Here is a 115,343-nt window from a genome sequence, read left to right as displayed (position 1 = left end):
GATGAAGACTAAGGCCAAAATGCGCTAAATTGACATGAAAGATTGTTTTCTGCTTTCCGGTCAGCTAATCAAGGTTATAAATAAAAGTATTAAGATGCTAAACCATTACCAGAGTATATTGCAGCAGGCAATCGATTTTATACAAACCTTGAGCGACACCCAGTATTCAGAGCCGGTTGCAGGTCAAAGTAGTGTAGGCGCACATCTGCGTCATATCATAGATCATTTTCATGCAATTTTAACAGTTGACAATAGTTATAATAGTTATGTTGTTGATTACAACGTGCGAACACGCGGAAGTCAAATCGAGAGCGATAAGGCTTTTGCGCTCGATACCTTGCATACAGCCCAAAAACAGCTGGGCAATTTAACCGATTACCAGCTGCAACAGCCAGTGACTGTGGTGAGTGAAGTGGGGGTGGATAGTTCTTGCATTATTAAAGTACAAAGCTCTGTGGCCCGTGAATTGATGTTTGCCACGAGTCATGCTGTGCACCATTTTGCATTGATGAAACTATTAGTTGAGCCTATCTTAGATAAAGCGTCATTTAAAAATGATGGTTTTGGCGTAGCGCCGGCAACTTTGGATTATGAAAGGCATAATAAATGTGTACGTTAACTTGGTTTGTAAAACCAGATGGATATCAGCTATTTTTTAACCGTGATGAACAACGCAGCAGGGTCGAGGCGATTACCCCGGCCTTTGATCCGCAGCTCAATGCGGCTTTACCTATTGACCCACAGGGTACAGGCACCTGGATCGCGACAGCAGCATCAGGTGCCAGTTGGTGTTTATTAAACCTATATCAATATCAGCAGGGGGCAGATGAGTATACAAATACTAAAACAAACTCTGCACCTCGCAGTCGCGGAAAAATCATTATTGATTTGTTAAACGCTTTGGCTGATCCGCGCAGTATCGAAGAGTTTAAAGCCTGTATTGATCTTAAGCAGTATGCACCATTTACCTTATGTTATTTTCCACCAGAGTTAGATGCGGTAAACCCTGCGGTTATCGCTTTTTGTTGGGATGGCAGCAAGTTGTCTTCGTTTAATCCCACTTCGCCTCTAATCTCTTCCGCCGTTTGTTTGGCACAGGTTTTAAAACAGCGTGAATTATTGTATCAAACTATCTGTGTACACGGTTTACAGCATGAAAACCGTGTACAGGATAAACATCAAGCTCATCTAGCGTTTCATCGCTCACATATTCCGCAAAAAGGCATGTTTTCAGTGTGTATGCATCGAGAGGATGCAAAAACAGTGAGTCTGACTGAAATTGAAGTGTCAACAAATACCACGAAAATGACTTACTACAATGGCGCACCATGTACTAAAGATAAGGGGGAGTGCATTGAACTTGCTCGCTGAATTAAAACCGGGTAGCCCTATGAGTGTGAGTTATTTAGATGCCGGACATTATCATCAAACCATTCAGCTATCTTATTTTACGCTTTCCTAACGCTAGGGTCCTATTAAATAAGAGTTTAGGTTTTGCTGCCGGGGCAAAGTTAACGTAGATTTTTGCCATCATGTTAATGCGCATACATGGTTTATAGCGCAGGCGCTAATAGTCAACAAAAATGGTTATAATTATATCCAAAACTATTATTTTTCTCTCGAATGATGGCAAACAAGCTCTGATTGTTTTGATATGCACTTTTTCATTCACTAACAACTTTATCTCTGCCACCTTGCTTGGCTTGATACAGGCATTTATCTGCTTTGGCGATGCTTTCAGTAATGCTACGTGATTCCTGTAGTTGAGTAACGCCAATACTCACGGTGACTGTGCCTGTGAAATTAGGAATGTTGAAGTGACAGCGAGAAATGTGAGACCTAATTTTTTCTGCTGCTTTACTCGCGGCTTGTATTTCTGTTTCGGGCAGCATAAATAAAAATTCTTCCCCGCCCCAGCGTGAGATGCTATCTTGGCGGCGCACTAAGGTTTGAAAATGTGCTGATAATTGTTGAAGTACGATATCACCCGTTTCGTGTCCGTAGGTGTCGTTAATTTGCTTAAAGTGGTCTACGTCACAAAGTAAAATGGAAACCGCTTGGTGGTGTCGTTTTGCTCTGTTGTACTCTTTGTTGATCTGCTCCATCATCTCGCGGCGATTGGATAAACCTGTTAACGGGTCTATCTTAGATAATTTTTCATATTTGTCGCTGAGCATTTGAATATGCTTATAGGATTGTTTTCGAGAGTATTCATAGCAACAGGATAAAAAGGTCACTGTGCAAAATGATAATAAAAGTCGTATTTTGTAATCTTCATTGTATGAGGTTGCTAAAAGTAGACCATCGTGAAAAAACAATAAAAAACTGGCACTTAAAATGAAGATAACGACATTAATTAGGCCAATCGTTAATCCACCTAAAAACAAAGCAACAGCAGGCAATATAAATATCCACAAAGTGCCCGTATTGTTGACACCTCCAGAATAAATCAAATACAACATCAGTGCGGATAAACAGTAGAGGACTAGACGGGATGGAATTGCGTAATTTTGCCAGTAGCGAATGCTAATATGTGCTGCTAAAAAGACCAGCGTTGATGAATGTAATACGGTTGCCAGCATTATATCAAGAGAAAGCCACGCTTGAATCCCCATGATTAGGGTTAACAGCATACCGACTAACGCGAATAAGTTGATAACAAAGATGCGTCTGCGCTCTTCAGTCGAGGCATTTTCGCTAATGCCACCTTCACAGTAGTTGGTAAAGCGTTGTCTTAAAAATTCGAACACAGCACTCCCAAATTTGTTTTAATCTGTTGGTTAAATTCTAACATCATCTTTCAATTGCGCCACTATAAACCCAAGTTAATAATCAATGCTTTGGCCTAACACTGCTTTTGTGAAAAACTGCTATGGGATGATTAATATGTAAAAAGCCAGTGGGGGTCACCACTGGCTTTTGATTTGTGTGTAAGTGCGCTTCCGTGCGACAGGGGATTCTCCTGAAATGGGTTAACTATAGTCCGTATTCTTTAGTGTCGACTACCGTAACCGTTGCTGTATTGCTGCTTTCATCCGATACATGGAATATAAATTTCAAGTCTACCGGGGCATTTACATTCAACACACTGTTGGGGCTCGCGCCGCCATGTGTCAGTGCAAGTGGCTGGCCAAAATTGGTGAAGCTTGATTCTGTGGCAGCACCAAAATTGACATTACCCCAACTTTCTTCAGCTATTTTGAATTGTGTATTTTCTGTTGCTGTCGTATCAAACGCGTAGTAACCATTACCAAAATAGGTGAACTGATTGCTTGTGCCCCAGTCGTCGTTAAAACCACGCAGATACACTGCGGTGCCTGAGTAGGGTAACGTTTCTTTGCTGACAGTAACAACCGGCTTCGCTGCATTACTGGCATCGACCATAAAGAGATAATGACCGTCTTCAACAATGGTTAGATGCGCATTACCTGAACCGTCCAGGGCGCTCCCTGTGCCTAATGTGACAGTGCTATTGCTGCCAGCGCCGTAGTTCACAGTATTCCAGTCATCGGATGCAAACTTAAACTGATAAGCCTCTGCTTTTGCGGTTAGATAAATAGAGGTCACATAGGTATTGTTGCCAACATACAGCATAGGGTCATCTGTGCTCCAAATCGTTTCGTTGACGTCACCGCGAATATACACCGTGGTCTCGCCATAGGTCGGTTTATCAATAGCACTAGCATCTGGATTTCCGACTGTTGCTAAGGCATTTAAACCCGTGCCTTGCGCACCTGTCTGTACTTTAGCAAATACCGCTGTGGTATATGCAGGTACGGTAAATAAGCCATCGCTGTTATCTGCAGTAAAGCTTGCTCCAGTGGTGACTGAATCGGCAGAGTTTTGTTGTACAGTATGCAGGGTAAATCCTTCGGCGGTCGGTATACGCATTGTCTGTTCGATATTTGTACCGTTAAATACCACTACCATAGCGTCGAAGTTCGGGTCTAAATCTGCACGCATATTGCCATCTACTGTTTCATCACAGTTTCCTTCAAAATCCTGTACTGAATTTAAACAACCGGCACCATCGTCAATGCTCATGACAATCACACCATGTGTCTGGTTAGCCCCTACATTGTGGAAGCCTAAACGGTCTTTAATTTGTTCAGCCGTGGTTAAGCGGAATAAATGACTGCTTTTGCGGATTTTTAAGAACTCCTGATATAAATCAGATGCCAGTTCAATTTCGCTGTTACTCACTCGAATATTTGAGTTGGCCAACAATTCTTTCGCACGGTTGTCATCACTAACAACAAGTGGCAGTGAAACGCCCCAGTTATTGCTGTTTTTAGTAAAATCTACTTTGTTAAGCCAATCACCCGAATTGTAGGTATCACGATCCATTGATTTTGAACGCAATAAGTCAGAGCCCATTTGTAAAAATGGAATCCCTTGACTTAAGAGTGGGAATGAACCTGCAACCGCATGGATGCGCGTTCTTTCATACGCGGATAAACCGGCAGGCAAGTTGTATTGCAATTGATCCCACAGGGTTTCATTGTCATGTTTATCTACATAATTTACCGTATCAGCAGGGTCGAGCGCTTGTCCCGGTTTATTGTGCGAGCTCGCTTCGCCAAAACTGCCTGTACTGGCTTTCAATACGTAACTGGCAATATTAGCCGCTAAACCAATTCTGATTTGGTCGACATCATTTGCTTCGCCATCAGTATTAAAGAAAGCGGCACTGCGCACGCCATCACGCTGCACATCAGAAAAAGTTGAAACTTCAGTGCCAGCCATATTAGCCTGCGTGCCACCTGTAGTTGCAACCACGCCGTAATTCCAGCCTTCGCCGTAAAAATGTGCATCAGCGTCTACTGCTTTAACCGCTTCTCTGGCTGCCAGTATGCTGTCTTTGGGTAAGAAGTTCATTAAATCAAAACGGAAGGCATCAAACTTATAGTTTGCAGACCAAGAAACCAATGTGTCCGTCATGAGTTTGCCAAACATAACATGCTCAGCTGCGGTGTCCTGACAGCAGGTTTCGCCCAATACATCACCCGTTGCAATGTCACGTCTGTGATAATAACCAGGGACAATTTTATCCAGCACTGAGTTATCCCATAAACCTGACGAGCTTGTATGGTTGTAGACAACGTCTAATGAAGTTCGTAGGCCCATTTCGTGTAAACTTTGTATCATGGTACGCATTTCAACAATGCGCGATGTATCTTCAGGGTTACTTGCATAACTGCCTTCTGGTGCGTTATACGCTTGTGGATCATAACCCCAGTTAAAACCATCAAAGCCTTTTAAATCATTCAGTAACTGACGTCCCCGTTCACTGAGCGGATCGTAAGTTTCTAACAGATCTTTAATGACGACACCTTCATTGGCAAAACTACATACTTGCGCTTTGCTATGAACGGCACATAAATCACCTACCGTATTGTGAATTTCGATGCGTTGGGAGACATCTTCATTAACCGATGCAATATCATTGGCCGGTAAAACCTGAAAATGGGTAATACCTGCTTCTGCTAATTCTTTTAAGTGATTAACCGGTGCAGTATCTTGTTGTGCAAAAGCTAAATATTTACCTCTGTGCTCTGCCGGTGTAGATTCATCTAAGATAGAAAAATCACGAATATGACCTTCATAAACGACGATATCTTCCGGGGTGCCAGCGGCTGGAATGCTATGGTCATCCCAATTATCAGGTTTTAAATCATCATCGTTAAGGTCTACAAAACGCGCATAACGTGCATTAGTCGTCAGGCTGACTGCATACGGGTCGATGACTTCGTGTGTGACAAATTCATCATTTAAATGGTGAAATACGTTTACTTCATAACGGAATAGTTTTCTGTCTAACTCTGCGCGCGTACCTTGATAGGTCCAGATGCCGGTGGTTTTATCAAACGTCATCTTGTGATCGCCGGCTGAGGTATATTCACCCGCCGCATTTTTATCATTGTATAACTTAAGTGTGACATTCATCGCGGTGGGTGCCCAAACACTTGCCGTGACGTTATCACCTTCATAAGTGATACCTAATTTGGCTTCATCGGCATCGGCATCACCCATGGTATACAAGGCATCTAATACGCCACCTGTATTGACCAAATTACCGGCAATCATATCGCCATTGGCATCGAGCGCTATTGCCACCACTCTGCCTTGCAGCATATCTTTTGCAAGTTCAGGATCAACAGCCTTATCAGGATCAACGGCCGTCGTCGTAAATGGCGTCATGCCATCACGATAGGATAATGCTCTGTTTTTTTGCTCTTCTGTTAGTGCCCCTTCATTTCTGACAAACTCGATATAGTCGACACCGCGATAGCCTTCACCCGGGAATAATTTGGGCATACTGTCAGAGTAATAAAGGCGAATGCTTTGCGCTTCTTCGTTGTTGTATAAAACAACATTGGTATCAAACCAGTGTGTTGCTAATTGAGGGTTAATTTGACGCACACCGTCTGTCGGATCATCCGGTTCGCTATGATAAGGATGCAGTGAAGCAACTGGTTGATTTGTTGAACCGACCGCAACATAACTCATTCTGTCAGGGTTACGATCATCAATATAACCGCGCATGTTTTCTTCAACGGGGGTTTTAGTGCTGCCTTCGTGAATGATAAAGTTAAAACAGTCTGTATGGTTTTCAACTAGCCTAAATGTCCAGAAAACACCGTAGTTTTCATCTAAACCATCTGGTTTGATACCGGTCGCCCAGTCTGTGCCCCAGTATTCTCCATTTTCAGGATCCTGACTGGCACCTTCACCTTCAATATAAGTCGGGTCGTAGGCGTTACAGTCTTCGCTATTCCAGGCGTGAATGATTAAATCATCTACACCATCACCAATGACGTCTTTTTCTACGGTTAAACCTTCGCGCCAGAAAAATAGTGTAGCGAATTTTTCACCTTCACCTTCTACATTAGCCGGAATTGCATCTGCGCGTTCTAACGGTGCTTTTGGATGACGCCCTTTAGCTTCACATGCGTGCAGAATTGGATTGTATTCTTGGCCGGCGCATACTAATTCGACCCGTTCGCATTGTTGGCTGCCATTCTCATCTAGGATGGTGTTACCAAAACTGTCTACTTTAATGGTTTCGGGATATGAGCAAACAAGGGAGGTATCCACTTTTGTTATATTGTCTACTTCGTCCAGCCCTTTTTCGTTTGACACGTTACACCCTGTGAGTGCAGCGGACACTGTGGCTGCAACTAAGGAGAGTTGTATCTGTCTGTTGATCATTTGTTCTCACTCCAGTGCTTAAAATGTGATTCTGAAATTGCACCTATTATTAGGCATTACACATAGTTTACTGTCTGTACGGTTAAGAAACGGTTAAGAAAAAGAGGGAATTTCTTAACCGTTTCTTAACCGTGCTGTTGATATTATGTCATTAATCCAGAATCCGTTTGTGGCTTGGCTAAGCGGAAACAATTTCAAATTCACAATAAAAAAGTTTGAGGAAAGATGCATATGAGCAAATTCAAACCGAGTCTGTTGACCCTAGCACTGGTTACCAGCGGTATGACGTTCAGCACCCTACATGCGCAAGAAGCAGAGCAAGAGCTCGCGAAATTAAAACACGTAGAAGAGCAATTAGAAGAGCAATTAGAAGAGCAAGCAGAAGAAGAAACTGAAGTGATTCAAGTTACCGGTATGCGCCGCAGTTTAATTGAGTCGGTAAATATCAAACGCTTCTCTGATACTATGGTTGATGCGGTAACAGCGGATGACCTAGGTTCATTGCCGGATCTTTCTATCTCAGATTCTTTATCGCGTTTACCCGGTGTTACGGCAATTCGAAATGGTGGCCAAGCCAGTGAATTAAACATTCGAGGTTTATCGGGCCAATATGTATTTGCAACCTTAAATGGCCGAGAACAAGTTTCGTCAGCGGGTGGCCGCAGTGTCGAATTTTCTCAATTTCCTTCTGAGCTGATTACCACAGCGCAAGTACACAAATCTCAAAAAGCTTCATTAATTGAAGGTGGTGTTGCAGGTACTATCGATTTACAAACAGCAAACCCGTTGAAAATGGGGGAAGATTTTAAAGCCAATTTTAATGGTCAGCTGACGACAAATTCACGCTCTGATGATCACCCTGATGCAGTATCAGTTGGCCATCGCTTTAGCGCCTCTATGCAGGCTAAATTTTTAGATGATACGTTAGGTGTCGCTTTAGGGGTTGCACGTTTATTTCAACCGCGGGTTTCGACTCAGTTTGTCGGTTATGACTTTACCTACGATCAAGTTCGCGTAGATGGCCTGAACGGTTTAAGTGATTGTGGCAATCAGGAAACTGACCCGTACTGGCGTGAAGGCGGTTGTTTTGCCTATAGTGGCAGCTTTGAAATGATGTCGCGCGGCGGTGAGGATGAACGCAACGGTATTATGTCGGCAATTGTCTGGCAGCCAACGGATAACTTTACTTTAAAAGCTGACGCGTTTTATTCAACATTTGATGCAACCGCATGGGATCGCGGCATTCAGGTGACAGGTTTAGGTAGCATAAATTCGACCAATCATTTAAGTAGCGTTGAGATGAATGACCCAAGCATTGTCGGCAACGACCAAGAAGGTTATTCAATTATTGGTGGTACATATTATGCGGCGCTTAATACGCCATTTGCGACCTATGATCCCACTGACTCATGTAATGCAGCAACAGATGGCAAAGTGCAAGCACCTTGTATTGACCAAAATGGCAGCGCCGGTGTAAACCCACTGCAAATTAGTAATATGGCAGATGATGCAACCCGTAAAAGTGATACTTTAACATTAGGCTTAAACGCCGAGTGGGTATTTGATAATTTTATGATTACTGCTGACTGGTCGCATTCTAAAGCATCGGAAGATTCATTTGACCGAACCATCAATATTTTGATGTTTGAAAATTCAGCTGCAGCTACCCCTAAAGTTGAAACCGATCTGGTTTTAGATTACCGCATGAATGGTCTGAAAGTACCAACCGTCAGTGTGACCAATACCGCGGGTGAGGCGATTGATTTTACCGATGCCAACAAAATGATGGTAACCAGTTATTCGCAGTTCCCGCGCTTTGAAGAAAACCAAGCAGATGCGTTGCGCCTAGATATCAAATATGAACTGGACAATGACTTTATTCGCTCGGTTGAAGCTGGCGTGCGGGTTTCAGAAAGAACGCACTTATTAGAACGTGGCGTATGGTCTTATGGTGGTCCGGGTCATTTTGAAAATGGTGTGCACCGCAATGAACGTAGCTGGGATGAGATGCGCCAAGGTAACTATATTGTTTGGGCTGGTGGTGAAGAAAAAGAAAGGTTCCAGCCTTACCAGCTTAGCGCAGACGAAGTGAACGTCGTTAAGTTAGGCGGTGAATTTTCATCGCTACCGGCATTTATTTCAATTGATAATGAAGCGATTGCCGATAAATGGTTGGTGGATGCTGAGGGGAATCCATTAAAGCGCGACCCGGTGGATGTTTGGGATGGTGCTGACTGGACCATCACACAAGATAATGACATTACTGAAAAAGTAAAATCTGCTTATGTTATGGCGAACATCGATACTTCAGTGTTTGATTTAAGATTAACAGGTAACCTAGGTGTGCGATTTGTTGAAACCGAACAAATTGCCTTTGGTGTGTCGGCAGCGCCAACCTCACGTCGTGTTAAAACAGATGACAATGGCGACCCAGTGATTGATAAAGATGGCCGAGAAGTGCTAGAAGTTGTGGACATGGGCGATGCAATTACTGATGATGTTGGTCAAACCGAAAGCTCGCATTTATACCGTGAAATCAGCCACAAGTTTGACAATGTATTACCTTCGTTAAACTTGAGTTTAGAGCTGACCGATAGCGATTATTTAAAATTTGCGGCTGCAAAGGTGATGGCGCGTCCTGAAATGTCAGAAATGGCGATTAGCGGTAACTACAATTACCAAACAAATCGCGCGCGTGATGGCAAAGATGTGGTTAACATGGATATGAGCACCAGCCCGTATTTAGAACCTTTTCTAGCAACACAGGTTGATGTTTCATATGAGCATTATTTTACTGAAACAGACGGTACCTTCTTTGTTGCGCTATTTAACAAGGACATAGAGTCATTTACTGATACAACTACAATATTTGACTTCCCGTTTGCGCAAGTCGGTATTGATTTACCAACTACTTCAGACAGTGGTCAGCCAGTTGAGCCGGGCGATTTAACGGTAACAGTAAATAACGAGCAAGGTGGTTATGTTCGTGGTTATGAAATAGGTTATACCCAAACGTTTGACTTTTTACCCGGTGCTTTATCTGGCTTAGGTTTCTCCGGCAGCTATTCTCACACTGAAAGTGAAATAACCCGAACCATCAGCATTGGTAATGGTCAAGGTGATGTCAATACGCCCATTGAAGGTTTGTCACCCAGTATTTATAGCTTTACCTTGTTTTACAACAATGACATGGTTGAAACCTATCTTAATGCGCGTTACCGCGAGTCATACTTAGGTCGACAAATTGCGACAGGGCAAGATCAGTCTGCATTTTTCACCGATGAAATGATTATGGACTACCAGTTAAAGTATAAATTTACTGACGACTTTAACGTGATTTTTTCTGTTAACAACTTAACAGATGAAGCGAACCGTTCTTATTTCGGAGACGAAAGTAAAACCGGTACTATCCAATATTTTGGTCGTAATTACTTCTTAGGCTTTAACTATAGTTTGTAACTATCGTCTGTAACGACTCATGATAAATTTAGCTTTGGCTGCTATTTAATATAATAGCGGCCTTTTTCTTTTAGTTTCTGCAGAGAGAAGCAATGAAAAAACCGATTTATAAAAGTAATTTAATTTCGTTAACGATAACTGCTGCCACCTTAGCTATACTGACAGCATGTGCAACGACAATGCAGTCTGAAACTAAGCAAACTTCTAGTGCTATGCAAATGCCACACAACACCCAACAAAAAGCGGTTGTGTATCAGGTTTTCACTCGCTTGTTTGGCAATACCAACACCACGAATAAACCTTGGGGTACGATAGAAGAAAATGGTGTCGGTAAGTTTGCTGATTTCACTGAAAAAGCATTAAGTGAAATTAGAAATTTGGGGGTCACGCATATCTGGTATACCGGTGTGCCGCACCATGCTGTGATTAATGATTATACCGCTTATGGTATCAGTCAGGACGACCCCGATGTAGTGAAAGGTCGCGCGGGTTCACCTTATGCAGTAAAAGACTACTATTCAGTTAACCCAGATTTGGCCATTGATCCGGCCAATAGAGTGGCTGAGTTTGAAGCATTAATTGAGCGTACACATCAACAAAATATGAAGGTGCTTATTGATATCGTGCCAAACCATGTCGCGCGACAATATCAATCGTTAGGCAAACCCGCAGGTGTCGAAGACTTTGGCGAATCAGATGATACCAGCGTGGAATATGCCCGTGACAACAATTTTTACTATATCCCGGGGCAAGAGTTTGCAGTGCCGGTGGCAAAAAATGATTACCAGCCATTAGGTGGCGATAAACACCCGTTGGCTGATGGCCAATTTACTGAAATACCCGCTAAATGGACGGGTAATGGTTCTCGAAAAGCACAGCCTGACTTTAATGACTGGTATGAAACAGTAAAGGTAAACTATGGTGTGCGACCTGATGGCAGTAAAGATTTCCCGACGTTGCCGGCCGAATATGCAAAAAAAGACTACCGCGCGCATTTTAAGTTTTGGCAAGGTAAATCTGTGCCGGATTCTTGGATAAAGTTTAAAGACATTGCGCTATTTTGGACGGCTAAAGGGGTAGATGGTTTTCGTTATGATATGGCTGAAATGGTGCCAGTTGAATTTTGGAGTTATATGAATTCCGCGATTAAAATGGAAAATCCGGATGCGTTTTTATTGGCCGAAATATATAACCCAAAAGCTTACCGTGATTATATTCATTTAGGCAAAATGGATTATTTATACGATAAAGTTGATTTTTACGATACTTTAAAACCTGTTATGCAAGGCAAGGGTTCAACCGATAACTTGGTTGATATTCAAGCTCGTTTCGCGGATATAGAGCATCATTTATTGCACTTTTTAGATAACCATGATGAGCAACGTATTGCCAGCCCTGAATTTGCTGGCTCTGCTGAAAAAGGGAAACCAGCCATGGTGGTTTCAGCCACTATCAGTAGTTCGCCTATGATGATTTATTTTGGTCAGGAAGTGGGCGAAGACGGCAGTGAAGAAACTGGCTTTGGCGATCCGAGCCGAACAACCATTTTTGATTATGCAGGGGTGCCGGCACATCAAAGATGGATGAATAAAGGTAAATTTGATGGTGGGCAACTCACTACTGAAGAAAAATCTTTACGAGATTTTTATCAAAAGTTATTAAATTTTATTACCTCCAGTTCAGCAATGATGGGGGAGTATGCCGAATTACACAGTGTCAATCGTTCAGCCAATCACCAAAGTTATCTTGCTGATATGTTTGCATTTGCGCGTTTTGATGCGCAACAAAAGTTGATTATTATGGCTAATTTTGCGCAGCGAAAAAGTGATCCATTTGAATTGATTGTCCCGGCGCATGTAATTATCGCCATGGAATTAAACGATGGAACATATACTTTGCTTGAAAAGCTTTCGGGCGCAACAGATTTGCAGATGAATGTGGTGAATGGTGTAGGCTACATACCCGTGCAACTGCAGTCTCTACAATCTTTCATCTTGGAAATACAGTAAGCTCATTTTTACGCTAGGCGGTGTGAATACCGTGTATGTTGACCAATGGTTATCCAGCTGTTGGTCAGCTATATCTGACTTGTTGTCGCTTTGTATCTATTTAATCTTTCATCTTCTGTAATAGTAATTTCACCTCTTTTATTATTGTCTAACTATCTTGTAGCGCCTACACTTTAATCAGTACAAAAGTAAATTTCGCTATTTACCCATGGGCAGTATGCTGTAATTGGGATTATTCAAAAGGTAATGGAATGTTGTCAGAACACACATTATTTCTAAATTTTAAACCTGTCCTGTTTGCTGTTTTGCTCGTATTCGCGGGAGGGGTTAAAGCAGAACCTGCCAACTTAAACTTACAACCTATTAAAAACGCACTTAACAATAAAGAATATCAAAAGGCATGGCAGCTTATTAAGCTGCTTAATGAACAATGGCTTGGGGAACCAGCATTCGATTATTTGTACGGTGTTACTGCCATGCAGTTAGAAGAGTATCATAAAGCGGTTTTTGCTTTTGAACGTGTGGTCGCTAATGTGCCAGAGTGGCAGGACTCTCGTATTCAGTTGGCAAAAGCGTATGCAGCAATAGAAAACTATGCAGGCGTAATTAAACAAGTTGAAATTTTGCAAAACCAAGGCACTTTAGATGCCAAATATCAGCCTCTTGTACAACAACTCAAATCATTTGCAGAAGATGCGTTACAACGTCAAAGCTTTTCTATTGTGCAAGCTGCAAATTTGTCAGCCGGTTTTGATTCAAACGTGAATGCAGGCACCTCGAATGAGCGTATCTTTGTAGATGGTTTGGGGGAGCTGATTTTGTTTGATGAAAGTCGCAAAAGTGAAGATGAATTCATCGGTTTAGGTTATCAGCTAATGCTTGATAAAAAATTCTCACAAGTCAGCAGCTTGCGTTTTTCAAGTTCACTAAACGGCATACATTTTAAAGATCTGAATCAATTTGACCGCATTCAGGCTGGCATAAGCACTCAATACCACCACGAATTTTCACGCTTCGCATGGCAAGTTGGCTTAAATGCGAATCCTTTGTGGCTCAATGACAAATTATACCGTTTGCAAGGTGCTGTTTTTACTCAGGTTGAATTTTCAATGTCTAAAAGCGTGAACCTGTTTGCACAAGTTTCTCTGGGCAAAACCGATAATAAGGTCAATGATGGATTAGACACAGATAATAAATCCGCACAACTTGCACTTAAATATTCGAGCAGTTCGTTGCGACACGGTCTTCACTATCACTGGCGCGAAGAAATAAGTGAGTTGTCTGATAGCAGTAGCCGAGCGTTACAAACATTGACTTATCGTATCAATTGGCTGCAATCTGCCAAATGGTTGTTTTCTGGGTATTTGGGTTATCAAACAGCTGATTATCAAGGGCGACATCCATTCTTTTTGAAAACCAGGGAAGACGAAATGGCGATGTTGGGTATATCTACTCGCTATCGCCATACGCAGGACGTAAGTTTGATGTTGGCGCTCAACATGCAAGATAAAACCAGTTCTATTGAGTTGTTTGAATATGACAGAGCAGAACTAAAATTTACTGTTAACTATGCCTTCTAGTTTGATGAAGGGGTGGGAGTATAAAGATGAAAAAGTTAGGTGTTGTATTCATTTTATTGGCTTTAAATTTTTCATTTTCAGCGGGTGCAGCCGAACAGCAACAGGTTGTTGGTAAAACAATTTTAGCTGTTGGCAAAGTTGAAGCTGTAAATTCTTCACTTGGTAAAAGCCGCAAGCTAAAACGACGCTCGCCAGTATTTGAGGTTGATAGTGTCAAAACCTCAGAGCGAAGCCGCGCACAATTTAGTATGTCGGATGGCAGTTTATTACTATTGAAAGAAAACTCCGAAATTCATATTCAGGATTATCAATCTGACGACACTCAACAAAAAGCGTCAGCTACCTTAGATTTAGTGCGTGGCGGCTTGCGCTCGATTAGTGGCGAAATTAAACAAAAAGGCGGTGATTTTAAAGTTAAAACACCGGTCGGTACCATCGGTATCCGAGGGACGCATTATGAAATAGAGATTATTCAAGGAGAGGTGTTTATCGCGGTTTGGGATGGCGCGGTCGATGTTCAAGTGGATGTCGCAGCAGGTGAGGAAGTGTCATTGGGTCAAGGTGAAGACTTCTCATATGCCAAAATTGATGAGTCGGGGGAAGTCACAGAGTTATTATCACCGCCGGAAAACTTTAATCAGGGTCAAACCAATACCAATGTGCGAAATAGTCCAACCGCGCAAGCTAATGATGATAACGATGATAATGATTCAACCTCTTCAGACTCAGACACTACAGCAAACGATGAAGGTGACTCGCAAAGCGCCGAAACTGAGATAGCGAGTTCGAGTAATAGTAATAGTACCTCAGATACAGAGCAAGCTACAGGCGACGACAATGAAGATTCAGGCTCTGTAGATGATAGTGATATCGCCAGCACAAATACAAATAATGACACGAGTGACGCGGCAAATACAGACGATGAGCCGGATACCCTGTCTGATACGATTGCTCAAACCTCAACTGATAATGATATTACTTCGGACATATCAGAGCCCAATTCAATTGATACTGAAACGATAGTGTCACTTGAAAATGAGCTTGAAGTGGATGTTTATCAGGAAGAGTTATGGCAAGCAGATGAAACGCCGATAGTTGATTTGATTGCGCAAAGGCAAGGTGTTTTTGATTTTGCAAACGTGACTGAAGCTCAGGTTTTTTCGAGTGCAGGGGCGGTGACAAATTTTGATATGCAAATGAGTATTGATTTTGACACTGGGGCTGTACCCGGTGGTTTTATTACCTTTGATGATCCGCAAGGGAACTGGTTTGTGACTTACACCGGACGCATTAATGTGGATCAGTTAGAGTTAGATGTGACATTTGCAGCGCACGATGATTTATTGGCTGATGGTGATATTAACGCCAGATTTTCAGACGGAATAGATGAAGTCACAGGTAACTTTAATTTAGCTGAAAGTGATAACCCTGACACAAATGCACAAGGCGGGTTTATTCTTACGCCTTAGTATGAACCATACTGGTTATAGGATGTGCGAAAGATGGCGCACACAGGAGAGTAATTGTGTTTAAAGTATTTCCAAACTTAATTTTATTGATATTTGCTTGGCTTTTAGTGAGCTGTGGCGAACAATCTTCGTCGGATACTGGAAAAACCAATGTCACTGAGCCAGTGGAAGAAATTGTAGACAATAAACCTAAAATTTCTCTGACTGCTAAACAAGGCACGTCTTCTACAGTTTCTCTTAAATTGGCCGGGCGGCCCGTGCAAGCGAATTCAGTCGTGAGCAATAGGTTGGCAGATGCACTTGGAACAATAGACTTTCCGTATGAAGGTTCGGCAGTTGAAGGCAATCTAACATTTAGTGTAGCGGCGAGTGACCCAGATGGTATAAGCAAACTAGAGTTGGTATTAGCCAATGTCGATAGAAGTTTGGTTCTGTGTGAAGGCGACTGTGGCGCTGATTTTGAGCGCACGATATTTGGCTTAAACCCTAGCTTATCAGGCGAAATCGCGGGTAACCTGCGTATTGAATTGTGGTTGACTGATATTGACAATAATCAGGGAATGATGGATGCGCTTAACATCGACTGGCAACCTATCGCAATAACGGGTTTGAATGCAAGTCGGGGTGACGGACAGATCAATTTAAACTGGGATAATAATAGTCAGTTGTTACGTTACAATTTATATGCTGCAACGGATGCCTCGGTTAGCGCGCAAAATGCGTTATCTCTAGACAATGGATTACAAAGGTTAGCCTTGACGCAAAATAGCCTGAGTATTGACGATACGGATACAACGCAAGACTTTCACATTTTGTTGACCGGATTAGACAGTGGTGGTGAAAGTGGTTTAGCACCGCGCTTAATCGTGCCTGCACCTAATGCGCCAGTTAACTTACCGCCTGTTGCAAATAATGACAATTTTCAGGGGAATGAAGATCAAGTGTTACAAGGCAATGTACTTGACAATGATTCAGACCCAGAGCAACAGGCGATTAGCGTAAACACTCAGCTTATTGAAAGCGCAGAAAATGGCACGGTAACATTACAACAGAATGGTCAGTTCGATTATCAACCAAGTGCCAATTTTTTTGGTTCAGATAGTTTTGTCTATCTGTTAGTTGATGAGTTAGGGGCTTCTTCCCAAGGCATTGTTAATATTACGGTTTTAGCTGTAAATGATGCACCTGTTGCCGGTGAGGATAGTTTTGCTTACGACACGCAAGATCCCAGCATTACTATTTCTGCTCCAGGCTTGTTACTCAATGATGCAGACATAGACGGAGATGCGATTTTTGTTTTACCTGAGCTGCTCGAAAATCCACAAAATGGTTCGGTCACATTTAATGCCGATGGTAGTTTTGTCTATCAGGCCAACGCGATTGCTGATACAACTGATAGCTTTGTGTATCAAATATCAGATGGTAACGGCGGACAGGCAAATGCGCGTGTCAACATCCTTTATGATGCACCGAATCAACCCCCAATTGCGGCAAACGATACATATGAAATAAATGAAGATAGCAGTTTACGTGTTGATACCGTTGCGCAAGGTTTATTAAATAATGATCAAGATCCCGAAGGTCAAACTTTACAGTTAAGTGAAAGCTTGCTAACCGCGCCAGAACATGGTCAGCTGGTGCTCTCGACTGACGGTACATTTACCTATATTCCAGATGCTAACTTTTTTGGTATCGATCAGTTTCAGTACCAAATAGAAGACGAGCAGGGGCTTAGTGCATCAGCATTTGTAACAATTGACGTATTACCGGTGAGTGATCCACCAACTGCCGGACCTGATCAGTATAGTTTAGCGGAAGATTCGAGTATTCAGGTGAGTAGCGCAGAGGGGCTGTTATTAAACGATAATAATATAGAAAGTGGCCAGTTAACGGTTGACACAACACCCCTCTCAGCACCGAAAAATGGTAGTTTGTCGTTATTTGCAGATGGTAGTTTTACCTATCAGGCAAATTCTAATTTTAACGGCACGGATAGCTTTGTTTACCAAATTGCCAATGAGCAAGGTTTAACTGCTAGTGCGCAAGTGACTTTAACGATTAGCCAGGTCAATGATATACCTGTATTGGTTGATGATCTTTTGGCGATAGATGAAGATAGCTCGGCCGTGACAATAGATTTACTTGCCAATGATACAGATGCAGACGGTGATGCGTTAGTGATAGAAAATCTGGCGGGTAAAGATTTTGAGTTGCTAGCAGCACAGCTCACTATTAGCGAAAACCAAGTTCAATTTACCCCGACTGAAAATCAAAATGGTCGCTTTGAGCTTGAATACACAGTGACGGACGGTTTTGCCAATCGAACTGCTAATCTGATCATAGAAATAAACGCTATTAATGACTTGCCCATTGCTGAACCCGATCATGCAACCATCAATGAAGATACCCCGACACTCATAGATGTACTGGCGAACGACTCAGACGTTGATAATGACAATTTAACCATTGTGCAGGTTTCAGCAGATATTGGTCTGGCTGCGATTGAGGATAACCAAATTCGCTATACTCCGGCTAATAATTATAACGGACAAGCGACAGTGACATATGCACTTTCGGATGGTGTAAGTGAGCCTATTTCTGCTCAGCTAACGATAGATGTAGGTGGGGTGAATGATGTACCTGTTGCACAAAATGATAGTGTTTCGATGGATGAAGATCAGCTTATTACTATAGATGCGCTGGCCAATGACATTGATGCAGACGGTGACAATTTAACTATCTTGTCGGCCGAAGCCACAGATGGGAGTGCCAGTGTCAGCAACAATAAAATAATTTACCAACCAGAGGTTAATGCGTTTGGCGATTTTTCTATTGAGTATCAGATTGAAGATCCTGCCGGCGCTCAATCTTCTGCTTTTGTGAGCGTTACGGTTAATCCTGTCAATGATGCGCCTGTGGTGGTCAATGAAAGTGTAAACATGGATGAAGATGGTATTTTACTATTAGATGTGTTGGCAAATGACTCAGACGTTGATGGCGACTCACTCATTTTATCTTCTGCATTGACCGACCAAGGGACGGTTAGTGTTGAAAGTAATCAGTTGAATTATCAGCCCGCAGCCAATTTCAACGGGACTGTTTTAATAACCTATATTGTAACCGATGGTCAACAAGCACAAACTCAGGGTGAGGTTACCGTAGTAGTGAATGCGGTAAATGATCAACCGGTCGCATTGGATGATACAGGTGTATTAGATGAAGATAATAGTGGCGTATTTGATGTTTTAGCCAATGATACCGATCCTGACGGTGATGATTTGAGTATTTCGCAAGCCACGGCTAATAGTGGCGTGGTGTCAGTGCAGGATAATCAGCTTGTTTACACGCCAGAGGAAGGTTTCTTTGGTGAAGTGGTTATCGACTATAGCGTAACAGACAATGAACAGCTAGCGGCTTCAGCACAATTAATCATAACGGTTAATTCAATTAATGATCTACCTGTCGTTGTGAATGATGTGGCAACACTGGACGAAGATACAAGTATAACCATTGACGTGTTGGCCAATGATTCAGATGCCGATGGTGATCAGTTAGTAATTGCCTCTGCCAGTGTCAACTCAGGAAGCGTTTCAACATCCGGCAATCAAATTGTATATACCCCAGACGCCAATTACTTTGGAACGCAAATTATTAACTACAGTGTGAGTGATGGTAATGGTGGGCAAGCCAGCGGGACGGTTACGGTAACAGTTAACTCTATAAACGATGTTCCTGTCGCGACTGCCGATATTGCGACGGGCTCAGAAGATCAAAACATGACAATTGACGCGCTGGTTAATGACACTGATGCTGATGGTGACACGTTAGAAATAACGCAAGCCACGGCTGACTCAGGTAGCGTCAGTATCGTGAATAATAAATTATTTTATCAGCCGACTGAGAATATCAATGGCGAAGTGACCATTAACTATCAAATATCAGATGGGCAAGGGGGCACCGATAGCAGCCAAGTAACGGTTAATTTAACGGCTGTGAATGATTTTCCAGTAGCGGAAAATGAGACAGTAACGACCAACGAAGACGTCGCTGTAGAGATAGATGTGTTGGCAAATGATAGCGACATAGATGGTGACGTATTAACCATTACATCTGTCAATGCTGGCTCGGGTCAAGCGAACATATCAGAAGGCAAAATAGTTTATCTGCCAGAAGAAAACTTTTTTGGCCAAAGTACCATCAACTACATGATTTCTGATGGTAATGGAGGCAGTGCCAGTGCAATTATTGACGTCACGGTGCAACCAGTCAATGACCTACCGATTGCGGCCGATGATAGTGCCACAACGGACGAAGATACTCCTATTTATATTGATGTATTAGCGAATGATGATGATGTAGATGGTGACACTTTAACCATATCCCAAGCATCTGTAAGTCAGGGAAGCATCAGTATTGAACAAGGAAAATTATTATTTTCTCCAATACTTAATGAAACAGGCAGTATCACTGCCAGTTATACAATTGCCGATGCCACTGGAGCGACGGCTACTGCGAATGTTTTCATAACCGTTGAAGATGTTGACCATACCCCAATAGCGAATGTCGATAGCGCAACTACAAATGAAGATACCTTGGTTGAACTGGACGTGCTGGCAAATGACATTGATTTAGATAATGATCCGCTGACTATCCAGACCGTGTCAGCGCCTGTCGGAAATGCGGTTATCAGTGCAGGACAGATAAATTATACACCGCCTAGCGATTTTTTTGGGGTGGTGACATTGGCCTACACCATAGCGGATTCGCAAGGTAAAAGCGCAATTGGCTCTGTTGAGCTGACTGTTGTTTCAATTAATGACAGTCCGGTAGCTGTAAATGATTCTGCCGTAACAGCAGAAGATACCTCTGTCTATATCGATGTCATAGCGAACGATACTGATGTGGATGGTGATGCACTGACTTTACTTTCGACGTCACCTTCAATAGGCACAGCCAGTATTGAAGGTAACAAAGTATTATTTGTACCGGCGTCAAACTTTTTTGGAACGGCCACAATAGACTACACAATTGAAGATGAAGCCGGTTTAACCGCCTCAGCACAAGTAACGGTTGATGTGGGGAGTACCAATGACTTACCCGTTGCACTAGACGATAGCGCGACGACAAATGAAGATGTCACCGTGATGGTGGATGTATTAAACAATGACAGTGACAGTGACGGCGATACGTTAACCCTAGTATCAGCAACATCGAATACAGAAGAAGCGGCTGTCAGTATTGTTAATAACCAGTTATCGATTGTTCCGGTACAAGATTTTCATGGAGAGATAGCCATTGACTATCAACTGACAGATGGCAACGGCGGCAATGCTAGCGCGACATTAGAGTTAACGATAGTCGCGGTCAATGACCAGCCCGTCAGTGTAGCAGACAGTGTAACAACGGCTGAAGATACGCAGATAACGATAAATGTGCTGGCCAATGACAGTGACGTTGATGGGGATACGCTAAGTATCGAAAGTGCGACGGCAGCGATAGGTACAGTTGTTATTGTTAACAACAAACTAGAATATACCCCTGCGTTAGATATGACCGGGCTTGCGGTGATATCTTACGATATCACGGATGGTCAAGGAGGCAGTGCCAGCGCGACAGTTAATGTTAATGTTGGTAGTCAAAATGATGCGCCGATTGCAAATGCAGATGCGATATCCATAAATGAAGATAGCAGCATCACAATAGATGTATTAGCCAATGATACCGATGCAGATGGGGATACATTAGTTGTGACCAATGTGGTTGCCTCAGAAGGAAGCGCGAGCATCACGGCGAATAAGGTACGTTATGTATCGCAGGCTAATTTTAGCGGCACAGTGACATTAAACTATGATATTGAAGATGGCAGCGGCGGCATGTCATCGAGCACAGTGACAGTGACAGTGAATCCGGTCAATGACGCACCGGTAGTGGTAGATGATGTTGCCCAAATAGATGAAGACAGTGATATCACACTGGATGTATTGGCCAATGATAGTGATGCAGAAAATGATGTATTAACCATTAGTTCAGCCAGTGCAGATGTGGGTACAGTCAATATTGTCAATAACATGCTGGCATATAGCCCGCAGGCGAATTATTTCGGCACGGTATTGATAAATTACAGTGTAGAGGATGGGCAGGGTGGTTTAAGCTCTGGTCAAGCAACGCTAACTGTTAATTCAGTGAATGATCTACCTGTGACTATGCCAGAGTCTATCATCATTAATGAAGATCAAAGCATCACAATTGATGTATTGGCGAATGATACAGATGCTGATGGGGATGCATTAACGCTTTCTTCGGTATCAGCAGAAAATGGCAGTGCAAGTATTTCAGCTGGAAAAATAGCGTTTCAACCCGTTGCTAATTTTTACGGTACGACCACGGTTAATTATACCGTTTCAGATGGCAATGGTGGCAGTGTCAGTGACGTTGTAGATGTCACCGTGTTATCCGTCAATGATGTGCCAATGGCATTAGATGATAATGCATCAACGGATGAAGATACGCCTATTTATATCGACGTATTGGCCAATGATAGTGATGAGGATGGTGATACCTTAACCATATCCAACGCAAGTGTGAGTGAAGGCAGCATTGCAATTGACCAAGGGCAATTGCTGTACACACCTGTACTAAATGGCGGTGGTTCTGTTACGGCAAGTTACACAATATCTGATGCAAATGGTGCCAGCGCTTCTGCAAATATTGTCATTCTTATTGGTAATGTTAATCATTTGCCAGTTGCTAATTTAGATACGATTACAACCGCAGAAGATACCCAGGTTTCGATTGATGTATTGGCAAATGATACTGATATAGATGGTGATGAATTGACGTTAACCAGTGTCTCAGCACCTTCAGGCAATGCGGTTATTAATCAGGGTAAAGTGGATTTTACCCCGCAAAGTGATTTTTATGGTGTTGTAACACTGGCCTACAGTATCGCCGATGTGATGGGACAAACAGCAACCGGCAGTGTTCAGGTAACCGTCACGCCAGTCAATGATAGCCCAGTCGCGGTTAATGATTCAGCTTCAACCTCTGAAGATACTTCAATTCAAATTGATGTGATAACAAATGATCTTGACATAGATGGCGATACTTTATCGTTGAAATCAGTATCACCTTCAATAGGCACAGCCAGTATTGAAGGTAACAAAGTATTATTTGTACCGGCGTCAAACTTTTTTGGAACGGCCACAATAGACTACACAATTGAAGATGAAGCTGGTTTGACCGCCTCAGCACAAGTAACGGTTGATGTGGGGAGTACCAATGACTTACCCGTTGCACTAGACGATAGCGCGACGACAAATGAAGATGTTACCGTGATGGTGGATGTATTAAACAATGATAGTGACAGTGACGGCGATACGTTAACCTTGGTATCCGCCACATCGAATACAGAAGAAGCGACTGTCAGTATTGTTAATAACCAGTTATCGATTGTTCCGGTACAAGATTTTCATGGAGAGATAGCCATTGATTATCAACTGACAGATGGCAACGGCGGTAATGCTAGCGCGACATTAGAGTTAACGATAGTCGCGGTCAATGACCAGCCCGTCAGTGTCGCAGACAGTGTAACAACGGCTGAAGATACGCAGATAACGATAAATGTGCTGGCCAATGACAGTGACGTTGATGGGGATACGCTAAGTATCGAAAGTGCGACGGCAGCGATAGGTACAGTTGTTATTGTTAACAACAAACTAGAATATACCCCTGCGTTAGATATGACCGGGCTTGCGGTGATATCTTACGATATCACGGATGGTCAAGGAGGCAGTGCCAGCGCGACAGTTAATGTTAATGTTGGTAGTCAAAATGATGCGCCGATTGCAAATGCAGATGCGATATCCATAAATGAAGATAGCAGCATCACAATAGATGTATTAGCCAATGATACCGATGCAGATGGGGATACATTAGTTGTGACCAATGTGGTTGCCTCAGAAGGAAGCGCGAGCATCACGGCGAATAAGGTACGTTATGTATCGCAGGCTAATTTTAGCGGCACAGTGACATTAAACTATGATATTGAAGATGGCAGCGGCGGCATGTCATCGAGCACAGTGACAGTGACAGTGAATCCGGTCAATGACGCACCGGTAGTGGTAGATGATGTTGCCCAAATAGATGAAGACAGTGATATCACACTGGATGTATTGGCCAATGATAGTGATGCAGAAAATGATGTATTAACCATTAGCGCAGCCAGTGCTGATGTGGGCACAGTCAATATTGTCAATAATATGCTGGCATATAGCCCGCAGGCGAATTATTTCGGCACGGTATTGATAAATTACAGTGTAGAGGATGGACAGGGTGGTTTAAGCTCTGGTCAAGCGACGCTAACTGTTAATTCAGTGAATGATCTACCCGTTGTAAATGATGACAATGCAACAACTGACGAAGAAAAAAGCGTCACAGTCAATGTCTTATCGAATGACACAGACAGTGATGGTGACACGTTAACCATTAGCGCTGTTACAGCCAGTTCTGGCTCTGTCAGTATAGTCAGTAACCAGATTAAATTTATTCCGGCAAACAATGCAACCGGCAATGTTGTGATTGATTACACTGTGACTGATGGTAACAGCGGTACGGCTACGGGTGTATTAAATATAACAGTCAATCCGCTCAATGATAACCCAATCGCAGTCGCCGACAGTGCAACCACAAACGAAGATACTTTAGTGATTATTGATGTGCTTGCGAACGATACTGACGTGGATGGGGATGCTTTGTCAATTGCAACAGCCAGCAGCGCTTCTGGAACGGTCAGTATAGTCGATAATCAGCTTCATTTTACCCCTTCGTTAAATAGCTTTGGTACAAAAACAGTAAATTATTCAATCTCTGATGGTAATGGAGGGGTGAGTAATAGCGTTGTGAGTATTGTTATTTTTGCTGTGAATGATTCACCTATTGCCAATAATGATATCGCTAGCTTGAATGAAGATACACAAATTACGATAGATGCTCTAGCCAATGACTCAGATTTAGATGGTGATGTGTTGACGATTGTTGCCGCATCAGCCACTAACGGAGAGGTAAGCATTGTCAATAATCAGTTGTTGTATCAGACAGCAGCTAATTTTAATGGTACGGATAGCATAAATTATACGATATCTGATGGTATTCAGCAGAGTAGCGCAACCGTTAGTTTGAATATTAATGCGTTAAATGACATACCCGTAGCCGTAGGTGAAAGTGTTACCTTGGATGAAGACAGCTCTTTAACCATTGACGTATTGGTAAATGATTCTGATGTGGACGGTGATAATTTGAGCCTGTCGTTTGCTTCAGCTAATCAAGGCAGTGTTGTTATTTTAAACGAGCAACTCGTCTACACTGCACCAGTCAATTATTTTGGCAGTGATAGTATTTTTTACTCAATTACGGATGGCGAAGGCGGATTTGCATCGGCGACTGTGAATATCTCAGTAAACGCAATTAATGATGTGCCTGTTGCTCAGGCAGATAGCGTCACTACAAATGAAGATGTCAGTATCACCATTGACGTCTTAAATAATGATACAGATATTGATGGTGATAGTTTAACCATTACCTCTGCGACTGCCGTTGATGGAAATGTCGTGATTCAAGGGAATACCTTGCTATATACCCCGCAAGCTGATTTTCATGGCACGACAACATTGACTTATGCTATCTCTGATGGTCAAGGTGGTAGTGCTACGCAAAATGTCGATGTGACAGTCGTTTCTATCAATGATCTGCCGGTTGCGTTAGATGATACCTTGACAACCAATGAGGATACTGAAAATAGTCTTGATGTATTGGCAAATGATTCCGACCCCGATGGCGATGGACTTAGCTTAGTTTCTGCTTCAGCGACTAAAGGTACGGTTACCTTTTTAGATGGCATCATTACTTATCTGCCTGCTGCAAATGACTCTGGTACTGATACCATCAGCTATAATATTGAAGACGGTAACGGTGGTTCTGCCAGTGCGCTTGTCAATGTCGTGATTAACGCGGTTAATGATCAACCTATTGCGCTGCCAGATAGTGCTATTACAGACGAAGATACAGTTGTTACGATTTCCGTTCTGGCCAATGACACGGACGCCGATAATGATGATTTGTCAATTAGTAGTGCAACGGTGAGCAGTGGTGCAGTCAGTATCAGTTCTGGCCAGCTTGTTTATCAGCCGGCAACCAACTTTAATGGTACCGAGCAAATAAGCTATAGTATTGATGATGGAAACGGTGGTACGGCAAGCAGCACAGTTACTGTTGTCGTAAATGCCATAAATGATATTCCTGTTGCGCAAAATGATACATTTGCAACAGATGAAGATGTTAATGCAAGTTTAGATGTATTGTTAAATGATTCTGACGTAGAAACTACAACACTTATTTTGACCAGTGTGTCTGCTGTATCGGGCAGTGTTAGCATAGTTAACAACCAGATCAGCTATCAACCGCTTAGTAATTTCAATGGTACAGATTCGCTGAGTTATACCGTAGAAGATGGAGAAGGTGGAAGCGCAACCGCAAGCGTCACTGTAACGGTTAATGCGATAAATGATGCGCCTATCGCTAATCAGGACAATGCAACGGTTGCTGAAGATACGTTAGCTGTTATTGATGTATTGGTAAATGATACTGATATTGATGGTGATACGCTTGCCATTACCGCAGCCAGTGCCGCTTCAGGCAGCGTTAGTATTGTTGCAGGAAATCTGCAATATCAAGCTAATGCGAACTTCTTTGGTACAGATACCATTACTTACAGTATTTCAGATGGTAATGGCGGCACAGCAAATGGAACTGTGGCTTTGACAATAACAGCGGTGAATGATGCACCTGTCGGTGTAAATGACGTTGCGAGCATGGCAGAAGATGGCTTGTTATTGTTTGATGTGCTGGCCAATGATACCGATGTCGAAAACGAAACACTTAGCTTACAAAGTGTCAATGCCAGCTCAGGAATTGCGAGTATTAACAGTAACCAGATTCAGTTTGAACCTTCCACAAATTTAAACGGTGTATTTACTGTCAATTATACATTAGTTGATGCAAGTGGTGCGATCGCGAGTGCACAGCTTGACGTCACGGTAACACCGGTGAATGATGCGCCAATAGCGGTTGCGGATAGCGTGTCGATAGATGAAGACAACAACATTACAATCGATGTTTTAGCGAACGATTCGGATGTTGAAGGTGACGCACTAACGATAACCAGCGTTTCTGCTTCGTCCGGCTCTGCTTCTATTGTGAATAATAAACTAGAGTTTGTTCCACAAGTTAATTTTAACGGTCCTGTTAATTTAAGTTATATCGTGCAAGATGCCGGTGGTGCGACAGCGAGTGCAGAGGTCGATATCACAATTAATGCGGTCAATGATGCGCCAGTTGCAGTAGACGATAGTAGCTCGACCAGTGAAGATGTGACAAAAATAATTGATGTCATTGCAAATGATTCGGATGCCGATGGTGATGCATTAACCATTACAGAAGTTACAGCATCAATTGGCACTGTTAATATTGTCAATAATCAAATCCAATTTATACCACCAAACAATATAAATGGTAGCGCCTCCATTGATTATACCATTGAAGATGGTCAAGGCAGTTCCGCCAGCGCGGTATTGACCGTAACTATTGGCAGTGTGAACGACATGCCTATCGCACAAGATGATAGTGCTACGATTAATGAAGATCAGGCTGTTACGCTAGATGTGCTGGCCAATGATAGTGATCCTGATGGCGATAGTTTGAATATAACGCAAGCGACTGCCAATAATGCAACTGTTATTATCAATAATAACCAGTTGGAGATTACGCCAGAGCTAGATTTTAACGGTTCAATCACGATTAATTACACGATAGATGATGGCAACTCAGGCACAGATTCGGCCACAGTCAATTTGACGGTGAATGCGGTCAATGATCTACCCATTGCAACCAGCGATAATGTAACAACAGCAGAAGATACGCAAATCATCATAGATGTTTTGGCCAACGACTCTGACGTTGATGGTGATAGTTTATCTATTGCCAGTGTGGATGCTTCATTGGGTACAGCCAATATTGTAAACAACAAAATTGAATATACGCCAGCGCTTAACGCTACAGGCCTTGTCACCCTTAATTACAGTATTTCTGATGGCAATGGTGGTAGTGCAAACAGCACGGTAGACATTGATGTAGGGGGAGTAAATGATAACCCAGTCGCTAATGATGATAATTTAGCTTTAAACGAAGATACCGTCACGCTTATTGATGTCTTGGCAAACGACACAGATGCAGACGGCAATAGTTTAGTGATAGTTTCGGCCTCGGCAAGTACAGGTACAGCTACCATTGCGGCCAATAAAATCAGTTATACGCCAGTTGCAAATTCAAATGGCAGTGCAACCATTAATTACACAATCTCAGATGGTAGTGGCGGTACAGATACAGCAACCGTCAATCTGACCATTAACCCTGTAAATGATCATCCCGTAGCTGTGTTAGATACAGTATCAGTCGATGAAGATACACAAATTACCATAGATGTGCTTGCTAACGATACGGATGTTGAAAACGATGCGCTGACCATTACCACAGCAACCAGCTCTAGCGGTACATTAAGTATTGTTGATAATAAATTAGACTTTACTCCTGTTTTAAATGATAGCAGCGCCGTTACTATCAGTTATGACATTTCTGACGGGAATGGCGGTAGTGCCAGTGGCAGTGTAAATATCACTGTTAACGCGCTGAATGATGTGCCTGTGGTATTGGATGAATCGGTCACAACCAATGAAGATACGGCAATTACGGTTAATGTATTGAGTAATGACTCAGATGTAGATGGGGATAGCTTAACCCTTGCAAGTGTCAGCAGTTCAACAGGCGTTGCCAGTATCGTCAGCAACCAAGTGCGGTTTATCCCGGCAGCTGACAGCACGACCCCAACAGTTGTCACATATACTGTTGAAGATGGAAATGGTGGCGCTGTTAACGGAAACCTGACGGTCAATATTAATGCTTTAAATGATAGTCCGGTTGCTGTTTCAGATGCTGTGAATACGCTCGAAGATACATCTATTACAATAGATGTATTGTCTAACGATTTAGATGTAGATGGCGATACGCTGACAATTACCAGTGCGACAGCGAGTACGGGTAATGTGATTATTGACAATGGTCAACTGGTATATACACCTTTGGCAAATGTAATTGGCAGTGTGACAATTAATTACAGTATCTCAGATGGTAATGGTGGCGCAGATTCTAGCCTTGTAAATTTAATCATAGATGCTGTGAATGATAACCCAAATGCAACGCCGGATACTTTCGCGACCGCTGAAGATACAGCCATTAGTTTAGATGTACTGAGTAATGATTTTGATATTGATGGTGACAGTATAAGTATTAGCTCAGCAAGTGCCGTAAGTGGAAATGTTGCGATAGTCGATAATCAATTGTTGTATACACCAGTAAGCAACCAGTTTGGTACTGACTCAATAAGTTACAGCATTTCAGATGGTAATGGCGGCAGTGCAAATTCGTCAGTTGCGATGACAATCAATGCAGTGAACGACAACCCGCTAGCGAATACCGATGCCGTAACCACAAATGAAGATTCTGTCATTAATATTGATGCTATCTCAAATGACACAGATATTGACGGAGATGCATTAACCATAGTTAGTGCAGGGGCCAGTAATGGTTCGGTCAGTATTGTCAATAACCAACTGGTTTATACGCCGAATTTGAACTTTGTCGGTGCGGATACACTGACCTATTCAATTTCAGATGGTAACGGCGGAACGGCAAACAGCACGGTTGGAGTCACGATTAATGCGGTGAACGATAATCCAGTTGCCACTGCCGATACGGTATCAACCGATGAAGATACACTATTAATTATTGACGCCTTGGCAAATGACACTGATATCGATGGTGATAGCCTAAGTATAAGCACTGCGAGTGCATCAATAGGTACAGTTGTCATTTCTGGCAATCAATTACAATTCACACCTGCGTTAAACTCCAACGCCGTCGATAGTATTAGCTATAGTATCACCGATGGTAATGGGGCCACTGCGAATGGAACGGTTACTATCAGTATTAATCCTATTAATGATAATCCGGTTGCAGTCGTTGATAGCGCGGCAGGTGATGAAGATACATCTATTATTATTGATGCCATATTGAACGATACCGATGTAGATGGCGATGTATTGTCATTGACCTCTGTTAATGCGAGCAGTGGCAGTGTTTCGATTGTAAACAACAAAATTACTTATCTTCCAACCGTCAATTTCAACGGCAATGACACCATTAGTTATGTAATCTCTGATAGTAATGGTGGTACTGCAAATGGTTCAGTTGATGTCACTATCAATCCTGTCAATGATGCACCGGTGGCGAATAGCGATGTCTTAGCACTGGATGAGGATGCCACTGTCAATATCGATGTATTAGCAAATGACACCGATATTGATGGTGATACATTAACGATAACCAGTGCAAATGCCACAAGTGGCAATGTGATTGTGGTCAATAACCAATTGCAATACACACCGCCTGTCGATTTTAATGGTACGGATAGCTTAAGTTACACCATATCTGATGGTAATAGCGGCACAGCGAACTCGACAGTTGCATTAACCATTAACGCAGTAAATGATGCGCCAGTTGCGGTGAATGATACGATTTCATTAGATGAAGACAGTAGTATCAATATTGATGTGCTGGGCAATGATTCTGATGTGGATGGTGATGTGATTAGTATTAGCAGTGCTTCGGCAACCAGCGGCAGCGTTAGCATTGTCAGCGGCCAGTTACAATACTCTCCAAGCCCTAACTTTAACGGCAGTGATATTATTAGCTATAGTATTTCAGATGGTAATCAAGGGACCGCGAATGCGCAGGTTAATGTGACGGTTAATGCGATTAATGATACACCGGTTGCCAATGGGGATACTTATTCTATAGATGAAGATTTGGTCTTAAACGCGGCAACATCATTACTAGCCAATGACAGTGATGTGGACAATGATACATTAACGGTTAATACAACGCCGATTGTCGATGTTGCGAGTGGCAGTCTGACACTTTCGGCAAATGGTCTGTTTACCTATACGCCGGATGCTAACTTTAGTGGAGTCGATTCATTCAGTTATCAGGTCCTAGATGGGAATGGGGGTTCACATCAGGCAGCCGTTGTCATTAATGTTAATCCTATCAATGATGCGCCAAGTGCCATTGCCAATGCATACACACTGGATGAAGATGTTGTTTTATCAGTACAAGCCGCATCAGCCAATGACTTGTTAGATAATGACAGTGATTTAGATGGTGATACATTAACGGTTAATACAACTCCGCTTGTCAATGTCTCAAACGGCATCTTGTCTTTGAATGCAGACGGTTCGTTTGTCTATACACCTAATGCCAACGTCTTTGGTAATGATAGTTTCACTTATCAAATTTCTGATGGAAATGGTGGTACAGCGCAGGCTACGGTTTCTTTAACCATCAACCCAATCAATGATGCACCTAACTTCAACGATGCGACTTTCTCGATAGCAGAAGATGCGAATAATGGCGTATCAGTTGGCAATGTTAACGCAAGCGATCTAGAAAACAATGCCATAACTTACAGTTTAATTGGTGGTGATACCGGCTTGTTTAATATCAACAGCACAACGGGCGAAATTACCGTCAATGGTGCAACGCCATTTAACTTTGAACTACAGACAGTTCATTCATTGTCTATCGATGCAACCGATAATGGCTCTCCGAGTATGTCTGATGTCGCGACCATAACCGTGAATATTACGGATGTATTAGAGCCACAAATTCCGGTGCAAAGAGCCACTTTTGGTACCTCTGGTACTCAGGGTATAGAGCTGACGGGTGAAAATACAGATTCCATAGTTTACGATTCAATTAGAGATGGCGATAAAATTTATTTTGTCGGCTCGGTAGAGAATTATGACCGTGATATTTACATGTATGCCTATCACAAAAATGGATCAGTGGATAGTGGGTTTGGCAATGCGGGTGAACTGGTGATTGATCTTGGTGCTGATGAAGAGGCTAAAGCCATTGCTGAAAAGGGCGGTAAGTATTATTTAGCCATCAATCGGTTTGATGGTCAGCACACAGAAATTTGTTTCATTGAGATCAATGGTAACGGTGAATTGCAAACTGATAATGGTATTAATGGCGTTTCCTGCACAAATGAAAATTCAGATCTATCCGTCAATGATATGGTTTATGATGGTTCTAACTTCTTTGCAGTGGGTAGAAAACGCACAACAACCGATGACATGATGATGATTGAGTTGGATGCTTCGTTGGTGATTGATACCGCATCTCCGATGTACATTGATATTGGTGGATTGTCATTAGATGACGAAGCAACTGCAATTGCCAAAATTGATGGCGATAAAAAAATCATTACAGGCTCGCTGGTATCCGCAGCCGGAGATAAAGATGTATTTTTCAAACATATTGATAAAGATGGACTCGATATAGCGACATTTAATAATGGTAACCCAGTGATAATCGATATCGAATCACAAGGGCGAGATGACGTGATGTTAGCAATAGGCGGTAAAACGGAATCTAATTTCACCGCTTTTGCCGGTGGCTATACCCTACTGGCCAATGGGCAAAAAGAAGCCGCCATCATTGCAGTTGACAATTCAGGGGCTCTGGTAAGCACAGTTGATGCAGATGGAATGGCGCTGTATGATTTTGATGGTGATGCGGGCAGTGGCACTGGCTATTCGCAAATTACAGGCATCGAATATGCTAGCCCAAATATCTACGCGTCAGGTTATTTATACGACGGCAATTATAAAATGTTTGCTGCACGCTTAAATTCACTTACTGCAGTGCTAGATACCACCTATGCAAGTGGTTCAGGTTATATAAAAACAGCCTTTAATTCAGATCCAAGTTACGCACACACTTTATCTGTTGACAGCAATGATACGGCTTGGGTCGCGGGCTACAAAGATGATGTAGGTGACAGCAAGGTTATCATGATGGCGATTGAAGGCGGTAATGATGATGCGGGAGAATTGTATGACGAGTTCTCGACCAACGGAAAAAGAGTTATTAATAAAACATCATCAAATTCAGTTGATGAAGGGGTTACTGTTTTAGAGCTGAAAAATAGTACCCACGCCGGCAAAATATTGCTAGCGTCGCGAGTCAACGATGGTAGTTACGATAGCTTGGTTTTAAGCCGTTATTTAACAGGTGGCACTCTAGATAGTGCATTTGGTTATAATGGTTATCGCCAATTATCCTTTACGTTTGGACAAACCGTAACCGGAATGCTTGAACAAAGTGATGGTAAAGTCTTGCTGTTTGGTTATATTGAAAACCCCGTTGGGGATGTAGAAGGATTTATTGCCCGTACTACAGCTGACGGCGAGTTGGATACCAGCTTTGCGGGTGTTGGGTTTATGTCAACAACCGATTTTAGTGGCAGCGATGATGTTTATCTCGAATCCGCGGTATTAGATGCAAATGAAAAAGTTGTGGCTGTCGGTCGCACTGAAAATGGTAGTACGACGAAATCATTTATCATGCGCGTTAATCCAGACGGCAGCTTAGATACCGACGATGATAGTTATGATGCAGCAATTGCTGAATTCACAAACTATGGTTACATAGAAGGTGAAGATACTGATGAATATTTGAGTGTTGCCATTGATTCAAATGGCGCTATTTTTGCCGCAGGTGCTTACACATTTATCGATAAAGATCACTTGATACATAAATATACGCCAGCTGGATTGTTAGATGCTACATTTGCTGCCAGTGGTACTCTGGTAGTAGATATGCTGCTTGCAAACAATGATTCTGCGAGCAAAATTCTGCTGGATAGCAGCGACAACTTGATTGTTGTGGGTAATGTTTCAGGTTTGGTGAATCAGGTATCTGTCATGAAGTATGATAATACAGGTTCAGCGATAACCAGTTTTTCAGGTGACGGAAAAGCGATTTATACACTGTCTAGTGCTGCGCAAAACTCGTATGCTTATGATGCGCTGCTGGATAGTAATCAAGAGCTTATAATTGCTGGCTATGGAGAAAGCTTAGCGGGTCGAGAAGGGCTACTGGCGCGGATTAAACCAAGTGGTTTATTAGATTCGTTCTTTAACAATAATGGCTACTTTGAAGCCAGTGGTTGCAGTAATAATGAAACGTTCAATGCCATGACCTTGTTAAATGATCAAGAGGTTATAGTGACAGGCTATTGTGACTCAACCTTACAAGATAAGAACTTGATCATATTCAAATACGGATTCTGGGAAGATGGTATCGAACAATAGTAATAACAAGACATAATGTTAAAAAGGGTATTTTCTCAAGATTTTGTGATGGGCATGTTGTTAACAGCAATCTTTGTTGTTTTGCCTTATTCACAGCTAAGTGGGGTGCAAAATACACTTAATCGATTAGAAGGTATATTGTACGACATTCGTTTAAACGCGACATTGCCCGCGGTTCCACGTAAAGTGGCAGAGCGGGTTGTTATTATTGATATCGATGAAAAAAGTATGCGTGAGCAAGGTCGTTTCCCTTGGTCGCGCGCTAAACTAGCTGAATTGGTTGATACATTAATGGCCGCAGGCGTCATCGTCGCGGCGTTTGATATATTTTTTGCTGAGCCTGAAGAAAATCTAATTGCGCAGCTTAGTCAGCAGTTGCCAGACATGGATGAACCAGTTGCTCATTATTTACAGCAAGTCAAAACCCAAGTAGACGCTGATATCCGGCTTGCCAACAGTTTGCAAGATGCCGAGGTTGTGTTAGGTTTTTTAATGCATGATGAAGCTCAGTTGGCTATTGGTCACCTACCTGAATCGCCTCTTATTTGGCAACCCACAGAAAATAGCAAGGCATATGTACGCCAATTTCAGGCGGTTATTGCGAATATTCAATCTTTACAATCTTCAGCCTCGGGTGGAGGCTTTATTAATGCAATTGGCGAACAAGATGGGTTTATCAGAAAAGCGGCTTTGGTCGCTCGTTATCAAGACAAGCTGTATCCTTCGTTGGCATTAGAGACTGCACGTATATATACCTTATCAGACGAAATTGAAACACGAGTCTACCGCCAGGGCAGTATTGAAATGTTTCAGGCAGTTAAGATAGCTGATACTTGGATAGAAACAGATGAGTATGGCCAGATACTGATACCCTACAAAGGCAAGCAAGGGAGTTTCCCTTATTATTCAGCGACCGATGTCATGACAGGTCGGGTTGGGATGGAAGAGTTGGCTGGCACAGTTGTCTTTGTTGGCACATCAGCGGTTGGTCTAGCCGATCTTAGAGCAACCCCAGTGGGCAACCAATACCCTGGGGTTGAAGTACATGCCAATGTATTTGAGTCATTATTACACCCCGAATATATGCCATTTCAACCGGGTGAAACTGAAGCCATTTCTTTGATTTTAGTTATATTAACAGGCATATTGCTGGCTATCGTAATACCTCGGCAAGGGCCCACTGTGATCGTGATGTTTGCGGGGGTCATGCTGGCTGCACATATTGCATTAAACTGGTATTTATGGAGTCAGTACAATGTGAGCTTACCTTATTTGATCCTGATTCTACTGATTCTGACGCATGCTATTTATTACAGTACAACGGGCTATTTTAATGAAGCAAGCAATCGAAAACAGATAAAGAACATGTTTGGCCAATATGTGCCACCTGCGTATTTAGACAAACTGATGAAGGCAGGCAAAGAGCTTGAACTGAAAAGTGAAAAGCGAGATATGACAGTGCTATTTACCGATGTAAGAAGTTTTACCAGTATTTCTGAGCAGTTTACGCCTGAAGAGTTAAGCGAGTATTTAAATCGATATTTCTCTGTCGTCACCAAAGTCATTTTCGATCACCGTGGCACCATAGATAAATATGTAGGTGATATGGTGATGGCCTTTTGGAATGCGCCTTTAGATGATGATAAGCATGCTGAAAATGCAGTTCATACTGCGTTAATTATGCAAGCTGAAACAGATAGTTTAAGCGTAGAATTTCAAGCGAAAGGTTGGCCCGCAATTAAAACAGGCACTGGCATTTCAACTGGACCTATGAATGTAGGAGATATGGGATCTGTATATCGTCGCTCTTATACCGTATTAGGTGACTCGGTAAACTTGGGTTCCCGCTTAGAGGGCCTGACTAAATTTTATGGTGTGAGCATATTAGTTTCGGATACTACAATGGAGCGCTGCTCAAACATTGCTTTTCGGCATATCGATAAAGTTAAGGTTGTTGGCAAAGATAACGCTGTTAACATTTATGAACCGATTGGGATACAGCAAGATTTAAGCTCACTGCATGAACAATTTTTAACGCTTCATCAAGAAGGTATTGATGCTTATTTTAAACGTGATTGGGACAAAGCAACTAAGATGTTTAGTCAATTGCTTGAGCAAAAGTTGCTAAGCATTCAGGTTTATCAATTATATCTCAAGCGAATTGATCAGCTGCGCCAAGAAAATCTACCTGCAGATTGGGATGGTGTAATGAAACATGCAAGAAAATAGAGCCTCCCAAACAGGTCACACCTGTATATATAAACTACAAAAATAGTACACATTGATTTACACAGCTGGCCCCTTCTGATATGGTATTTGCCCATAAATTGGTATTACCAATTATCCTTTGTGAAAAATAATGAGTTATCAAAAAATACGTCAACCAAAATTAGCGGATGCTATCTTACAACAATTGGAAACTATGATTTTGGAAGGTAGCTTATTACCGGGCCAAAAGCTACCGCCTGAGCGTGAGTTAGCCAAACAATTTGATGTCTCAAGACCATCGTTACGAGAAGCCATTCAGAAGCTAGAAGCTAAAGGTTTGGTTTATCGTCGACAAGGTGGGGGCACGTACGTGCACAACCAATTACAAAGCGCGTTGGCCGATCCGCTTTTTCAACTTATTTCGTCAAACCCTGAAACACAGTTTGATTTATTAGAGTTTCGCCATGCTTTAGAAGGTATTTCTGCATATTATGCCGCGTTAAGAGGTACAGAAGCTGATTTTAAACAAATAAAAGAAGGTTTTGAGTTGACGCAAAAGCAAGGTCAATCCAAAATCTCCGACCAGGTTGAATCTCTATATGACTTTTACCTCGCCATAGCTGAAGCATCACACAATTTAGTGATTGTGCATTTGGTACAGGGGATGGCTGTTTTAATTAAAAAGAATATTGCACAGAATATAGAGATTTTATCGACCAAACCCGAAATACTAGAAAGTTTGGATAAACACAGAGATTCATTGATGGTGGCGATTCTAGCCCGTGATCCAGAAGCAGCACGGTTAGCGTCTCATCATCATTTGTCATTTATTGAAGAGTCGTTACTTCAATTAGGGCAAGAAGAAAACCGATTGCAGCGCGCTATGCGTCGCGTGCAAAAAGAACTAAAACACTAGATTGGCTAAGATGAGCAGAGGTTAGATTAACCCTTTGCCGGCCTAACGATAAAGGAAAACAATATGTCTGACGTCCTTAATCACGATGTAGATCCAATCGAAACACATGATTGGATTGATTCGATTGAATCTGTACTTGAAAATGAAGGCCCAGAAAGAGCGCATTATTTAATTGAGCAGATGATCGAAACATCTCGCCGTAATGGTGCTCACTTACCATTTGATGCCACTACAGCGTACAAAAACACGATTCCTGCTGGTCAGGAGCCTGCCATGCCGGGTGATCCTGAATTGGAAGCTCGAATTCGAGCCGTGATACGCTGGAACGCTATGATGATGGTTGTTCGTGCGTCTAAGAAAGACTTAGAGTTAGGGGGCCATATCTCTAGCTTCCAGTCTTCTGCGATGTTGTATGATGTGGGCTTTAACCACTTTTTCCGTGCACCGAACGAAAAAGACGGTGGTGATTTAGTTTATTTCCAAGGTCATATTTCTCCGGGTATTTATGCTCGTTCTTTTGTAGAAGGCCGTTTTACTGAAGCGCAATTAGACAACTTCCGTCAGGAAGCTTTCGCTGATGGTCTATCTTCTTATCCTCATCCAAAGTTAATGCCTGATTATTGGCAGTTCCCTACGGTTTCTATGGGCTTAGGTCCAATGCAAGCTATTTACATGGCTCGCTTCTTAAAATATTTAACTGACCGTGGGTTAAAAGATTGTTCTGAGCAAACTGTATATTGTTATTTAGGTGACGGTGAAATCGATGAGCCAGAATCTTTAGGTGCAATCGGCCTTGCTTCACGCGAAGAGTTAGACAATTTAGTGTTTGTTGTAAACTGTAACTTGCAGCGTTTGGATGGTCCAGTACGTGGTAACGGCAAAATCATCCAAGAACTAGAAGGTACATTCCGCGGCGCAGGCTGGGATGTGACTAAAGTCGTTTGGGGGCGCTATTGGGATCCATTATTCCAAAAAGATGTAAATGGCTTAATGCAAAAGTTAATGGATGAAACCGTTGATGGTGAATACCAAAACTTTAAAGCGAAAGGTGGTGCATTTACACGTGAGCATTTCTTCGGTAAATATCCTGAATTAAAAGAAATGGTTGCCAATATGTCAGATGATGATATCTGGCGCTTAAACCGTGGTGGTCACGATCCGGTTAAAGTTTATGCGGCATACGCTAAAGCGAAAGCAACCAAAGGCCGCCCTTCAGTTATCTTAGCTAAAACCGTAAAAGGCTATGGTATGGGTGAAGCGGCTGAAGGTAAAAACATCGCACACGGTGTTAAGAAAATGGATTTAGATGCGATTCGTTATATGCGCGATCGTTTTAACGTACCTGTATCAGATGAAGAGTTAGAAAATTTACCTTATTATCGATTCCCTGAAAATAGTCCTGAATACAAGTACATGATGAGTCGCCGGGAAGCATTAGGTGGCACTATGCCGGTGCGTCGTGAAAATTCATCTGTTAAATTAGAAGTGCCTGCATTAGACGCATTTAAAGCGACTACAGATGGGTCTAAAGGTCGTGAAATTTCAACCACTATGGCTTTTGTCCGTGTTTTGACCGCTTTATTAAAAGATAAAAAAATCGGCAAGAATATCGTACCTATTATTCCAGACGAAGCACGTACCTTTGGTATGGAAGGTTTATTCCGTCAGGTCGGTATTTATGCGCATGAAGGTCAAAAATATACGCCACAAGATGCGGATCAAGTTGCTTACTATCGTGAAGATAAAAAAGGTCAGGTACTACAGGAAGGTATTAACGAATTAGGTTCAATGGCTTCTTGGGTTTCTGCTGCGACTTCATACTCGCACTCAGATTTACCTATGATTCCTTTCTATATCTACTACTCGATGTTTGGTTTCCAACGGGTAGGGGATTTAGTTTGGGCCGCTGGTGATTTACAGGCTCGAGGTTTCTTAATTGGTGGTACTGCGGGTCGTACAACACTTAATGGTGAAGGTCTGCAACACGAAGATGGTCATTCGCATTTACATTTTGGTACTGTACCAAACTGTATTACGTACGATCCAACCTATGGTTATGAGATTGCAGTTATTGTACAAGACGGCATTAAGCGTATGTACGATAATAACGAAAATGTTTTCTACTACTTGACAGTAATGAACGAAAACTATGTTCAGTTACCGATGCCAGAAGGTGTGGAAGAAGGCATCAAAAAAGGTATCTACAAGTTAGAGACAGTTGATGCGAAAAAAGCGAAAGCGTCTGTCAACCTATTATCATCCGGTGTTATTTTAGAGCGCGCCAGATCTGCAGCTAAAATTCTAGCGGAAGATTACAATATCAGTGCGGATGTTTATTCTGCAACATCGTTTAATGAGTTAGCGCGTGATGGTTTAGATTGTGAGCGCTTCAACATGCTGCATCCTGAAGCAGAAGAAAAAGTGCCTTATGTAACTCAAGTGCTTAAAGATAGCAAAGGCCCAACAATTGCTGTAACGGATTATATGAAGCAGTATGCAGATCAAATCCGTGGTTTTGTACCAACTGAATATCGTGTATTAGGGACAGATGGTTTTGGCCGCTCTGATAGCCGTGAAAACTTAAGAATTCACTTTGAAGTGAACGAACATTATATCGTGGTTGCTTCTTTGTATGAGTTGGCAAAACGTGGCGAGATTGAAAAGAAAGTCGTTTCTGAAGCGATTGCAAAATTCAATATTGATCCAGAAAAACTTAACCCACTTTACGCTTAATTAGGGGATAGTAACAATGGCAATTAAAGATGTTTTAGTCCCTGATGTGGGCGGTGAAGAAGTTGAAGTAATTGAACTTTGTGTTGCACCAGGTGACAGTGTTGAAGCAGAAGACTCACTGATTACAGTGGAAAGTGATAAAGCTTCAATGGATATTCCAGCACCGTTTGCTGGAACTGTTAAAGAAATTAAAATTGCAGTAGGTGATAAGGTTGCAGAAGGTACGCTGATTGTCACTTTGGAAGATGCCAGTGCAGATGCACCGGCAGAGCAAAAAACTGCTGAATCAACTGAGTCTGCCGCACCTGCGGCAGAACAAGCTGCTACACCTGCTCCGGCAACTGAGAGCAGCTCAACTATTGAAGTAAAAGTACCGGATATTGGTGGTGATACTGACGTTGAAGTTATTGAAGTATTAGTCGCTGAAGGTGACACAGTTGAAGCTGAAGAAGGTTTAATCACTTTAGAAACCGATAAAGCAACTATGGATGTACCATGTCCAGTTGCGGGTAAAGTGAAAGAATTAAAAATTTCAGTCGGTGATAAAGCGTCAGAAGGCACTTTAGTACTGATTTTAGAAACGGCCGGTGGTGCCGATGCATCGCCTGCACAAGCTCCCGCAGCTCAAACGCCAGTTCCTGCAGAAACGTCTGCAGCACCTGCCGCGTCAGGTGCAAAAGAAGTTAAAGAAGTAAAAGTACCGGATATTGGCGGTGATACAGACGTTGACGTGATTGAGCTTCTAGTGGCTGTTGGTGACGAAGTGAACGCTGAAGATGGTCTTATCACGTTAGAAACTGACAAAGCAACTATGGATGTACCCGCACCATTTTCAGGTACGGTAAAAGCGCTTAAAGTTGCAGTCGGTGATAAAGTTTCGGAGGGCAGCTTAATTGTTTTGCTCGAAACTCAAGGTAGTGCTCAAGCAAATGCAGCTCCAGCACCAGCTCCTGCCGCAGCGAGCCCTGCGCCAGCCGCTCAAGCGCCAGCAAAACCAGAGCCGACAGCAGCAGTAGCGCCAGCTAAACCAAGTAAAAATGTACATGCTTCACCTTCAGTACGCCGCATTGCAAGAGAATTCGGCGTCGATTTAACCTTGGTTCCGGCCACAGGTCGCAAAGGCCGAATCTTAAAAGAAGATGTACAGAATTGGGTGAAAGCAGAACTGGCTAAACCTAAATCTTCTGCTTCAGCCGCTTCGAATAATGGTGGTTTTGAAGTATTGGCAGCGCCAAAAATTGATTTCAGCAAGTTTGGTGAAATTGAAGAGCAGCCGTTATCCCGTATCCAGAAAATTTCGGGTAAAAACTTACATAGAAACTGGGTAACTATTCCTCATGTTACGCAATTTGATGAAGCGGATATCACAGATGTAGAAGCTTTCCGTAAAGAGCAGAATGCATATCATGCGAAAATTCAAAGTGGATTGAAAATTACCCCACTTGTGTTTGTGATGAAAGCAGCTGCGAAGTCATTGGCTAAGTTCCCAACTTTTAATTCATCACTATCGTCAGACGGTGAAAACCTGATCTTGAAGAAGTTTATCAACATTGGTATCGCAGTAGATACACCAAATGGTTTGGTTGTACCTGTGATTAAAGACGTTGATAAAAAAGGTATTGAAGAATTATCACGTGAGTTGATTGAAATCAGCAAAAAAGCACGTGATGGCAAATTAAAGTCTGCAGATATGCAGGGTGGCTGTTTCACAATTTCTAGCTTAGGTGGTATTGGTGGTACAGCATTTACGCCAATCGTTAACTGGCCAGAAGTTGCTATCTTAGGTGTGTCAAAAGCTGAAATGAAACCTAAGTGGAATGGTAGTGAGTTTGTTCCAAAATTAATGTGTCCGTTAAGTTTATCTTACGATCACAGAGTAATCGATGGTGCATTGGGTGCTAAGTTCTCGGTAGATTTAGCGGCTAATTTATCAGACATTCGTCGTTTAGTGCTATAAGGTTGCGCTGAACTTCTCATCGACAAATTTGAGCAAAGCCAAAGCTTTGCTCTGCAAGAGTAAAAACTGGGGTTTTATATGAGTAATGAAATCAAAACTCAGGTCGTGGTATTAGGTTCAGGCCCTGGCGGTTATTCAGCCGCTTTTCGTGCCGCCGATCTAGGCTTGGAAGTTGTCTTAGTTGAGCGTTATAGCAGTTTAGGTGGCGTTTGTTTAAATGTGGGTTGTATTCCATCAAAAGCATTATTACATGTTTCAAAACATTTAGTGGATGCACAAAATATGGAACATGAAGGCGTTACCTTTGGTAAGCCGGAAATCGACATTGATAAACTTCGTGCCCACAAAGATAAAGTAATTGGTCAATTAACCGGTGGTTTAGACGGCATGGCTAAAATGCGTAAAGTAAAAGTGGTAAATGGCTACGGTAAATTTACTGGCGCAAATAGCTTAGCGGTTGAAGCTGAAGATGGCTCTGTTACTACGGTTAACTTTGACAACGCAATTATTGCGGCGGGTTCTCGTCCTGTTAAATTGCCATTTATCCCGCATGAAGATGCGCGTATCTGGGATTCAACTGACGCATTAGAAATGCCATTTATTCCAGGCAAAATGTTAATTTTAGGCGGTGGTATTATTGGTTTAGAAATGGGTTCAGTCTACAGTGCATTAGGTGCACAAATTGATGTAGTTGAATTTATGGATCAGTTAATTCCAGCAGCCGATAAAGATATTATCAAAACTTTCACAAAGTCAATCAGCAAAAAGTTCAACGACATTATGTTGGAAACTAAAGTAACAGCGGTTGAAGCGAAAGAAGATGGTATCTATGTCAGTTTTGAAGGCAAGAAAGCACCTTCTGAGCCTGTTAAATATGATGCAGTGTTAGTTGCTGTGGGCCGTGCACCTAATGGTGGATTGCTTGATGCAGAAAAAGCTGGCGTTGAAGTAACTGATCGTGGCTTTATTAATGTCGACAATCAATTACGTACGAATGTCCCGCACATCTTCGCAATCGGTGATTTGGTTGGACAACCTATGTTGGCACACAAAGCTGTACACGAAGCACATGTTGCTGCAGAAGTCATTGCCGGTAAAAAACATTACTTTGAACCAAAAGTCATCCCTTCAATTGCATACACGGATCCTGAAGTGGCATGGGCAGGTTTAACTGAAAAAGAAGCTAAAGAGCAAGGCTTAAACTATGAAGTTGCAGTCTTCCCGTGGGCAGCTTCTGGTCGTGCAATTGCATCAAATGCAACAGACGGTTTCACCAAAATGATTTTCAATAAAGATGATCATCGTTTATTAGGCGGCGCTATGGTTGGTAGCAATGCGGGTGAATTGTTAGGCGAAGTTTGTCTAGCGATTGAAATGGGTGCTGATGCAGAAGATATTGCATTAACCATTCATGCTCACCCAACCTTGCATGAGTCAGTTGGTTTAGCTTCTGAAATCTATGAAGGTTCAATTACTGATTTGCCAAATAAAAAAGCAAAGAAAAAGTAATGTAGCTTTTTTGTAGCTAATACGCATTTAAAAGCCTGAGTTGAGCAATTTACTCAGGCTTTTTTGATTTACTCTTTTAGCACGTTGTTATTGCGATAGACCCGCTCCTGTTTTTTATTCGTTTCATTCCGTTAAGCTTTTCTTAATCTATTAGGCCAACATCAATACAGATATTGCGTTTGATTTGACTCATACTGTTCAAACTTAACCTATCCTTAACCTTGTAAACATTAATATTGGGCGTTTTACGCAGGGGTGAAAAGTGCGGTTTTTAATACTACTGAGTTTAGTCTTTTGTACTTTGAGTGCACAGTGCAAAGAATATTTACAACATATCGTGAATGATCAGGGCTTGACTGTTGTGACAGATGAAGGGCAGTTTCAATTGTCCTTTATTAACCCAAGTGTCGTCGAAGTTGTTTGGCTTGCCCCTTCTGCTGATAAACCTTCATTTAGTTTGCCGGATAATTTGCAAAAATCGCCAGCTTTGCTCACCGAAACGGACAATGAATTGTTATACAAGACTGCTGATTTTAATGTGCGCATTCAAAAATCACCCTTTCAACTGCAATACTTTTATCAGGATAACTTATTAGTTGAAGAGCAAAACGGGTTTTCAGCACAAGAGAATAACTTCTTGCTTTCGTTTAAATTAACGGATGATGAGAAATTATTGGGGGCAGGCGAAAGAGTTTTAGGGATGGATAGAAGAGGACATAGATTACCACTCTATAACCGCGCACATTATGGTTACACGACTGAATCTGAACAAATGAATTACAGCCTGCCCGCTGTACTTTCTAGCCAAAAATACATACTCGTATACGATAACGCCGCCAAAGGTTGGATTGATTTAGGAAAAACGGATAAAAACACGCTGCAATTTGAAGCGGTTGGTGGACGGCAAGCTTATTATGTCGTTGCTGGTAGTACATACCCGGACATTGTGAAAAATTACGTTGCGGTTACCGGCACTCAGCCTATGCTGCCGCGTTGGTCATTAGGCTATTTAGCATCTCGTTTTGGTTATCATACTCAGGCGGAAGCAGAAAAAACGGTTTCCCTCTTTTCTAAATTGGATTTCCCACTTGATGCGATTATTTTTGATTTGTATTGGTTTGGCAAAGATGTACAGGGCCACATGGGGAACTTGCAATGGGATTTGACAGCTTTCCCAAAACCAGTAGAAATGATTAATAACTTTAAACAGCAAGGTATCAATACTGTACTAATTACAGAGCCTTTTATTTTAACAACCTCTAAACGATGGCAAGAAGCCGTAGATAACAATGTCTTGGCGACCAACCAGCAAAACCAGCCATACACCTTTGATTTTTATTTTGGTAACACGGGCTTGATTGACGTTTTTGATAAAAACGCCGAACATTGGTTTTGGCAAATATATAAAGATTTGATGAAGCAGGGCGTCGCAGGTTGGTGGGGCGATCTTGGTGAGCCGGAAGTACATCCGGCTGATATTCGCCACGCTCGAGGCTCCGGTGATGAAGTGCATAATGCTTATGGTCATCAATGGGCAAAAATGTTGTATCAAAATCAAATCAATGATTTCCCAAACAAAAGGCCATTTATTTTAATGCGTTCTGGTTTTGCCGGTTCACAGCGCTATGGCATGATCCCTTGGACGGGCGATGTCAGTCGTTCATGGGGCGGTTTAAAACCACAAGTCGAATTAAGTTTGCAAATGAGTATTATGGGCTTAGCGTACACCCACTCAGATTTGGGTGGTTTTGCCGGCGATAATTGGGACCCAGAGTTATATCTGCGTTGGCTACAATATGGCGTTTTTCAACCTATTTACCGGCCTCATGCGCAGGAAAATGTAGCGCCCGAGCCAGTCTTTCATTCTAAAAAAGTACAAGATATTGCACGCCGTTTTGTGCATTTGCGTTATCAATTGATGCCTTACAACTATACCTTGATGCACGAAAATAGCACAACAGGTATGCCTTTGATGCGACCTCTGTTTTTTGCTGAGCAGAACGCAGAGCAATATTTAGATGTCAAAGATACCTATCTGTGGGGGGATGCATTTTTGGTATCGCCTATAACAGAGCCCGACATTCGATATAAAAACGTGCCCGTGCCAGCAGGTGTTTGGTTTGATTATTGGAGTGAGCGAAAAATACTGGGTGGTAAAACTCAGCCGATACCGGTTGATATAGAAAGTATCCCTCTGTTGGTTAAAGCCGGTTCTTTTGTCCCTATGGTTGAAGTGGTAAATAACGCTGCTAACTATAGCTCTGATCAGTTAACCCTGCATTATTACCACGATATAAGCGTAAAAACGGCGAGTGGATATTTATACGAAGACGATGGCCAAAACCGCTTAGCTTTACAGCAGGGAAATTATGAAAAATTAAACTTTTCTGCACAATCGGATAAGCGCAAACTTTCGATAAGCCTAAAACCTGAATTTGGCTCAGCACAATATCAGGCACAAACAAAAGCTCGACAATTGACATTAACCGTGCACAACATAACCCATTTGCCCACTCGTGTATTGTTAAATGGGGAAGAAATGAAGCCAAAGCAAATGTTATTTCATCCCGAAACAAGATTGTTGCAATTAATTTTTACACAGCGCAACAACCAACAGATAGAAATAACATTCTAGCTTAAGTCGGACTATAGGGGATTTTATCCGTTTTAAGCCGGCAGACAGACTTAATTTAACTCACTTCAAGCTAAGTGGTGCGTATTATAGGGTAATTTAATGCGCACTATTTAATACTAAGTTTGTTTTGTTTGCCTGCTGTCTGTTATACTTCCGTCCCGTCTGTAATGTCTATATTCTTTCGTTCTATTTTTCAGGTTCCACATGACAACAAGATATATTTTTGTAACCGGCGGGGTTGTATCCTCTCTTGGTAAAGGGATTGCTGCTGCCTCACTAGCCGCCATTCTTGAAGCGCGTGGCTTAAAAGTCACGATAATGAAGTTAGATCCTTATATTAACGTTGATCCGGGAACCATGAGCCCAATTCAGCACGGTGAAGTCTACGTGACTGAAGATGGTGCTGAAACGGATCTTGATTTAGGGCATTACGAAAGATTTATCCGTACCAAAATGACTAAAGGTAATAACTTTACGCAAGGTCGGGTTTATCAGGATGTAATCGCCAGAGAAAGACGTGGTGACTATTTAGGGGCGACCATTCAGGTTATTCCTCATATCACCAATGAAATTAAACGTCGAGTAGTGGAAGGTGCTAAAGGTTTTGATGTAGCACTGGTTGAAATTGGTGGCACAGTAGGTGATATCGAATCCCAACCGTTCCTTGAAGCAATCCGTCAGTTAGGTACTGAAATAGGTCGAGAGCATGCGATGTTTATGCATTTGACACTAGTGCCTTATATGAAAGCTTCAGGTGAAGTGAAAACAAAGCCCACACAGCACTCTGTTAAAGAGTTACGCTCAATTGGTATTCAGCCAGATATATTAATTTGTCGCTCAGAAAATGCGATTCCGGCAAATGAACGTAAAAAAATCTCACTGTTTACCAATGTTGAAGAAAAAGCGGTTATTTCATTAAAAGATGTCGATAGTATTTACCGTATTCCTGCATTGTTAAAATCTCAGGGATTGGATGAATTGATTACCCGACGCTTCCATATTGATTGCCCAGAAGCTGATTTAGTTGAATGGGAACAGGTGTTGTACGAAGAGTCTAACCCTATGGGTGAGGTGACTATCGGTATGGTCGGTAAATATGTTGAGTTAGCTGATGCTTATAAATCAGTGAATGAAGCATTAAAACATGCCGGTTTGAAAAACCGCGTTACCGTAAATATTGAATACATCGACTCTCAAGATCTCGAATCTAAAGGGGTGGATAAAATACGTCATTTAGATGCTATTTTGGTGCCGGGTGGATTCGGTGAACGTGGCACAAATGGCAAAATGTTAGCTGCTCAGTTTGCCCGTGAAAACAAAGTACCATACTTAGGAATTTGTTTAGGTATGCAAATGGCGCTGATCGAGTTTGCCCGTAATGTAGCCAATCTTGAAAATGCAAATAGCACGGAATTTGATCCTGAAACACCACATCCAGTTGTCGGTTTGATAACCGAATGGCTTAATGCTGATGGTGATGTCGAAACGCGCACTGACAATTCAGATTTAGGTGGAACCATGCGTTTAGGTAGCCAGCTATGTCATCTTAAAGCTGGCTCTAAAGCAGCTGAAGTTTATGGCTCAACTGAAATTTATGAGCGCCATCGTCATCGTTATGAAGTAAATAACAATTATGTTGAAAAGCTAGAACAGGCCGGTTTGGTTTTTTCTGGTTTGTCTGCAGATCGTAGATTGGTGGAAGTTATCGAGTTGCCAGATCATCCTTGGTATGTCGCAGCTCAGTTCCATCCTGAATTTACCTCAACACCGCGCGACGGACATGCTCTTTTTAAAGGGTTTGTTGCTGCGGCATTTGAGTGTCAAAAACAAAAAAAGTAATTAAATGCAGGGTAAAAAACGCCTGCGAAATTAAAAATTAGAGGACTTTAAAACATGGCATCTATCGCGAAAATCCATGCACGTGAAATCATTGACTCACGTGGTAACCCAACAATTGAAGCTGATGTAACTTTAGAAAGTGGTGCGTTTGGTCGTGCTGCAGCGCCATCGGGTGCGTCAACCGGTACACGTGAAGCATTAGAATTACGTGACGGTGACAAAGCGCGTTTTTTAGGAAAAGGTGTTTTAAAAGCAGTTGCTAACGTAAATGACTTAATTGCGCCAGCATTAGCGGGTAAAGATGCTTTAAATCAAGCAGAAATCGATAAAGTAATGATCGATTTAGACGGCACTGAAAACAAAGATAAATTAGGTGCAAATGCTATTTTGGCTGTTTCGTTGGCAGTGGCTAAAGCTGCGGCAGCTGAAAAAGGTGTTGCTTTATATGAACACATTGCTGACTTAAACGGAACATCTGGTCAATTCAGCATGCCTTTACCTATGATGAACATCATCAACGGTGGTGAGCACGCTGACAACAATGTTGATATTCAAGAGTTTATGATTCAGCCAGTTGGTGCGAAAACTTTCAAACAAGCCATCCAAATGGGTGCTGAAATTTTCCACAACTTGAAAAAAGTATTGGCAGCGAAAGGCTATAATACCGCTGTTGGTGATGAAGGTGGTTTTGCACCCGATCTTAAATCTAACGCTGAAGCATTATCTGTCATTGTTGAAGCGGTAGAGAAAGCCGGTTACAAGATGAATGAAGAAGTCACTTTAGCACTTGATTGTGCAGCTTCTGAATTCTACAAAGATGGTCAGTACAACTTAAAAGGTGATGGCCGTACTTTCAACTCTGCAGAGTTTGGTGACTATTTGGCAGATTTGACCGCTCAGTATCCGATCGTTTCAATCGAAGATGGTTTAGACGAAAGTGATTGGGATGGTTGGAAATTATTAACTGACAAGTTAGGCGATAAAGTTCAATTAGTCGGCGACGATTTATTTGTAACCAACACCAAAATCCTTAAGCGTGGTATCGAACAAAGCATCGGTAACTCAATCTTAATTAAATTTAACCAGATTGGTTCACTGACAGAAACTTTAGAAGCGATCAAACTGGCTAAAGATGCAGGTTTCACTGCTGTTATTTCTCACCGTTCAGGTGAAACTGAAGATGCAACTATTGCAGATTTAGCAGTTGGTACGGCTGCAGGTCAAATTAAAACAGGTTCTATGAGCCGCTCTGACCGTGTTGCTAAGTACAACCAATTATTACGCATAGAAGAAGTTTTAGGCGACAAAGCTGTTTTTAACGGTCGTAAAGAAATTAAAGGTCAAGCTTAATCATTATCTGACCTCGGTTTATTAATAAACCGTATAAATCGTAGTAAGATGGTGTTTTAATTGGTTTTCAGTTAAAACACCTTTTTTTTATCTGGAGTTTGTCATTGGTTGATTTTTTCGCTCAACAACAGGATTTTTCGCAAGATAGCGAACGATTGTTGGCGTACGCTCAATTGTGCACTGTATTTTACGAACGGGAATTAAAATTATTGGCTGATTGCCAATATTCGCCTGAGCGTCTGCGTAAACGACTTACTAGCTTACCTTTCTATATTAAGCGTGCAGCTGAATCTTTGATAGCTTTGGAAAACCCGCTGACCTTAGACACGCAAAATGGAACTTGGTCTAGTAAACAAAAAAGACGTTGTCCGGCCGACAAAATTGATGATGAGCTAAACGGGAAATGGCTAAGTAGAAATGCGCAAATTGGATTGATCGTGCCCGTTAAAGTTGTTGATACCGGGGTCGTTTGTTTTAAGTTAGACTGCATTGACGCCGTTAGTGATGAAAAGATTCGATTAAATGAACATGGCTGGTTTGCACTAAATGGCCATTGTTTGGAACAATGTGATGAAGATAAACGCGTGCTCAAAGCTAATAAAGATACCATGTCTGCTGCCGCATGTGGTCATCAATGGATTGGTGGTGATATGACTTTCCCGCGTACATTAACGCTTAGGGAATTATTACTGACAACTGTCATTAACTGGCCAAATTTAAATAAACCTATGCCATTAACTCATTAGTATGAAAATATTTCGTCTTATTTTGGTCATTGTATTTATTGGATTGCAATATCGCCTTTGGTTTGGAGAAAATGCATTTTCAGAACATCAGGATATGAGTCGAAAAGTTAAACAGTTGGAACAAGCGAATCAAGAACTCAGATTGCGTAATAAGCTTATGTTAGCGGATATAGAAGATCTAAAATCAGGCATGGAAGCTATAGAAGAGCGCGCTCGAAATGAGTTAGGTTTAATTAAAGAAAACGAAATTTTTTATCGTATTGTACCCACCACGAAAAATAAAAATGAATAAAAATCAGATTGTGGCCATTGTTCCAGCAGCCGGTGTCGGCAAACGTATGCAAAGCAAGGTACCGAAACAATATATAGAAATTGCGGGTAAAACCGTTCTTCAACATACGGTTGAAAAGTTGGCGCAAATAGCAAAAATTAACAAAATTATTGTAGCAGTGTCGAAAGACGACCCCTATATATCAGAAATTAAACCTGAATTACCCGCTAAGGTTGTTCTAACTCAAGGCGGTGCAGAACGGGCTGATTCCGTACTAGCGGGTTTAAACTGCCTAGATGTAAATGAATATCCATGGGCTTTGGTCCATGATGCAGCAAGACCTTGTGTTAGAGCGGACGATATTCGAAAGCTGATTGATCATGTATTACAAAACCAACAAGGTGCTATTTTAGCCGCGCCCGTCAGAGATACAATTAAGTTATCTAATGCAGCTCAGAAGGTGGAAAAAACAGTCGATCGCAGTGCATTATGGCATGCATTGACACCTCAGATGTTTGCCACCGGATTGCTACAACACGCCTTGCAAAAACACTTGCAAGACGGGTGCATGATTACAGATGAAGCATCTGCAATGGAGTTATCTGGACATCCGGTCCATTTAATTGAGGGGGCTATGAGCAATATTAAAATTACTCGGCCGGAAGACTTGGAGATTGCCGAAATGTTTATAAGTAGAGTGTTATGAAAATAAAAGTTGGTCATGGCTATGACGTACACAAGTTTGGTGAGCAAGGACCTATTACGCTTGGAGGCATTAAAATTCCTTACGAACAAGGTTTTTTAGCGCACTCAGACGGAGATGTATTAATTCACGCATTATGCGATGCCTTGTTAGGGGCTATGGCATTGGGTGATATAGGTAAGCACTTTCCAGATACCTCAGCTGAATTTGAAAATATCGACAGCCGGATTTTACTCCGCCATGTTTATCAGCTGATAACTGATAAAGGATTTCAGTTAGGTAATATAGATGCCACAATCATAGCGCAAGCACCCAAAATGGCACCACATATCCCTAAAATGATTGATATATTGAGCGAAGATTTAAAAACCGAACTATCAAATATAAATATCAAAGCGACAACGACAGAAAAGCTCGGTTTTGCGGGACGCAAAGAAGGCATTGCAGTGCACTGTGTTGTTTTATTGGAACAAACATTATGAACCTAGCTTATTTACATGGTAAACCCGATGCGAGCGGACAAATCCGTTGTTGCAATAGTGATTTTTACGTTGAAGAGTTATTGCACTTTGAACCAGACGGCGCGGGCGAACACCTGTGGTTATGGATAGAAAAAGATGGTCAAAATACCAACTTTGTCGCTAAACAATTAGGCAAAGCTTTCGGTATTGCAGCTAAATTGGTCTCAACCTCCGGGATGAAAGACAGACATGCGGTGACAAAACAATGGTTTTGTTTACCCTGGCCTATTAAAAAAGATATCCCTGAAGTGACATTAGAAAGTGCGCAAATACTTAAAACTGTCCGTCATGGTAAAAAGCTCAAAACTGGGACTCATAAAAATAATTTATTCCGGCTGAAAATCGCTTTACAGTCATATAATAAAGAAACCTTGGTACAACGGTTAGAAAAAATTCAAGCATATGGTGTTGCCAATTATTTTGGCGAGCAGCGATTTGGCCGTAACGGTGATAATGTTGAAAATGCGATTAAAATGCTATCAGGCGAATTAATAGTAAAAGACCGTAAGTTAAAAAGTATTTATTTATCTGCAGCGCGTTCAGAGGTGTTTAATCAAGTTTTACATCAACGTATTGTTGCTGATTTATTTAAACCATTAGAAGGTGATGCATTTATCTTATCCGGCTCTCATTCGTATTTTGTTGAAGAGCACCTCACCGATGACACTTTGTCTCGCTTTGCCAGTGCAGATATATTATTAAGTGGCCCATTAGTCGGTGAGGGTGAACCTATTGTCAAAAATAAGTCACTTGAGTTTGAAAAGCATGCATTAGCAGAGCAGCAGAATTTAGTCGATGCATTAAGCCAAGCCGGTTTAAAACAAGACCGCCGAGCGTTGCAGTTGCGCGCCGAAAACTTTACATGGCAATTCGTTGACGGAGAAGAGCAAAGTTACTTAGAGCTGAGCTTTGTTTTGCCGGCTGGTTGTTTTGCAACATCGATCTTGCGCGAAATATTGCTATATCAAGATATGGGACAAACACATGCGAATACTTCTAAGTAATGATGACGGTGTTTATGCGCCGGGTTTACTAGCATTATACAATGAGCTCAATAAGCAACATGATGTAACCGTTATAGCACCCGATCGAAATTGCAGTGGCGCAAGCAATAGTCTGACATTGAGTAATCCACTGCGTGTACAACAGCTCAATAATGGCTTTTTTATGGTAAATGGTACGCCAACGGACTGTGTCCATATAGGCGTGAATAAATTGATGCAAGAAAAGCCGGATATCGTTGTCTCAGGGATCAATCATGGTGCAAATCTAGGAGATGATGTGATTTATTCTGGTACAGTTGCAGCCGCAACGGAAGGGCGCCATTTGGGATTGCCCGCAATTGCGATATCGTTAAATAGCCATAAATCTAATGATTTCGCATTTGCTGCTGAATTCGCAGGAAAGCTTATTTCACAAATTAAGCAGCATCCAATACCACCGGATCAAATTTTGAATGTAAATGTACCGGCTGTCGATAAATCTGAAATACAAGGTGTAAAAACGACCCGTTGTGGGCGTCGCCACCAAGCAGAAAGTATGGTTAAAATGACGGACCCGCATGGACGAGAGGTTTATTGGTACGGACCGGTTGGTGCGATAAAAGATGCAACAGAAGGAACTGACTTTTACGCAATGGAAAATAATTATGTTTCAATTACACCTTTAACGGTTGATATGACAGCATATAAAAGCGTGGCTTTGTTAGATTCTTGGTTAGCAGATATAAAAATCTGATAAAATTATTTCGATTAATTTAAAACAATGGTGTAGTGAAACCCATGTCTGTAAGTTTAAATGTTGCACGCAGTGGCGAGCGTTTAGCCCAGCTTTTGGTACAAGATGGCATTAAAGATGAGCGAGTATTAGCGGCGATTGCCAGAGTACCTCGCCATGCATTTGTTCAACCTGCTTTAACTCACAAAGCATATGAAAATACTGCGTTACCCATAGGTAAAGGGCAAACTATTTCACAGCCAGCAATTGTTGCCCGTATGACTGAAATTATTCTGGCAGCGCAAATACCTGTTAAAAATGTATTGGAAATAGGTACAGGGTGTGGATACCAAACAGCGGTGTTAGCGCAATTAGTGGACCGCGTATATTCAGTTGAAAGAATTGCTTCGTTGCAGTTTCAAGCGCGCAGACTATTACGCCAATTAGATTTACACAACATTAATTTAAAACACGGAGATGGTTGGAAAGGGTGGAGTAGCAAAGCACCCTTTGATGCCATTCTAGTGACTGCAGCTGCGGCGACGCTACCAGAAAAACTCATGCACCAATTAGTTGATGGTGGTGTGATGGTCGTGCCCGTGGGTACAACAGAGCAAGTGCTAAAAATTGTTATACGTAATGGTGATGATTTTTCGATATCTGATATTGCCAATGTTAAATTTGTGCCCTTGGTTGCGGGTGAAATAGAATAAATTGATTAGGGATTAAAATGTCGCAAAATAAAAAACGCAGCCGTACAGAGTACGCTCTATTAACAGCTAAGGGTATGGCAATGGGCGCTGCTGATGTCGTTCCGGGAGTCTCGGGTGGTACAATTGCTTTCATTACAGGGATTTATGATGAATTGCTTAGTTCGTTAAAAAAAATTGGCCCTGAATCCGTTACCATTTTATTGACTAAAGGTATAAGTGAGTTTTGGTCACATATAAATGGTTGGTTCTTGCTTTCAGTGTTCGGGGGTATTTTATTAAGCCTTAAAACGTTTGCAGCACTTATGACCATTGCATTAAGCACTGAGCCTTTATTGGTATGGGGATTTTTTTCTGGTTTAATTTTAGCTTCTGTTTATTTATTGGTTAAATCAGCTACTGCATGGCGTTGGTTCGAGTGGTTAGGCTTAGCTCTCGGTGTGGCTGTTGTGGTTGGTGTATCAATTGCCAAACCGGCACAGTTACCGGGTGACTGGTGGGTACTGTTTTTTGGTGGGTTTGTTGCGATTTGTGCGATGATTCTACCAGGTATTTCGGGGAGTTTTATACTGTTACTCGTTGGCCTGTATCCAGTATTTTTAGCCGCAATTAACGATATGAATTTAATCGCATTGGCTAGTTTTGGCGCTGGCTGTATTTGTGGTTTATTGATTTTTTCTAGGTTCTTAAGTTGGTTACTGGAAAAATATCACAGTACCACTATTGCTGTATTGATAGGCTTTTTAATTGGCTCGTTAAATGTAACTTGGCCTTGGAAACATACTTTGCAGACTTATACCAATCGTCACGGTGAAGAAGTGCCTTTGATACAGGAGAATGTGTTACCCGCAACTTACACGACAGTTAACCAAGAACCCAACCAATTGGTATTTGTGTTAGCTGCTATGGCGATTGGGTTGGCACTTGTGGTTGGTTTAGAATATGTAGCAAGCAAGTATTCTGAAAATGAACAATAGTTGAGTAATCAGAACTGGGTTGTTGAATGGAAAAAAGAACCACGGTAACGAGCGTTTTTGCAATAAGCATTATATTGCTTGTCGGTTGCGCACAGAGAAACAACCCAGCACCCGTTGATTCAGTCTATCGTGGAAAAAGTATTTTTGATTTTTCCCCTAATAGTTTAACTGCACCTGAATATGTCGTTGAAAAAGGCGACACCCTCTATAGTATAGCGTTTAGAGCCGGTATTGATTTCAAAGACTTGGCTCGTTTTAACCAAATTTCCCCGCCGTATGCGATCTTTCCCGGTCAGAAAATTCGTCTAAATAAAAGCTATAAAGCTAAATCGAATAAAAACGTAATTTCGAAGAAACAAAAAGATATAAAGAGATCTGAAAAAAAGGTTGAACAAGCTAAAAAGCAGGAGTATGTTAAACAAGGTAAACAAAATGTTACAAAAGGTAAGTCGGAAGGCAGTTTTGATCTGAAAAAGTGGCGCTGGCCTGCAAATGGGAAAATCATTGCGCGATTCTCTCACAAGGAATTAGGAAATAAAGGACTTGAAATAGCAGGCCAACGAGGCGACCCTATATTTGCAGCGAATTCTGGAAAAGTTGTATATGCTGGCAAAGCCTTACGGGGCTATGGTAATTTAATCATCATAAAACATTCAGACGACTACTTAAGTGCTTATGCACACAATCAGCGTATTAGAGTGCAAGAGAAAGATTGGATTATGGCTGGGCAGCATATAGCTGATATGGGAGATAGCGACGCAGATCAGGTTAAACTGCGTTTTGAAATTCGTTACCGCGGAAGTACAGTTGACCCCGAAAGGTTTCTACCAACCAACAGGTGATGCTGTGGATACAAAAGGACAGTTGAAAGGCGATTGTTGCTGTAATTGATTTAACCGGGAGATGAAATATGGGCCAGGCAAAAAGCACGAACAAAAACGTTGTTGAAGCTAATAATCAATTTGAGGCAACCGATGTCGTAGTCGATGATGTTGAAGATGCCGAAACTAATACTGTTGAAGAAGCAGTCTCTTCTGAAGATTTAAATAAAACGTTAGATGCAACGCAGTTGTATTTAGGTGAAATTGGGTTTTCCCCATTATTATCTGCAGAAGAAGAAGTGTTTTTCGCCCGCAAAGCGTTAAAAGGCTGCGATGCTTCACGTAAACGAATGATAGAAAGTAACCTGAGATTAGTCGTTAAAATCGCTAGACGTTATAACAACCGTGGGCTTGCGTTACTAGATTTGATTGAAGAAGGTAACTTAGGTTTGATTAGAGCTGTTGAAAAATTTGATCCTGAAAGAGGTTTTCGTTTTTCAACATATGCAACTTGGTGGATTCGCCAGACGATAGAACGTGCAATTATGAATCAAACTCGAACGATTCGCTTGCCAATTCATGTCGTTAAAGAATTAAATGTATATTTACGAACCGCACGTGAGCTAGCTCAACAACTCGATCATGAACCAACGGCAGAAGAAATAGCCCTTAAGTTAGACAAGCCTGTATCTGAAGTCAGCAAAATGCTTCGTCTGAATGAAAAAATAAGCTCAGTTGATACGCCTATGGGCGGAGATTCAGAGAAAGGTTTATTGGATATCTTGTCAGATGAAAGATTCGATGGACCGGAAGAACAACTTCAAGATTCAGATATTAAAAATAATATTGTTCATTGGTTGGAAGAGCTAAACCCGAAACAAAGAGAAGTTCTTGCTCGACGATTTGGCTTGTTAGGCTATGAAGCTTCTACGTTAGAAGACGTTGGTAAAGAAATTGGGCTTACTAGAGAGAGAGTACGTCAAATTCAAGTTGAGGCGTTACGTCGATTAAAAGATATTTTGTCACATCAAGGTTTGTCGATGGAATCTCTATTCCAGATGTAAGCAATCGGTAAACTTGCAAATTCGATGATATATCTATATTGCTAAAAGCTGGGATTATCCAGCTTTTTTGATTTCAGACTCTAAATTGATTGTTTAATGACCAGGTTGTTTGTTATTTAATCGAACAAACAAAAAACTGAAATAAATCGATAAAAAGCATTGACGGGTTTTAATTAATCCCTATAATGCGCCCCCACAACGCAGCGACACGGCAACAAGCAAACAGCTTAAAAGCCAACTCAAAGCGCCAAAGTTGAAAAGCAAAACATCAAACGAAAGTGAGATAAATAAAGGCTTGACAACGAAAATGAGAAGCGTAAGATACGCGCCTCACTGAAACGGACTAACGGTTCGAACTTCAGAAAACGTTCTTTAAAAATTAGTAACCTTATTATTTATCTGTGTGGGCACTCGCATAGTTTGAATAGATACAAAATATTCAATCTAGTGAAGTGACTACTGTTAATTCAGAATGTTAAATCAGTAAGATTGAGACAAAGATTAAAACTTTCTATGAAGAGTTTGATCATGGCTCAGATTGAACGCTGGCGGCAGGCCTAACACATGCAAGTCGAGCGGAAACGATGAGAGCTTGCTCTCAGGCGTCGAGCGGCGGACGGGTGAGTAATGCTTGGGGATCTGCCTTGTTGTGGGGGATAACCATTGGAAACGATGGCTAATACCGCATAATACCTACGGGTTAAAGGGGGCTTTGGCTCCTGCGACGAGATGAACCCAAGTGAGATTAGCTTGTTGGTGAGGTAATGGCTCACCAAGGCGACGATCTCTAGCTGGTCTGAGAGGATGGTCAGCCACACTGGGACTGAGACACGGCCCAGACTCCTACGGGAGGCAGCAGTGGGGAATATTGCACAATGGGGGAAACCCTGATGCAGCCATGCCGCGTGTGTGAAGAAGGCCTTCGGGTTGTAAAGCACTTTCAGTCAGGAGGAAAGGGTGATGGCTAATACCCATCATCTGTGACGTTACTGACAGAAGAAGCACCGGCTAACTCCGTGCCAGCAGCCGCGGTAATACGGAGGGTGCAAGCGTTAATCGGAATTACTGGGCGTAAAGCGCACGTAGGTGGATTGATAAGTTGGATGTGAAAAACCGGGGCTCAACCTCGGCTGTGCATTCAAAACTGTCAGTCTAGAGTAAGGGAGAGGGGGGTAGAATTCCAGGTGTAGCGGTGAAATGCGTAGAGATCTGGAGGAATACCGGTGGCGAAGGCGGCCCCCTGGCCCATTACTGACACTGAGGTGCGAAAGCGTGGGTAGCGAACAGGATTAGATACCCTGGTAGTCCACGCCGTAAACGATGTCTACTTGTTGTTTGTGTCTTTAAGACGTGAGTAACGAAGCTAACGCGCTAAGTAGACCGCCTGGGGAGTACGGCCGCAAGGTTAAAACTCAAATGAATTGACGGGGGCCCGCACAAGCGGTGGAGCATGTGGTTTAATTCGATGCAACGCGAAGAACCTTACCATCCCTTGACATCCACAGGATTAAGCAGAGATGCTTAAGTGCCTTCGGGAACTGTGAGACAGGTGCTGCATGGCTGTCGTCAGCTCGTGTTGTGAAATGTTGGGTTAAGTCCCGCAACGAGCGCAACCCTTATCCTTAGTTACCAGCCTTAAGTTGGGGACTCTAAGGAGACTGCCGGTGACAAACCGGAGGAAGGTGGGGACGACGTCAAGTCATCATGGCCCTTACGGGATGGGCTACACACGTGCTACAATGGACAGTACAGAGGGCAGCTAACTTGCGAGAGTACGCGAATCCCTTAAAGCTGTTCGTAGTCCGGATTGGAGTCTGCAACTCGACTCCATGAAGTCGGAATCGCTAGTAATCGCAGATCAGAATGCTGCGGTGAATACGTTCCCGGGCCTTGTACACACCGCCCGTCACACCATGGGAGTGGGCTGCAAAAGAAGTAGGTAGCTTAACATTGGGCGCTTACCACTTTGTGGTTCATGACTGGGGTGAAGTCGTAACAAGGTAGCCCTAGGGGAACCTGGGGCTGGATCACCTCCTTAACGATGCTATTTAAATATGCAGAGTGTTCACACAGATAAATAACGGTTACTGATAATAAAGAAAAGTGCAAAAGCGCTAAGTCATGTGTTTACAGGCTAAACATATTGCTTAAAGCTTTTAAGCTTTATGCTCTTTAAAAATCTGGACAGTAGTAAAAAAGTTAAATGCGTTAAAAAAAACGGTTTAATCAAGTAAGACCATAGTATTCAATCAACGTAAAAGCGTTTAATGATACGATTCGATAAACATTCGGGTTGTATGGTTAAGTGACTAAGCGTACACGGTGGATGCCTTGGCAATTGGAGGCGATGAAGGACGTGTTAATCTGCGATAAGCTGTGACGAGTCGATAAAAGACGCATGAGTTACAGATTTCCGAATGGGGCAACCCACCCTTTTAGGGTATCTTGCACTGAATACATAGGTGTAAGAAGCGAACCGGGAGAACTGAAACATCTAAGTACCCCGAGGAAAAGAAATCAACCGAGATTCCCTAAGTAGCGGCGAGCGAAAGGGGAAGAGCCGATGATAAATGAATTAGTAGAATGAGCTGGAAAGCTCAGCCATAGTAGGTGATAGCCCTGTATATGAAGATTCATTAATCACGTATTAAGTAGGTCGGGACACGTGTTATCTTGACTGAAGACGGGGGGACCATCCTCCAAGGCTAAATACTCCCAATTGACCGATAGTGAACCAGTACCGTGAGGGAAAGGCGAAAAGAACCCCTGTGAGGGGAGTGAAATAGAACCTGAAACCGTGTACGTACAAGCAGTGGGAGCAGACTTGTTCTGTGACTGCGTACCTTTTGTATAATGGGTCAGCGACTTATATTTAGTAGCAAGGTTAACCGAATAGGGTAGCCGTAGCGAAAGCGAGTGTTAACTGCGCGTAGAGTTGCTAGGTATAGACCCGAAACCCGGCGATCTACCCATGGGCAGGTTGAAGGTTGAGTAACATCAACTGGAGGACCGAACCGACTAATGTTGAAAAATTAGCGGATGACTTGTGGGTCGGAGTGAAAGGCTAATCAAGCCGGGAGATAGCTGGTTCTCCCCGAAAGCTATTTAGGTAGCGCCTCGGACGAACACCTACGGGGGTAGAGCACTGTTAAGGCTAGGGGGTCATCCCGACTTACCAACCCTTTGCAAACTCCGAATACCGTAGAGTGCTATCCGGGAGACACACGGTGGGTGCTAACGTCCATCGTGAAGAGGGCAACAACCCAGACCGCCAGCTAAGGTCCCAAATGCTTATTAAGTGGGAAACGATGTGGGAAGGCTTAGACAGCTAGGAGGTTGGCTTAGAAGCAGCCACCCTTTAAAGAAAGCGTAATAGCTCACTAGTCGAGTCGGCCTGCGCGGAAGATGTAACGGGGCTAAATAAGCAACCGAAGCTGCGGATTTGAACGTAAGTTCAAGTGGTAGGGGAGCGTTCTGTAAGCTGTTGAAGGTGAACTGAGAAGTTTGCTGGAGGTATCAGAAGTGCGAATGCTGACATGAGTAACGATAAAGGGGGTGAAAAACCCCCTCGCCGAAAGACCAAGGTTTCCTGTCCCATGCTAATCAGGGCAGGGTAAGTCGGCCCCTAAGGTGAGGGCGAAAGCCGTAATCGATGGGAAACGGGTTAATATTCCCGTACTTTTAATAACTGCGATGGAGAGACGGAGAAGGCTAAACTGGCTTGGTGATGGTTATCCAAGTGAAAGTAAGTAGGCTGGTGTTCTAGGCAAATCCGGAACACTAAGGCTGAGATACGAGACGAGACACTAAGGTGTTGAAGTAGTTGATGCCCGGCTTCCAGGAAAATCTTCTAAGCTTCAGGTTATTAAGAACCGTACCCCAAACCGACACAGGTGGTCAGGTAGAGAATACTAAGGCGCTTGAGAGAACCCGGGTGAAGGAACTAGGCAAAATAGTACCGTAACTTCGGGAGAAGGTACGCCACGTTATTGTGAAAGTCTTAACGACTGGAGCGAGAGGTGGTCGAAGTAACCAGGTGGCTGGAACTGTTTATTAAAAACACAGCACTGTGCAAAATCGAGAGATGACGTATACGGTGTGACACCTGCCCGGTGCCGGAAGGTTAATTGATGGGGTTAGCGTAAGCGAAGCTCTTGATCGAAGCCCCGGTAAACGGCGGCCGTAACTATAACGGTCCTAAGGTAGCGAAATTCCTTGTCGGGTAAGTTCCGACCTGCACGAATGGTGTAATCATGGCCACGCTGTCTCCACCCGGGACTCAGTGAAATTGAAATTGCGGTGAAGATGCCGTATACCCGCGGCTAGACGGAAAGACCCCGTGAACCTTTACTACAGCTTGGCAGTGAACATTGAACCTACATGTGTAGGATAGGTGGGAGGCTATGAAGCAGCGTCGCCAGATGTTGTGGAGCCATCCTTGAAATACCACCCTTGTATGTTTGATGTTCTAACGTAGTCCCCTAATCGGGGATGCGGACACTGCCTGGTGGGTAGTTTGACTGGGGCGGTCTCCTCCCAAAGCGTAACGGAGGAGCACGAAGGTTGGCTAAGTACGGTCGGACATCGTACGGTTAGTGCAATGGCATAAGCCAGCTTAACTGCGAGACAGACACGTCGAGCAGGTGCGAAAGCAGGTCATAGTGATCCGGTGGTTCTGAATGGAAGGGCCATCGCTCAACGGATAAAAGGTACTCCGGGGATAACAGGCTGATACCGCCCAAGAGTTCATATCGACGGCGGTGTTTGGCACCTCGATGTCGGCTCATCACATCCTGGGGCTGAAGTCGGTCCCAAGGGTATGGCTGTTCGCCATTTAAAGTGGTACGCGAGCTGGGTTTAGAACGTCGTGAGACAGTTCGGTCCCTATCTGCCGTGGGCGTTTGATAATTGAGGGGGGCTTCTCCTAGTACGAGAGGACCGGAGTGGACGAACCTCTGGTGTTCCGGTTGTTATGCCAATAGCATTGCCGGGTAGCTAAGTTCGGAATCGATAACCGCTGAAAGCATCTAAGCGGGAAGCGAGCCCCGAGATGAGTTGTCACAGACCTTTAAGGTCCTGTAGGGCCCTTGTAGACTACGAGGTTGATAGGTTGGATGTGTAAGTGCTGTGAGGCATTGAGCTAACCAATACTAATTGCCCGTGCGGCTTAACCATACAACGCCGAATGTTTATTGAATATGAATATGAAAGATTAAGCTTGAGCGCATGAGAATTACTACTGTTCGAGATTTAACAGTTTATGCCTGGCGGCGATAGCATTGTGGAACCACCTGATCCATTTCGAACTCAGAAGTGAAACACAATAGCGGCGATGGTAGTGTGGGGTTTCCCATGTGAGAGTAGCACACTGCCAGGCTTCAAATTAGATTGGTTGATAAAATAGATTAAGACAAAAAAATTAATAAAAATTAATCAAAAAGTATTATCAACTGATAAAAGTATATTAAGCCCATCTCGAAAGAGATGGGCTTTTTGCGTTTAGAGCTTAAATTGATCTAACTTAAGATAAATAACCAATAAATTTGCGAAAAATACCGGGAATAAGTGAAATTATGCGGGAAAGTGAGTTACAAATATTATTCAATAGTTAATATTGTAACTCCCTAATGCCAAGCTCGTAAGTGCCTTGTTTTATATACGCTTGGTAGAGCTTAATTCCGCTACCGGTTTTTTCAATGATTGAACTCAAAATTCCCTTGATACTTTCAATTTCATCTTGCTTCGTCTTTACACCGATAATTACTTCCCTGATTAACTCTCTTTTATATCGAAAGATGCCCGCACCTTTTTTATAAGAAATGCATCTATATTCCTGCTCGTATTCCCATTGTCTAGCTTTCGTGAAAAATACTGATAGAGATTTAAAGTCCACTTGTTTACCACTATTAGTTGACTTATTTAATGTTCGTACTGGTCTATCGTCGCTATATTTCACTTGAAAGCATACCAGATCTTGTTGCCAATCATCATATGGTGGAACATCTTGTCTTGTATATGTTTTGGTATATTCTAAGGGAATGCATTCAAATCCAACGACAAAGCCTTTGTGATAGTCTGCATAATGAGACCACATTAAAATATTTTTCGGACATCTGGTGAAGCATGTTATACCAGTTTTACTATCCTGAAATATCTTTTCAAAATTGCCTTGGTCGTAGTTCTTTAAGGCGTTATGGATACGTTGATGTTTTTGCTCTATACGTTTTGCTGGAGCTAAATTTTTGGACTTTCCAATACTGTGGTAGTTTTGCCGAAAGTAGTTCTCAAGTTCATCCCGGTCATAATAAGCCAAACAGTCAAATGGGTCGTTAAATTGATCTGGTGCGGTGTATTTTAAGGTGTTTTCAGTAAGGATTTTTTTCGCCCCTTCATTAAGAGGGCTGTATTTGTACAAGATCATTTTAAAGTACTTATTTTGTTAATATCGGTTTCAATCTATCAAAATGCGCTTGTTGCTGTCTAGCTAACTCTTCTGCTGTGAACTGTCTATTTATAGGGTTTATTGTGGTTTTTGTTGGCTGAACCGGTGTATGGTAGTTAGATTTGAGGGTTTCAATTACAGATTTTAGGTATGCGTGATCTTTAAGTGGCTTTGCCTTACTTTCAACACGTTTAGCTCTGATTTGTTGCACAGTTACGTCGCAAGCTTCGGCTATTAATTTTCGGTTTGAATGAAAACCAAGCACTTCATTTAATAATTTAAGTGCTCGGGCGTTGTTTAGGTCGCTTTTAGCGGGTTTGAATAGGCCAATGTACGCCAATACAGGTGGCGCACACCAAGTTTCTAATTTTGTCACTGCGATTAAAAGATCACGACCTGCTTGATCTTCAACTAACGAAAGTAAATCAATATGAGTATGGCATACAGGGCAACGAGCAAGCTTCATGCGTCCCCCTGATAGAACATATCAGCTTGCGGTAAATCGTTATTTTCGCGTTTATGCTGCAAAATTTGTTTATAGATACGGTATATGTGCTGGATTGAATAACCATATTTTCTAGCCAACTCAGCTTGGTTATTTCCTGTAAACTCTTCAAAAATTTTCATTTGTTGCAGCACTGCGTCTAAATTTTTACCTTTTGGTATATATAAAACTAATCCACCATGCTGTTTGCGAACAAAATCGACTGCATCCCAGGCACATTTGTTTGCGATAGTTTCATCAACACCCGCATTAACCAAAGACTCAGCTAATTGAGCCGACATGCACATTAAAAACTCGGTACCTTGTTTTTCTTTTACAACAGTATCAGCCATTTGCAGCCTCCTTAACACAACGCGCTTTCCATTTTTTAAGGCGATTAATTACCGGGTGAATGCACTTTGTTGGAATGTTATTTAATGTACGAGGTACTGCTACTTTCTCGGGCCAGTCAGCTTTAAGCTGATTCCACGTATAATTAAAAATCGCCTCTTCAGACCTAGAATGAATAAATCCTGCATCACACATTTCAAACCATACAGAGCGCAATTTATCGTGAACAGTTCCGCGTCCTTTAGGGCTGTAAAAACCTGCTGGTTTATTGCCTGTTCGCTTTTTGCTAGTTGGTTTAAACCCAAGATTTTTTAAATGTTCAAGATAATTGGCTAGTTCTAAGCGTGTCATCTGAGTTGTAGAGTTCGTTCGCTGACCAGAAAAGTGTAAGCAATTCATTTGATGGACGTCGTTATCAATACGTAACTGAGACTTAGCAATATGAATTAATTGAATATATTGTTTATGTCGCTTCAAAAATGTAGTCATGCAAACCACCGTTTATTCATTAATAAAGTGAAAGCCCCCGCAGGGGCTTGTTGATTTAGTTAAAATTAAGAATTAACAGCTTCTTTTAACGCTTTACCTGGCTTAAATTTCGGAACATTTGCCGCAGCAATTTTAATCGTTTCGCCAGTGGCAGGATTGCGTCCTTCGCGAGCAGCACGTTTACTCACACTAAACGAGCCAAAACCAACCAAATCAACCTTACCGCCTTCAGCCAATTCAGCTTTAACCGCATCAACCAATGCATCAACAGCACGATTTGCATCCGCTTTTGTAATATCAGCCTGTGTTGCAATTTGTTCTACTAATTGAGATTTATTCATAATAATGACCTTCTATTGTTTATGTTGAAAATGAAGGCTGACTAAACGCCAGCCAAATCTAGTGAAATGGGTACATACTGCTGACTATCGCCAACACGCTTGTATAAACGGATGTAACTTTTGCTACCGACAACTTGCAAAGCTTCGGATACTGCGGTCATCGCTTTTAACCAGCGTTCGTCTTTTATATCTAAACGACGTAATCCCAGAACTCGCGCTGTGTTAATTTTGCCCTCTTTATCTACATCGAAAGCGCGATCAATAATTGCTTTTAACTCTGGCACGCTGTCTTTCGTCCATTCCTTTAAGCACGCGTCAATTAACTCTCGTGCGGCTTGCAAACGTTCATCAAACGCAATGTGCTCCTGAATAGATCGAACAATCTTGTACCGACCATCGAATGAATGCAGCGTCACATTGCCTTTTTTACCGCCTAATTTAACGTCGTACTCTTCGGCTGATAGCTCAACAAAAGCATCAATATCAGCAAATGTAGATGCTTTGAATTTAGCGAGTGCTTCTCGCAGTTCTAGGGCTTTTTCAACCACTTCATAAACCAACTCATTTCTAGCTTTATCAATTGGTTTAATCATACTTTCGGGTACGAGTGAACCTTTGGCATCTTGCCAATAACCTGCCGGTATTTCGTTATTTTGGTTCATGGTTTTCTCCTGATTGCTCTAACTCAGGTAAGTCTTCTGGTTGGCCGTAACAACTAGGGCAAGTTAGTGCCCCTTCAGCTATGGCTAAATCAGCTGTAACACCTTTCCAACCGCACAACATACATTCAAATTTTTCATTCACAATTGTCATTAGCTTGCCCCCCTACATTTTTTAATAATCGCAGCGCTTACCAAAGGTTCAGAAACTCTGGCGGCAACATTCATGGCTTCGTTACATAAATTGTTAACGTGTAATTGATACGTCATATCAACAATTGAGTTGTTGCGATTAATGCCATTGCTGCGCGAACCGCACAAACGCTGCTTTATGGCGGCCACAGCATCGTCCGAGAACACATCATCAAAAGCTTTGCGGGCGCGCTTTAATTTAAACTCAATGTAAGCTTGGGTTTCGTCGCCCAAGGCGCGGGTTTCCATGCGTTTACAACGCCAGCTAAATTCACGGGTATTACTGCCGCTTAACGTCTCATGCAACTCAGGTTGGCCCAGTAAAATAACACCTATCACTTTTGTTAAATTGCCAGCAGCCTCGCGTAAACACTTAAGCTGCTTGATTACTGAATAGTGAAGTGCGTGCGCTTCATCCACTAAAAACACAAAGCGCTTACCTTCTTTTGCAAGCTTTTTAACCTCGCGTCGAATTAAACGATCACGCTGTTCAATAGACTGTGGAATAGAATCAATATGCAAAGCTTCAAACACAGCAGCCGTAACCGAGCTAGTGGTAATGCGGTGGCGATCCAACGTAGCTGGCTCAATAATTTGGCAGTACGGGTGTTCATCTTCCAATTCATCAACAAACAACTCTTTTAAAATGGATTTACCGCTGCCGCATTCGCCAATAATGCTAATCATACCGCCCGTGGTTGCAGCGTTAATCATGGCTTCTTTATTCATCAACAAGCTTTGATTCAAATAAATATCCTCTAAACAGTTGATCTCGTTATCAAACGGCTGTCCAGCTAAGCCAAAATGTTTAATCGTATTGTGCTCCAGCATTTCATTCTCCGGTGCTATAAATTCAGTGGTAGGTTCCTCGGCTTGCGCCTTGGTTCGTTTCATATGCATGGCTTCGTGAACTTCAGTTACCGTTACGCCGCCTTTGGTATCTTCAGCCCAAATATCGCTAACGTTTTCAGCAGTACACTCAAGCTTTTCAACAGCAAACTGCTCACACACGCTTTTAATTTGGGCACAAAAGTTTTCACGCTTGGGCCACTCATTGTTTTTAATAATGCGGTTAATAACCGCGGGGCTAACTTGCACCCCTTTAGTTTGTGCAAACGGGCAAATATTTTTTTGATTAATGCCACGTGCTGCCAATAATCGCCCGAGCCTTAAATGCCAGGTCTTAGGTATTGCAGACATTTAGTGTTCTCCAACTACTTTTAATGTAGGTCGCGATAACGCGCCCGATTTAACGTGGTTTGCTATATCGTCTAGTTTTGAAGGGTAAATCTCCTGCTGGTTAATCCACGCTGCCTCGGCAGCACTCAGTGGGCGGTTAATAATGTCGCTAATTTGCATACGGGCCTCTAATGCATCCAACCGTTTTTCACCTTTTTCAGGGGTAAACATTTCAGGTACATCAATTTCGTGGCCTTTGCTTGCAAACGCTGCGGTATGCTGAATATCTTTCAAATGGCTATGGGCATTAATCTCGGTATCAAATGGGGTTTCGTGTTTCTTGCGCGCTTTCTCTGCATCTTCTTGGCTCAAGCCAGCGTAAGCCAATGCATTGGCCGCTTTTTGATTACTGTCAATTTGGTCATCCGCTAAAGCGGCATAACCCTCGCCAATTACTGCACCTTGTAAGCTAAAGCCAAACTCGTCGCGCTCATCAATTTGCACTTGGTGAACAATATCTTTGCCGGATAGTGGGTCTTTGGTGAACACTAAAATATCAGTCGAGCCATCCAAAATAATCGGCGCAACTTTTACTGATTCGCCCACCAAAACACCAAGCAAATTTTTAAGCAAATAAGGCGCGCTTTTACCAATAGCAGGGTGAACAAAGGTAATCACATAATTGTTTTTGACCTTTCGCTCAACCGGCTCATAACTCAGCATATAGCGGCAAATTTGCTCAGGCGGGCAAATGCGTAAATGCTTGCTATACGCAGCTGTATGAATAGTGCGCCAAACATCAAGTCGACTTTTATTGGTTCGGCTTAGCTTTGCATCATAGTTGGGAATAAGATCGGCGTTGTAAGCATTTTGCCAAGCAAACACCGCATCATTCATTTCATCTACCGATTTAACCGGCTCAAGCAACAAACGGCTTTCGAAAAGTTTTTCGACTATATTGTTAGCGTTTTCTACTTGGCCTTTCGCACGTGAATTGCCCGTGTCGTGTGTTCGCAGGTCAACATTCAGCGAATCACACAAACGCTTAACAGGTTTCGCAATATTGGCGGTGCCTCGGTCTACATATAAAATGTATGGCAAACCATGTGCTTCACGTTCTTGCTGTTTTATCCAACACCAAAGTATAAAATCAGCAACCAGCTGCATGCTTTCACCCGCTGCACTGTAATACTTAACCCAAATATGCCCGCTAGTGTGGTCGGTACACACATAACGCCATACACGCAATTTAGCGGTTTTAGTAAATGAGTCCGGTTTATTTTTATAAAAAGCAGATTCATCCGCTAAGCTTTGAAAGACGTTAGAACCTTTCACTTTTTTGCTTTCAGGGTCGTAATAAATCACGCACAACGAAGGGTCAATTTGATGCACGTGATTCGGGTGTAAGCTGCGTAATTGCGTTGCTGCCGAATCGCGCTGCATTGCTTTAGCGTTCATTTTACGCTCGCGTAGTAACCTATTTACCGTGCTTTTACTCATAAAGTCGTACCCGTTTTGGCTGAGTATTGAAATTGCGTTGGGCACTTCCATCATTTGCTTGCCGTTGCTGCGATTGCCGGTATGTAAAGTGGCGGCAACCATTTCTAGTGCAGTTTCGTCTTGAGCCGTTTTTCCTTTGTCACTTCTGGTTTTACGCTTGCTATATTTCAAGCCATGTCTATCCATTTCTCGGTACAGCTTGTGGTGATTCGACCAGCCAAAATAAGCAAGCGCATCGCTAATGATGCTTTGTTTGGTGCCATGCGCAGCTTTTTCTAGTTTCAAAGCAAAATTGCGCAAGGCATCAAAATAATCATGATTTACAGTGGCTGACATGGTCGCTCCTTATTCAGCATTTACTGGCGTAGCTAACTGTTTAATTAATTCCCAGTTAGCTTTCGGTTGATTGGCAAAGTTGCCCATGCTGTGATCAAACTCATCAAACAACGCCGCCGCGCGTTGCAAGGCTTCAAAAAAAGCGGTGTGGGCCTGCGGAATTGCAATTTCTAAAGCACGTTCTAACGCCGTTTCTTGCACTGGGTTGTTGCATTCCATCAGCTTAGTGTTTAGCTGTAGTGCTAAGTCAGACATTTGCATAGCCGCCTCAACCACGCGTAAAGAAGCTTTTTTAGATATTTCTTCAATATCTTTAGTCAGCTCTGAATAGTCGTTCGGTTTTAGGCGCTTCTCTTCCAACTTGATTCTGAGCGATTCAGACTCTTCTTGAGCTTTGCTGTACAAGCTGCGGTTTGCGTTCAAATTGGCTTTAAGGCTGTCTATTTCTTTGGTTTTGTTCGCAAGCTCTGACTCTTTATCGTCTAATTCTTTTTGATGCTTTTCGTCCAATTCGTTAATCAACTGCTGGACGTCTTCTTTTGTCACCTCAGGTTTAGACGTATATTCAGCGACAATCGCTTGCTCGTCATCTGGTAGCTTGCGAGCAAGGCGTAGGGTTTTGGTATTTACTCCTAATCTGTCAAACGCTTCGGCAGCCTCCAAGCCAAACTGTTTCAGATTTGCCAATCTTTCATTAACTACACCTTTCGAGGAGCCTATAAATTGGCAGAAACCTTCCCAAGTATCGGCGGCCGCCGCCGTTTCTCCGTTTGGTAAAATGAATCGTTTGCCTTTGTATGCCTTGTATAGCTTGCGTTCTCTGATTTCTTCCAGTTTCTGTAAAGAGATGGCGTCGCCCAATTTAGCGAAAGAGTTCGCCATTTGTATTTGCCCAACAAGCGTATTCAACTCGTCACGAGATTCACCATAACCATCGTTTAATTTTTGGTATAACGCAGCTTCTTCTGCTGTGGTCATATCCATTACATCTTTGTTATTTGTGGTCATCATTACCCCCTAAAAACCAGCGTATGTAGACGCGTCTTGGCGTAATTGCTCTCGCGCAACACGCAGCGAATGTTCAACTTTATGTGAAATGCCACCCACTTTAGGTGTTAAACGATATAAACGATTATTGTGAGGGGTTTTCTCTAACCACTCAGCTTGAGCAAGGTTGCTCAGAATGCGACCCGCTTCGGTGCTTTGAACGTTTAATGCCTTCGCTAACTCTGCTTGGCTAATACCGTGTGCAATGTGCTCAGACAAAAATTCAATAGCAGATAAGGTTCTAATAATTTGATTACTAGCCATTGTGATCTCCTAGCAAATCTGGCTGCTTAAAATGTTCTAATTCCGACTTGTGGTAAGCCAAATCTTGTAGCATTGCCATAATCATGTTGGTTGTTTCATCAACACTACATTCACCGTTGTAAAAGTTGATAATTTGACTACCCACTTGAGCCAGTGCGACTTGTAGCTCGGCTAACTCTTTAGCTTCGGCCTTGCGCCCAGTTGGAATTTTTACAAGCATAAACCCCTGTGAAGCGGCGCTATACTTGGTAAACAACGGAATACCACAAGTTTGCTCAAACGCGATCAGGCGATTAACCGGCAATTTGGCATCCGCCAGGTAGCCATACATTTGCGATTTACTCGCCATCCCAAGTCTGTCCATAATGCGTTCAACGCTTAAATTGTGCTTTTCTTTGGCGTGTTGTAGGCATTTATCTAAGGCGTCCACTGGATCGTGGCCCGACACATACTTCCAATTTCGTTTAGGCATGTTTGCCTCCAGACATACTAATAACCGTTCGTCCGTTGTCGTTGCGCTCACGTACAAAAACAAACTCACAAATGTCCAGTTTCGATGTGACCAAACTGCTGCTTAAATTAGCGGCATACACATACAACGAAAGGGCATCAAAATGGCTACCCGAATCGAAAAACCAACACAGCTTCAAAGTGAGCAAATTGGCTGGCCGAGTCAGCTTGGCTTTATTGGGTTTACGCAAACACGCAAGCTGTTCATCACTGGCAAGCAAATCAGTAAAGTCAGGTGTTTGATTAATACTTTGCTGAGTTACCCGCCACACCAGCGCGTGCTCTGTGTTCAATTGGGGCTGAGCATTGGGTGCGATGTTATGCTTGCTTTGCAAACCTTGGTTTGGCGTAAGTGGCTTATAGAGCAAACTATCCATATCTCACCTCCTTGTTGGCTTGACTATTTACTACAGCCAGTCGAACTGACGGAAAACACGCAGCGGTTTTTTGTCGGCTTTCCAAATAATGCGGAGGTGTGATAATGCCAAGTATTTCTAACTTTCTGCGTAACTCGCGGCAATATCTTTTACTGACACCCAGCGCGGCAGCCATGTTTTTAAATTGCATATCGGTTTGGCATAACTTAGCCAAGTTACGCAATAAGCGGCGGTGCTCGGTGCTAATTCGCTTAGCTAAAATTAAGCTGTGGCAGGCTGCCAATTGCTGCTTTTGTTGTTCGCACAGCTGCAACAATTCAGCGTGCGTTAAGTTATTTAAGTCGTTCATTGGGGGCGTCCTTGTTAACTGGCAAGCAGCTGCTCTAACTCAGCTTGTTTTTCTTGTTGCTGGCGAAGCTTTGCGTATGTTTGTACTTCGGGAAAAACCTCACAAACAGGTTTACCAATGGCTTTTGCTAACTTCTCAGCAATGAAATTTGAGGTGATATGGCGATTAATTACGCCACTAACAGTGTTGGGAGACTTGTTAATAGCACGGGCAAGCATTGCAAGTGTGTAGCCCCGAGCGTTTAATTCGTCTTTAATTTCTTGTGGTGTCATTGTATATTACCCTCTTGTTTGTGCTTTGTTGCAAGGGTTTGGCGATTGTTGCAACAAGGCGTGTTTAAGATGTTTTAAATATAGTGCCCAAATGTGGGCATGTCAACATAAAAGTGACCATATATGGGCAGTTTTTTGCAATCAGAACGAAAACGGCTTGGCCTAACTGCGTCTGATGTTCAACAACAAATTGAAGTAGGCCGCTCTACGTACACCCGCTGGGAGGCTGGACAACCTATTCCTTCTGATAAGTTGAATGCACTTGCCAGCATTGGTTTTGATATTGGCTTTGTTGTTACTGGGCATAGATCGCAAGTTGATGAATCTGCACTGGCCGATTGCATTGAAATTCTTGAAGACGTAATACAAGAGACAGGTAAGCACTACACGGCTACCCAAAAAGCAAAAATAATAGCCGTACTTTACGAAGAGTACACCGAAGACACCGAAAGTATCACAGCAGAAAAAATTCAAAGGCATTTAAGATTGGTTTCGTAACACTCTGTTCAGGGAAAGGGGTATGGATAGAAAAGAACAATTAAAAGATAAGTTAAGGCTAATAGTCGGGAATGAATGTTCAAGCCCACAAACGACCACGCCAACCAGTATCAATGGTAACCACAATGTAGTCGCAATGGGCAATATAAATATAGAACACAAACCAGCTCCGGTTGTACAAAAACTGGTACCGGGCGAGCAACATATTTCTGATCAGCAAGCATACGAGATAAAACAACTGGTTGAAAAAATCGTATCGCTAGAAAGATATAGCAAAGCTGATGCAGCGAAGCTTGGTTATGCAGGAGTCTGGAGTGCGTTTAAACGTAAGTTTAGAGTTACCCGTTACCAGCTTTTACCAGCAGAACAGTACGAACAAGCAATTCATTACTTATTAAATGAAGTCGGTAAGCAAAGTCAAAATGGCAAAGAACAAAGCCAAAACGAATGGCGTAAGCGTCGCTATGCTTACATTCACACAAATGTTAAAAAGTTAGGGTTGCAGGAAGAAAAAGACGACTACCTAGCCATAAACTTTGGAGCAGCATCGTTAAAAGAATTGAACGATGATGAGCTACAGCAGGTTTATGCGTGGGTGGCTAAAAAGAAACAAGCGCGATAGTTTGTAACTGATTGTAGTTTTAAGCAATTTTTTGTCTTTGAAGTAATTGGAAAATTCAAAACACGGAGAAAGGATATGAATAAATTGGTTATAATTTTGGCTAGTTCGATATTATGTAGCGCTGCACATTCAGCTGTTTATAAGTGTACAGAGCAGAATGGTAAAATTATTTTTTCTGGAACACCATGCAAAGAAAACCAGAATACAGAATTGCTGAATATTAAAGTACCCACGTCTAATTCCCAAGTTGAACATGAAGAAGGCAACACAGAACCCGATTATGTTAGAGAGAGTAAGGAAATTTCTCATAGGCTTAAGATAGAAAGCGTTAAAAGAAAAATCAGAAAACGTGAACGCGAAATTAACTTTTTGATGGATGAAATGGACGCTAAGTTATCCGCTATTAGAAAGAAAAAGTCATATGCTTCCAATAATTTAGCAGGTGCTGAATGGGAAACTTCGTTGAGTGCAGAGATGCAAGCCATAACCTCTCAATATAATGTCAGGGTTGAAATGGAGCGTGAGAAAATTAAGCAGCTTAATAGTCAACTTGCCACTTTGGAAAGTAGCACAGAGTGATTTTTAGCTGATTTTATGAAGATTATTTAGGTTTAAACAATAATGGTTTTTGGAATTAACTAGTGATGGAGAAGGACATGACAAAGTATAGAAATTTATTGACCGAAATTTACGGTGATGAAATTGGTGATGTAGTTGGCTGTGGTTTAGATAGGCTAAGCAGTGAAGTTTGCGATACGGTTATTACCAACGCTGTGATATTTTACTCAACTTTTAAAAATCAAATTAAAACGTTTCCTATTGGCGCACGCCGAGAAGCCATTCAATATTATGTTGAATCGGGTTATCAGGTTCCTGAGTATATTTTATCGCGATTTAGCGATGATTTGGCGAAAGCGATTGATAAGAATTCTTATAAAATCGAATTTTGGAAAGTTACTGCTGGTAGCGAAAAACAAGATGGAATCCTTGATTCCGTTACAATTAATGGACAGGAAATTGTGTCTTTAGTAAAGGAATATGCAATGGCTACCAATCGTTCCATGAAAACTATTCAGGATGTTGAATCAATTTTGAAAGAAATGGCCTGTCACAATGTTAATAGTATTAACGATTAAAGGGTAGATGGAATGAATAACAAAAACGTGTTTAGCTTATTTTATGACACAGTGTCGACTGACGACCATACAATTGATGCTTCGGTTTTAGGAAAGAGCCTAATATCAATTAGTGAATCAATTGAATTTGCCGACAAGTTCATAAATGGGGAAGATTCTGAAGTTAAAATTAAAGTTGTTGCAAGTCATGAGGGCTCATTCGGCGTCGAATTTGAAGTGGTTCAAATTTTGCAAACAGCCAAAGATATTTTAAAAATTATAGGTATAACCGCAGGGGCTGGAGCCGCAAGTGCTGGAACGGTATTAGGAATTATTGAAGCACTGAAAAGTCGAAAGGTAGTAGCTACAATTGACAATGATCAAGGCAATTCTACTATTGAGTTGGATGATGGTAGTTTTGTTGAATGTACTTCAGAAGTTAAAAAACTTGTCACCAACTCGGTTTTTAGGAGTAAAATAGAACCTGCTTTTGTTAACCCTTTAACGTCGGAACCTGGCAGCAAAATTAAATTTGTAGACGAAAACCAAAACGTTTTGCAAGAATTTGAATCAGAAAGATTGACGCATTTTAAGAAAACATCTAAACAGACAATTGTTGAAGAAACTTTCGAAGATAAAGAGGTTGAATTGAGATTTACACAAGTAAATTTTGAGTCTAAAAATGGCTGGAGAGTTGATTATTTGAACGAGAACCTTGGTGTTCGGATGAATGACGAAGGCTTTCTTGCTCGAATTAGCGAGAGAAAAGAAAATTTTGTAAAAGGTGACTTGTTTAAGGTGATCCTCAGGAAGTCTACTAAAATTGAAAGTGGTAAAGCACCAAGTGAGAAACTTTCGATTGAAAGAGTCGTGAGACATCGAGTTAATAAAGAAAGGAAAATTTTGTAAATTTATATGAATACTGAACTACACCACATTATCTTTGAAATAGGTTTATACATTGGCCTCATGTGCATGTCGCCAATGATTTTCCAATTTTTTAGATTGTTGTCACGTTTTGCAACGTTGTGGTTGTGTCATCCTGAAGCAGAAATTACAGTGAAAGAAAACGGCCAATCAAGGACGATTAAATTTAAGGGCAAAAAAGACAGTGAAATTGTAGATGTACTTGTAAAGTTGAAAAAGGATTGCAATGAGCGAAAATAAAAAAGCCAATAACGCCTCTTCAATTTTCACTACTTCAGGCTTGTCGACCGTTTTTATCTCACTGTTTGAGTTGTTTCTAGTTGGAGATGTAAAGTCTGCCCTAATAATTCTGAGCCCTATTTTTTCAGGTCTTTTAGTTTTTCTTTGGCAGATTTTTTATGCTCAAACGATGTGCCTACCGCCTGGAGCGTATGTCACGTTAAAGAGACTTCAGAAGCAAGCCAAGCATATTGAATCCTGCCTTGAATCGGCTATTCAAACTAAAGACAAGAAATACTGGAATGAACAGTTACTGGAAAATCAGAAAGCTATTAGTAATTTATATGATGTATCTAAATAGATTGCGGTTAACTAAAAAACTTAAGTAACAAAAATCCTTTAACCCAAGTTACATGCCCAAAAACCACGCAATAATCCATTCTATAGCCACGTTTTTAAACCAAATCCGTGGCTATTATGACTCCCCAAAAAAACACCTAATTTTACAGGCTGAACATCCCAGTTTTGATATTTCAAAATTTGCATTTTTAATGCAGTACCCCAGCGCCTTTGTCGATGCAATGCTGTTTGTGTTAGTGGTTGAAGGCGCATTAAAAAGCAATGGCGGCCAAACTAACCACCATAACGACAAAGGCGGTTTAACCCGCTTTGGCCTCAGCCAAAAATACAATAACGAAATTGATGTTACCCAGCTTACGCTCGAAAGCGCCGTGGCGCATTATTACAAAAAATACTACCTCACACCTCGTATAAACCTATTACCCCACTACATACAGCCAGCTGTGTTTGGTGCATACGTTAATGCAGGTGTAGACGAATCCATCAAGTTTTTGCAAATAAGCTGCGGTGCCGCGGCCGACGGTGTCATAGGCCCGCAAACCATTAGCCATGCAAAAGGTCGCAAACCCAGTACATTACTAGCCGATTTTTTAAGCCGTCGGGGGCGGATTATAGCCTGACTGCTGCGAGCGATTGCAGCCAGTCGGGCTATTTACGTGGTTGGTTACGTCGCACCTATTTGCAGCTTCAGTATTCCATTGCCATTTGTGAAGAACAGGAGGCCGCTCATGGTTAAAGTGTTTCGCGCTGTGCTAATTGCGGTATTAGAAAAACTGCTCATGGCCGCCATTACCGTTGATGTGCTTTTGCCACTGGCTATCAAGCTACTGCGCAAAGCGGCTTCACTTTCCACCACCAAAGTGGATGACCAGTGGGTGGATGGCATAGAAAACCAGTTAATCAAAAATGGTGATTTACCACCCCAAGAAAACAAGGACACGTCAAATGGATAATGCCGACAGAGCGCAAGCGCTTATTGATATGCGATTAAACCAAGCTCTACAAGCCAACAAAGCTAAATTTACCGGTGCCGACGTAGACGAGATATTTTGCAGAAAGTGCGGCCTAGAAATTCCACAACAGCGACGTGACGCAATTCATAGCTGTAAACACTGCATCGATTGCCAGCAAATAATCGAACGGCGGCAACGGCAGCAACTGGGGAAATAACATGGATTTTATACTGGAGTGGTGGAAAGCCTTTATTGCCATAGCCTGCGCCATAGTTGCTGCAGGCGCGTTGGCTTGGTTGCGTAGTACATTTGTAAGCAAAAAAGAGTTTGAGCAGCACAAGCAACGCTTATCCGATATTGAAAAAACAATTGAAGACTTGCCAAGCTCAGACGATTTACACGAGCTAGACAAACGCTTAATAGAGGTCGGCGGCAAAATAGATTCGTTAACACCGCAGCTTAACGACGTTAAAAAACTCACTGACTTATTAATGGAAAACGAACTGAGAGGATCGCGAAATGGCGATTAAGCAAATTAAATCAGAGCACACCCGACTGAGCATCTTAATTGCACTAACTGAAGATGCTGGGTATTCGCTTAACAGCAGCATGATTTGTGATGTTTTAAAACTCTACCATCTAAAATGCAGCCGCGACGAAGTACACACAGAATTGGCTTGGTTAGAGCGCAATGGCTACGTCACACTAGAAAAATTAAGCGCGAATACTTGGCTGGCTACCATCACACAAAACGGTTTTGATGTGGTAGAAGGCAATATTGTTGCACCAGGCATTAAACGTCCTGGACCACGGAGTCAGCTATGAGCGAATCAGTCCGCCGCGGCAAACCCAGCAAAGTTGATCTACTGCCAGAAGATATCAAAAAGCGTTTAGACGAAATGCTACGCGATAAAAGGTTTAGCCAGGGCGAAATACTAGACGAAGTTAACCGGCTTATTATTGAATCCGGCTTAGATGACGGCGCAACCATTAGTAAAAGCGGCCTGAGTCGTCACGCACAAAAAACCGAGGCCATTGGCCAAAAGCTGCGTGAACTGCGTGAGTCAACCAAAGCGTTAACCGCAGAACTGGGCGAAAAGCCAACCGGTGATACAACTAAACTCATTTTAGAGATGGGCCGTTCACAGTTGTTTAAAGCCATGCAAAAACAATTGATGAACCCAGACGAAGATGACGATGTTGACATAGGCATGATCAAAGATGCCATGTTAGCTGCCCAGCGTTTAGAAAACACCGCAATGGCCGCACATAAACGCCAAGCTGAAATTGAAAAAGCCTATGCCGAAAAACTGGCTCAACAACTGGACGAAAAAACCAGCAACGAGTTTGTACCCCAGTCACGTGAAGAAATGCTGGCGTTCTTTAAACATGACATTTTGGGTTTGAAACATGACTGAGCAAGCCCCACTTTCTAAAATTGCGGGTTCATTAGCAATTGCGCTGCAATCAGATATTTTATTTGGTTATCAAAAAGAATGGATGCAAGACCAATCCGTTATCAAAATAGCGGATAAATCACGCCGTACCGGTTTAACCTTTGCTGAAGCTGCTGATGATGTAATGTGTGCCTCACAGCCAGTAAACGCGCAAAATACCTATTACCTTGGCTCAGATAAAGAAATGGCCAAAGAGTTTATAGATGCTTGTGCCTTTTGGGCGCGTAAACTCAACATGGTCATGACCGAAATTGAAGAAAGCATCTTTGAAGACGAAGATGAAGACGGCAATAAAAAAAGCATTAAATCGTTTGAAATTAAGTTTCCCCACTCGGGTAAAAAAATACTCGCGCTTAGCTCAAACCCTCGTAACTTGCGTGGCCGTCAAGGTAACGTGGTTATTGACGAGGCAGCATTCCACGACAGATTAGACGAAGTATTAAAAGCGGCAATGGCGCTGACCATGTGGGGCGGCAAGCTGCGTATTATCTCAACCCATAACGGCGTTGATAACCTGTTTAATACACTTATCACTCAAGCCCGCCGCGGTGAGAAAAACTATTCAGTACATCACATACCCATTGATAAAGCCCTCAAACACGGGCTGTACAAGCGTATATGTTTAATTAGCGGTCAAGAATGGTCGCAACAAAAAGAAGACAACTGGCTAAAAGAGCAAGTTAACTTTTACCCAACCGAAGAAGCCGCCAACGAAGAGCTGTTTTGTGTGCCTAGCCAAGGTGCAGGCCAGTACCTAAGCCGCCGAGTGCGTGAGCGTGCGTTATCCGAACATTGCAAAGTTGTGCGCTATACAGCACCAAAAGACTTTGAAATATGGACAGAAGAGCAGCGCGTAACCGATGTACAAAAATGGTGTGAAGATCAGCTGCTGCCATTACTTGAAAAACTCAGGCCAGACTTAAGCCACGCCTTTGGTGAAGACTTTGCCCGCAAAGGCGATTTATCTGTATTCAGTATTGGTGAAATTAAACAAGATACCAAGCTTGAAGTACCGATTATGGTTGAGCTGCGTAACGTAACTTACGATCAGCAGCGCCAGATTATGTTTTATATAACCGAGCGCTTGCCACGCCTGCGCGGTTTAGCCTTTGATGCCACGGGTAACGGAGGCTACTTAGCAGAAGCCGCCATGCTTAAATTCGGTAGTGAAATGGTGGATTGTGTTCACCTTTCACAAAACTGGTACCGCGAATGGATGCCAAAAGTTAAAGACTACTTTGACATGGCCAATATTGCTCTACCAAAAGACCAAGACGTATTAGACGACCTAGGCCAAATCAAACTTAAAAACGGTATAGCGCAAGTAGATAAAGGTAAAAACGAAGGCAGCGATGGCAATAAACGCCACGGCGACGCTGCGATATCTATAGCCATGTTAGTACGCGCCGCAGAAATGGACGGCAGTGCCATAGAATACACAAGTTTACCCGGCAAAGGCGGTTTATACGGCCAAGCCGATGACGATTTAGATGACCTACCCAACACAGGTACAGGTGGCTGCTGGTAACAGTAAGCGGCTTAAACTCCCCGAGGCAAAAAATGAAAACAAGCAAAATACTAGATAAATGGGGCAACCCCATTAATGTTGAACTAGACGAACCACAAACCGAATCCAGCGCTAAACTTGCCCAGTTGCACAACCATTATGGCGAGCATCCAAGTGGCGGTTTAACCCCAAGCAAAGCAGCGCATATTTTGCGCGAGGCCGAACGCGGCCAATTAATTGCCCAGTGCGAACTCGCCGAAGACATAGAAGAAAAAGACGCCCACGTACAATCAGAGCTAGGTAAACGCCGTCTCGCCATGCAGTCAGTACCTTGGAATATAGTGCCGCCACCAAACGCCAGCGCAGCCGAACAGCGTGACGCAGAAATGATAGAAGAGCTTTTGCGCAACGCCACATGGTTAGACGAAGCCATATTTGATGCAGGCGACGGCATATTAAAAGGCTTTAGCAACCAAGAGCTAATATGGGACTTTTACGACAACACCCACGTTATAGAAGCCTGCGAATATCGCGACCCATCTTGGTTTCAAGTAAACCCAGATAACCGCAACCAAATAACCTTGCGCGACGGTTCGCACCAAGGCGAAGCCCTGCGGCCATTTGGCTGGTTGGCCCATCAACACAAATCTAAATCTGGCTATTTATCGCGCCACGGTTTAATTCGGGTATTAGTTTGGCCATTCTTATTTAAAAACTACTCAGTGCGCGATTTAGCCGAGTTTTTAGAGATATATGGCTTACCGCTGCGCTTAGGTAAATACCCAGCCGGAGCCACCGAAAAAGAAAAAATGACCTTGCTGCGTGCGGTTATGAGCATAGGCCATAACGCGGGTGGCATTATACCCAAAGGCATGGAGCTTGAATTTGAAAAAGCAGCCGACGGCGCTAGCGATCCCTTTATGGCCATGATCAACTGGTGCGAAAAATCACAAAGTAAAGCCATACTGGGCGGCACACTCACCAGCCAAGCCGACGGTAAAACCAGCACCAACGCACTGGGCAATGTACACAACGAAGTGCGCACCGAAATACGCGATGCCGATTTAAAACAACTGCAAAACACCTTAACGCGCGATATTGTTTACCCACTTTACGCGCTAAATGGCAAAACATACCAAAACCCACGCCGTTGCCCACGCTTTGAATTTGACACAACCGAACCGGAAGACATAGCGCAATTAGCCGACCCACTTAGCAAATTTGTGGAAATGGGTATGCGCATACCAACCCAATGGCTACACGAAAAAACTAAAATACCAGTCGCTAATAAGGATGAGGCTGTATTGAGTTTTTCTAACATTCAGCCCGTTAATAAAAATGCTGAAAATGCTGCACTGCGCAATATAGCAGTGCTAAAGCAGCAACCTGAAGCTGAACCAGACAGCGCTGACTTATTAACTGAACAACTTAAACAAAAAGCGGCTCCTGCATTAAATCAATGGCTGGGCCGTATTGAGCAAATGGTTGAAGATGCTACCAGTTTGCAAGGTTTAATGGATGAGCTCTTAACGCTGGAAGATGAGTTAAGCGATTCAGAAATGATTAGCGTGATGCAACATGCATTTGCCACAGCTGAATTAGCTGGCCGTTTTGATGTTCAGGAAGGTGAATAATGCCTAGCGCTCAGTATGGCAGCTTACCCTTTAAACCTGCCATTGCGTTTTATCGCAATAAATTAAACCTGCCAAGTGAGCGTTGGGCCGATGTATGGAAAGCTCAGCATAATGTGGCTTTTACAGTTGCGGGAGCCACTAAAACCGATTTAATTGCCGATTTTAGATTAGCGGTTGATGATGCTATTGCCAACGGTAAAAGTTTATCCTGGTTTAAATCTGAGTTTAAAAATATTGCTAAAAAGCATGGTTGGGAATACAACGGCTCACCCGGTTGGCGTTCTGATGTGATTTACCAAACCAATATGCGCCAGGCATATAATGCAGGCCGATATGAGCAACTGCAAAACTTTGAGTTCTGGCGGTATGCGCATGGCGATAGTTTGCATCCCAGACAAGATCACTTGTTTCATGATCAGCGCATACTACCTAAAACTGATCCATGGTGGCAGGTGTGGTTCCCACAAAATGGTTGGGGCTGCAAATGCAAAGTGTTTGGTGAAAGCAAACGCAGCTTAAAACGCAAAGGTTTAACGCTATCAGAATCACCCAAAATAGAGCGCTATGAATGGGTAGATAAAAAAACAGGTGAAGTTCATCAGGTACCCAAAGGCATTGATCCGGGCTTTGATTATTCGCCGGGACAAACCAGCCACTTAAAACAAGTTAAAAAAGAAGTTAAGAAAAAACCACCATTGGCCGAACGTTTACCAAAACGCATTGTGCCATCTGCGTTTAGTACGGTTCGTGGTGTTGATGCAGCCGGTATCGATAATCTGGTTAAGCAGTTGCCGGATAAACAGCAAAAAGAACTGGCTGATTTTTTAAAACAGAAACAAACCAAAACCGTGTTTGTTAAACAAACAGAAATGGGCCGTGGCAAAGCATCACAAAAAATTGCGCCAGATATTGCGGCTTATTTAGGCGTAGATGATTTTTATGCCAGAATGCAGTTCACAACCCGACAGCCCAAATACGTGGGCGGGTTTACCAGCGTTGGTTTTGAGCATGTTGTTGTTAAAGTTTCAGCTAAGAACAGCCTCAAAAAAGCAAACATGCCCGGTATTTTAAAAGAAAGTGAGCAAGTGCTGGAACGTTCCCAAACTAATACCGGGCCAGCTGAGTTTACAGTTAGGAACCGTCCCGGAAAAACCTATAAGCTAGATTGGACAATTAGCGATGCAGTGGAACGGGTAGACAGTGACAATTCAGCAGTATTTGTTACCTGGCTGCATGAGCTGGGCCATCAAGTGCATTATTACGCGGGCGCACCAGAGTTTGCTAACACCTTATCGTTCGTAACCAAATACGGCGCAGTGAATAAGTTTGAAAGCTTTGCCGAAAGTTTTACGGCTTACATGTTGGCACCTGCTAAACTTAAAAATTGGCAACCTGAATTATATGAGTTTATTGAGCGCAGTATACAAACCGCCATTACTTCAACGGAGAAAAAACGATGACATTGTTAGAGCAAGCAACAGCCTTATTTGATGTTGATATAACCGTAGATACCGCTCGCAAATTATTAGAGTTGGAAGAACAAGCCAACGGTAATGAGGCAAAAAAAATCAGTGAGTTGTTTGAAGCATTTGCCGCAGCTGCTTCGGAAGAAGTTTATAAAGAAGCATTTCGAAAAGGGTATATTTAATGGCGGGCGCTAACGTATCCATTGATTTAAATGGCGACAATAAAATTGTGGATGTGCTACAAGATATGCTTGATCGTTCCATGAATTTAGAGCCCGCGTTTAATCAAATTGGTGAATATCTAATTGAGTCACACCAAGCCCGCTTTGAGCTTGAAATTACGCCCGATGGCGATTTGTGGGAACCACTATCACCCGAAACTTTAAAAGCAAAGACACCTGAAAATAGAATATTGCAAGACTCAGGTACGCTACGTGATAAGTTAAGTTACGAAATCAGTGCAACCAGTTTAAATTTTGGTACTAACATGGAATACGGTGCCACTCATCAATTTGGCCGTGAAGCAGACGGCATACCGCAACGCGAATGGTTGGGTTTAAGCACCGGCCAATGGAATGACGAAACCGAAATACTAGACATTTTAGGTGATTTTTTACTAGATGAATAAAACGCCCTGAATCGCATTTTAAGCGCTCCATTTATTTTTTGCTTGTCATTGAGCGTTTTAAGATGAAACAATAGCTCAGAAATCGACAGAAATTCAAACAGCAACATTTCCGCAGCGCTTTTTTACCCCACACGCCAAAAATCAACCAATAACCATTAAAAACCTTTAACTCAGGTTATATGACCTAATCAGCTTCAGCGCATTAACCTACAGCTCAATCGAATTGATTTGTTTAATCAAGATCACGGTTTAGGAGCTGAATCATGTTTGAAAACCCGCTTGCCATATTAACCGCAACTCAACTGCCGGGCATGGCTGTATTAACCAGTGAGTTAAATACAGTTGATAACGACGGCTGGGTGCAGTTGTTACCCGATGGCGAGTTTAGTGCAATTGATGGCCGCCCACATGACGTACCCAATAAAAAATGGAAACTCACCCCAGAGCGCGCACAGCAGCTTATTAGCCAAGCGCAATTACGTGCAAACGACTTAGTAATTGATTACGAACACCAAACCCTACAAGCCGATAAAAACGGCAATCCAGCGCCAGCCAGCGGTTTTTTTAAAGATATGGAATATCGCCCCGGCAAAGGTTTGTATATAAAACCAAAGTGGACAGAACGCGCCCAGGCGTTTTTGAAAAATGGCGAGTATCGCTATATCTCTGCTGTTTTTCCATATGACAAAACCACAGGTGAGCCAACTGAAATAAGAATGGCGGCACTTACTAATTACCCAGGACTAGACGGCATGGACGCTATTGCTGCTTTAGCCGCTGAAAAATTTACCCAACACCAACCCAACACGGGAGCACCCGAAATGAATAAGCACTTAAAAAACTTACTGGCCAAACTTGGTATTGAAGTTGGCGATGAAATGACCGACGAACAAGGCATTGCAGCGTTAACTGCGTTAGCCGGTTTACAAGCCAAAGCGCTGCAAGCAGATGAGTTAACCGACCAGGTTGCTGCGTTAAAAGCGAATCCGGGCAATGTCGATTTAGCTCAGTACGTACCTATTTCAACTTATAACGCGGTTGTCGGTGAACTGGCCGTATTGCGCCAAGACTCAAACACCCAATCAATTGAAAGCTTAATTGAAGATGCTCAGGCCGACGGCAAAGTTGTTGCAGCCGAAGTTGAATACTTAACAAAACTTGGCAAAGAAAATGGCGTTGCAGTTTTAAAGGGCGTGCTTGATGCACGACCAGCGATTGCTGCATTAAAAGGCAAACAAACCACAGAAACCAAACCGCCTCAAGATGACAACGCCAAGGGCAATTTAACCGCAGAAGACCTAGCCGTGCTTAAAGCGACTGGATTAACTGAAGACGAATTTATGGCTGCGCGTAAAGCCCAGGCGTAAGCCAAAGCTTTATTGCATTTTAATTCAAAAAGTAAAGGTAAAGACTATGCCAGCAAGAAGACAAAGCGGTAAACGCGCCTACCCAGTAAAAGCAGGCGCAGTGTTAACAGGTAATCGCCCTGTGTTATTGGCCGCAGGTTTAGCTATTGCGGTAACAGATAACAACTCAGCCTTATCGGCAGGTGTTGCAACCATGCTCGCAGACAATGCCAATGGCGCTGATAGCGCAATTATGGTGGAAGTAGACACCGGCGAACACAAGTTTCAAACGTCTGATATTACCGCCGCAAACGTAGGGCAAACAGCCTACTTTGTGGATGATGGTGAGGTGTCCATTTCATCTAGCACCAATACACGCGCCCCAGCGGGCAAAATAACACAAGTCGACACTGACGGCGTGTGGGTTGAGTTGGGCGTTTAACCGCTTAACTAAAACTGTAACCAAATTTACAAATTAGGAGCCAGCAATGGACATTACTAAACAAACCTTATCGTCACTTTATACCGCAGTAAACGCCGCTTTTGCGCGCGGTTTAGCCATGCACTCACCACAATGGTCGAGCATTGCAACCGAAATGCCTAGCTCAACCAGCCAAGAAAATTACGAATGGCTAGGTGAGTTTTCAGCGCTTAAAAAGTGGATTGGTGACCGTCAAATAAACAAAGCAAAAGCGCACAGCTATGCCATTAAAAACGAAAAATACGAAGGCACAGAAGGCATACCAGCCGATTACATAGAAGATAACCGCTACCCAGCTTTAATGAAAAAGTTTGAAGACATGGGTTATGCCGCACAAACACATCCTGATCAACTTGTTTTTGCATTATTAGCAAACGGCTTTACCCAAACATGTTACGACGGCCAAAACTTTTTTGATACCGACCACCCGGTCGGTAAAGAAGGCCAAGAAGAATCAGTTTCAAATATGCAAGCAGGTTCAAACCCCGCATGGTTTTTGTTAGACACGCGCCGCCCATTAAAACCGTTAATTTTTCAAAAACGCCGCGACTATCGCTTACAAGCTAAAACCGATGCGGGCAATTCAGACCACGTATTTATGACAGATGAATACTTGTACGGCGTAGATGCGCGGGTAAACGCGGGCTTTGGATTTTGGCAATTAGCCTTTGGTTCGAAAGCCACGCTAGACGAAGACAATTTTAACAGCGCAATGGAAACCATGATGGGCTACAAGTCAGACCAAGGACGCAAGCTAGGTGTCATGCCTAACCTGCTTGTGGTTGGCCCTAAAAACCGTGCAAAAGCCAAAAAGGTTATTGAAGCCGAAAACAAAGCGCAAGGTGAAAGCAATACCAACTACAAAGCCGTTGAAGTGTTAGTTGTGCCTTGGCTTGAATAACAACCCTTGGAGCAGGCGCAAGGATGAACCTTGGGCAAGGCAGCCCATTTTTTAAACTAAATCTGAACATAGGAAAAACATGAAATGGCGAAACGCTTACAAATACTTTGCAGTGCACCTACTGGCTATCGCCGAGGCGGCGTCAAACTCAACAATGGTGTTAACCAGATTGCGGCAGATAAGTTTACCCAAACGCAAATGCAGCAACTCAAAGCTGATCCGAAACTCAGCGTATCTGAAATTGAAGATAAACCAGATTCAAGTGCAGATTCGTCGGGGAACGTGGACGGTGACACATCATCAAGCCGTGTAACTCGTAAATCGAAAGCAACTGCCGCGGAGTAACCCAATATGTATGCGACTCTAGTGGATATGGTAGCGCGTTTCGGTGAAGACGAGCTTATTTTACTCGCACAGCGCGACGACAGCAGTGTTGAGTTTGATGAGGTTGTAAACCAAGCCCTGCAAGACGCAACAGCCGAAATTAACGGCTATATCGCGGGTCGCTATACATTGCCACTTGCGCAAACGCCAGAGGTTTTAAAACGTAACTGTTGCGATATAGCGCGCTACTTATTAAGTGACGACCGCGCGCCCGAGCAAGTCGAAAAACGCTATCAAGCAACCATCCAGTTTTTGCGCAGTGTTGGTAAAGGCGAGCTGAGTTTAGGCTTGTCGAACAACCAACCCAGCGAAAATGTTGGTACAGTTGCAGTGATTATGTCAGACGGCCACACATTCAGCCGCCAAAAAAGCAAAGGATTTATCTAATGTTGGATATTGGCGACAACTACTTAGCGGCAGAGTCGCACTTAATTAGCGTGCTTGAAAAGGTTGAAGGCTTTAAAGATGTGTGTTCAACCAATGATTTGGCAGAAGTAGAAGAGCGCAGCCAAAAAGCGCCTTGCGCCCATGTTATTTATTTTGGTGACCGTGTACCTGATGTTTCAAATGGCGGTATACAAACCCAGGTCATGCAAATTTGGCTTGTGGTAATAGCTGTTCGTCAAGGTCGCGACACCAATGCAGAGGCAGGAAAGTTAATACGTGCAACGCTACAGCAACTGCAAAAAGACAGTTTTGTGCCAAAAATTGGCGCACTTAATCGAGTTAATTCACCCGCAAGGCCGCGCTACACTAAAGGTTTTGCATATTACCCACTGGCGTTTAGCGTCAATTTTAGACTAAGAGGATAACCATGAACGGTTTATTATTATCAGGCGACATCTTTATTGATCGTTTAAGCGACACGGGTGTAAGCCAAGGTAAAATCGGGCCTATTAACGTAACGCAGTTAGCGATTAATACGCCTAGTGAACAAATCACCCGCACATCAAAGAAAAAAGCGACTTATGGTCAAGCGTTAGACTCTGTCTCTATCGCTCAACCTGCCACCGTCACAATTGCAATAGACGATCAGCCAGCCGATGTTTTAGCAATGGCATTATTAGGTGATATCGCAACCGTGAACGAAGGCAGCGGTAATGTTACTGATGAAGCGGTTACTATTTTACCAAATGGCCGTTGGACTCAGCTTGCACATAAAAACTTAGCCGCAGCTGGCATTAGTGCGAAATTGGCAAGCGATGAAAGTGCGATAATGGCGGATAACTATGAAATTAACTATGCGCTTGGTTTAATTCGAGCAACTGCAGGCGGCTCGCTAGAAGCGGGTGCAGACATTGAATTAACCTACCAACACAACGCAGTAACCGGCACAAAAGTTAAAGGCGGTATTAAATCGCAAATTCGTATGAATATAACGGGCGATATGAAAAACCTAGCAACGGGCAAACCAGGTCGTTTAGAGATTTTTGAAGCGACAGTGGCACCAACCGACGCGGTTGATTTTATGGCCAGTGAATTTGTCAGCACAACTTTGTCGGGTAATTGCAAATTGGTGTCCGGTAAAGACTCACCATTTGAATATACCGACATTACCCCGTCTGAGTAACACATTTAATTTTTAAAAGAAATATGTAACTAATGAAGGGCTTTTGCCCTTCATCTATTCCGTTAAATACGTGCTGTTAGGTGAATTATGGCTAAAAATCTAGCGTTAGAAATTGCAATTAAAGCTAAGAACTTAGCGAGTGACGCATTTGATAAAGTTAAAAGTTCGCTTACCAGTACATCAGCAACAGCAGGCAAAACCGAAAAATCGTTAGACCAATTAAACAGCCAGCTTGACGAAATAGGTAAAGGCAAAGCAGTTATTGACGAATTTAAACTGCTGAACACTGAAATAAACCAATCTCAAACAAACCTTAAATAGCTTGAAAAAGCGCTAGATACATACATAAAAAATGCATCAGACGCGGAGCGCGAAACCGCCGAATTTAAAAATGAAACAGCCAACTTAAAAGCTGAGATTAAACGTACAGAGCAAGCGGTTAAAGATAAACGTACAGAGCTAAACAAAGTTGTTAAGTCGCTTAACGTTGCAGGTGTAAACGCCGATGAGCTTACCCGCGCAGAAAAGCGGTTAGCAGCTGAGGCTAAAGATGTACGCCAACAAATAGCGGCAAAAAATAAAGTTTTAGGCGAGCAAACACGCACTTTAACAGGTGCAAACGGCGGCATTACCTCACTCACTAAAACCGTGGTTGGTTTAGGCGCTGCTTATGTAGGCGTAGACAAATTATTTGATTCCCTCAGAAGTATATTTACTACAGGCGATAAATTCGAAAAACTGCGCATCCAGTTCGAAGGTCTGATGGGCAGTGTTGAGGCTGGTGAACAAGCGACAGCGTGGGTTAAAGACTTTACAAAAAACACCCCGCTGCAGCTGGAAGAAGTTAGCCAAGTATTTGTAAAACTTAAGTCGTTTGGCATTGACCCAATGAACGGCAGCTTGCAAGCAATTACAGACCAAGCGTTTAAGTTGGGTGGCGGATTTCAAGAAGTTGAAGGTATATCGCTGGCCCTTGGCCAAGCCTGGGCAAAACAAAAGCTGCAAGGTGAAGAAATACTGCAATTAATTGAGCGTGGCGTGCCCGTTTGGGAACTGTTAGAAAAAGCCACAGGTAAAAATACCATTGAGCTGCAGAAGCTTTCAAGCGAGGGTAAGCTAGGCCGAGATGTGATCCAACAGCTAATGGATACCATAGCGCAAGAAGCCGCTGGCTCAGCAGCTAAGAATATGGGCACGCTGAGTGGCTTAATCTCGAACGCTAAAGATAACTTAGCCCAGTTTTACAATGAAATATCTGAAGCTGGTGCAATGGACTGGTTAAAAGCGCAGCTTGCCGATGTGAATGCACGATTTAAACAAATGGCAGACGACGGCACACTTAAACAGTGGGCTAAAGATATTTCAAATACCATTATTAGTATTGGTGAAGGCATTAAAAGAAGCATCGGCTTTTTGGTTGAATATCGCAAAGAGATCGCGACAGTTGTAACCGCGTGGGCTGCGCTTAAAGTGGGTTCATTCTTTAAAAATATCGTCAGTGGTTCAGCCGCAGGTATTGCTGCATTAATAGATTTTGTGAAAAAAGGAGTAACACCAGCTCATGTTGAGATTGACAAGGCTGCCACCAAAACCAGCCGGTTGTCTAAATTCTTAGGTCGTGCTGGTCTGGCTGGTTCCGCAATCGTCGCTGTGAAAGGCCTATATGATTTAGGCGCTGCGTATTTTGAAAATAGGAAGGCTCAGGATGAATTAACCAAATCAATTTTGGATGGACAAGCCATTAGAATCAAATATGCAAAGGAGCTGCAAAAAATAGCTGACGATACGGGTATCTATTTCAAATCGTTAAAAACAGCGATTGAAGCTCAAGAAGCTGGTAATTTAGTTTTAGATGAGGCGTCGGGCAAATGGAAATATCACGCTGTAGTAATCGACACGGTCAATCATGCGCTAAAAGAATCGCAGCAAATAGCAATTAAATCTGTTGATTCAATTGGAACTACATCTGAAGCTTGGATTGAAAACGCCGGAACTATTGAGGAAGCCAAAGCCGCATTAGACAAGCATATCGAAGCATTAGAAAAAGATATGCCAGTAGGTGCACAGAGAGCAATTGATGTGCTAACAAAGCTACGTGGCGAATTTGAAGAGCAAATAAAAGCCAACAATAAACTTGAAGACGCATACAAAACACTCGGTTTAGAATCACCCAAAGCGTTGCAAGAAGCCGCACAAAAGTCAGCTGCAGCTTTTAAAACAATTCAAGAATCAGGCACTGCCAGCGAAGAAAAAATATCTGAAGCATTTGAGAAAATGGTGGGCGCAGCGCAAAAATATGCAGATGCAACCGGCACAACTTTATCACCTACTATTAAAGCGACAGCTGCGGCTAGCGGTTTAACAGATAAATTAAACGAACTGATTAAAAAACATAAAGAAGCATCCGACGCAACCGACGATCTGGGCAAGTCTAACAAAGATGCCAAAAAGCCGGTTGATGATTTGACTAGTGCGTTACAAAAGCAACTAGACATTCAAGAACAATTAAACAACGAACGCAAAGATTACAACGCAGACGACAGCAGAAATGATTTAACCGAATCACGCACCTTATCTACCGTTGGGTTAAACAACGAAGACATCAGTAAGATGAATATGCGAGAGCTAACATCATTGCGTGCGCGGTTTGATAAAGCTTCATATACCAGCAGTTTTAAACATATGCGCGACTACTATGGCGAGCAGATGAAGATAGTTGACGAGCAAATGAACAAGCTGGAAATGGCATCACGCAAGCAGACTAAGCCGCAAGATACCAATAGCACCAATATAAATACTGTTACAAGTTCAGGTGGTTCAAGCACTGTTGATAGTTATTCAACAACAGACAATACGCGCGCAATACGACAATTAACTGAATCAATCGATTTACTGCGTTTTACGCTTGAAAGTCAGGGCGACGGCGACTTTTTAACTCAGTTAGAAGCGATTAAGAGCACATCATGATCATCATTGACGGCACAATAAATTTACCCGAATTCACATGGCAAAACCGGCACGGCTACAGCCCAGTGAGTGCATCTAACCAGTATGCAACAGACGGTGCATTGTTTATTGAGCAGTCAACCGTATTGGCTGGCCGACCCATAATATTAACCAGTAATAGCGAACCCACCGCGTTATTTACACAACTTGAAGCCCATGCAGCCGCTAATGCAGGTAACGAATTTACGCTAAGCATTAACGGCACCGACTACAACGTGATGTGGGATTTTTCACAGCAAGCTGTCAGCGGCAGCCCAGACATTAATTTTGCAGATGCCGATCCTGATTACATTAACAACATTACTTTACGTTTTATTGAGGTTTAACCATGACGATTACGCGCTCAGATATCAAGCTTGCCAAGTCACAAAAAATGACAGATGAAGTCGACGCGGGCGGATTTCGCACAAGCAACATAGTCGAAGACGGTAAGCTCAATGAGATATTTGATAATGTAGGCACCATAGATCATGCCGCCGGTAATGTCAGTTTGCGCAAGGTATTCGCAACCGTCGATACAGCAAATACCAGCACTTACGGCAACGCGCATATTATTATCGCTAAGCCGCCGGAAGACAGCCGAGTGAGTGTTATGGCCTTTGTGGGTGATAATGAAGCAGAACAAAATGCAGAGGCGAAAGAACGCGCCGAAGGGTTTTCAACTAAAACACTTGTGATTACAGATAGCCAGACATTGGGCGAGCAATTCGCCGATGCAACTGCTTTGTATCTAACGACTGGTTATAGCTTTGAAGTGGATAAAGTTTATTTTATTGGCATTGAATATAGTCAGCCAGAGTCGAACGATTTACCTAAAGGGGGTCAGTATTTCAAAGTTAAAAAAGTGACTAACTTTGGTACTGAATTACATGTTGAAATAGATCCGCCGCTAATCAAAAACTACCCGAAAACAGCGACGGTGTTTGATCCAACGGTTGGTCAAGCGGGTGCTATGGTAGAAATTCAGCCAACTGTATTACGTGAGACTTCAGAGCATGTCAAAAATGCACAATATGTTGGTGTCACTGAACTCGCGGATGACATAACTGCGGGCGATGATGTATTCACAGTTGCTGAAACACAAACTCAACTTGTTCCGTTCATCAAAGGTATATTTACAGAAGACTCGGCAGTAAGCGTTGAAACCTCCGATGCATACAAACCATTAAATGAAGACGGTACCGGAAAAGTACGAACCGAAACACTGACAACAACAGCCATCGCACCCGCCACAAATTTTATTTTAGAAAGTGCAATTGTACCCAAAGTTGGCAGTATCACAGCAACAGCGTCATGGCTGGTCACGCCTGAGCACACCATTAATTTAAAAGTGAATGAAGCAGGCACAGTCTCTGGCTCAGTCAGTTACGAAAATGGACAGTTTCGAGTGGTATTTACGTCAACCATTCCGCTAGATGCCACCGTTACTGTTAATTTTATCTCACAAAATGCATACCCACCGACGACTACAGATGATGTGACACCCGACGCTAACGATGCCAATTTGTACAACTACAACTTGCCAGCGGACACCGCCATTGTTGCAGGCAGTCTGTTGTTTGAACAAGTCACCTCGGCAACATCTAACAGCAAAACCATAGAGCGCCTATACGACAAAGCTGGCGAGATACTAAAAAAATCAACTGTTCAGAATTTCGGTACCTTCTTTAGCCAAAACACAACACTCACTCAGGTCGGTACAATCGATTATCAATCGGGCGAGATCCGCTGGACAGAAGCAAATACCAGTCTGCCACTAGAGTTGTTCAACAACATGTATTTAAAAAATTTGCTTGCAACGACAAGCGAGCTGGTTTTTAACATCACAACAGACGAGTTTAAGCGTGAGTCACTCAACATTCGCGCTACATTACCCAATGATAATTTGGTTAGCTTATCGGCTGATGAAAATGGCGACATAACTGGTACAGGCGGCTTAGGTACTGTTTCAATTGACGGTGTTGTGAATGTAACATTTGACAGCCCGGTGCTTGCCGAGTCCATCCAATATGATTATGTCTATTACAAAGATACTGCGGTACCAGAAGCATTAACTGGAATAGATCCAGTTCGTTTGCCAGTTGATGGCCGTGTGCCCTTTATTCGTCAGTTTGATGTTGTAGTGATCCACAACACTCAAGAGCAGGCGATTGTTACCCCAGCGATTAACGACACCATTGATTTAGGCAGGATAAATGTGGGCTGGGTAGATATTGTTGATGCAAACGGCATTAGTTTATATACCGCCGACGACCAGCATTATTCACTCGACCAAGCCACAGGCATTGTAACTGTTAATACTGATTGGTTGGCCCAAGGTTTTACCGCCCCGTTTACAGCCTTTGACATGATTGAAGAAACGGTTTTAGTCAGTGGTGTGCAAGGCAACAGAGTGTACACCGCATTACCCATTTCACGAGATTATACAGCCGGTGAAACCTACATTAGCACAGCTTTGCAATTGGGGGATTTATTCGCCCAGGTTAAGCACGTTTTTGACCAACAAACATGGCTGGGAAACTGGACGAACGAAGTCACTGGCGACCCTGCCGATGCGGGTTTTGACAGCATCAATAATCCAATCACAGTGAATAACCGCAGTGCAATAACTGAGCGTTGGCGCATTGAGTTTTTAGATTCTGACAATTTTGAGTTATACGGCGAGCAGCTCGGCTTAGTCGCAACAGGTAACAAAACAGTCGACTTTAGCCCAATAAACCCACAAACCAGTCTGCCTTATTTTACAGTTCCAACAGCGAGTTGGTCTGGCGGTTGGAGCATCGGCAACATTCTGCGATTTAACACCATTGGCGCAGCAAAACCCATTTGGTTTGTGCGCTCGGTGTTGCCGTCTATCGCATCAATAGAACAAGACGATATCCGCGTGCAAGTGCGCGGCAATATTACACAAGCTTAATTCGGGAGTTTTAGTTTATGGCATTAGATACCAGTAAGTTTTTAGGCGGCGATGGCAGTGCGGGTAGCCCTTATATTATTCATAATGCGGATGCATTTTTAGCACTATTTGAATTGTATGCACAAGATACAACGCTAAACGGCAAATACTTTAATTTTGTGAGTGATATCGATTTAACGTACTTGTCTGAATTAAGCACAGTGCTAAGCGAGCCGGGACAGTCAGGTGATGAGGTTGGGGTTCATCTAAAAGATGCAGTTTTAAACGGTAATGGCCATAAAATTACATTTCCAACACTTGTGAAAGTTGCGGGTGCAGTGGGGTCACTTTTTTATGCTGGCACTTGGAATAACTTTCATTTTGTATTTAACGGGGCTGATAGCCTGCTGACTGCGATTTTTTATCAAAGCTCGACAAGTGCTTCAGATGGTTCGGTGCTAAATTATTGTCGCTTAAGTGGTGTACTCAACAATATAAATGATAGCGTCATTTACCACGCGGCAAATATACACAACTGTATCAATGACATAGTGATAGATGATGAACCCGGTGAATATATAACGAACAGAGGAACATTGCCGGGTGATAGCTATTACATAGAAGGTGCTAACCCGTATAACAGTTCACAAGACGGATACATAGCCCAAGTTGATAAATTGACCGCGGCCAGTTATGCAAATTTAGACCCTACCGAGTGGGATATTTCAGATGGCCTTATTCCAACCCCTAAATTAAAACCCTATACAGGCTTACCCGTTACACGAGTTGCGGGCATCACAAAAATTGACGGTGTGCCGACAAAAAGACGAATAACGGTGCAAGATTTAAATAGTGGGCGAGTCGCTCGAATGTTCAGCGATGCGCTTACGGGTGAATTCAGTATTCAAACCTCACCGCACAAAGCGAACTTGACTGTGATTGTCGATGATGAAATGGGCAACCAGATTAAAGAAAATACAGCATACGCGCTTGGTGATATTGTGTATCCGGCTGATTATGTGGGTATAGTGTATGTATGCACTACAGCAGGCACAACCCACTCTGAGTTGCCAAGCAGCTACCCAACTAGTGGTGACTTTACAAGTGGAACTGCAGCTTTTAGCGCAAAGCCGATCAACAAACCTCAAGTATTCAGCCCAGTAAAACCTGAAATTATTCTGGAATAAGTTATGGCGTTGAAATATCAATATGCACCGGATGGCGCTGATTTAGTTTCGAATACAACAGATAAAGTAGCCGGTGCGCTCACTGGCTGTATTTTATTTATGGGCGAATCAGCTGCAGATTTACGACCATTCTATAACCCAAATGCGGGTAACTTAGTATCTGATTCAATGGGATTGGTTACGCTGTTAAATTCGGTCGCGAGTGATGTTGTTGGTGCGGGTGGTGGCCCAAAATATTTGTTGCAAGGTCAAACCAAACAGTCGCAGAGTGTTGTCAGTCGGCCTATTGTTGTAACGCAACTTGAAAATGGAGTGCCAAAACAAGTCGGATATGGCCACAGTCGGGCTGTTGATGGTGGTTTTACACTCGGAATTTATGCGAATACCGATAACGCTGTGATTGCTACATCTTGGCAGAATTTTGGCCAAGAATTCGTACCTGCATCACTTGTGTATTCGGGTGATGTATTAAGACCAACTAGCCCAAATGGTTTTGTATATCACGCTATAAATAGTGGAACACTCGGTGCGGCCGAGCCTGAGTGGCCAACAATTGAAGGTGATGAAATAACAAGCGGCAACGTAACCTTGCAGGCGGTTGTGTATTATCAACCTGTTTCACATGCACCCATTGATATCGTGAAAAACTATGTATCAGGAGAGTTTCCGGCAGAAATCCGACAAGCAGACGCTTGCCCTGTGTTTGATCCTGATAGCTTTGAACTATCAACCGAAGTGCGGGCCATGTTTGCATGATTTTTAATTTCAATAACCACAGCTATCAGCCACCGATACCTTTGTTATTTAACTTTGGTGTGGGTGGTGTTGTGGTTATTGAACCTGCAGATCCACCACCCAATACAATCGCGCCACTTTTATTCAGTTATAAACAAACCCAACGCGTTGATTCTGATTTTGACATTGAATATTTGCAGCCAGCGGAACAAGAAAACCCATTGTTTCAAACAAACTGGCAAGAAGTTAAGCCCACTATTGTCTATTTAGCGACTGACTTTTTACACATTGAACAAACCAACTCAGCTACTGTAAAAATGCAGTGGAGTCATAAAGCAGATGACGCAACCGATTTAACTACTATATATAGAGAAGCGGAAGCGTTGGTGAATGGCCTTGTATCTTTGTTTAAACATAGCAAGGTACTCGCTGCTAAATTACAAACCAGTTATCAACTACCACCCAAATTTGAAACCGCATTTAAATTTGGGTACCAGGATTTAAAAGCACAAAGTATTCACTATAACGCTCGCTTTAATCATGTAGAGCAAGTAACCGACACGACGACAATTGTGTGGGGGCCTGTGCCGTATTTTCATATTTGCCATCATCAATATATTCAACCAAGGCGTGTTGTATTTAACTTTTGGGATAAATCCCTGCCTTCAACAACATTTAATTTTGATGGTCAACAAAACCCGAAAGTCTGTGTAACGGGTGGCAGTTATTTTGTGCCAACCACCTCAGCACCCACAATAGACAAGCCAATCATTACAACTGTTTATCGCAGGAGAGTTCACACAGTGATCCACTCATTAAAATGCTATCGAGATTCAGACAATACCCAAGTTCACATCACCTCGTTCAATATGAATACCAGCCGCGATCAATGGGGCTTTAGTTTTGCGATGCAATGCGCCAGCAAAGGCGAAGCAAACAAACTGGCTCACGTAAATGGTGAACCGGTAGACGTTCGCATTGAATTAAACGGCCATATTATTCGCGGTATTGCTGAAAACATCAGCAGAACAAAAGCTTTCGGCAGCAATAAATATAGTGTATCCGGCCGTTCTATTGCTGCACGACTGGCTGAACCGTTTGAAATTCCAACTGCTTACAGTAATTCAAGTGCGATGAATGCAACGCAAATAATAGATGATGTATTAACAGGCACAGGCTGGACATACACCTTTGATTTAACAGACTGGCTTATTCCTGCTGGTGCGTTGAATTTGCAATCAGCATCGACTATTGATGTGATCGCAACTATTGCCAAAGCCGCGGGCGGCATTGTTATCGCCGATACAGATTTTAAAGACATTCAATTATTGCCGCGAAACAAAGCGCCGTACTGGACACTTGGCCAAGCAACCGAAGACCATCAGATCAATGATTCAGTCATACTCAACATCAGCGACGACCCAGCCAACACACCTTTATATAATGCGGTTTTCGTGCGCGGCGAACAGCAAGGCGTATCAACCAAAATCAAACGCAGCGGTACGCAAGGTGACAAGTTAGCAGCCGATGTTGTTGACCCACTCATTACCCATATAGATGCAGCGCGGCAACGTGGTACCAGCGAACTGGCCGAAGCTGGCAAAGGTGCAAACATCAAACTAACCACAACGATTATGAACGGTTTACCCCTGATTAATCCGGGCGCACTTATCGCTGTCGATGAATCAGCCGAGCAATATAAATTAGTGTGTGACAGCACAAGCGTATCCGCTCAAGTGAATCAGCGCGGATTATTAACAGTGCGACAGTCTATAACGGGGTACCGAAGCTATGAGCAATAACCTAAAGCGACTATCGGCCCTAGTCGGCAATCAACAAACAAAAACAGTGGCAACCGTTGTTGCGACAAATGCAGACAACACAATAAAGGTGCAATTAAACAGCGGCGCACAGATTAATGTACTGGGCAGCGGTTATGCGGTTAATGACAAAGTATATATAGAAGGAAATCGAATAGTCGGGCAAGCAACTGATTTGCCCTATACAGAATTAGATATTTAAAACGAACGCGCAACAGCAGATGCTACCAACATCCGCTGTTGCATTCACCCAACTGCTACAACAGTTGAGCTTCATCAAGGCGTCCGTGCTACGTCGACATAGCAAACGGGAGCCTACGCAACTTATTGAATTTGATCAATATTTTTAACGGTATACGAGGCTCAAATGAGTATAAAACCAACAATTATTAAAAATTCGTCCTTTTACAATGCGGATTGTTTAAAGGTTTTGCCGACTTTGGCGGACAATTCTGTCGACTTAATTTTAACTGATCCACCTTATTATAAGGTTAAGAGTAATGGCTGGGATAATCAGTGGGATTCGCCCGAGTCGTTTTTCGCTTGGCTGGACGAAGTGTTGCTGCAATTTTGGCGAGTGTTGAAACCAAACGGATCTTTGTATTTGTTTTGTTCACCCCAGTTACATGCTGAAACTGAGCTGCTGATTAAACAAAGGTTTAATGTGCTAAACAGTATAGTATGGGCTAAACCCAGTGGCCGCTTTAAAGGTTGCCGCAAAGAAGATTTACGTGCTTATTTTCCGCAAACTGAGCGGGTGGTTTTCGCTGAGCACTATGGCGCAGAAGGCAAGGCGAAAGGTAGCTCTGGTTATTATTCTAAATGTCAGGAATTAAAGCAGCAGGTTTTTGCCCCGCTAATAGAATATTTTAAACAGGCGCGCGAAAGCTTAGGTGTTTCTGCTAAAGAAATTAACCAAGCAACTGGACGGCAAATGTGCAGCCACTGGTTTAGTTATTCGCAATGGCAACTCCCCAGTGAAGAGCAATACGCTAAGCTGCAAGCTTTGTTTAAAGCGAAAGGCGGTGAATTAGCCAAAGGCCATGCCGAGTTAACCGCAGAATATGAAGGTTTACAAACGCAGTACACTGAACTTGTTAAAACATACGATGAGCTAAAGCAGGCATACCAAAACCTACGCCGACCTTTCACTGTGACAAAAGAAGTACCGTACACTGATGTTTGGACATACAAACCAGTACAACACTACCCGGGCAAACACCCATGCGAAAAACCCCTCGAAATGATGGTAGATATTATAAACGCCAGCAGCCGACCTGGTGATGTAATACTCGACGCATTTATGGGCAGCAACGCAACCGGCAAAGCTGCCGAAAAACTAAACCGCCACTTTATTGGCATAGAAATGGAAGAAGAAAGTTTCAATCGGGTTGTTGGGGGGTAGTAGCGCAATAGCAGCCTAAGGGCTGCTAGCTAATCTGAATAGAAAAATAAGTAGAATTGAACGAACTTATTTGTTAAAAGTTCAGATGTAAGACATATGAATAATCAGAGTTGATTGATATGTCTAATATATTGTTCATTTGGGTTTCTATAAGTTATTCAGGAGTACTATTAATCATGGAATTGTCTGTTGAAGGTTATAAATCGATAGCCTCTAAGCAAACTATTAGTTTTAGCGGGTTAACCATTCTATCTGGTGCAAATAGCTCCGGGAAATCAAGTTTTATGCAGCCCTTTTTGATCTTAAAGCAGACTGTTGAAAACCATTATGACTCCGGTTCCTTACAACTGTTTGGTGAAAACGTTAAATTAACCGACTCGACTCAAATAATTTCGAAAGTCCCTGAATACAAGAAAAAGTCTTTTAGTCTTGATTTGCGTGAAGAAAAAGGATCTTGCAGGGTAACGTATCGTTATAAAAGCGCAGTAGGGCTTCAGGTCGAATCGACAACGTTAATCAGTGAAAAGATGTCACGCGGACTAACACTAAAAATTGGTATGAAATCAAGTGATATAGAGAAAAGTGTACCGGAAGAGGACTTTAGATTCATTAAAGAATTCTATGAAGATAAAAAGATTACTCCCAAGTGGAGAGTGGTGCGGAATAAGTGCTTTCTAGAAGCTGAGCTATCTTTCGGTGGGAAAAAATTTGCTCCATTGAAAGCTGGCATAGACCCTGCTGCTAAAATTGAAAAATTTGTTACTAGGTTAATTCATGTCCCAGGTTTGAGAGGGAACCCTGAAAGGATATATAAAATTGCTGCCAGCGACGATGTTTACCCGGGGTCTTTCGAGAAATATGTGGCGGCGATAATTAGCGAATGGATTAAAGTCGATAAATTTCAGTGGAGATACACAGAGTTGAATAAACAGCTGGCACAGTTGGGGTTAGCCAGCAATATCACGACATCTAAGATCAATGATACCAGCGTCGAAATCCAAATTTCACGCAGCAAAAATTCTTTACCGCAAGATTGCGTTAACATTGCAGACGTTGGTTTTGGTGTATCACAGACCCTACCTGTTTTAGTTGCTTTGATTGGTGCGCAAAAAGGGCAGTATGTGTATATAGAGCAGCCGGAGTTACATTTGCATCCCAATGCACAGTTTGAATTGGCTAAAATAATAACTTCAGCTATGAATCGAGGAGTTAATGTCATTATAGAAACACACAGCTCTATTTTACTTCGGGGCATTCAAATAGCAGTTGTTAAAAAGGAAATCGATAGAGAAAAAGTATCTTTAAACTGGTTTACTCAGTGTTCTTGTACTGGCGAAACTCAAGTGTCTACAGCGACTCTAGATGAGTTTGGTGCTTTTGGTGATTGGCCTGAAGACTTTGATGACACTAGTCTCAAAGTGGAACAAATGTATCTTGACGCTGTGGAGGAAATTGCTTTTGAGTAAATTTATGTCACTTGTTGTCGATGCAGATATCGCTAGAGCGTCTGGAACTTCTGAACATCCAGTATCAAGTGGTTCAAGAGCATTACTTGACAATATACAGCAGTACGGACATTCAGTAGTGATGTGTAAACAACTTAAAGAAGAGTGGAATGAACATCGCTCGTTTTACGCCAAAAAATGGTTGGCTTCAATGATCGCGAGAAAGAAAGTTCGGATGGTTAAACCGGAACAACATGCGGCCAGTTGGATTGATGCTAACATTGGAGATGAACGCGACATTGGTATTGCGAAGAAGGATTCTCATTTGATCGATTCTGCTTTGTTCGCTGACCGATTCATCGCGTCCAATGACTCGACAGCTCGTCGTGTTTTTTGTGCTTTATCTGGTTCTTGTGGGCAAATTCGATGCATAAAATGGTTTAATGCGGTATCAGATAAAGATTTTTTATCGACATACTTAGAAGAGCAATGCTTTGTGCCAGATGAGTATTATGTCAAACAACCCGCTTGATGGGTTGTTTGTTGGTTACACATGTTATTTTTTGGTGATATATTGCCAATAGAATTTTTCGCAATTATCTCAATTTTACGGAGCAATTTTCGCAGCGTGCGTCATTAAATATATTGACGAGCTACGAGTGTAGGTCTGTCCTTTAGGGCGACGATGTTTAGGTCGACTATTGTGTATCTTTCATTGTTGGCCTAAAGACCAACCTACACGTGGAGCTAAAGCTTCGATCTACCTTTTAGTTATAAGTTTCACTGCAGTGTAGGTCTGCCCTTTAGGGCGACAACTCTAAATTCAGTCATGGTGCAATATTTGTTTGTCGGGCTAAATCCACGACCTACAATCCGCTCAAAGCTCAAAGCTCAAAGCTCAAAGCTCAAAGCTCAAAGCTCAAAGCTCAAAGCTCAAAGCGTTTTCATATATTCAACCAGCTGCCATCGTTGCTTATCTGATAACTCACCGGTCGCGTATTCATGGCCGGCATTGCTGTTTCCCGTGAGACTGGTATCAAATTCAAAGCCATCATAATCTTCGCTTACGAACCCTACTTTTTTCGGTTCAAATGATCGACTCCCAACCATGAATTTATTTGGTCTGCATTGATTTTCTTTATATTCAGTTGCGGTACATTTTGGCAATAGTAAGTCATATAAAGTGGGCACTGAACCATTGTGTAAATAAGGTGCGGTTGCCCATATACCATTTAAAGGGCGCCCTTTATATGCATGTAAACTCGCATAGGGATTCGCAGTGGTATCCGGCATGTAATCACCACGTTTGATAGATGGTTTTATATCGTTATCAAATGCTGTTACAGTCAGGTTATATAGCCAGTCAAACCAGCGGGTGAAGAAATACTTATCCGGATCCGGTGTGGCCACTACATTCGTTGTCGCTGAGGTTAAAATACTCGCAACGGGTGCTTTTTCTTGCATTAACATATTGCCGACTTCGGTAGATAAATAGATGCCTTCTAAAATACCCGTATGTCCTTGATATTGAGTGCTGTTTAAAGCCATTTTATCATCTGTTTTGATTTTATTAAGATCTAACATTTGTGCAACTACTTTACGAGAGGGGTTTGTAGGATCAATATTTTGATGACAGTCAGAGCAGTGCTGTAAAAAGAGTTTTTTACCTTGGTATGCCATATTTCTGTTGATGCTAGGTAAAACCGCTTCAGGCCAAGGTGGTGATTGTAACGCTTTTAATTGGCTTTCTATCAATCGTAGGTTGGTTACGTCAATTGATGACTTAAAATGCGTGTATTTACCGTTTTCATTTTTACGCTGTCCGCCAATTAATGTAGATAAAGTGCCGCTAGAATCTTCATGCCAATCTAAGGTAGCGAATACCCCCATGACTTCACCTGTGTTTCTACCGATTGCACCTACACCTGAGTTAGCCGCGATCCCATTCCATTGCACATAGTCATGTTGTGCAATGTCCCACAAAAACGGGTATGAAACGGGTGCATCGGGTATATTAAAAAGCATTTTTTTAAGCATCTGAAGTTTTTGCATATTTTCAACCAACTTGTCAGAATCTGAATGCAGATCCATTTGTGCAACCAGTTTGTCAAAAATATGAGTTAAATCGTCAGACGCCACTAACCCTTCCTCTAATGTTTCAGTGAGTTGCTTGGCCGTTGCGGCGTCGAACGCGTCACAAATTGCACGCTCTAGTTGTTTTTTATTGATAACGTGCTGTAGTACTCGATTGTAAATTCGGCCAAATGCATCTAAACGTGCATAACCATAAGAAATTGGGCTGCTATTTATGAAGTTATATAAGCTAACTCTCCGCACGTACTTTTCTAAATCTGCACTAATTTCTCCAGCAGAGCTATAGTTTTGGTTACTAAAAACACTTGCACTTTTGTTGTATTGTAAAATCGCGTTGATAAACCTCTGCTTTTTAGTCTCACTGTTTAAGGTGCTGGTTAATGCAATTTCTAATTCACGCATAAAGCCATCCATATTAGCCATTGAGGGGCCGCCATCTATTCTAATGGCAACGCCGTCGTAAACCACTTGGCTGGTATGACAGGCAGCGCAAGTTAAGCCTACATATTCTTTGTCGCGGTAAATATCTTTTACAAAGCCAAGGGGTAACCCATCTGGGTTTTGTTTTGTCGTTCTTTGAACTATATATCTAAATTTGTCTATGTTTTGTTCACTACGAAACAAATCACGGTTGTCATGTTGTTCTAAAAACAGAAAAAAATCATAAGGTAGTAAGTTAGAACCTTGTGTGGCGTTGTAGTACCACATGCTTTGACCAATATTCCACCCTTGCCATTTTCCATGCGGCTGCGAGTTGGGGAAATCTGGGCCTGGGTAAACGCGGGCAAATCCTTCTTTAAATTGCTTATTTTCTATATATTGGATACCGCGTAATGCGTCTTTGTCTGCAAACCGGGCTTGATGTTTCCAATAAAATGAGAAACCAATAATGACGATAAGTATGAGAAAAAAGAGTGTTGTAAGTTTAAGCCAAAGTTTTATGTTGATCTGTGCGAAGTTCATTTACAGTCCTTTCCGTTTGGACAAGCAGAGCTACCTAATGCTTCTCTTTAACAAGTCCATTTGTATAAATTGAACAGAATTTTAACATAATTTAGCTAATTGGCCAGTTGCAATTAGCCGACAGCTTGCATAAATGAAATCACGTTTTTCGCAACCTCATCGATACGTTGTGATCTGTCCATGGCCATCTTTCGCAACGTTTGGTAAGCCTGATCTTCTGATAAGCCTTTGTTGTTCATTAGCATTCCTTTCGCTTTGTCTATCCATTTTCGGCCTTCTAATTTTCTTTTGGTTTCGTTAAGTTCATCTTTGAGGGACTGGACTTCACGAAAGCGTGCAATAGCGACTTGTAAGGTTGGCCCAACGTGGTGTGGTAATTTATCACCAACAATATAAGCGTTGATTTTTGATTTCAACACTTTGTCTATCATAGCTTCATCAGAGAACTCGGTGAAGATCACCATAGGTTTCGGATCAATCTGGCTAACTATTGTTAAGCTGTGAATATTTTCATTACTCAGTCTGTCGACATCTAAAATGATAACATCCGGTTCAACTTGATCGACAAGTTTTAAGATCGGCCCGTTTGTGAGCATGGGATAAACATCATACCCGCAGGTTAATAATGCGTTTTTTAAATCCCGGTCAAAGTGTTCTGTTTCAACCAGTAATAAGGCCTTTAAGCCGATGCTGCGGTGCGATTGATACTTACTTTGCATATATTTAACTTATGTTAACTGCTTCAGTGCTGTTTAAAGTTGAAAAGCAAAAAGTACGCCTAGTTTTATAACTTTTTAATGGTGAACGCTTGTTTATAAATTATATCTCTGATTTTTATGGTTTTTTATTTTTTCGAATAGATCAGAGATGGTTGTAAATTTTTCGTTTGTAAAGTCGTTGAGAGCGTTATTGCACTTTCTTAGTGAGATACGCACATATACTGATCTAGCTTAAAGTATTATGGTTATGGATGAATAATAGATAACCGTCGTTAGAGCGCGTCCTGCGATTAAATCCTGGAGATTAGCTTTAGAAGTTGTATACCAAAGTTATGGAATTCCGTTTATCCGAAGAACTGGTTCCGTCGCTTGAGTTACGTTTATTTAGAATAGCTGCTTTAAGTGCTAGTGAGCCGTTGACCTGCATTGTCAATGATGATTCAAAAGTAGATTTAGTATTGTAATCACCATCTTCTATTGAATACGCCGCTTTAAACTTTATTTCTTCAGTAATTTTTCTTTGATAAGTTGCTGCTGCACGCCAAATTAACTGGTTTCTTGCTTCTTCATCACCAATTATAGGGTTGCCACTGTCGTCTAAAATCAGGTTACCCGAGCCGTCAATTTGCTGGTTGTCAGCATTTACTTTTACTTTAACACTATCAAAACTGTAACCAGGACCAAAAGAAAGGTCTAAAAAGCCAGTATTAGAGTCTAGGAGACGCGTGTTATAACCCGTTGCAATTGAGGCTTGATAATGAAAATTAGAGAAGCGGTTTGATTCGTACGAGCCAAACGCTAGGATAGCGTCACCATCTTCATTTACTTTATAGTTGGTTTGAACTGAGGTTGAGTATTTTTCTTTAGAAGTTACTTTTTCAGTGTATTGAACACCCGTTTCGTTATCCGTTAAGGTTACTTCGTCTTGTTTAAACAATGAATCAAATGAAAACTGGTTCCGAAATGATTCCGTTTCGTTTCCTACGTCTGCCTTGACGATAAATGAAGTCGATTCTGTATTACCGGAGGTCATGATATAGCCCAGCTCGACAGAAGCGACGAATTTTCCAAACTTTTCACTAGGTGTTTGTTTGCTCGCATACGCGCAGGGAAGTGCAAGAGCGCAGAGTAAAACACCTAATTTTATGTTGTTGTGTTTCATATTAAGGCAGCTTCGTTTTTTGCTTGTGATGATAAAAAGCGCCATTGTAATGACTTGAGGTCAAACCACAACAACCTCCAAGCCATTTTTTTTATGGCTAAACTTTGTAGTAATTTCTGTACCAGTTAACAAATTTCTGAACGCCTTTAGAAACAGTCACTTGTGGTTTATGACCCGTCACTTTTTCTAAATCTTCGGTATCCGCCCAGGTTTTGTATACATCACCGGGTTGCATCGGCATAAAGTTTTTCTTAGCTTCAATGCCAATTGCATCTTCAATAGCTTTGACAAAATCCATTAACTGAACAGGTGAACCATTGCCAATGTTGTATACCCGATAAGGTGCCGAGCTGTCTTTGGGAGAACCTTCTTCGGCTTTCCATTCGGTATTTTTAGTCGGGATATTTTTAGCCACACGTAAAATACCTTCTACGATATCGTCGATATAGGTAAAATCGCGTGCTAAGTTACCGTCGTTATAAATGTCTATCGGCTCACCATTTAAAATGGCTTTGGTAAACTTGAATAACGCCATATCTGGTCTGCCCCAAGGGCCATACACAGTAAAAAACCTTAATCCTGATGTTGGAATATCATACAGATGAGAGTAGGTGTGGCTCATTAACTCGTTGGCTTTTTTGGTTGCTGCGTATAAAGAGACCGGATGGTCAACTGAATCTTCAGTTGAGAAAGGCATCTTACTGTTTAAGCCATATACCGAGCTGGAAGATGCATATACAAGATGTTTAACATTATTGTGTCTGCAACCTTCCAAAACGGATAAATGACCTACCATATTTGAGTCAGCGTACGCAAATGGATTGTCCAGTGAATATCGAACCCCAGCTTGAGCTGCCAGATGAATGACGATATCAAACTTGTGCTCTTTAAAAAGTTCAGCCATACCTTCTCGGTCGGCCAAATCCAATTGAAGAAAGTTAAAATGTTCAAATGGTTCTAATTCTTTTAATCGATCCCTTTTTAATTGTACTTCGTAATAGTCGTTCATGTTGTCGATGCCGACAACCTGATGTCCAGCATCTAACAAACGTCTTGAAGTAAAAAAACCGATAAATCCAGCTGCGCCTGTGACCAAATATTTCACGCGATTTCCTTAAAGCAAATTAGTTATTTTTATTCGGCGTCTTTGTAGCCATTTGGGTTTTGACTTTGCCAACGCCAGCTATCCTGACACATTCTATCTAATCCGAACTCGGCTGCCCAGTTTAAATCTTGCTTTGCAGCACTTGCGTCAGCATAACATGCAGCGACATCACCTGGACGGCGGTCGACAATTTCATATGCCACTTCTTTGCCGGACGCTTTTTCGAATGCTTTAACCATATCTAATACAGAATACCCAGTACCCGTACCCAAGTTATAAGTAAAGACACCTTTTTCGTCTTGTATTTTTTCTAATGCTCGTAAATGTCCCAACGCCAAATCGACAACATGTATATAATCCCGAACACCAGTACCGTCGTGGGTACTATAATCGCTGCCAAATACACTGAGCTTTTCACGGCGGCCTACAGCTACCTGGGTGATAAATGGCATCAGGTTATTCGGAATACCGTTTGGATCTTCGCCAATTAAACCCGAATCATGCGCGCCAATTGGATTGAAGTAGCGTAAAAGAACGATTTTCCATTCAGGATCAGATTCAGCAAGATCGCGCAAAATTTCTTCAATCATTAATTTAGAGTGACCATAGGCATTAGTTGGAATACCTGTTGGCATAGATTCAACTAAAGGCAATGCTTGTGGATCGCCATAAACTGTTGCTGATGAGCTAAAGACAATTGATTTAACATTATGTTTGGCCATAATCTGGCACAAGTTAATGGTGCCAGTAACATTGTTATGGTAATAAGTGAGCGGTATTTGTGTACTTTCACCAACTGCTTTTAATCCGGCAAAATGAATGACTGCATCAATTTGGTGCTCTGTGAAGATTTTATCTAATGCGGCTTCATCTAAAATATCAGCTTGATAGAAAGTCAGGTCTTTACCTGTGATTTTTTTGACTCGATTGAGCGCTTCAGGGGAAGCATTTGCTAAGTTATCGACTACGATGACTTGGTCGTCTTGTTTTAGTAGCTCTAAAACGGTGTGGCTGCCGATGTAACCCGCGCCACCTGTAACTAAAATTGTTGAACTCATAATTCCGCCGTCAGGTTATAATTGTTGATCCATATATGTTTATTGAAGTTTCATCAATCTGCGACGCAGTTTACCTAACTTTGTAGCAGAAGGCGACGTAATCTTAACCAATTATCGCCCTCAAGTAAAACGTTTAACCCATCATTTGACTGAAAACAACGCGCAGACTTTCACAATTTTTATAACTGGAGTGTTAGGTGCAAGATTAGAATTTAAATTGCACTGAATTAGTGATTCAAAGGATGAAAATTATATTGATTGAATTTAACTTATTGATATTAAATAAAAATTAAAGTTGGCACGTTGATTGAATGTAACTTGAGTGTCGAGTTAATGCGCTGTTGCATTTAAAGATTAAAACGAAAATTTGAATTGGCACAGAAGCCCACTCCGATAGTTTTTCGAAAGAGAGACTGTCGGAGTGGGTTTTTTTTTGGGAAATTGGAGAGATATATGAAATTTAACACTTCGCTTATTAAGGCAAGTTTCAAGACGTTGGCAGTTTCTGTGTCAGTCGCTGCAAGTATCATTGCATCACCTGTAAGTGCGCAGGATGTAGGATGGCCTGAAAAGGAAGAACTTAAATTTGGCTTTATCAAATTAACAGATATGGCACCTTTAGCGGTCGCTTACGAAAAAGGATATTTTGAAGATGAAGGTTTATACGTCACGCTAGAAGCGCAGGCAAACTGGAAGGTTTTATTAGACCGAGTAATCGATGGCCAGTTAGACGGCGCGCACATGTTAGCGGGCCAACCTTTGGGTGCGACCATTGGTTTTGGTACCAAAGCCGACATCATTACCGCTTTTAGTATGGATTTGAACGGTAATGGTATTACCGTTTCAACCGAAGTGTGGAAAGAAATGAAAAAGAATATTCCGCATAAAGACGGCAAGCCAGTTCATCCAATAAAAGCTGATTATTTAAAGCCGGTAGTTGATAAGTATCGTGAACAAGGCAAACCTTTTAACATGGGCATGGTATTCCCGGTATCTACGCATAACTATGAATTACGTTATTGGCTGGCCGCGGGGGCATCCACCCGGGTTATTATGCGCCGCACAAAGGCGACACTTCAGGTAAATTGCAAGCTGAAGCGCTGTTATCTGTTACACCCCCACCGCAAATGCCTTCTACTTTAGAAGCCGGCACTATCTATGGTTATTGTGTTGGCGAGCCTTGGAACCAACAAGCGGTATTTAAAGGCATTGGTGTGCCGGTTATTACCGATTACGAAATCTGGAAGAACAATCCGGAAAAAGTTTTTGGTGTCAGTAAAGGTTGGGCAGATAAATACCCAAATACCCATATTCGCGTGGTTAAAGCAATGATCAGAGCCGCTATGTGGTTAGATGCTAACGATAATGCGAATCGCCCCGAAGCGGTCAAAATCTTATCTAAGAGCCAATATGTTGGTGCTGACTATGATGTTATCGCAGCCAGTATGACAGGAACGTTCGAGTATGAAAAAGGCGATAAACGTGAAGTGCCTGATTTCAATGTATTTTTCCGTTATAACGCGACTTATCCGTTCTACTCTGATGCCATCTGGTACTTAACACAAATGCGTCGTTGGGGGCAGATTTCAGAAGCAAAACCGGATAGTTGGTATATGGATATCGCGAAAAAAGTATATCGTCCAGACATTTATGCGCAAGCTGCTAAAGCATTGATTAAAGAAGGTAAAGCGAAGGCGTCTGAATTCCCTAACTTTGCGACAGAGACAGGTTATAAACCACCGCAGAAAGAGTTCATTGACAACGTCGTTTATGACGGCACTAAACCAAACGCTTATTTAGAGCAATTTAAAATCGGTTTAAAAGGTGATACTCAACTTTAATCTCAAATTGGTGACTGTTTGCCTACCAGCTGATATGGCAAGCAGTTCAACTCATTTCGGCGGCAGAGTTGTCGCCGTCAATTGGCAGCGATGTTAGGAGTTAGGAATATGTCAAAAGAAGCAACCATGGCGAAAGTAACCGCACTCGATTTTAAAAAGACGTTGAGTAGCGATTTTGCCAAACAAATATTAACGGCCGTGCTATTGCCTTTTATCGGGTTAATCGTTTTTTTATTACTTTGGGCCTCTACAGCAAAAAATATAGATACTTCATTAGGCGAGTTTCCAGGACCTGCGCAGGTTTATAGTCAGGCAGGTACACTGATAACAGAGCATTTTGCTGAGCGCGAAAAAGCAGAAGCATTTTACGAGCGCCAGCGTGAGCGAAACGAAGCGCGTATGAAGGTTGACCCAACTTATCAACCTAAGATAAGAGACTATACGGGTAAAGCCACTTTCTTTGATCAAATCTGGACCAGTTTATATACAGTGATGGTTGGGTTTATTATTGCGTCTGTGATCGCAGTACCCATTGGCATTGCTTGTGGGTTAAGCCAAAAGACCTATTCTGCAATCAATCCGCTTATTCAGATTTTTAAACCTGTTTCTCCGTTAGCCTGGTTACCATTGGTCACTATGGTTGTTAGTGCTGTGTATGTCACGGACGATCCGATGTTTTCAAAATCTTTCTTAACCTCTGCTTTAACTGTGACTTTATGCTGTTTATGGCCAACTTTAATCAATACGGCTGTTGGCGTATCTAATATCAGTCAAGATTTAGTTAACGTCAGTCGAGTCTTGCGCTTAAGCAAATTAGCGCACGTATTTAAAATTGTAATGCCTTCTTCCATCCCGATGATCTTTACCGGCTTACGTTTATCTTTAGGTATCGGCTGGATGGTTTTGATTGCGGCGGAAATGCTCGCACAAAACCCGGGTTTAGGTAAATTTGTATGGGATGAATTCCAAAATGGTAGTTCTGATTCATTAGCGCGCATTATGGTGGCGGTGTTAGTGATTGGTGTGATTGGTTTTATGCTCGACCGCTTAATGTTGATGATTCAACGATTTGTTAGCTGGGATAAAAACGCCGTATTGCGATAAACACCCTATCCACGGATAACAAAAGATAATTAAGCACAGAATTTACGAGGAATTAAAAATGAACGAATTAGACAAAAAGCACTTAGAACTAACCCGCGTTGGAATCGAATTCCCGACGCCTAAAGGGCCATTTTGCGCATTGAAAGATGTCGATCTTAAAATTGCCAAAGGCGAGTTTGTGTCACTTATTGGTCACTCAGGCTGCGGTAAATCAACCGTTTTAAATATAGTCGCAGGTTTATATCAGGCGACTTCCGGGGGCGTGTTATTAGATAATAAAGAAGTCAATGAACCCGGGCCAGAGCGCGCGGTTGTCTTCCAAAACCATTCGTTGTTACCTTGGCTAACTGCCTACGAAAATGTTGAGTTGGCGGTTAAACAAGTATTTGCTAAAAAAATGAACAAACAAGAAATGAAAGAGTGGGTTAATCATAATCTTGAATTAGTGCATATGACACACGCCGCGCACAAAAGACCCGATGAAATTTCAGGTGGTATGAAACAGCGTGTCGGTATTGCGCGCGCACTGGCGATGCAGCCCAAAGTTTTGTTAATGGATGAGCCTTTTGGTGCACTAGATGCATTAACGCGTGCGCATTTGCAAGATTCGTTAATGGAGATCCATGCTGAACTTGGCAATACGGTTATCATGATTACCCATGATGTGGATGAAGCGGTATTGTTGTCCGATCGTATTGTGATGATGACAAATGGCCCATCCGCGACGGTCGGTGAAATTTTAGATGTTACACTACCTCGCCCGCGTGAACGATTGGCTTTAGCGGACAATCCTGAATATAACCATTATCGACATGAAGTTTTGACTTTCTTATACGAAAAACAACGAAAAGTTGAAAATGTCAGTACAAAAAAAGCGAGCGGATCGAAGAAGGGTAAAGAAGTGGCATAGTTCCTGCTTAGACCAATTAGGTATCACTGTTGATATAGAAAAGCCGGCTGAACGGCTTTTCGCGTTTCCAGGCACAGTTGCAGGAGGATATTTTGACGACTAAACAACGTGTAATCGTAGTGGGTAACGGTATGGTCGGGCATCATTTTGTCGATCAATTGGTTGCCCAATCGAATCAGCAATTTGAAATTACAGTTTTAGCAGAAGAGCCCAGGCTTGCTTATGACAGAGTTCATTTGTCAGAATATTTTTCCGGTAAGTCAGCCGAAGATTTATCTTTAACTTCAGAAACTTATTATCAATCTTTAGGGATTGATCACTTCGTTAATCAAAGGGTCAGCGAAATTGATCGCAGCCGTAAAACGGTGTTGACAAATCAAGGCAAAACGCTTGAGTACGACAAACTGGTTTTGGCAACAGGCTCATTTCCGTTTGTACCGCCTATTCCGGGTAAAGAGAGAGAAAACTGTTTTGTCTATCGCACGATAGAAGATTTAGATTTAATCAAAGCTGCTGCTGAAAAATGTAAAGTGGGTTTGGTTGTTGGTGGTGGATTGCTCGGTTTAGAAGCAGCCAATGCACTAAAACAGTTAGGTCTGAAGACGCATGTTGTAGAATTTGCACCTCAATTGATGCCAACACAGATTGATGTAGGCGGTGGTCGCCAGCTTAAAGCTAAAATTGAAGCTTTGGGCGTCAGTGTGCACACTGAAAAAGCGACAAAAATTATTACCGATGGTGAGTCTTGTGTACACAAACTCGAGTTTGCAGATGGCAGTGAGATTGAAACCGATTTGGTTTTGTTTTCCGCCGGTATTCGACCGCAAGATGCATTAGCCCGACAGTGTGCATTAGAAATTGGTGAGCGTGGTGGTATTGTTATTAATGATAACTGCCAAACATCGGATAAAGATATTTATGCAATTGGAGAATGTGCGCTTTGGCAAAATCGTATTTTCGGTTTAGTTTCACCGGGCTATACGATGGCTCGTGCAGCCGTATCACATTTAACACAAGGTGAAGTGATCTTCTCTGGTGCAGACATGAGCACTAAATTAAAACTGATGGGGGTTGCCGTAGGCTCTATCGGTGATGCGCATGCCAGAACGCCAGATGCGCTGACATTTTGTTACGAAAACCCAGAAGAGGGTGTTTATAAAAAAGTAGTAACAGATACTCAGCAGAAACACTTAATTGGGGCGGTGTTGATTGGTGATACCAGTGAATACGATCATTTATTACAGCTTCATTTACAAAAAGATGAATTATCCGATACGCCAGAATCCCTGATTGTGCCAACCTTGCAAGGTGAGCCTGTTAATCCGGCGGATACAATGGCAGATTCAAGTTTTGTGTGTTTATGTAATCTGGTGACTAAAGGCACGATTGTCGATGCGATAAGTGCAGGGTGTGATACGGTTGACGCAATTAAAGCAAAAACCAAAGCCAGTAGCAGTTGTGGTACTTGTGTGGGTATGGTGCAAAATGTGATCGACTCTGAAATGGCAAAATTAGCAGTGGAAGTGTCTTAGTATTACAGAATTAAAATGATTCTCTAATATAAATTTTATAAACGCAGCCATTTGGCTGCGTTTTCTTTTTTAGTTTCAACTCTCAAGTTATTTCTGTGTTAGATTTTGGTGCATCGCTAACCGTATAAACGCGTTATAAATACCACTTTCTGCATTTTTCTTGTGCGACTCGATTTAAAGTCCTTTATAATCAATGCTTTGTGTTTTTGGCATGTCGTTTGCATTTTTACTGTAGTCCGAAGGCGGACAAAAGAAGACAGAAGAGTCGAAACTTGAGTGTTTATGTTGATGATTCCAATGGCGGAAGCTCAACCGAATTTAGGTAAGAATTTGATGAACAAACCAGCAGTAAGATTAAAACAAACCACTTGTCCGTATTGTGGTGTTGGATGTGGCATTGACGTTAACGTTGATGGCCAGACGCTAACTCAAGTAAATGGCTCTTCTGATCATCCCGCCAATTTTGGGCGTTTGTGTGTTAAAGGCTCATCCGTGTTAGAAACGAATGATGTGTCCGGGCGATTACTGCAGCCTATGATAGGGGATTCAGTTGTTTCTTGGGATGAAGCTATTAACCATGTTGCGAGCGGTTTTCAGAACGTCATTGAAAAACACGGACCGCAAGCAGTTGCTTTGTATGTATCTGGTCAGTTATTGACAGAAGATTATTATGTCGCAAATAAATTAATGAAAGGATACATTGGCTCGGCAAACATAGATACCAATTCTCGTTTATGCATGTCATCTGCTGTTGCAGGTTACAAACGTGCATTTGGTTCTGACACAGTGCCTTGCAACTATCAAGATTTAGAAGATACCGATTTATTGGTATTGGTCGGCTCTAATGCTGCTTGGACACATCCGGTGTTGTTCCAGCGTATGGAAAGAGCGAAACAAATTAACCCGGATATGAAAGTTGTGGTGATTGATCCGCGCCAAAGTGCAACCTCTGAATTGGCTGATCTACATATCGCGATAAAACCGGGAACCGATGTTGCTCTACTTAATGGTGTGGTTAATTATCTTGCCGAACAAGGGTTATTAGATAAAAACTATATTGAACAACATACTGAAGGGTTTTCTGCAACATTGGAATCGTGTCAGGCTTGGACAGCAGAAAGAGTCGCTCAGTATTGTGATATTCCATTAGAGCAGGTTTCTACTTATTACCAATGGTTTGCTAATAGCCCGACGGCGATTACTTTTTATTGTATGGGAGTAAATCAAAGCTCACAGGGTACCGACAAATGCAATGCGATTATTAATTGTCATTTGGCTTCAGGGAAAGTTGGTAAAGTTGGCAGCGGACCTTTTTCTATCACTGGTCAACCTAATGCGATGGGCGGACGAGAAGTAGGCGGTTTAGCCAATATGCTTGCAGCACATATGGATATCGAAAACCCGAAACATCGTGAAAATGTGCAAACTTTCTGGCGTTCACCTCGAATAGCGGATAAAGCTGGTGCAAAAGCCGTAGATATGTTTGAAAAAGTGCGCAATGGTGAAATTAAAGCGATATGGGTAATGGCGACTAACCCAGCGGTAAGCTTACCTAATGGTAATGCGATTGCTGAAGCTTTAGCAGCATGTCCTTTAGTCGTCGTTTCTGATTGTAATTTAAATACCGATACCACTGAGTGGGCAAATGTTAGGTTGCCGGCAACAGGCTGGTCTGAGAAGGATGGAACGGTAACCAACTCAGAGCGACGAATTTCACGCCAAAGAGGCATTATGCCACCATCGGGTGAAGCAAAACACGACTGGCAAATTATTTGCGAAGTTGCGCAAGCAATGGGTTTTGCGTCTGGCTTTCGGTTTACCTCTCCAGCTGAAATTTTTGATGAGCACGCGCGTTTATCCGGCTATGAAAATTATGGTTCTCGTGATTTTGATATCAGCGGCTTAGCAGGTATGAGTGAAGGTGAATATGATAGACTGCGCCCTGTTCAGTGGCCTGTCAATGCGCAGTATCCGCAAGGTTGTAGTCGAATGTTTGAAGATGGGCGCTTTTTCACGAAAAGTGGTAAAGCTCAATTTGTTGGCGTTACTGCAAAAGCACCCGTGCAAATCACCTCTGAAGAATATCCGTTAGTCCTTAATAGTGGTCGTGTGCGTGACCAGTGGCATACGATGACTCGAACCGGTAAGGCGGCAAAATTAACCGCTCACATTGCCGAGCCTTTTGTCGCAGTGCATCCAAATGATGCAGAACGTTTCTCGTTAATCGATGGACAAGTCGCCAAAGTGACTTCTGCCTTTGGTCAAGTTTTATTAAAAGTTAAGTTAGATTCTGGTCAGCGTAAAGGTGAACTGTTTGCACCTATGCATTGGAATAAACAGTTTGCTTCGCAGGCTAATATTAATAAATTATATGCACCAGTTGTGGACCCGATTTCTGGTCAACCGGAACTCAAGCATGCAGCTGTCACTATAGAGCCTTATGCAGCCGATTTTTATGGTATTGCATTTAGTCGCAGTATGATTATGTCAGACAGTGAATACTGGACAAAAGCGCCAAATCAAGCCGGTTTTCAAATGTCATTTGCTGGGCAAGGTGAAATTTCTGATTGGTTAGATTGGTGTCAGCAACATAGTGTGAGTCAAGGTGAGTGGATTCGGGTTGAAAACAGCTCTGAAAAATCATTTCGCGTAATGTGTTACAAAGCGCAGCAGTTAGAGTTCGTTTGTTATATTCAAGCTACACCATTTGCCGAGGATACCAGTTGGTTAAGTGAAATGTTTATGCTGCAACAGTTTGATCGGGAAGAAA

Annotated in this window: 86 protein-coding genes, 3 rRNA genes and 1 pseudogene (1 of these 90 cut by a window edge); 68 read left to right on the top strand and 22 right to left on the bottom strand. The window is 42.3% G+C overall.

Translation table 11 applies throughout. The features are described 5' to 3' along the window. Nucleotides 1-94 precede the first annotated feature (94 nt). A complete protein-coding gene (locus tag FNT16_RS01805; RefSeq protein WP_185976660.1) occupies nucleotides 95-619 on the top strand; it encodes a DinB family protein in 525 nt (174 codons plus the stop codon). After that, complete coding sequence (locus tag FNT16_RS01800) at nucleotides 607-1,371, top strand: NRDE family protein (RefSeq protein WP_143869943.1); 765 nt, start codon at nucleotides 607-609, stop codon at nucleotides 1,369-1,371. Before FNT16_RS01805 ends, FNT16_RS01800 begins: the two co-directional genes overlap by 13 nt. Nucleotides 1,372-1,664: 293 nt before the next feature. On the opposite strand, the gene FNT16_RS01795 is transcribed toward FNT16_RS01800, so the two are convergent. Both FNT16_RS01795 and FNT16_RS01790 read right to left on the bottom strand, forming a co-directional pair. Beyond that, nucleotides 1,665-2,750, bottom strand: a complete 1,086-nt coding sequence (locus tag FNT16_RS01795; RefSeq protein ID WP_143869942.1) for a GGDEF domain-containing protein — start codon at nucleotides 2,748-2,750, stop codon at nucleotides 1,665-1,667. Nucleotides 2,751-2,976: 226 nt separating this feature from the next. Further along, nucleotides 2,977-7,212 carry an alpha-1,6-glucosidase domain-containing protein gene (locus tag FNT16_RS01790; protein ID WP_143869941.1) on the bottom strand — a complete coding sequence of 1,412 codons (4,236 nt, stop codon included), beginning with the start codon at nucleotides 7,210-7,212 and terminating at the stop codon, nucleotides 2,977-2,979. Between the two features lie 231 nt (nucleotides 7,213-7,443). Here FNT16_RS01790 and FNT16_RS01785 point away from each other — a divergent pair, with 231 nt between their 5' ends. The 26 genes from FNT16_RS01785 to rrf all read left to right on the top strand — a co-directional run bounded on the left by FNT16_RS01785 (nucleotide 7,444) and on the right by rrf (nucleotide 62,108). Further along, on the top strand, nucleotides 7,444-10,671 hold the full coding sequence (locus tag FNT16_RS01785; protein WP_185976659.1) for a TonB-dependent receptor: 3,228 nt from the start codon (nucleotides 7,444-7,446) through the stop codon (nucleotides 10,669-10,671). 92 nt (nucleotides 10,672-10,763) lie between these two features. Next, nucleotides 10,764-12,680: an alpha-amylase family protein gene (locus FNT16_RS01780; protein ID WP_221935048.1), complete on the top strand. Its 1,917-nt coding sequence runs from the start codon at nucleotides 10,764-10,766 to the stop codon at nucleotides 12,678-12,680. A 251-nt stretch (nucleotides 12,681-12,931) separates the two neighbouring features. After that, nucleotides 12,932-14,260 carry a porin family protein gene (locus tag FNT16_RS01775; RefSeq protein WP_143869939.1) on the top strand — a complete coding sequence of 443 codons (1,329 nt, stop codon included), beginning with the start codon at nucleotides 12,932-12,934 and terminating at the stop codon, nucleotides 14,258-14,260. A gap of 26 nt (nucleotides 14,261-14,286) precedes the next feature. Continuing rightward, nucleotides 14,287-15,729, top strand: a complete 1,443-nt coding sequence (locus FNT16_RS01770) for a FecR family protein (RefSeq protein ID WP_143869938.1) — start codon at nucleotides 14,287-14,289, stop codon at nucleotides 15,727-15,729. A 56-nt stretch (nucleotides 15,730-15,785) separates the two neighbouring features. Beyond that, nucleotides 15,786-34,055 (top strand): Ig-like domain-containing protein, encoded by an 18,270-nt coding sequence (locus tag FNT16_RS01765; protein WP_143869937.1) that lies wholly within the window; start codon nucleotides 15,786-15,788, stop codon nucleotides 34,053-34,055. Between the two features lie 15 nt (nucleotides 34,056-34,070). Then, nucleotides 34,071-36,284, top strand: a complete 2,214-nt coding sequence (locus tag FNT16_RS01760) for a CHASE2 domain-containing protein (RefSeq protein WP_143869936.1) — start codon at nucleotides 34,071-34,073, stop codon at nucleotides 36,282-36,284. A gap of 130 nt (nucleotides 36,285-36,414) precedes the next feature. Next, the gene (gene pdhR / locus FNT16_RS01755) at nucleotides 36,415-37,179 is read left to right on the top strand and encodes a pyruvate dehydrogenase complex transcriptional repressor PdhR (protein ID WP_143869935.1); all 765 of its coding nucleotides are present in this window, start codon (nucleotides 36,415-36,417) and stop codon (nucleotides 37,177-37,179) included. A 63-nt stretch (nucleotides 37,180-37,242) separates the two neighbouring features. Beyond that, nucleotides 37,243-39,912: a pyruvate dehydrogenase (acetyl-transferring), homodimeric type gene (aceE, locus tag FNT16_RS01750; protein ID WP_143869934.1), complete on the top strand. Its 2,670-nt coding sequence runs from the start codon at nucleotides 37,243-37,245 to the stop codon at nucleotides 39,910-39,912. A 16-nt stretch (nucleotides 39,913-39,928) separates the two neighbouring features. Then, a complete protein-coding gene (aceF, locus tag FNT16_RS01745) occupies nucleotides 39,929-41,869 on the top strand; it encodes a dihydrolipoyllysine-residue acetyltransferase (protein WP_143869933.1) in 1,941 nt (646 codons plus the stop codon). Nucleotides 41,870-41,947: 78 nt separating this feature from the next. Then, a complete protein-coding gene (lpdA, locus tag FNT16_RS01740) occupies nucleotides 41,948-43,378 on the top strand; it encodes a dihydrolipoyl dehydrogenase (protein WP_143869932.1) in 1,431 nt (476 codons plus the stop codon). Between the two features lie 262 nt (nucleotides 43,379-43,640). After that, nucleotides 43,641-46,013 (top strand): glycoside hydrolase family 31 protein, encoded by a 2,373-nt coding sequence (locus FNT16_RS01735; protein ID WP_143869931.1) that lies wholly within the window; start codon nucleotides 43,641-43,643, stop codon nucleotides 46,011-46,013. A 204-nt stretch (nucleotides 46,014-46,217) separates the two neighbouring features. Beyond that, nucleotides 46,218-47,852: a CTP synthase gene (locus tag FNT16_RS01730; protein ID WP_143869930.1), complete on the top strand. Its 1,635-nt coding sequence runs from the start codon at nucleotides 46,218-46,220 to the stop codon at nucleotides 47,850-47,852. Nucleotides 47,853-47,906: 54 nt separating this feature from the next. Continuing rightward, a complete protein-coding gene (gene eno, locus FNT16_RS01725) occupies nucleotides 47,907-49,202 on the top strand; it encodes a phosphopyruvate hydratase (RefSeq protein ID WP_143869929.1) in 1,296 nt (431 codons plus the stop codon). Between the two features lie 104 nt (nucleotides 49,203-49,306). Next, nucleotides 49,307-49,948, top strand: a complete 642-nt coding sequence (locus FNT16_RS01720) for a hypothetical protein (protein WP_246072303.1) — start codon at nucleotides 49,307-49,309, stop codon at nucleotides 49,946-49,948. Nucleotide 49,949: 1 nt separating this feature from the next. Continuing rightward, nucleotides 49,950-50,240, top strand: a complete 291-nt coding sequence (gene ftsB, locus FNT16_RS01715) for a cell division protein FtsB (RefSeq protein ID WP_143869927.1) — start codon at nucleotides 49,950-49,952, stop codon at nucleotides 50,238-50,240. Then, nucleotides 50,233-50,925, top strand: a complete 693-nt coding sequence (gene ispD, locus FNT16_RS01710) for a 2-C-methyl-D-erythritol 4-phosphate cytidylyltransferase (protein WP_143869926.1) — start codon at nucleotides 50,233-50,235, stop codon at nucleotides 50,923-50,925. Before ftsB ends, ispD begins: the two co-directional genes overlap by 8 nt. A 2-nt stretch (nucleotides 50,926-50,927) precedes the next feature. After that, entirely contained in the window at nucleotides 50,928-51,404 is a 477-nt protein-coding gene (ispF, locus tag FNT16_RS01705; RefSeq protein WP_185976736.1) for a 2-C-methyl-D-erythritol 2,4-cyclodiphosphate synthase, read from the top strand. Next, nucleotides 51,401-52,447: a tRNA pseudouridine(13) synthase TruD gene (gene truD, locus FNT16_RS01700; protein ID WP_143869924.1), complete on the top strand. Its 1,047-nt coding sequence runs from the start codon at nucleotides 51,401-51,403 to the stop codon at nucleotides 52,445-52,447. The genes ispF and truD overlap by 4 nt, the downstream gene beginning before the upstream one ends. Further along, nucleotides 52,428-53,180, top strand: a complete 753-nt coding sequence (surE, locus tag FNT16_RS01695; RefSeq protein WP_143869923.1) for a 5'/3'-nucleotidase SurE — start codon at nucleotides 52,428-52,430, stop codon at nucleotides 53,178-53,180. The genes truD and surE overlap by 20 nt, the downstream gene beginning before the upstream one ends. Nucleotides 53,181-53,224: 44 nt before the next feature. Then, nucleotides 53,225-53,872: a protein-L-isoaspartate(D-aspartate) O-methyltransferase gene (locus FNT16_RS01690; protein WP_143869922.1), complete on the top strand. Its 648-nt coding sequence runs from the start codon at nucleotides 53,225-53,227 to the stop codon at nucleotides 53,870-53,872. Between the two features lie 17 nt (nucleotides 53,873-53,889). Beyond that, entirely contained in the window at nucleotides 53,890-54,846 is a 957-nt protein-coding gene (locus tag FNT16_RS01685) for a DUF368 domain-containing protein (protein WP_143869921.1), read from the top strand. Nucleotides 54,847-54,872: 26 nt separating this feature from the next. Then, nucleotides 54,873-55,688, top strand: coding sequence for a peptidoglycan DD-metalloendopeptidase family protein (locus FNT16_RS01680; protein WP_143869920.1), 816 nt, complete (start codon nucleotides 54,873-54,875; stop codon nucleotides 55,686-55,688). Nucleotides 55,689-55,756: 68 nt separating this feature from the next. Then, complete coding sequence (rpoS, locus tag FNT16_RS01675) at nucleotides 55,757-56,731, top strand: RNA polymerase sigma factor RpoS (RefSeq protein ID WP_143869919.1); 975 nt, start codon at nucleotides 55,757-55,759, stop codon at nucleotides 56,729-56,731. A 510-nt stretch (nucleotides 56,732-57,241) separates the two neighbouring features. Next, nucleotides 57,242-58,769 (top strand): 16S ribosomal RNA (locus FNT16_RS01670). A gap of 261 nt (nucleotides 58,770-59,030) precedes the next feature. Then, nucleotides 59,031-61,906 (top strand): 23S ribosomal RNA (locus FNT16_RS01665). 88 nt (nucleotides 61,907-61,994) lie between these two features. Beyond that, nucleotides 61,995-62,108, top strand: a 5S ribosomal RNA gene (gene rrf, locus FNT16_RS01660). Together the 16S, 23S and 5S rRNA genes form the textbook arrangement of a ribosomal RNA operon. A 231-nt stretch (nucleotides 62,109-62,339) precedes the next feature. Here rrf and FNT16_RS01655 read toward each other — a convergent pair. From FNT16_RS01655 to FNT16_RS01590, 15 genes are all read right to left on the bottom strand, one after another. Beyond that, nucleotides 62,340-63,152, bottom strand: coding sequence for a DUF2971 domain-containing protein (locus tag FNT16_RS01655; protein WP_143869918.1), 813 nt, complete (start codon nucleotides 63,150-63,152; stop codon nucleotides 62,340-62,342). A gap of 10 nt (nucleotides 63,153-63,162) precedes the next feature. Next, a complete protein-coding gene (locus FNT16_RS01650; RefSeq protein WP_143869917.1) occupies nucleotides 63,163-63,639 on the bottom strand; it encodes a hypothetical protein in 477 nt (158 codons plus the stop codon). Further along, nucleotides 63,636-64,010 (bottom strand): Mor transcription activator family protein, encoded by a 375-nt coding sequence (locus FNT16_RS01645; RefSeq protein WP_143869916.1) that lies wholly within the window; start codon nucleotides 64,008-64,010, stop codon nucleotides 63,636-63,638. Before FNT16_RS01645 ends, FNT16_RS01650 begins: the two co-directional genes overlap by 4 nt. Continuing rightward, nucleotides 64,003-64,497: a phage protein GemA/Gp16 family protein gene (locus tag FNT16_RS01640; RefSeq protein ID WP_143869915.1), complete on the bottom strand. Its 495-nt coding sequence runs from the start codon at nucleotides 64,495-64,497 to the stop codon at nucleotides 64,003-64,005. The genes FNT16_RS01645 and FNT16_RS01640 overlap by 8 nt, the downstream gene beginning before the upstream one ends. 65 nt (nucleotides 64,498-64,562) lie before the next feature. Continuing rightward, nucleotides 64,563-64,838, bottom strand: a complete 276-nt coding sequence (locus FNT16_RS01635; protein ID WP_143869914.1) for an HU family DNA-binding protein — start codon at nucleotides 64,836-64,838, stop codon at nucleotides 64,563-64,565. A gap of 41 nt (nucleotides 64,839-64,879) precedes the next feature. Further along, nucleotides 64,880-65,500: a DUF3164 family protein gene (locus FNT16_RS01630; protein ID WP_143869913.1), complete on the bottom strand. Its 621-nt coding sequence runs from the start codon at nucleotides 65,498-65,500 to the stop codon at nucleotides 64,880-64,882. Next, complete coding sequence (locus tag FNT16_RS20325; RefSeq protein ID WP_185976658.1) at nucleotides 65,487-65,651, bottom strand: hypothetical protein; 165 nt, start codon at nucleotides 65,649-65,651, stop codon at nucleotides 65,487-65,489. Before FNT16_RS20325 ends, FNT16_RS01630 begins: the two co-directional genes overlap by 14 nt. After that, complete coding sequence (locus tag FNT16_RS01625; protein WP_143869912.1) at nucleotides 65,651-66,889, bottom strand: ExeA family protein; 1,239 nt, start codon at nucleotides 66,887-66,889, stop codon at nucleotides 65,651-65,653. The genes FNT16_RS20325 and FNT16_RS01625 overlap by 1 nt, the downstream gene beginning before the upstream one ends. Next, nucleotides 66,890-68,704, bottom strand: coding sequence for a DDE-type integrase/transposase/recombinase (locus FNT16_RS01620; protein ID WP_143869911.1), 1,815 nt, complete (start codon nucleotides 68,702-68,704; stop codon nucleotides 66,890-66,892). Nucleotides 68,705-68,713: 9 nt separating this feature from the next. Further along, nucleotides 68,714-69,715, bottom strand: a complete 1,002-nt coding sequence (locus FNT16_RS01615; RefSeq protein ID WP_143869910.1) for a hypothetical protein — start codon at nucleotides 69,713-69,715, stop codon at nucleotides 68,714-68,716. A gap of 6 nt (nucleotides 69,716-69,721) precedes the next feature. After that, the gene (locus FNT16_RS01610) at nucleotides 69,722-70,015 is read right to left on the bottom strand and encodes a MarR family transcriptional regulator (protein ID WP_143869909.1); all 294 of its coding nucleotides are present in this window, start codon (nucleotides 70,013-70,015) and stop codon (nucleotides 69,722-69,724) included. Then, nucleotides 70,008-70,487 carry a hypothetical protein gene (locus FNT16_RS01605; RefSeq protein WP_143869908.1) on the bottom strand — a complete coding sequence of 160 codons (480 nt, stop codon included), beginning with the start codon at nucleotides 70,485-70,487 and terminating at the stop codon, nucleotides 70,008-70,010. Before FNT16_RS01605 ends, FNT16_RS01610 begins: the two co-directional genes overlap by 8 nt. Then, complete coding sequence (locus FNT16_RS01600; protein WP_143869907.1) at nucleotides 70,480-70,902, bottom strand: hypothetical protein; 423 nt, start codon at nucleotides 70,900-70,902, stop codon at nucleotides 70,480-70,482. Before FNT16_RS01600 ends, FNT16_RS01605 begins: the two co-directional genes overlap by 8 nt. Beyond that, nucleotides 70,895-71,251 carry a hypothetical protein gene (locus FNT16_RS01595; protein WP_143869906.1) on the bottom strand — a complete coding sequence of 119 codons (357 nt, stop codon included), beginning with the start codon at nucleotides 71,249-71,251 and terminating at the stop codon, nucleotides 70,895-70,897. Before FNT16_RS01595 ends, FNT16_RS01600 begins: the two co-directional genes overlap by 8 nt. Nucleotides 71,252-71,265: 14 nt before the next feature. Next, the gene (locus FNT16_RS01590) at nucleotides 71,266-71,523 is read right to left on the bottom strand and encodes a helix-turn-helix domain-containing protein (RefSeq protein ID WP_143869905.1); all 258 of its coding nucleotides are present in this window, start codon (nucleotides 71,521-71,523) and stop codon (nucleotides 71,266-71,268) included. A gap of 123 nt (nucleotides 71,524-71,646) precedes the next feature. Here FNT16_RS01590 and FNT16_RS01585 point away from each other — a divergent pair, with 123 nt between their 5' ends. The 35 genes from FNT16_RS01585 to FNT16_RS01410 all read left to right on the top strand — a co-directional run bounded on the left by FNT16_RS01585 (nucleotide 71,647) and on the right by FNT16_RS01410 (nucleotide 100,617). Beyond that, nucleotides 71,647-72,021 carry a helix-turn-helix domain-containing protein gene (locus FNT16_RS01585; RefSeq protein ID WP_143869904.1) on the top strand — a complete coding sequence of 125 codons (375 nt, stop codon included), beginning with the start codon at nucleotides 71,647-71,649 and terminating at the stop codon, nucleotides 72,019-72,021. A 22-nt stretch (nucleotides 72,022-72,043) separates the two neighbouring features. Continuing rightward, the gene (locus FNT16_RS01580) at nucleotides 72,044-72,643 is read left to right on the top strand and encodes an ORF6C domain-containing protein (RefSeq protein ID WP_143869903.1); all 600 of its coding nucleotides are present in this window, start codon (nucleotides 72,044-72,046) and stop codon (nucleotides 72,641-72,643) included. 75 nt (nucleotides 72,644-72,718) lie between these two features. Further along, nucleotides 72,719-73,222 (top strand): DUF4124 domain-containing protein, encoded by a 504-nt coding sequence (locus FNT16_RS01575; protein ID WP_143869902.1) that lies wholly within the window; start codon nucleotides 72,719-72,721, stop codon nucleotides 73,220-73,222. Nucleotides 73,223-73,299: 77 nt separating this feature from the next. Then, nucleotides 73,300-73,779 (top strand): hypothetical protein, encoded by a 480-nt coding sequence (locus FNT16_RS01570; RefSeq protein ID WP_143869901.1) that lies wholly within the window; start codon nucleotides 73,300-73,302, stop codon nucleotides 73,777-73,779. Between the two features lie 12 nt (nucleotides 73,780-73,791). Beyond that, on the top strand, nucleotides 73,792-74,667 hold the full coding sequence (locus FNT16_RS01565; RefSeq protein ID WP_143869900.1) for an LAPAL motif-containing putative phage structural protein: 876 nt from the start codon (nucleotides 73,792-73,794) through the stop codon (nucleotides 74,665-74,667). A 244-nt stretch (nucleotides 74,668-74,911) separates the two neighbouring features. Then, nucleotides 74,912-75,265, top strand: a complete 354-nt coding sequence (locus FNT16_RS01560; protein ID WP_143869899.1) for a hypothetical protein — start codon at nucleotides 74,912-74,914, stop codon at nucleotides 75,263-75,265. Between the two features lie 190 nt (nucleotides 75,266-75,455). Then, nucleotides 75,456-75,884, top strand: a complete 429-nt coding sequence (locus tag FNT16_RS01555) for a glycosyl hydrolase 108 family protein (RefSeq protein WP_185976657.1) — start codon at nucleotides 75,456-75,458, stop codon at nucleotides 75,882-75,884. A gap of 108 nt (nucleotides 75,885-75,992) precedes the next feature. Further along, nucleotides 75,993-76,217 carry a hypothetical protein gene (locus tag FNT16_RS01550; RefSeq protein ID WP_143869897.1) on the top strand — a complete coding sequence of 75 codons (225 nt, stop codon included), beginning with the start codon at nucleotides 75,993-75,995 and terminating at the stop codon, nucleotides 76,215-76,217. Then, nucleotides 76,210-76,434, top strand: a complete 225-nt coding sequence (locus FNT16_RS01545) for a TraR/DksA C4-type zinc finger protein (protein ID WP_143869896.1) — start codon at nucleotides 76,210-76,212, stop codon at nucleotides 76,432-76,434. The genes FNT16_RS01550 and FNT16_RS01545 overlap by 8 nt, the downstream gene beginning before the upstream one ends. Nucleotide 76,435: 1 nt before the next feature. Next, nucleotides 76,436-76,747: a DUF2730 family protein gene (locus FNT16_RS01540; protein ID WP_143869895.1), complete on the top strand. Its 312-nt coding sequence runs from the start codon at nucleotides 76,436-76,438 to the stop codon at nucleotides 76,745-76,747. Further along, nucleotides 76,737-77,042: a VpaChn25_0724 family phage protein gene (locus FNT16_RS01535; RefSeq protein WP_143869894.1), complete on the top strand. Its 306-nt coding sequence runs from the start codon at nucleotides 76,737-76,739 to the stop codon at nucleotides 77,040-77,042. The genes FNT16_RS01540 and FNT16_RS01535 overlap by 11 nt, the downstream gene beginning before the upstream one ends. Then, entirely contained in the window at nucleotides 77,039-77,635 is a 597-nt protein-coding gene (locus tag FNT16_RS01530; RefSeq protein ID WP_143869893.1) for a DUF3486 family protein, read from the top strand. Before FNT16_RS01535 ends, FNT16_RS01530 begins: the two co-directional genes overlap by 4 nt. Then, entirely contained in the window at nucleotides 77,628-79,202 is a 1,575-nt protein-coding gene (locus FNT16_RS01525) for a terminase large subunit domain-containing protein (protein WP_143869892.1), read from the top strand. Before FNT16_RS01530 ends, FNT16_RS01525 begins: the two co-directional genes overlap by 8 nt. Nucleotides 79,203-79,234: 32 nt before the next feature. Continuing rightward, on the top strand, nucleotides 79,235-80,815 hold the full coding sequence (locus FNT16_RS01520; protein WP_143869891.1) for a DUF935 domain-containing protein: 1,581 nt from the start codon (nucleotides 79,235-79,237) through the stop codon (nucleotides 80,813-80,815). Continuing rightward, complete coding sequence (locus FNT16_RS01515; protein ID WP_143869890.1) at nucleotides 80,815-82,275, top strand: phage minor head protein; 1,461 nt, start codon at nucleotides 80,815-80,817, stop codon at nucleotides 82,273-82,275. Before FNT16_RS01520 ends, FNT16_RS01515 begins: the two co-directional genes overlap by 1 nt. Then, nucleotides 82,272-82,463 (top strand): hypothetical protein, encoded by a 192-nt coding sequence (locus FNT16_RS01510; RefSeq protein WP_143869889.1) that lies wholly within the window; start codon nucleotides 82,272-82,274, stop codon nucleotides 82,461-82,463. The genes FNT16_RS01515 and FNT16_RS01510 overlap by 4 nt, the downstream gene beginning before the upstream one ends. Continuing rightward, nucleotides 82,463-82,909, top strand: a complete 447-nt coding sequence (locus FNT16_RS01505) for a phage virion morphogenesis protein (protein ID WP_143869888.1) — start codon at nucleotides 82,463-82,465, stop codon at nucleotides 82,907-82,909. The genes FNT16_RS01510 and FNT16_RS01505 overlap by 1 nt, the downstream gene beginning before the upstream one ends. Before the next feature lie 263 nt (nucleotides 82,910-83,172). Beyond that, entirely contained in the window at nucleotides 83,173-84,276 is a 1,104-nt protein-coding gene (locus FNT16_RS01500; protein WP_143869887.1) for a phage protease, read from the top strand. A 46-nt stretch (nucleotides 84,277-84,322) separates the two neighbouring features. Further along, the gene (locus FNT16_RS01495; RefSeq protein ID WP_143869886.1) at nucleotides 84,323-84,697 is read left to right on the top strand and encodes a hypothetical protein; all 375 of its coding nucleotides are present in this window, start codon (nucleotides 84,323-84,325) and stop codon (nucleotides 84,695-84,697) included. Nucleotides 84,698-84,743: 46 nt separating this feature from the next. Beyond that, nucleotides 84,744-85,637, top strand: coding sequence for a Mu-like prophage major head subunit gpT family protein (locus tag FNT16_RS01490; protein ID WP_143869885.1), 894 nt, complete (start codon nucleotides 84,744-84,746; stop codon nucleotides 85,635-85,637). An 84-nt stretch (nucleotides 85,638-85,721) separates the two neighbouring features. Next, nucleotides 85,722-85,982 carry an HI1506-related protein gene (locus tag FNT16_RS01485; RefSeq protein ID WP_143869884.1) on the top strand — a complete coding sequence of 87 codons (261 nt, stop codon included), beginning with the start codon at nucleotides 85,722-85,724 and terminating at the stop codon, nucleotides 85,980-85,982. A 6-nt stretch (nucleotides 85,983-85,988) separates the two neighbouring features. After that, the gene (locus FNT16_RS01480; protein WP_143869883.1) at nucleotides 85,989-86,408 is read left to right on the top strand and encodes a gp436 family protein; all 420 of its coding nucleotides are present in this window, start codon (nucleotides 85,989-85,991) and stop codon (nucleotides 86,406-86,408) included. Then, a complete protein-coding gene (locus FNT16_RS01475; RefSeq protein WP_143869882.1) occupies nucleotides 86,408-86,833 on the top strand; it encodes a phage tail terminator protein in 426 nt (141 codons plus the stop codon). Before FNT16_RS01480 ends, FNT16_RS01475 begins: the two co-directional genes overlap by 1 nt. 2 nt (nucleotides 86,834-86,835) lie before the next feature. Further along, entirely contained in the window at nucleotides 86,836-87,591 is a 756-nt protein-coding gene (locus tag FNT16_RS01470; RefSeq protein WP_143869881.1) for a phage tail tube protein, read from the top strand. Nucleotides 87,592-87,678: 87 nt separating this feature from the next. Further along, complete coding sequence (locus FNT16_RS01465) at nucleotides 87,679-87,912, top strand: hypothetical protein (protein WP_143869880.1); 234 nt, start codon at nucleotides 87,679-87,681, stop codon at nucleotides 87,910-87,912. Nucleotides 87,913-88,239: 327 nt separating this feature from the next. Continuing rightward, a complete protein-coding gene (locus tag FNT16_RS01455; protein ID WP_143869878.1) occupies nucleotides 88,240-90,558 on the top strand; it encodes a tape measure protein in 2,319 nt (772 codons plus the stop codon). Continuing rightward, entirely contained in the window at nucleotides 90,555-90,923 is a 369-nt protein-coding gene (locus FNT16_RS01450; protein ID WP_143869877.1) for a hypothetical protein, read from the top strand. Before FNT16_RS01455 ends, FNT16_RS01450 begins: the two co-directional genes overlap by 4 nt. Nucleotides 90,924-90,925: 2 nt before the next feature. After that, on the top strand, nucleotides 90,926-93,514 hold the full coding sequence (locus FNT16_RS01445) for a hypothetical protein (RefSeq protein WP_143869876.1): 2,589 nt from the start codon (nucleotides 90,926-90,928) through the stop codon (nucleotides 93,512-93,514). A gap of 17 nt (nucleotides 93,515-93,531) precedes the next feature. Continuing rightward, nucleotides 93,532-94,680, top strand: coding sequence for a hypothetical protein (locus tag FNT16_RS01440; protein WP_143869875.1), 1,149 nt, complete (start codon nucleotides 93,532-93,534; stop codon nucleotides 94,678-94,680). A 3-nt stretch (nucleotides 94,681-94,683) separates the two neighbouring features. Next, nucleotides 94,684-95,436 carry a hypothetical protein gene (locus FNT16_RS01435; RefSeq protein ID WP_143869874.1) on the top strand — a complete coding sequence of 251 codons (753 nt, stop codon included), beginning with the start codon at nucleotides 94,684-94,686 and terminating at the stop codon, nucleotides 95,434-95,436. Further along, a complete protein-coding gene (locus tag FNT16_RS01430; protein ID WP_143869873.1) occupies nucleotides 95,433-97,217 on the top strand; it encodes a hypothetical protein in 1,785 nt (594 codons plus the stop codon). The genes FNT16_RS01435 and FNT16_RS01430 overlap by 4 nt, the downstream gene beginning before the upstream one ends. Further along, nucleotides 97,207-97,437, top strand: a complete 231-nt coding sequence (locus FNT16_RS01425; protein ID WP_143869872.1) for a hypothetical protein — start codon at nucleotides 97,207-97,209, stop codon at nucleotides 97,435-97,437. The genes FNT16_RS01430 and FNT16_RS01425 overlap by 11 nt, the downstream gene beginning before the upstream one ends. Before the next feature lie 165 nt (nucleotides 97,438-97,602). Then, complete coding sequence (locus FNT16_RS01420) at nucleotides 97,603-98,640, top strand: DNA methyltransferase (RefSeq protein ID WP_143869871.1); 1,038 nt, start codon at nucleotides 97,603-97,605, stop codon at nucleotides 98,638-98,640. Between the two features lie 176 nt (nucleotides 98,641-98,816). Then, nucleotides 98,817-100,106 carry an AAA family ATPase gene (locus FNT16_RS01415; RefSeq protein WP_185976656.1) on the top strand — a complete coding sequence of 430 codons (1,290 nt, stop codon included), beginning with the start codon at nucleotides 98,817-98,819 and terminating at the stop codon, nucleotides 100,104-100,106. Further along, nucleotides 100,099-100,617, top strand: a complete 519-nt coding sequence (locus FNT16_RS01410; RefSeq protein WP_143869869.1) for a hypothetical protein — start codon at nucleotides 100,099-100,101, stop codon at nucleotides 100,615-100,617. Before FNT16_RS01415 ends, FNT16_RS01410 begins: the two co-directional genes overlap by 8 nt. Before the next feature lie 401 nt (nucleotides 100,618-101,018). On the opposite strand, the gene FNT16_RS01405 is transcribed toward FNT16_RS01410, so the two are convergent. From FNT16_RS01405 to galE, 5 genes are all read right to left on the bottom strand, one after another. Then, nucleotides 101,019-103,142, bottom strand: a complete 2,124-nt coding sequence (locus tag FNT16_RS01405; protein ID WP_143869868.1) for a di-heme-cytochrome C peroxidase — start codon at nucleotides 103,140-103,142, stop codon at nucleotides 101,019-101,021. 113 nt (nucleotides 103,143-103,255) lie between these two features. Continuing rightward, nucleotides 103,256-103,861: an ANTAR domain-containing response regulator gene (locus FNT16_RS01400; RefSeq protein WP_143869867.1), complete on the bottom strand. Its 606-nt coding sequence runs from the start codon at nucleotides 103,859-103,861 to the stop codon at nucleotides 103,256-103,258. Nucleotides 103,862-104,171: 310 nt separating this feature from the next. Beyond that, nucleotides 104,172-105,023, bottom strand: a complete 852-nt coding sequence (locus tag FNT16_RS01395; protein WP_143869866.1) for a DUF481 domain-containing protein — start codon at nucleotides 105,021-105,023, stop codon at nucleotides 104,172-104,174. Nucleotides 105,024-105,120: 97 nt separating this feature from the next. Further along, the gene (locus FNT16_RS01390; protein WP_143869865.1) at nucleotides 105,121-106,128 is read right to left on the bottom strand and encodes an NAD-dependent epimerase; all 1,008 of its coding nucleotides are present in this window, start codon (nucleotides 106,126-106,128) and stop codon (nucleotides 105,121-105,123) included. 29 nt (nucleotides 106,129-106,157) lie between these two features. Beyond that, complete coding sequence (gene galE / locus FNT16_RS01385; protein ID WP_143869864.1) at nucleotides 106,158-107,186, bottom strand: UDP-glucose 4-epimerase GalE; 1,029 nt, start codon at nucleotides 107,184-107,186, stop codon at nucleotides 106,158-106,160. A gap of 453 nt (nucleotides 107,187-107,639) precedes the next feature. Here galE and FNT16_RS01380 point away from each other — a divergent pair. The 5 genes and pseudogenes from FNT16_RS01380 to FNT16_RS01360 all read left to right on the top strand — a co-directional run. Continuing rightward, nucleotides 107,640-109,027 (top strand): annotated as a pseudogene (locus FNT16_RS01380) (CmpA/NrtA family ABC transporter substrate-binding protein). 108 nt (nucleotides 109,028-109,135) lie between these two features. Beyond that, on the top strand, nucleotides 109,136-110,131 hold the full coding sequence (locus tag FNT16_RS01375) for an ABC transporter permease (protein WP_143869863.1): 996 nt from the start codon (nucleotides 109,136-109,138) through the stop codon (nucleotides 110,129-110,131). A gap of 58 nt (nucleotides 110,132-110,189) precedes the next feature. Beyond that, the gene (locus FNT16_RS01370) at nucleotides 110,190-111,041 is read left to right on the top strand and encodes an ABC transporter ATP-binding protein (RefSeq protein WP_143869862.1); all 852 of its coding nucleotides are present in this window, start codon (nucleotides 110,190-110,192) and stop codon (nucleotides 111,039-111,041) included. Between the two features lie 92 nt (nucleotides 111,042-111,133). Then, nucleotides 111,134-112,573: a nitrite reductase large subunit NirB gene (gene nirB / locus FNT16_RS01365; protein WP_342779153.1), complete on the top strand. Its 1,440-nt coding sequence runs from the start codon at nucleotides 111,134-111,136 to the stop codon at nucleotides 112,571-112,573. A gap of 282 nt (nucleotides 112,574-112,855) precedes the next feature. After that, a protein-coding gene (locus FNT16_RS01360) for a nitrate reductase (RefSeq protein ID WP_246072301.1) crosses the window boundary here: on the top strand, nucleotides 112,856-115,343 show its 5' portion. 227 nt of this gene lie beyond the right edge of the window; only the first 2,488 of its 2,715 coding nucleotides appear in the window; the start codon lies at nucleotides 112,856-112,858; its stop codon lies off the right edge, out of view.

Source organism: Catenovulum sediminis (assembly GCF_007289895.1).
GTDB classification, from domain to species: Bacteria; Pseudomonadota; Gammaproteobacteria; order Enterobacterales; family Alteromonadaceae; genus Catenovulum; species Catenovulum sediminis.
The sequence above is the reverse complement of the archived record's forward strand: the minus strand, read 5'-3'. Positions and strand labels throughout refer to the sequence as shown.

What these genes read in the sequence shown, in the direction of transcription:
- FNT16_RS01805 (WP_185976660.1), top strand. Translation starts at nt 95, where the DNA reads ATGCTAAACCATTACCAGAGTATATTGCAGCAGGCAATCGATTTTATA.
- FNT16_RS01800 (WP_143869943.1), top strand. Translation starts at nt 607, where the DNA reads ATGTGTACGTTAACTTGGTTTGTAAAACCAGATGGATATCAGCTATTT.
- FNT16_RS01790 (WP_143869941.1), bottom strand. Translation starts at nt 7,212, where the DNA reads ATGATCAACAGACAGATACAACTCTCCTTAGTTGCAGCCACAGTGTCC.
- FNT16_RS01785 (WP_185976659.1), top strand. Translation starts at nt 7,444, where the DNA reads ATGAGCAAATTCAAACCGAGTCTGTTGACCCTAGCACTGGTTACCAGC.
- FNT16_RS01780 (WP_221935048.1), top strand. Translation starts at nt 10,764, where the DNA reads ATGAAAAAACCGATTTATAAAAGTAATTTAATTTCGTTAACGATAACT.
- FNT16_RS01775 (WP_143869939.1), top strand. Translation starts at nt 12,932, where the DNA reads ATGTTGTCAGAACACACATTATTTCTAAATTTTAAACCTGTCCTGTTT.
- FNT16_RS01770 (WP_143869938.1), top strand. Translation starts at nt 14,287, where the DNA reads ATGAAAAAGTTAGGTGTTGTATTCATTTTATTGGCTTTAAATTTTTCA.
- FNT16_RS01760 (WP_143869936.1), top strand. Translation starts at nt 34,071, where the DNA reads ATGTTAAAAAGGGTATTTTCTCAAGATTTTGTGATGGGCATGTTGTTA.
- pdhR (WP_143869935.1), top strand. Translation starts at nt 36,415, where the DNA reads ATGAGTTATCAAAAAATACGTCAACCAAAATTAGCGGATGCTATCTTA.
- aceE (WP_143869934.1), top strand. Translation starts at nt 37,243, where the DNA reads ATGTCTGACGTCCTTAATCACGATGTAGATCCAATCGAAACACATGAT.
- aceF (WP_143869933.1), top strand. Translation starts at nt 39,929, where the DNA reads ATGGCAATTAAAGATGTTTTAGTCCCTGATGTGGGCGGTGAAGAAGTT.
- lpdA (WP_143869932.1), top strand. Translation starts at nt 41,948, where the DNA reads ATGAGTAATGAAATCAAAACTCAGGTCGTGGTATTAGGTTCAGGCCCT.
- FNT16_RS01730 (WP_143869930.1), top strand. Translation starts at nt 46,218, where the DNA reads ATGACAACAAGATATATTTTTGTAACCGGCGGGGTTGTATCCTCTCTT.
- eno (WP_143869929.1), top strand. Translation starts at nt 47,907, where the DNA reads ATGGCATCTATCGCGAAAATCCATGCACGTGAAATCATTGACTCACGT.
- ftsB (WP_143869927.1), top strand. Translation starts at nt 49,950, where the DNA reads ATGAAAATATTTCGTCTTATTTTGGTCATTGTATTTATTGGATTGCAA.
- ispD (WP_143869926.1), top strand. Translation starts at nt 50,233, where the DNA reads ATGAATAAAAATCAGATTGTGGCCATTGTTCCAGCAGCCGGTGTCGGC.
- truD (WP_143869924.1), top strand. Translation starts at nt 51,401, where the DNA reads ATGAACCTAGCTTATTTACATGGTAAACCCGATGCGAGCGGACAAATC.
- surE (WP_143869923.1), top strand. Translation starts at nt 52,428, where the DNA reads ATGCGAATACTTCTAAGTAATGATGACGGTGTTTATGCGCCGGGTTTA.
- FNT16_RS01690 (WP_143869922.1), top strand. Translation starts at nt 53,225, where the DNA reads ATGTCTGTAAGTTTAAATGTTGCACGCAGTGGCGAGCGTTTAGCCCAG.
- FNT16_RS01685 (WP_143869921.1), top strand. Translation starts at nt 53,890, where the DNA reads ATGTCGCAAAATAAAAAACGCAGCCGTACAGAGTACGCTCTATTAACA.
- FNT16_RS01680 (WP_143869920.1), top strand. Translation starts at nt 54,873, where the DNA reads ATGGAAAAAAGAACCACGGTAACGAGCGTTTTTGCAATAAGCATTATA.
- rpoS (WP_143869919.1), top strand. Translation starts at nt 55,757, where the DNA reads ATGGGCCAGGCAAAAAGCACGAACAAAAACGTTGTTGAAGCTAATAAT.
- FNT16_RS01655 (WP_143869918.1), bottom strand. Translation starts at nt 63,152, where the DNA reads ATGATCTTGTACAAATACAGCCCTCTTAATGAAGGGGCGAAAAAAATC.
- FNT16_RS01650 (WP_143869917.1), bottom strand. Translation starts at nt 63,639, where the DNA reads ATGAAGCTTGCTCGTTGCCCTGTATGCCATACTCATATTGATTTACTT.
- FNT16_RS01645 (WP_143869916.1), bottom strand. Translation starts at nt 64,010, where the DNA reads ATGGCTGATACTGTTGTAAAAGAAAAACAAGGTACCGAGTTTTTAATG.
- FNT16_RS01640 (WP_143869915.1), bottom strand. Translation starts at nt 64,497, where the DNA reads ATGACTACATTTTTGAAGCGACATAAACAATATATTCAATTAATTCAT.
- FNT16_RS01635 (WP_143869914.1), bottom strand. Translation starts at nt 64,838, where the DNA reads ATGAATAAATCTCAATTAGTAGAACAAATTGCAACACAGGCTGATATT.
- FNT16_RS01630 (WP_143869913.1), bottom strand. Translation starts at nt 65,500, where the DNA reads ATGAACCAAAATAACGAAATACCGGCAGGTTATTGGCAAGATGCCAAA.
- FNT16_RS20325 (WP_185976658.1), bottom strand. Translation starts at nt 65,651, where the DNA reads ATGACAATTGTGAATGAAAAATTTGAATGTATGTTGTGCGGTTGGAAA.
- FNT16_RS01625 (WP_143869912.1), bottom strand. Translation starts at nt 66,889, where the DNA reads ATGTCTGCAATACCTAAGACCTGGCATTTAAGGCTCGGGCGATTATTG.
- FNT16_RS01620 (WP_143869911.1), bottom strand. Translation starts at nt 68,704, where the DNA reads ATGTCAGCCACTGTAAATCATGATTATTTTGATGCCTTGCGCAATTTT.
- FNT16_RS01615 (WP_143869910.1), bottom strand. Translation starts at nt 69,715, where the DNA reads ATGATGACCACAAATAACAAAGATGTAATGGATATGACCACAGCAGAA.
- FNT16_RS01610 (WP_143869909.1), bottom strand. Translation starts at nt 70,015, where the DNA reads ATGGCTAGTAATCAAATTATTAGAACCTTATCTGCTATTGAATTTTTG.
- FNT16_RS01605 (WP_143869908.1), bottom strand. Translation starts at nt 70,487, where the DNA reads ATGCCTAAACGAAATTGGAAGTATGTGTCGGGCCACGATCCAGTGGAC.
- FNT16_RS01600 (WP_143869907.1), bottom strand. Translation starts at nt 70,902, where the DNA reads ATGGATAGTTTGCTCTATAAGCCACTTACGCCAAACCAAGGTTTGCAA.
- FNT16_RS01595 (WP_143869906.1), bottom strand. Translation starts at nt 71,251, where the DNA reads ATGAACGACTTAAATAACTTAACGCACGCTGAATTGTTGCAGCTGTGC.
- FNT16_RS01590 (WP_143869905.1), bottom strand. Translation starts at nt 71,523, where the DNA reads ATGACACCACAAGAAATTAAAGACGAATTAAACGCTCGGGGCTACACA.
- FNT16_RS01585 (WP_143869904.1), top strand. Translation starts at nt 71,647, where the DNA reads ATGGGCAGTTTTTTGCAATCAGAACGAAAACGGCTTGGCCTAACTGCG.
- FNT16_RS01580 (WP_143869903.1), top strand. Translation starts at nt 72,044, where the DNA reads ATGGATAGAAAAGAACAATTAAAAGATAAGTTAAGGCTAATAGTCGGG.
- FNT16_RS01575 (WP_143869902.1), top strand. Translation starts at nt 72,719, where the DNA reads ATGAATAAATTGGTTATAATTTTGGCTAGTTCGATATTATGTAGCGCT.
- FNT16_RS01570 (WP_143869901.1), top strand. Translation starts at nt 73,300, where the DNA reads ATGACAAAGTATAGAAATTTATTGACCGAAATTTACGGTGATGAAATT.
- FNT16_RS01565 (WP_143869900.1), top strand. Translation starts at nt 73,792, where the DNA reads ATGAATAACAAAAACGTGTTTAGCTTATTTTATGACACAGTGTCGACT.
- FNT16_RS01560 (WP_143869899.1), top strand. Translation starts at nt 74,912, where the DNA reads ATGAGCGAAAATAAAAAAGCCAATAACGCCTCTTCAATTTTCACTACT.
- FNT16_RS01555 (WP_185976657.1), top strand. Translation starts at nt 75,456, where the DNA reads ATGCAGTACCCCAGCGCCTTTGTCGATGCAATGCTGTTTGTGTTAGTG.
- FNT16_RS01550 (WP_143869897.1), top strand. Translation starts at nt 75,993, where the DNA reads ATGGTTAAAGTGTTTCGCGCTGTGCTAATTGCGGTATTAGAAAAACTG.
- FNT16_RS01545 (WP_143869896.1), top strand. Translation starts at nt 76,210, where the DNA reads ATGGATAATGCCGACAGAGCGCAAGCGCTTATTGATATGCGATTAAAC.
- FNT16_RS01540 (WP_143869895.1), top strand. Translation starts at nt 76,436, where the DNA reads ATGGATTTTATACTGGAGTGGTGGAAAGCCTTTATTGCCATAGCCTGC.
- FNT16_RS01535 (WP_143869894.1), top strand. Translation starts at nt 76,737, where the DNA reads ATGGCGATTAAGCAAATTAAATCAGAGCACACCCGACTGAGCATCTTA.
- FNT16_RS01530 (WP_143869893.1), top strand. Translation starts at nt 77,039, where the DNA reads ATGAGCGAATCAGTCCGCCGCGGCAAACCCAGCAAAGTTGATCTACTG.
- FNT16_RS01525 (WP_143869892.1), top strand. Translation starts at nt 77,628, where the DNA reads ATGACTGAGCAAGCCCCACTTTCTAAAATTGCGGGTTCATTAGCAATT.
- FNT16_RS01520 (WP_143869891.1), top strand. Translation starts at nt 79,235, where the DNA reads ATGAAAACAAGCAAAATACTAGATAAATGGGGCAACCCCATTAATGTT.
- FNT16_RS01515 (WP_143869890.1), top strand. Translation starts at nt 80,815, where the DNA reads ATGCCTAGCGCTCAGTATGGCAGCTTACCCTTTAAACCTGCCATTGCG.
- FNT16_RS01510 (WP_143869889.1), top strand. Translation starts at nt 82,272, where the DNA reads ATGACATTGTTAGAGCAAGCAACAGCCTTATTTGATGTTGATATAACC.
- FNT16_RS01505 (WP_143869888.1), top strand. Translation starts at nt 82,463, where the DNA reads ATGGCGGGCGCTAACGTATCCATTGATTTAAATGGCGACAATAAAATT.
- FNT16_RS01500 (WP_143869887.1), top strand. Translation starts at nt 83,173, where the DNA reads ATGTTTGAAAACCCGCTTGCCATATTAACCGCAACTCAACTGCCGGGC.
- FNT16_RS01495 (WP_143869886.1), top strand. Translation starts at nt 84,323, where the DNA reads ATGCCAGCAAGAAGACAAAGCGGTAAACGCGCCTACCCAGTAAAAGCA.
- FNT16_RS01490 (WP_143869885.1), top strand. Translation starts at nt 84,744, where the DNA reads ATGGACATTACTAAACAAACCTTATCGTCACTTTATACCGCAGTAAAC.
- FNT16_RS01485 (WP_143869884.1), top strand. Translation starts at nt 85,722, where the DNA reads ATGGCGAAACGCTTACAAATACTTTGCAGTGCACCTACTGGCTATCGC.
- FNT16_RS01480 (WP_143869883.1), top strand. Translation starts at nt 85,989, where the DNA reads ATGTATGCGACTCTAGTGGATATGGTAGCGCGTTTCGGTGAAGACGAG.
- FNT16_RS01475 (WP_143869882.1), top strand. Translation starts at nt 86,408, where the DNA reads ATGTTGGATATTGGCGACAACTACTTAGCGGCAGAGTCGCACTTAATT.
- FNT16_RS01470 (WP_143869881.1), top strand. Translation starts at nt 86,836, where the DNA reads ATGAACGGTTTATTATTATCAGGCGACATCTTTATTGATCGTTTAAGC.
- FNT16_RS01465 (WP_143869880.1), top strand. Translation starts at nt 87,679, where the DNA reads ATGGCTAAAAATCTAGCGTTAGAAATTGCAATTAAAGCTAAGAACTTA.
- FNT16_RS01450 (WP_143869877.1), top strand. Translation starts at nt 90,555, where the DNA reads ATGATCATCATTGACGGCACAATAAATTTACCCGAATTCACATGGCAA.
- FNT16_RS01445 (WP_143869876.1), top strand. Translation starts at nt 90,926, where the DNA reads ATGACGATTACGCGCTCAGATATCAAGCTTGCCAAGTCACAAAAAATG.
- FNT16_RS01440 (WP_143869875.1), top strand. Translation starts at nt 93,532, where the DNA reads ATGGCATTAGATACCAGTAAGTTTTTAGGCGGCGATGGCAGTGCGGGT.
- FNT16_RS01435 (WP_143869874.1), top strand. Translation starts at nt 94,684, where the DNA reads ATGGCGTTGAAATATCAATATGCACCGGATGGCGCTGATTTAGTTTCG.
- FNT16_RS01430 (WP_143869873.1), top strand. Translation starts at nt 95,433, where the DNA reads ATGATTTTTAATTTCAATAACCACAGCTATCAGCCACCGATACCTTTG.
- FNT16_RS01425 (WP_143869872.1), top strand. Translation starts at nt 97,207, where the DNA reads ATGAGCAATAACCTAAAGCGACTATCGGCCCTAGTCGGCAATCAACAA.
- FNT16_RS01420 (WP_143869871.1), top strand. Translation starts at nt 97,603, where the DNA reads ATGAGTATAAAACCAACAATTATTAAAAATTCGTCCTTTTACAATGCG.
- FNT16_RS01415 (WP_185976656.1), top strand. Translation starts at nt 98,817, where the DNA reads ATGGAATTGTCTGTTGAAGGTTATAAATCGATAGCCTCTAAGCAAACT.
- FNT16_RS01405 (WP_143869868.1), bottom strand. Translation starts at nt 103,142, where the DNA reads ATGAACTTCGCACAGATCAACATAAAACTTTGGCTTAAACTTACAACA.
- FNT16_RS01400 (WP_143869867.1), bottom strand. Translation starts at nt 103,861, where the DNA reads ATGCAAAGTAAGTATCAATCGCACCGCAGCATCGGCTTAAAGGCCTTA.
- FNT16_RS01395 (WP_143869866.1), bottom strand. Translation starts at nt 105,023, where the DNA reads ATGAAACACAACAACATAAAATTAGGTGTTTTACTCTGCGCTCTTGCA.
- galE (WP_143869864.1), bottom strand. Translation starts at nt 107,186, where the DNA reads ATGAGTTCAACAATTTTAGTTACAGGTGGCGCGGGTTACATCGGCAGC.
- FNT16_RS01375 (WP_143869863.1), top strand. Translation starts at nt 109,136, where the DNA reads ATGTCAAAAGAAGCAACCATGGCGAAAGTAACCGCACTCGATTTTAAA.
- FNT16_RS01370 (WP_143869862.1), top strand. Translation starts at nt 110,190, where the DNA reads ATGAACGAATTAGACAAAAAGCACTTAGAACTAACCCGCGTTGGAATC.